Source organism: Arthrobacter sp. TMP15, assembly GCF_039529835.1.
Classification (GTDB): domain Bacteria; phylum Actinomycetota; class Actinomycetes; order Actinomycetales; family Micrococcaceae; genus Specibacter.
Genome location: NZ_CP154262.1, coordinates 2,127,761 through 2,243,103, shown reverse-complemented (window position 1 = coordinate 2,243,103; position 115,343 = coordinate 2,127,761). Strand labels below are relative to the sequence as shown.

General features: G+C 56.6%; 103 protein-coding genes, 2 tRNA genes and 2 riboswitches (2 of these 107 running past the window's edge). Of the genes, 59 read left to right on the top strand and 46 right to left on the bottom strand.

Annotated elements, in window-relative coordinates; genetic code table 11:
- The 4 genes in view from AAFM46_RS09935 to bioD are tightly spaced (at most 46 nt apart) and all read left to right on the top strand, a layout consistent with a single transcriptional unit that may run on beyond the window.
- Nucleotides 1-434, top strand: partial view of an adenosylmethionine--8-amino-7-oxononanoate transaminase gene (locus AAFM46_RS09935; protein WP_343317593.1) — the end only. The gene continues 991 nt to the left of window position 1, outside the view; only the last 434 of its 1,425 coding nucleotides appear in the window; its start codon lies off the left edge, out of view; the stop codon is at nt 432-434.
- Between the two features lie 46 nt (nt 435-480).
- Nucleotides 481-1,677, top strand: a complete 1,197-nt coding sequence (locus AAFM46_RS09930) for an 8-amino-7-oxononanoate synthase (protein ID WP_343317592.1) — start codon at nt 481-483, stop codon at nt 1,675-1,677.
- Nucleotides 1,677-2,744, top strand: a complete 1,068-nt coding sequence (locus tag AAFM46_RS09925) for a cytochrome P450 (protein WP_343317591.1) — start codon at nt 1,677-1,679, stop codon at nt 2,742-2,744. Before AAFM46_RS09930 ends, AAFM46_RS09925 begins: the two co-directional genes overlap by 1 nt.
- Nucleotides 2,741-3,451 carry a dethiobiotin synthase gene (bioD, locus tag AAFM46_RS09920; protein ID WP_343317590.1) on the top strand — a complete coding sequence of 237 codons (711 nt, stop codon included), beginning with the start codon at nt 2,741-2,743 and terminating at the stop codon, nt 3,449-3,451. Before AAFM46_RS09925 ends, bioD begins: the two co-directional genes overlap by 4 nt.
- Here bioD and AAFM46_RS09915 read toward each other — a convergent pair.
- The 6 genes from AAFM46_RS09915 to AAFM46_RS09890 all read right to left on the bottom strand — a co-directional run bounded on the left by AAFM46_RS09915 (nt 3,448) and on the right by AAFM46_RS09890 (nt 9,892).
- Entirely contained in the window at nt 3,448-3,741 is a 294-nt protein-coding gene (locus AAFM46_RS09915; RefSeq protein WP_343317589.1) for a DUF1905 domain-containing protein, read from the bottom strand. The genes bioD and AAFM46_RS09915 overlap by 4 nt on opposite strands.
- 42 nt (nt 3,742-3,783) lie before the next feature.
- The gene (locus AAFM46_RS09910; RefSeq protein ID WP_283527659.1) at nt 3,784-4,539 is read right to left on the bottom strand and encodes a hypothetical protein; all 756 of its coding nucleotides are present in this window, start codon (nt 4,537-4,539) and stop codon (nt 3,784-3,786) included.
- A 1,149-nt stretch (nt 4,540-5,688) separates the two neighbouring features.
- Complete coding sequence (locus AAFM46_RS09905) at nt 5,689-5,946, bottom strand: metal-sensitive transcriptional regulator (protein WP_343317588.1); 258 nt, start codon at nt 5,944-5,946, stop codon at nt 5,689-5,691.
- 338 nt (nt 5,947-6,284) lie between these two features.
- Nucleotides 6,285-8,138: a phosphatase PAP2 family protein gene (locus AAFM46_RS09900; protein WP_343317587.1), complete on the bottom strand. Its 1,854-nt coding sequence runs from the start codon at nt 8,136-8,138 to the stop codon at nt 6,285-6,287.
- Between the two features lie 73 nt (nt 8,139-8,211).
- Entirely contained in the window at nt 8,212-9,288 is a 1,077-nt protein-coding gene (locus AAFM46_RS09895; protein WP_283527652.1) for a phosphatase domain-containing protein, read from the bottom strand.
- A gap of 70 nt (nt 9,289-9,358) precedes the next feature.
- Entirely contained in the window at nt 9,359-9,892 is a 534-nt protein-coding gene (locus AAFM46_RS09890) for a DUF488 domain-containing protein (RefSeq protein WP_283527650.1), read from the bottom strand.
- 159 nt (nt 9,893-10,051) lie between these two features.
- On the opposite strand from AAFM46_RS09890, the gene AAFM46_RS09885 reads away from it, so the two are divergent.
- On the top strand, nt 10,052-10,309 hold the full coding sequence (locus AAFM46_RS09885; protein ID WP_283527648.1) for a DUF6458 family protein: 258 nt from the start codon (nt 10,052-10,054) through the stop codon (nt 10,307-10,309).
- 58 nt (nt 10,310-10,367) lie between these two features.
- On the top strand, nt 10,368-11,486 hold the full coding sequence (locus tag AAFM46_RS09880) for an aromatic acid exporter family protein (RefSeq protein WP_283527646.1): 1,119 nt from the start codon (nt 10,368-10,370) through the stop codon (nt 11,484-11,486).
- 24 nt (nt 11,487-11,510) lie between these two features.
- Here AAFM46_RS09880 and treZ read toward each other — a convergent pair whose 3' ends face one another.
- The 4 genes from treZ to AAFM46_RS09860 all read right to left on the bottom strand — a co-directional run bounded on the left by treZ (nt 11,511) and on the right by AAFM46_RS09860 (nt 18,375).
- A complete protein-coding gene (treZ, locus tag AAFM46_RS09875) occupies nt 11,511-13,298 on the bottom strand; it encodes a malto-oligosyltrehalose trehalohydrolase (protein WP_343317586.1) in 1,788 nt (595 codons plus the stop codon).
- On the bottom strand, nt 13,295-15,643 hold the full coding sequence (gene treY / locus AAFM46_RS09870; protein ID WP_343317585.1) for a malto-oligosyltrehalose synthase: 2,349 nt from the start codon (nt 15,641-15,643) through the stop codon (nt 13,295-13,297). The genes treZ and treY overlap by 4 nt, the downstream gene beginning before the upstream one ends.
- Nucleotides 15,640-17,886, bottom strand: a complete 2,247-nt coding sequence (glgX, locus tag AAFM46_RS09865) for a glycogen debranching protein GlgX (RefSeq protein WP_343317584.1) — start codon at nt 17,884-17,886, stop codon at nt 15,640-15,642. Before glgX ends, treY begins: the two co-directional genes overlap by 4 nt.
- 249 nt (nt 17,887-18,135) lie before the next feature.
- Nucleotides 18,136-18,375, bottom strand: coding sequence for a hypothetical protein (locus AAFM46_RS09860; protein ID WP_343317583.1), 240 nt, complete (start codon nt 18,373-18,375; stop codon nt 18,136-18,138).
- A gap of 559 nt (nt 18,376-18,934) precedes the next feature.
- Here AAFM46_RS09860 and AAFM46_RS09855 point away from each other — a divergent pair.
- The 8 genes from AAFM46_RS09855 (at nt 18,935) to AAFM46_RS09820 (ending at nt 25,635) form a co-directional block, all read left to right on the top strand.
- Nucleotides 18,935-19,507, top strand: a complete 573-nt coding sequence (locus AAFM46_RS09855) for a DUF892 family protein (protein WP_283527635.1) — start codon at nt 18,935-18,937, stop codon at nt 19,505-19,507.
- A gap of 103 nt (nt 19,508-19,610) precedes the next feature.
- Entirely contained in the window at nt 19,611-20,084 is a 474-nt protein-coding gene (locus AAFM46_RS09850; protein WP_343317582.1) for a hypothetical protein, read from the top strand.
- 96 nt (nt 20,085-20,180) lie between these two features.
- On the top strand, nt 20,181-20,411 hold the full coding sequence (locus tag AAFM46_RS09845; protein ID WP_343317581.1) for a CsbD family protein: 231 nt from the start codon (nt 20,181-20,183) through the stop codon (nt 20,409-20,411).
- A gap of 413 nt (nt 20,412-20,824) precedes the next feature.
- Nucleotides 20,825-21,814 carry a pyridoxal-phosphate dependent enzyme gene (locus AAFM46_RS09840; RefSeq protein ID WP_343317580.1) on the top strand — a complete coding sequence of 330 codons (990 nt, stop codon included), beginning with the start codon at nt 20,825-20,827 and terminating at the stop codon, nt 21,812-21,814.
- A 536-nt stretch (nt 21,815-22,350) separates the two neighbouring features.
- Nucleotides 22,351-23,457, top strand: a complete 1,107-nt coding sequence (locus tag AAFM46_RS09835) for a hypothetical protein (protein WP_283527627.1) — start codon at nt 22,351-22,353, stop codon at nt 23,455-23,457.
- A 6-nt stretch (nt 23,458-23,463) separates the two neighbouring features.
- A complete protein-coding gene (locus AAFM46_RS09830; RefSeq protein ID WP_343317579.1) occupies nt 23,464-24,873 on the top strand; it encodes an alanine racemase in 1,410 nt (469 codons plus the stop codon).
- 58 nt (nt 24,874-24,931) lie between these two features.
- Entirely contained in the window at nt 24,932-25,426 is a 495-nt protein-coding gene (locus tag AAFM46_RS09825) for a hypothetical protein (protein WP_283527623.1), read from the top strand.
- On the top strand, nt 25,426-25,635 hold the full coding sequence (locus AAFM46_RS09820) for a DUF2945 domain-containing protein (RefSeq protein ID WP_283527620.1): 210 nt from the start codon (nt 25,426-25,428) through the stop codon (nt 25,633-25,635). The genes AAFM46_RS09825 and AAFM46_RS09820 overlap by 1 nt, the downstream gene beginning before the upstream one ends.
- Nucleotides 25,636-25,678: 43 nt before the next feature.
- On the opposite strand, the gene AAFM46_RS09815 is transcribed toward AAFM46_RS09820, so the two are convergent.
- Nucleotides 25,679-27,088 (bottom strand): DUF2254 domain-containing protein, encoded by a 1,410-nt coding sequence (locus tag AAFM46_RS09815; RefSeq protein ID WP_343317578.1) that lies wholly within the window; start codon nt 27,086-27,088, stop codon nt 25,679-25,681.
- Between the two features lie 151 nt (nt 27,089-27,239).
- Between AAFM46_RS09815 and AAFM46_RS09810 the strand changes: the two genes are divergently transcribed.
- Nucleotides 27,240-27,743 (top strand): lipopolysaccharide assembly protein LapA domain-containing protein, encoded by a 504-nt coding sequence (locus AAFM46_RS09810; RefSeq protein WP_343317577.1) that lies wholly within the window; start codon nt 27,240-27,242, stop codon nt 27,741-27,743.
- A 70-nt stretch (nt 27,744-27,813) separates the two neighbouring features.
- On the opposite strand, the gene AAFM46_RS09805 is transcribed toward AAFM46_RS09810, so the two are convergent.
- The 6 genes from AAFM46_RS09805 to AAFM46_RS09780 form a co-directional block, all read right to left on the bottom strand.
- Nucleotides 27,814-30,651, bottom strand: a complete 2,838-nt coding sequence (locus AAFM46_RS09805) for an FAD-binding and (Fe-S)-binding domain-containing protein (protein WP_343317576.1) — start codon at nt 30,649-30,651, stop codon at nt 27,814-27,816.
- A gap of 43 nt (nt 30,652-30,694) precedes the next feature.
- Nucleotides 30,695-31,834, bottom strand: a complete 1,140-nt coding sequence (locus AAFM46_RS09800; protein ID WP_283527611.1) for a Glu/Leu/Phe/Val dehydrogenase dimerization domain-containing protein — start codon at nt 31,832-31,834, stop codon at nt 30,695-30,697.
- A 111-nt stretch (nt 31,835-31,945) separates the two neighbouring features.
- Nucleotides 31,946-33,475: an aldehyde dehydrogenase family protein gene (locus tag AAFM46_RS09795; protein WP_343317575.1), complete on the bottom strand. Its 1,530-nt coding sequence runs from the start codon at nt 33,473-33,475 to the stop codon at nt 31,946-31,948.
- Nucleotides 33,476-33,520: 45 nt separating this feature from the next.
- Nucleotides 33,521-34,921, bottom strand: a complete 1,401-nt coding sequence (locus AAFM46_RS09790; RefSeq protein ID WP_343317574.1) for a VOC family protein — start codon at nt 34,919-34,921, stop codon at nt 33,521-33,523.
- A gap of 21 nt (nt 34,922-34,942) precedes the next feature.
- Nucleotides 34,943-36,133, bottom strand: coding sequence for an FAD-binding oxidoreductase (locus AAFM46_RS09785; RefSeq protein ID WP_283527605.1), 1,191 nt, complete (start codon nt 36,131-36,133; stop codon nt 34,943-34,945).
- A 291-nt stretch (nt 36,134-36,424) separates the two neighbouring features.
- On the bottom strand, nt 36,425-37,090 hold the full coding sequence (locus tag AAFM46_RS09780; RefSeq protein WP_343317573.1) for a GntR family transcriptional regulator: 666 nt from the start codon (nt 37,088-37,090) through the stop codon (nt 36,425-36,427).
- A gap of 252 nt (nt 37,091-37,342) precedes the next feature.
- On the opposite strand from AAFM46_RS09780, the gene AAFM46_RS09775 reads away from it, so the two are divergent.
- From AAFM46_RS09775 to AAFM46_RS09750, 6 genes are all read left to right on the top strand, one after another.
- On the top strand, nt 37,343-38,188 hold the full coding sequence (locus AAFM46_RS09775; protein WP_283527601.1) for an ABC transporter substrate-binding protein: 846 nt from the start codon (nt 37,343-37,345) through the stop codon (nt 38,186-38,188).
- Nucleotides 38,189-38,249: 61 nt separating this feature from the next.
- A complete protein-coding gene (locus AAFM46_RS09770) occupies nt 38,250-39,221 on the top strand; it encodes an ornithine cyclodeaminase family protein (protein ID WP_343317572.1) in 972 nt (323 codons plus the stop codon).
- A 95-nt stretch (nt 39,222-39,316) separates the two neighbouring features.
- Nucleotides 39,317-40,090 carry an amino acid ABC transporter ATP-binding protein gene (locus tag AAFM46_RS09765; RefSeq protein WP_283527597.1) on the top strand — a complete coding sequence of 258 codons (774 nt, stop codon included), beginning with the start codon at nt 39,317-39,319 and terminating at the stop codon, nt 40,088-40,090.
- 3 nt (nt 40,091-40,093) lie between these two features.
- Nucleotides 40,094-40,732, top strand: a complete 639-nt coding sequence (locus AAFM46_RS09760) for an amino acid ABC transporter permease (RefSeq protein ID WP_283527595.1) — start codon at nt 40,094-40,096, stop codon at nt 40,730-40,732.
- Nucleotides 40,729-41,385, top strand: a complete 657-nt coding sequence (locus tag AAFM46_RS09755) for an amino acid ABC transporter permease (RefSeq protein ID WP_283527593.1) — start codon at nt 40,729-40,731, stop codon at nt 41,383-41,385. The genes AAFM46_RS09760 and AAFM46_RS09755 overlap by 4 nt, the downstream gene beginning before the upstream one ends.
- A gap of 33 nt (nt 41,386-41,418) precedes the next feature.
- Nucleotides 41,419-42,042 (top strand): short chain dehydrogenase, encoded by a 624-nt coding sequence (locus AAFM46_RS09750; protein ID WP_343317571.1) that lies wholly within the window; start codon nt 41,419-41,421, stop codon nt 42,040-42,042.
- A gap of 9 nt (nt 42,043-42,051) precedes the next feature.
- On the opposite strand, the gene AAFM46_RS09745 is transcribed toward AAFM46_RS09750, so the two are convergent.
- Together AAFM46_RS09745 and AAFM46_RS09740 are read right to left on the bottom strand one after the other, a co-directional pair.
- Complete coding sequence (locus AAFM46_RS09745; protein WP_343317570.1) at nt 42,052-44,181, bottom strand: AAA family ATPase; 2,130 nt, start codon at nt 44,179-44,181, stop codon at nt 42,052-42,054.
- Nucleotides 44,182-44,280: 99 nt separating this feature from the next.
- Nucleotides 44,281-44,688: a hypothetical protein gene (locus AAFM46_RS09740; RefSeq protein WP_343317569.1), complete on the bottom strand. Its 408-nt coding sequence runs from the start codon at nt 44,686-44,688 to the stop codon at nt 44,281-44,283.
- A gap of 671 nt (nt 44,689-45,359) precedes the next feature.
- Nucleotides 45,360-45,436: riboswitch (Fluoride riboswitch) on the top strand.
- 20 nt (nt 45,437-45,456) lie between these two features.
- Here AAFM46_RS09740 and AAFM46_RS09735 point away from each other — a divergent pair.
- Genes AAFM46_RS09735 through crcB form a run of 5 tightly spaced genes read left to right on the top strand, consistent with a single transcriptional unit; the run spans nt 45,457 to nt 48,995 of the window.
- On the top strand, nt 45,457-46,212 hold the full coding sequence (locus AAFM46_RS09735) for a 2,3-bisphosphoglycerate-dependent phosphoglycerate mutase (protein WP_343317568.1): 756 nt from the start codon (nt 45,457-45,459) through the stop codon (nt 46,210-46,212).
- A 56-nt stretch (nt 46,213-46,268) separates the two neighbouring features.
- A complete protein-coding gene (gene eno / locus AAFM46_RS09730; RefSeq protein WP_343317567.1) occupies nt 46,269-47,564 on the top strand; it encodes a phosphopyruvate hydratase in 1,296 nt (431 codons plus the stop codon).
- On the top strand, nt 47,561-48,082 hold the full coding sequence (locus tag AAFM46_RS09725; RefSeq protein WP_343317566.1) for a universal stress protein: 522 nt from the start codon (nt 47,561-47,563) through the stop codon (nt 48,080-48,082). Before eno ends, AAFM46_RS09725 begins: the two co-directional genes overlap by 4 nt.
- A 5-nt stretch (nt 48,083-48,087) precedes the next feature.
- A complete protein-coding gene (locus AAFM46_RS09720; protein WP_343317565.1) occupies nt 48,088-48,630 on the top strand; it encodes a CrcB family protein in 543 nt (180 codons plus the stop codon).
- The gene (gene crcB / locus AAFM46_RS09715; RefSeq protein ID WP_343317564.1) at nt 48,627-48,995 is read left to right on the top strand and encodes a fluoride efflux transporter CrcB; all 369 of its coding nucleotides are present in this window, start codon (nt 48,627-48,629) and stop codon (nt 48,993-48,995) included. The genes AAFM46_RS09720 and crcB overlap by 4 nt, the downstream gene beginning before the upstream one ends.
- Nucleotides 48,996-49,141: 146 nt before the next feature.
- Here crcB and AAFM46_RS09710 read toward each other — a convergent pair whose 3' ends face one another.
- Nucleotides 49,142-50,473 (bottom strand): MFS transporter, encoded by a 1,332-nt coding sequence (locus AAFM46_RS09710; RefSeq protein ID WP_343317563.1) that lies wholly within the window; start codon nt 50,471-50,473, stop codon nt 49,142-49,144.
- Between the two features lie 18 nt (nt 50,474-50,491).
- A riboswitch (Fluoride riboswitch) is annotated at nt 50,492-50,569 on the bottom strand.
- A 190-nt stretch (nt 50,570-50,759) separates the two neighbouring features.
- Here AAFM46_RS09710 and AAFM46_RS09705 point away from each other — a divergent pair.
- The gene (locus AAFM46_RS09705) at nt 50,760-51,497 is read left to right on the top strand and encodes an alpha/beta hydrolase (RefSeq protein WP_343317562.1); all 738 of its coding nucleotides are present in this window, start codon (nt 50,760-50,762) and stop codon (nt 51,495-51,497) included.
- A 28-nt stretch (nt 51,498-51,525) separates the two neighbouring features.
- On the opposite strand, the gene AAFM46_RS09700 is transcribed toward AAFM46_RS09705, so the two are convergent.
- Genes AAFM46_RS09700 through kynA form a run of 3 tightly spaced genes read right to left on the bottom strand, consistent with a single transcriptional unit; the run spans nt 51,526 to nt 54,517 of the window.
- A complete protein-coding gene (locus AAFM46_RS09700; protein WP_343317561.1) occupies nt 51,526-52,353 on the bottom strand; it encodes a PaaX family transcriptional regulator C-terminal domain-containing protein in 828 nt (275 codons plus the stop codon).
- 17 nt (nt 52,354-52,370) lie between these two features.
- On the bottom strand, nt 52,371-53,609 hold the full coding sequence (locus tag AAFM46_RS09695) for an aminotransferase class V-fold PLP-dependent enzyme (RefSeq protein WP_343317560.1): 1,239 nt from the start codon (nt 53,607-53,609) through the stop codon (nt 52,371-52,373).
- 38 nt (nt 53,610-53,647) lie between these two features.
- Nucleotides 53,648-54,517 carry a tryptophan 2,3-dioxygenase gene (gene kynA, locus AAFM46_RS09690; RefSeq protein WP_283527566.1) on the bottom strand — a complete coding sequence of 290 codons (870 nt, stop codon included), beginning with the start codon at nt 54,515-54,517 and terminating at the stop codon, nt 53,648-53,650.
- Between the two features lie 228 nt (nt 54,518-54,745).
- On the opposite strand from kynA, the gene AAFM46_RS09685 reads away from it, so the two are divergent.
- Nucleotides 54,746-55,381, top strand: a complete 636-nt coding sequence (locus tag AAFM46_RS09685; RefSeq protein ID WP_343317559.1) for a hypothetical protein — start codon at nt 54,746-54,748, stop codon at nt 55,379-55,381.
- Entirely contained in the window at nt 55,381-55,638 is a 258-nt protein-coding gene (locus AAFM46_RS09680; RefSeq protein WP_343317558.1) for a helix-turn-helix transcriptional regulator, read from the top strand. Before AAFM46_RS09685 ends, AAFM46_RS09680 begins: the two co-directional genes overlap by 1 nt.
- Nucleotides 55,639-55,971: 333 nt before the next feature.
- On the opposite strand, the gene AAFM46_RS09675 is transcribed toward AAFM46_RS09680, so the two are convergent.
- Entirely contained in the window at nt 55,972-56,520 is a 549-nt protein-coding gene (locus AAFM46_RS09675; protein WP_343317557.1) for a sigma-70 family RNA polymerase sigma factor, read from the bottom strand.
- Nucleotides 56,521-56,669: 149 nt separating this feature from the next.
- On the opposite strand from AAFM46_RS09675, the gene AAFM46_RS09670 reads away from it, so the two are divergent.
- On the top strand, nt 56,670-56,831 hold the full coding sequence (locus tag AAFM46_RS09670) for a hypothetical protein (RefSeq protein WP_343317556.1): 162 nt from the start codon (nt 56,670-56,672) through the stop codon (nt 56,829-56,831).
- A 542-nt stretch (nt 56,832-57,373) separates the two neighbouring features.
- Here the strand turns inward: AAFM46_RS09670 and AAFM46_RS09665 are convergent.
- Nucleotides 57,374-57,841 carry a GNAT family N-acetyltransferase gene (locus tag AAFM46_RS09665; protein ID WP_343317555.1) on the bottom strand — a complete coding sequence of 156 codons (468 nt, stop codon included), beginning with the start codon at nt 57,839-57,841 and terminating at the stop codon, nt 57,374-57,376.
- A gap of 123 nt (nt 57,842-57,964) precedes the next feature.
- A complete protein-coding gene (locus AAFM46_RS09660; protein ID WP_343317554.1) occupies nt 57,965-58,612 on the bottom strand; it encodes a Type 1 glutamine amidotransferase-like domain-containing protein in 648 nt (215 codons plus the stop codon).
- Between the two features lie 317 nt (nt 58,613-58,929).
- Here AAFM46_RS09660 and AAFM46_RS09655 point away from each other — a divergent pair, with 317 nt between their 5' ends.
- Nucleotides 58,930-59,355, top strand: a complete 426-nt coding sequence (locus tag AAFM46_RS09655) for an ASCH domain-containing protein (protein WP_343317553.1) — start codon at nt 58,930-58,932, stop codon at nt 59,353-59,355.
- 377 nt (nt 59,356-59,732) lie between these two features.
- Here the strand turns inward: AAFM46_RS09655 and AAFM46_RS09650 are convergent, their stop codons facing one another.
- On the bottom strand, nt 59,733-60,143 hold the full coding sequence (locus tag AAFM46_RS09650; protein WP_343317552.1) for a VOC family protein: 411 nt from the start codon (nt 60,141-60,143) through the stop codon (nt 59,733-59,735).
- Between the two features lie 29 nt (nt 60,144-60,172).
- On the opposite strand from AAFM46_RS09650, the gene AAFM46_RS09645 reads away from it, so the two are divergent.
- The 3 genes from AAFM46_RS09645 to AAFM46_RS09635 all read left to right on the top strand — a co-directional run bounded on the left by AAFM46_RS09645 (nt 60,173) and on the right by AAFM46_RS09635 (nt 62,506).
- Nucleotides 60,173-60,754: a TetR/AcrR family transcriptional regulator gene (locus tag AAFM46_RS09645; protein WP_343317551.1), complete on the top strand. Its 582-nt coding sequence runs from the start codon at nt 60,173-60,175 to the stop codon at nt 60,752-60,754.
- A 144-nt stretch (nt 60,755-60,898) separates the two neighbouring features.
- Entirely contained in the window at nt 60,899-61,546 is a 648-nt protein-coding gene (locus tag AAFM46_RS09640) for a LysE family translocator (protein WP_343317550.1), read from the top strand.
- A gap of 468 nt (nt 61,547-62,014) precedes the next feature.
- A complete protein-coding gene (locus AAFM46_RS09635) occupies nt 62,015-62,506 on the top strand; it encodes an AAA family ATPase (protein WP_343317549.1) in 492 nt (163 codons plus the stop codon).
- Nucleotides 62,507-62,553: 47 nt separating this feature from the next.
- Here AAFM46_RS09635 and AAFM46_RS09630 read toward each other — a convergent pair whose 3' ends face one another.
- The 4 genes from AAFM46_RS09630 to AAFM46_RS09615 form a co-directional block, all read right to left on the bottom strand.
- A complete protein-coding gene (locus tag AAFM46_RS09630) occupies nt 62,554-63,723 on the bottom strand; it encodes an IS30 family transposase (protein ID WP_343317548.1) in 1,170 nt (389 codons plus the stop codon).
- A gap of 431 nt (nt 63,724-64,154) precedes the next feature.
- Nucleotides 64,155-64,250 (bottom strand) — tRNA-OTHER (locus AAFM46_RS09625).
- A gap of 447 nt (nt 64,251-64,697) precedes the next feature.
- On the bottom strand, nt 64,698-68,225 hold the full coding sequence (locus tag AAFM46_RS09620; RefSeq protein ID WP_343317547.1) for an ATP-binding protein: 3,528 nt from the start codon (nt 68,223-68,225) through the stop codon (nt 64,698-64,700).
- 286 nt (nt 68,226-68,511) lie between these two features.
- Entirely contained in the window at nt 68,512-68,664 is a 153-nt protein-coding gene (locus AAFM46_RS09615; protein ID WP_343317546.1) for a hypothetical protein, read from the bottom strand.
- A gap of 19 nt (nt 68,665-68,683) precedes the next feature.
- Between AAFM46_RS09615 and AAFM46_RS09610 the strand changes: the two genes are divergently transcribed.
- The 5 genes from AAFM46_RS09610 (at nt 68,684) to AAFM46_RS09590 (ending at nt 72,791) form a co-directional block, all read left to right on the top strand.
- Nucleotides 68,684-68,893, top strand: coding sequence for a hypothetical protein (locus AAFM46_RS09610; protein ID WP_343317545.1), 210 nt, complete (start codon nt 68,684-68,686; stop codon nt 68,891-68,893).
- A 213-nt stretch (nt 68,894-69,106) separates the two neighbouring features.
- Nucleotides 69,107-70,141, top strand: coding sequence for a hypothetical protein (locus tag AAFM46_RS09605; RefSeq protein WP_343317544.1), 1,035 nt, complete (start codon nt 69,107-69,109; stop codon nt 70,139-70,141).
- On the top strand, nt 70,141-70,569 hold the full coding sequence (locus AAFM46_RS09600) for a hypothetical protein (RefSeq protein WP_343317543.1): 429 nt from the start codon (nt 70,141-70,143) through the stop codon (nt 70,567-70,569). The genes AAFM46_RS09605 and AAFM46_RS09600 overlap by 1 nt, the downstream gene beginning before the upstream one ends.
- 330 nt (nt 70,570-70,899) lie before the next feature.
- The gene (locus AAFM46_RS09595; RefSeq protein WP_343317542.1) at nt 70,900-71,796 is read left to right on the top strand and encodes a hypothetical protein; all 897 of its coding nucleotides are present in this window, start codon (nt 70,900-70,902) and stop codon (nt 71,794-71,796) included.
- A 521-nt stretch (nt 71,797-72,317) separates the two neighbouring features.
- Entirely contained in the window at nt 72,318-72,791 is a 474-nt protein-coding gene (locus AAFM46_RS09590) for a DUF732 domain-containing protein (RefSeq protein ID WP_343317541.1), read from the top strand.
- 205 nt (nt 72,792-72,996) lie between these two features.
- Here AAFM46_RS09590 and AAFM46_RS09585 read toward each other — a convergent pair whose 3' ends face one another.
- From AAFM46_RS09585 to AAFM46_RS09575, 3 genes are all read right to left on the bottom strand, one after another.
- Nucleotides 72,997-74,070 carry a site-specific integrase gene (locus AAFM46_RS09585; RefSeq protein ID WP_343317540.1) on the bottom strand — a complete coding sequence of 358 codons (1,074 nt, stop codon included), beginning with the start codon at nt 74,068-74,070 and terminating at the stop codon, nt 72,997-72,999.
- Between the two features lie 106 nt (nt 74,071-74,176).
- Nucleotides 74,177-74,398: a helix-turn-helix domain-containing protein gene (locus AAFM46_RS09580; RefSeq protein ID WP_343317539.1), complete on the bottom strand. Its 222-nt coding sequence runs from the start codon at nt 74,396-74,398 to the stop codon at nt 74,177-74,179.
- Between the two features lie 867 nt (nt 74,399-75,265).
- Nucleotides 75,266-75,628 (bottom strand): helix-turn-helix transcriptional regulator, encoded by a 363-nt coding sequence (locus AAFM46_RS09575; protein WP_343317538.1) that lies wholly within the window; start codon nt 75,626-75,628, stop codon nt 75,266-75,268.
- A gap of 200 nt (nt 75,629-75,828) precedes the next feature.
- Here AAFM46_RS09575 and AAFM46_RS09570 point away from each other — a divergent pair, with 200 nt between their 5' ends.
- The 11 genes from AAFM46_RS09570 to AAFM46_RS09520 all read left to right on the top strand — a co-directional run bounded on the left by AAFM46_RS09570 (nt 75,829) and on the right by AAFM46_RS09520 (nt 87,696).
- Nucleotides 75,829-76,737 carry a sigma factor gene (locus AAFM46_RS09570; protein ID WP_343317537.1) on the top strand — a complete coding sequence of 303 codons (909 nt, stop codon included), beginning with the start codon at nt 75,829-75,831 and terminating at the stop codon, nt 76,735-76,737.
- 197 nt (nt 76,738-76,934) lie between these two features.
- Complete coding sequence (locus tag AAFM46_RS09565; RefSeq protein WP_343317536.1) at nt 76,935-77,657, top strand: hypothetical protein; 723 nt, start codon at nt 76,935-76,937, stop codon at nt 77,655-77,657.
- The gene (locus AAFM46_RS09560; RefSeq protein ID WP_343317535.1) at nt 77,657-78,817 is read left to right on the top strand and encodes an NlpC/P60 family protein; all 1,161 of its coding nucleotides are present in this window, start codon (nt 77,657-77,659) and stop codon (nt 78,815-78,817) included. Before AAFM46_RS09565 ends, AAFM46_RS09560 begins: the two co-directional genes overlap by 1 nt.
- A 102-nt stretch (nt 78,818-78,919) precedes the next feature.
- Entirely contained in the window at nt 78,920-79,207 is a 288-nt protein-coding gene (locus AAFM46_RS09555) for a hypothetical protein (protein WP_343317534.1), read from the top strand.
- Between the two features lie 63 nt (nt 79,208-79,270).
- Nucleotides 79,271-80,686 carry a type IV secretion system protein gene (locus tag AAFM46_RS09550; protein WP_343317533.1) on the top strand — a complete coding sequence of 472 codons (1,416 nt, stop codon included), beginning with the start codon at nt 79,271-79,273 and terminating at the stop codon, nt 80,684-80,686.
- A complete protein-coding gene (locus tag AAFM46_RS09545) occupies nt 80,679-82,151 on the top strand; it encodes an SCO6880 family protein (RefSeq protein WP_343317532.1) in 1,473 nt (490 codons plus the stop codon). The genes AAFM46_RS09550 and AAFM46_RS09545 overlap by 8 nt, the downstream gene beginning before the upstream one ends.
- The gene (locus AAFM46_RS09540) at nt 82,148-83,605 is read left to right on the top strand and encodes an ATP-binding protein (protein ID WP_343317531.1); all 1,458 of its coding nucleotides are present in this window, start codon (nt 82,148-82,150) and stop codon (nt 83,603-83,605) included. The genes AAFM46_RS09545 and AAFM46_RS09540 overlap by 4 nt, the downstream gene beginning before the upstream one ends.
- Nucleotides 83,602-85,413, top strand: coding sequence for a TraM recognition domain-containing protein (locus AAFM46_RS09535; protein ID WP_343317530.1), 1,812 nt, complete (start codon nt 83,602-83,604; stop codon nt 85,411-85,413). The genes AAFM46_RS09540 and AAFM46_RS09535 overlap by 4 nt, the downstream gene beginning before the upstream one ends.
- Nucleotides 85,400-85,933, top strand: a complete 534-nt coding sequence (locus AAFM46_RS09530; RefSeq protein ID WP_343317529.1) for a hypothetical protein — start codon at nt 85,400-85,402, stop codon at nt 85,931-85,933. The genes AAFM46_RS09535 and AAFM46_RS09530 overlap by 14 nt, the downstream gene beginning before the upstream one ends.
- 51 nt (nt 85,934-85,984) lie before the next feature.
- Nucleotides 85,985-87,136, top strand: coding sequence for an ArdC-like ssDNA-binding domain-containing protein (locus AAFM46_RS09525; protein WP_343317528.1), 1,152 nt, complete (start codon nt 85,985-85,987; stop codon nt 87,134-87,136).
- A gap of 59 nt (nt 87,137-87,195) precedes the next feature.
- Complete coding sequence (locus AAFM46_RS09520; RefSeq protein ID WP_343317527.1) at nt 87,196-87,696, top strand: single-stranded DNA-binding protein; 501 nt, start codon at nt 87,196-87,198, stop codon at nt 87,694-87,696.
- 530 nt (nt 87,697-88,226) lie between these two features.
- Here AAFM46_RS09520 and AAFM46_RS09515 read toward each other — a convergent pair.
- From AAFM46_RS09515 to AAFM46_RS09490, 6 genes are all read right to left on the bottom strand, one after another.
- Entirely contained in the window at nt 88,227-89,744 is a 1,518-nt protein-coding gene (locus tag AAFM46_RS09515) for an FRG domain-containing protein (protein WP_343317526.1), read from the bottom strand.
- Between the two features lie 319 nt (nt 89,745-90,063).
- Entirely contained in the window at nt 90,064-90,645 is a 582-nt protein-coding gene (locus AAFM46_RS09510) for a hypothetical protein (protein WP_343317525.1), read from the bottom strand.
- Between the two features lie 27 nt (nt 90,646-90,672).
- Nucleotides 90,673-94,260 carry a MobF family relaxase gene (mobF, locus tag AAFM46_RS09505; RefSeq protein WP_343317524.1) on the bottom strand — a complete coding sequence of 1,196 codons (3,588 nt, stop codon included), beginning with the start codon at nt 94,258-94,260 and terminating at the stop codon, nt 90,673-90,675.
- A complete protein-coding gene (locus tag AAFM46_RS09500; protein WP_343317523.1) occupies nt 94,257-94,805 on the bottom strand; it encodes a hypothetical protein in 549 nt (182 codons plus the stop codon). The genes mobF and AAFM46_RS09500 overlap by 4 nt, the downstream gene beginning before the upstream one ends.
- 277 nt (nt 94,806-95,082) lie before the next feature.
- The gene (locus AAFM46_RS09495; RefSeq protein ID WP_343317522.1) at nt 95,083-95,319 is read right to left on the bottom strand and encodes a glutaredoxin domain-containing protein; all 237 of its coding nucleotides are present in this window, start codon (nt 95,317-95,319) and stop codon (nt 95,083-95,085) included.
- 40 nt (nt 95,320-95,359) lie between these two features.
- Nucleotides 95,360-96,382, bottom strand: a complete 1,023-nt coding sequence (locus AAFM46_RS09490; protein WP_343317521.1) for a DUF4192 domain-containing protein — start codon at nt 96,380-96,382, stop codon at nt 95,360-95,362.
- Nucleotides 96,383-96,713: 331 nt separating this feature from the next.
- Here AAFM46_RS09490 and AAFM46_RS09485 point away from each other — a divergent pair, with 331 nt between their 5' ends.
- The 6 genes from AAFM46_RS09485 to AAFM46_RS09460 all read left to right on the top strand — a co-directional run bounded on the left by AAFM46_RS09485 (nt 96,714) and on the right by AAFM46_RS09460 (nt 102,120).
- The gene (locus AAFM46_RS09485; protein ID WP_343317520.1) at nt 96,714-96,836 is read left to right on the top strand and encodes a hypothetical protein; all 123 of its coding nucleotides are present in this window, start codon (nt 96,714-96,716) and stop codon (nt 96,834-96,836) included.
- A 345-nt stretch (nt 96,837-97,181) separates the two neighbouring features.
- The gene (locus AAFM46_RS09480) at nt 97,182-97,409 is read left to right on the top strand and encodes a hypothetical protein (protein WP_343317519.1); all 228 of its coding nucleotides are present in this window, start codon (nt 97,182-97,184) and stop codon (nt 97,407-97,409) included.
- Nucleotides 97,406-99,295, top strand: coding sequence for a hypothetical protein (locus tag AAFM46_RS09475; protein ID WP_343317518.1), 1,890 nt, complete (start codon nt 97,406-97,408; stop codon nt 99,293-99,295). The genes AAFM46_RS09480 and AAFM46_RS09475 overlap by 4 nt, the downstream gene beginning before the upstream one ends.
- The gene (locus tag AAFM46_RS09470) at nt 99,292-100,158 is read left to right on the top strand and encodes a hypothetical protein (protein WP_343317517.1); all 867 of its coding nucleotides are present in this window, start codon (nt 99,292-99,294) and stop codon (nt 100,156-100,158) included. Before AAFM46_RS09475 ends, AAFM46_RS09470 begins: the two co-directional genes overlap by 4 nt.
- Nucleotides 100,155-100,916, top strand: a complete 762-nt coding sequence (locus tag AAFM46_RS09465; RefSeq protein WP_343317516.1) for a DUF6339 family protein — start codon at nt 100,155-100,157, stop codon at nt 100,914-100,916. Before AAFM46_RS09470 ends, AAFM46_RS09465 begins: the two co-directional genes overlap by 4 nt.
- A gap of 7 nt (nt 100,917-100,923) precedes the next feature.
- A complete protein-coding gene (locus tag AAFM46_RS09460; RefSeq protein WP_343317515.1) occupies nt 100,924-102,120 on the top strand; it encodes an HNH endonuclease in 1,197 nt (398 codons plus the stop codon).
- A 228-nt stretch (nt 102,121-102,348) separates the two neighbouring features.
- Here the strand turns inward: AAFM46_RS09460 and AAFM46_RS09455 are convergent, their stop codons facing one another.
- The 6 genes from AAFM46_RS09455 to AAFM46_RS09430 all read right to left on the bottom strand — a co-directional run bounded on the left by AAFM46_RS09455 (nt 102,349) and on the right by AAFM46_RS09430 (nt 112,333).
- A complete protein-coding gene (locus AAFM46_RS09455) occupies nt 102,349-103,830 on the bottom strand; it encodes a DNA cytosine methyltransferase (protein ID WP_343317514.1) in 1,482 nt (493 codons plus the stop codon).
- Between the two features lie 334 nt (nt 103,831-104,164).
- Entirely contained in the window at nt 104,165-106,240 is a 2,076-nt protein-coding gene (locus AAFM46_RS09450; RefSeq protein WP_343317513.1) for an AIPR family protein, read from the bottom strand.
- Nucleotides 106,237-107,061 (bottom strand): PD-(D/E)XK motif protein, encoded by an 825-nt coding sequence (locus tag AAFM46_RS09445; RefSeq protein ID WP_343320427.1) that lies wholly within the window; start codon nt 107,059-107,061, stop codon nt 106,237-106,239. The genes AAFM46_RS09450 and AAFM46_RS09445 overlap by 4 nt, the downstream gene beginning before the upstream one ends.
- 121 nt (nt 107,062-107,182) lie before the next feature.
- The gene (locus AAFM46_RS09440; protein WP_343317512.1) at nt 107,183-110,044 is read right to left on the bottom strand and encodes a Z1 domain-containing protein; all 2,862 of its coding nucleotides are present in this window, start codon (nt 110,042-110,044) and stop codon (nt 107,183-107,185) included.
- Nucleotides 110,031-111,506 carry an ATP-binding protein gene (locus AAFM46_RS09435; RefSeq protein ID WP_343317510.1) on the bottom strand — a complete coding sequence of 492 codons (1,476 nt, stop codon included), beginning with the start codon at nt 111,504-111,506 and terminating at the stop codon, nt 110,031-110,033. The genes AAFM46_RS09440 and AAFM46_RS09435 overlap by 14 nt, the downstream gene beginning before the upstream one ends.
- Nucleotides 111,507-112,257: 751 nt before the next feature.
- Nucleotides 112,258-112,333 (bottom strand) — tRNA-Arg (locus AAFM46_RS09430).
- A 184-nt stretch (nt 112,334-112,517) separates the two neighbouring features.
- Here AAFM46_RS09430 and ssb point away from each other — a divergent pair.
- From ssb to ettA, 3 genes are all read left to right on the top strand, one after another.
- Nucleotides 112,518-113,186 carry a single-stranded DNA-binding protein gene (gene ssb, locus AAFM46_RS09425; protein ID WP_343317509.1) on the top strand — a complete coding sequence of 223 codons (669 nt, stop codon included), beginning with the start codon at nt 112,518-112,520 and terminating at the stop codon, nt 113,184-113,186.
- 56 nt (nt 113,187-113,242) lie between these two features.
- Nucleotides 113,243-113,758 carry a hypothetical protein gene (locus AAFM46_RS09420; protein WP_343317508.1) on the top strand — a complete coding sequence of 172 codons (516 nt, stop codon included), beginning with the start codon at nt 113,243-113,245 and terminating at the stop codon, nt 113,756-113,758.
- Nucleotides 113,759-113,961: 203 nt separating this feature from the next.
- Nucleotides 113,962-115,343, top strand: the 5' portion of a protein-coding gene (ettA, locus tag AAFM46_RS09415) for an energy-dependent translational throttle protein EttA (protein WP_283527496.1). It continues 301 nt past the right edge of the window; 1,382 of the gene's 1,683 nt are visible here — the first part of the coding sequence; it begins with the start codon at nt 113,962-113,964; the stop codon falls past the right edge of the window.

Sequence of the window (115,343 nt, the reverse complement as noted above, 5' to 3'; positions counted from 1 at the left end):
TGGCTGCAATGCTGTGTTCGCGTGAAGTTGCGGCCGTCATAACCGCCTCGCCGCTCCGGGCGCTCTTGCACGGGCCAACGTTTATGGCTAACCCTTTGGCCTGCGCCGTTGCTGTGGCCTCACTGAAACTATTGGAAACCGTGCCTTGGAAAAAACAGGTGGCAGCCATAGAAACAGGATTAGCCTCCGCTCTGGCCCCTGCGTTGGCGCTGGGGCCGGTTCGCGAGGTCAGGGTGCTGGGTGCAGTGGGGGTTATTGCCTTGAATGCACCCGTAGATGTTCAGGCGCTTACCCGTGCGGCTGTCCTGAGAGGAGTTTGGGTGCGGCCTTTTCGCAATCTTGTTTACACCATGCCGGCCTATATAAGTACCCCCGAGGACGTGGCCACGATCGGGGCAGGCTTGGTATCGGCAGTGGCCAGTGTCCACGGCTGATAGGGGAACCAAAGACGTAAGCGGCGAAGGAACCGGGCCCGGGGCCATGGAGCAGTGGTTGCATAGCCGAGCTTTTGTCCGCGAGCGCCGCGGCCTGGTGCGGACGGCTGATGCGCCTGCCGGAACTACCCTTGAGAGCGGCCGGCACGAGGTAAGTTCCGGCCCACCGCTGGATCTGGCAGCCAACGATTACCTTGGTCTGTCCAGGGATCCTCGGGTGACGGCGGCTGCCATTGACGCCGTGGCACACCATGGCTGCGGTGCGCGAGCATCGCGGGTGGTCAATGGCACCTTGGCGGTACATAATTACCTCGAAGAGCAGCTGTGCCTGCTGACAGCAGCGCAGTCAGCGCTGGTGTTTTCTTCGGGCTACCTGGCCAATCTCGGTGTACTGACATCACTGGGTGGGCCAGGAACACTGTTGATTTTGGATTCCCATGTTCATGCCTCGCTATTAGACGCCGCACGGCTGGCCCGCTCTCCTGTGGTCATGGTTGCCCATGGTGATACGGCCGAAGTGGGTGCTGTGTTGGCAGCCCGCACACAGCCACGGGCAGTTGTGGTCGTTGAATCGCTGTATTCGGTGTTGGGGGACGCCGCGGACCTTAACGAGTTGGCCGTGCTGTGTGCACGTCATGACGCATGGTTGCTGGTAGACGAGGCGCATGGGATAGGTGTGGCTGGAGCTGGGCGGGGTGCCGTGTATGAAGCTGGTCTGGGCCATGCCAGTCATGTTGTGAGAACCGTGACGTTATCCAAAGCACTTGGTTCCCAAGGTGGTGCCGTACTGGGCTCCGCTACTTTACGAGAACACCTGGTAAATACGTCAAGGACCTTCATTTTCGACACAGCACTGGCTCCGGCCGCCGCTGGTGCTGCCGCAAAGGCCGCCCAGATCATCCTGGCCGAGCCGGCGCTTGCACAACAATTACATAGCAATGCAACTACGTTGGCGAGACTGTGTGGCTTTGCACGCTCTCCAGGAGCCGTGCAGTCCGTTCCCATGCCGTCGGCAGAAGATGCCCTCCAGGCTGCCCAGACACTGCGCACTGCCGGATTGTTAGTTGGTTGTTTCCGACCTCCTAGCGTGCCCGACGGCGTATCTCGCCTACGCCTGACAGCGCGCGCTGACCTCATGGCTTATGAACTAGAACATGCCGCCGTGCTACTTGGCCGGGTTATGCCCGCACTGCCGGATAGTTCTCTTGGCTCAGCTGTGGCTGAGCTAGATAAGGAAAAGTAATGACTTACCACGTTGTCAGCGAACCCTCTGCGGTCAAGGAGGTTATGCGTAGAAGCGATGATTTTGCACCGACGAATGCACTGACATCAGTAGTGCCGCTGACCCCTGCCACGCTGCGCATTCTCAGCAAAGCCGGATTTGCGCTGCCACCCGTCCTGGCCTCGGCCACGGGGGAGCGCCACCGTACCGTCAGGAAAGCTGTTGCCGGGTTCTTCACGCCCGCCAAAGTTGCTGCCGTTACACCACGGGTAAGGGAACTGACTCGTCACCACCTAGGTGAGACTGCTACTGCATTGACTGCAGGGCCCGTGGATCTAGCGCTCTGTCTTGCCCGCCATATCCCGCCAGTGATCATGGCCGAGCTGACGGGACAGGCGAATCCACCGCTTGAGGAACTCAAGAAATGGAGCCGTGACTCCTTGGAGCTGTTCTGGGGCTGGCCCCATGCTGAGCGTCAGATCGAGCTCGCTCACAGCGCAGCGGACTTCTACCGTTGGCTACGCAGTGAGGTGGTTGCTAGCCAAGGCAAGGAATCTCTCTTTGGCGTGTTGCTGGATACAGGATTAAGCACTGCCGAAGTGTGCTCGCTGGGCTATTTTTTGGTGATAGCTGGCCAAGAGACTACCTCGCAGTTGATTAACACCGCCCTGTACAGAGGGATCGGGCTAGGAAGACAGGAATGGGCCAAACTGGCAATCGCCGAGAACGCTTCGCACCATGTGCAGGGGGTATTGGCGAGCGAGTCATCTGTCCACACGTGGCGACGCCGCGCACTTCATGACACAGAGCTTGGCGGTGCCGCCTTACCTGCCGGTGCCGAAATCCTATTAGAGCTCTCCGGCCGGCATACCCCCGATTCACCACCCACCGCGTATTCCCTGGCGTTTGGCTACGGCTTGCACCGTTGTCTTGGTGCCAAGTTGGCAGAGCTTGAAACCATGCTCGTGATACAGGAGAGCGCTGCGGCGTTACCTGAACTGGAGCTGGCGGGTCCGGAACCCGGCTGGCTGCGCCTGCTTTCCTTTCAAACTCCAACAACCGTCACGGCGACAAGGATTCTAGGATGAGCCGCACACAGGTGGAGCTGCCCGCCGTCGTCCTTATAACGGGGACGGACACAGAGATAGGAAAAACACTCACCACTGCGGCCCTGGCCGCAACGCTGCAGGGGCAAGGGGCCACAGTGGCTGTGTATAAACCAGTTCAAACAGGAGTGCGTGCCCAGGAGGCCGGTGACGCCGGTGAGGTAGGGCGGCTGGCCGGAACACTCACCTGTGTGGAAGGGATTAGATTGGAATTGCCCATGGCCCCAACGGCGGCTGCCGTTCGTGAAAACCGCACGTTGCCTACACTTGCTGGCCATCTACGCACTATCCGCTCACTGGCTGACCAGCACGACCACGTGCTAGTGGAAGGCTCCGGGGGGCTGTTGGTTGCCCTGGATGAGCAGGGCAACACCATGGCCGAACTCGCCGCAGCATGCCATGACTGTGCAGTGGTTGTTGTGTGCCGCAGCGGCTTGGGAACGCTGAACCACACGTTGCTAACCCTGGAAGCGCTCGCAGTCCGAGGGGTCACTGCTGCCGGGTTGGTGGTGGGATCCTGGCCAAACGAACCAACCATGGTGGAACTAGATAACGTGGACTACTTCTTGACGCTGCCGGTTCCTTTGCTCGGACGCCTGCCGGCCCAGGCATCCTTGCTCACCAAAGAACTATTTAGCGCGGGGGCCGCAACTTGGCTGTCCGTACTGGCACGCATAGCCAAGCGTTAGCTCAAGCGTTGCTGAAGATGCACGCGGACCTGCTCACCGGCGTCGGACTTTCCTATTGCCTTGCACAGAGCAGCGCGCAGTGGCAGCCAGTGTGGTCCCGTGCCGGAGGGCATCAGTGTGGCCTGAAAAGGTGTTTTATTATCCAATGTTCCAGTGACCTTGATGGCCCTGCGAGTGCCCAATAGTTCGGCAGAGCCTTCAACCACTAGGTAGGTGGCGAAGGCTCCGTCCTTACAGATAGGAGCAGTAAAAGTGAAGTCGAGCGGCTGTGGCTCCTTGGCTGCTGCCATGATCAGTCCTTTGGATACGGTTTTTCTAGCTCGCAAGAGCTCCTAAAGTCCCGGAATTGTGACAGTATCATTTTTTGCCGGGGCGGCATGTGGAGCCACTGCGTTCCATTCGCTCATGGTTATAGTCCCTGCGTCCTTACCGGTTGTCCCAAACTGGAGCAGGTACGGCTCACCCTCTGCTGCAATCCAGACGGTCGCTTCCTCGTAGACGTACTTAAATGCTTGAGCACCATTGAGATCGGCCACTGATGAAGAGGCAAGTTTGCCCAAACCATCATTCACGGGTTTCTCGTTATAGATCCCGAGAAAGGAGCCAATATTCCGGTCTCCAAAGACGCTGGTGTCCTTGACGGAGATCCACTTGTTGCCGGCCATTTCCTTGACTAGATCGGCTGTTTGCTGTCCACTTTTCTGGACGAAAAATTCATTGTCGGCCTTTATATACGCTCCGCCATCAGCGTTGAGCAAGGTGACGGTTGCTCCGTCTTGAGTGACTTCGGAGAGTGAATTAGTACCATCACGGGAACCCGAGACCTTGATCTTAAGCTTTTTGGGGCCGCTTGTGGAGGTACCCTCCAAAGCAACAGAGGTGGCTTTCTTCACGGTGTCGGTGACTTTGGGAAAAATTACGTCCGCATCTGGGACGGTTAGGACCGGGGCTTGAGTGAGCTCGGGAGCAGACGTTTCCGCATTTGGGGCAGGTGCTGAAGCTTCTTTGGTGCTTCCACATCCAGCAAGTGCTAGCAAAAGCGCGCCTGTAATGGGCAGGACCAAAGCTTTGTGCTTGAGATTATTCATATTCGTAATGCCTCCATGGAGCGGCTAGTGAGGATGATGGTCCCAGAGCCTGGTGATTGGCTTTCCTTACTGGAAACGAAACCGGGGAAAGTCTATCTGATGGATTTAATGGTTGTTTAGTGTCCAAAGTGCTGTGACCGGACATCTCCAGCCCAGCGCAGCCATTGGATGTGCCGCCTCGCTCGAAATCGACCAGCACATCATCTGGTGCCGCTGCTATGCCAGCACCCTTGATCCTGAAGAAGCCAAAAATTTCAGTGACGCCCATTTTTTGTAATGTCACCGAATTTCAAGAAATATTCGTATATGTGCTGTTATGAACTGGATAGATGCCCATATGTTCGTGTATATTTATTACCAGTCCATGGTGAACTGCCTTGGATTTTCGCGTGCAACTGAAGGGAGGCAATGATGTTTACAATTTTCAGCTCCGGAGTTATCGGATCCCATCATGCCTGGCCCTGCACGCCTGTTAATTGCCGTCACAGCTAACACTGTCACCGCGTAGGGCCGCCAATGTCAGGCTGCCCCGACTTGGCCGCAACTTATGTGGCCGCTTCCCCACTGAACAACGTTTCTCAAACACCACGCAGCTATTTTCATGGAGCCCCGAGTAGCATTGCTATTTTTGGCATCTCGATTTACCTGAGCATGTTTTAAACGTTTTTTCAGCGGAAATAATACACGCAAAATAACTCGCGCTTTTTTGTGTTCTTATAATTCCTTTCTGTGTTTGCTTCCAAATGAAGCAAATACAAAAGGGCTTTATTTGTCGCGCCAACATACGTCCACAGTTCACGCAATATTCATGAAAGGGGGTGACACATTGAATCCCAAACCCACAAGGTCAGTTCTTCACAGACTCTTCTTCTCCCCGGTTGACCAACGTAAGTTCATCGAGCTCCGCGAGCGTCAGTATCGCGAAATCGTACGGGTGGACCTGTTCAACATCCGCTAACCGTCCGCACCACTGATGGTGTGGAGGCGACTTTACACCGCTGAAGGGAGGAGCGAGATGGCCATTACACGTCTCAAGCACCTCATCTCTACTGCCGGCAAGACGCATGGTGTCCTTGTCGTATTCCGTGAACAGCCCGTGCTGACTAGCACGGGCTGTTCCGTTTAATCACAAGGTCTTGGGATAAAAGATTAGGCAAGGGACAGGAAAAGCTTTTCCAGATCCTTGATGCTCATGTTGGCGTCCTCTTTCCTAATGCACTGCTCAAGGCCCGCGGCGATAATGGCAAAGCCAGCCCTATCCAAGGCCTTGGACACAGCGGCAAGTTGGGTGACAACATCTTTGCAATCCCAGCCTTCTTCGAGCATGCGTGTGACGGCCGCGAGCTGTCCTTGTGCGCGTTTGAGCCGGTTGATAACAGGGGTGAGTTCTTGTGAATCAAGTTCCATGATGGGCTCCGATAATCGCTTGGTGTTACTACAATCTTATACCCTATGGGGTATGCTGTTCAAGTAATACACACAGACAAAGGAGCAATCAGATGTGCCGTGCAGTGACATGTAAGAATTGTGGAAAAACCACGTGGGCGGGTTGTGGCCAGCACGTTGAGCAAGTGATGCGAGCGGTTCCTCCTGCAGACCGTTGCCGAGGGCACGAGGGCAAGAAGCCCACACGAAAGGGTTTTTTTGCCAGCTTGTTCAGCCGTTAATCTAAGAAGTCGCTAGCTCCGATGCGGAGTATAAAATCTTTGGGAGGTGCCTGGCTCAGGTTCTGCTGCCCCGTCAAATCAGTACGCTTCGGCCAAGTCCGCCGTTCTCATTCTGATACCTAGCGCCAGCGGTTCTACTGTGAGAAGAAGATGTTGCACAGGACCAAAGTGATCGCCGTCGAGCTGGAATTCTTGCGGCTGATCAAGTGCGATCTGTGCAGATTTACCAGAAAAGCTCTGCACTGACGCGGCACCTTTGCCCTTCTTCCCAAAAACACGCCACAGAACGCCCAGCCAGCCCAACTTGCCTCGTGGGGAAAGAGTGAGGAGATCCAGAATGCCGTCATCAACGACAGCTGCAGGGAAGATCTCCAACCCACCCATGAGCTTTCCGCAATTTCCAGCCATAACGCCACGGACCTTATGGCGTACAGGGTCTGCACCATCGACGGAAATTCTGGCAGTGACAGCCTTGCCGGGTAAATGTCGAATGCCGGCCTCCACATATGCGAGCCAACCGACCCGATCCTTTAGCCCGTCATGGGTATTCGCCATAATCGAGGCGTCATAACCCAGCCCGGCCGCAACGAGGAATAGGTGTTCTTCCCTTCCATGATCAAGCACGGCCCTGACAATATCTATCGAAGTTACCGTACCGTGCAGCACGTCTTGGGCTGCCGCCAGTGGGTCCTTAATATTAATTCCCAGATTACGAGCAAGGAGATTACCGGTCCCCAGCGGTACCACGCCCATCGGAGTTTTTGATCCAGCGAGAACGTCAGCAACATAGCGCACCGTACCGTCGCCGCCAGCAGCAATGACGACATCGACTCCAGCTGCTATGGCTTCTCGGGCCTGGCCCCGTCCGGGATCTTGCGCTGAAGTTTCCAACCACAATGGATCGGACCAGCCAGCATCCGCGCACAGCTGCACAAATGCGGCTTTAAAGTCATCTCCGGGGGATTTTAGCGGATTGATGACCATGGCGGCACTCTTGGGCTTATGAACGTGGGTCAGGGTCATGGCGTCCTTTGTTGTAATTTGTAAGCTATTTGTGCTGGTGGAAGTTCGGTTTGCTGCGGCTGCAACGTCTCTATTGACGGTCAGATATAACCGGTGCGCTGTAATGACCAGTGAGAGCCAGACGGCGCCCAAGGTCCAGGCTGCCAGGACGTCGGTGAACCAATGATGCCCCAAATAAACACGACTTAATCCAACAGCAAACGCAAAGACCCCGGCTACTATAACTGTCCATACCCGCCCCCGGACGGTGCGCCGACGAAGGAGAATCAGGTAGGCCACCACGCCTGCTATCACGAATGCGTTAAGCGTGTGGCCGCTGGGAAATGAAGGAGAGTATTCGTAGGGAGGCACGGCGTCGATCAGCGATGGGCGGGACCGGCCAAAAAGCTGCTTACCCGCAACTGTCATTAAAAGAGATCCCGTAGCTGCAGTGAGAATGAGGATGACGGGAGTCCAGGACCGCCGTTTGAGCGCAAGAATCACCATGATCGTTGCCGCCAAAATAGGCATCCCAATGGTCCCGGCAATGTCGGTGAAACCCGTCATTGCGGCGTTCAGTCCGGGCGAGCGGACACTCTTGGCTGCTTCCAACAGCGGGTGATCCAGGGCGGCAACCCCATCGGCTTCAGTGACGCTCTCATAGACTTCCGTGGAAGCGTACGTCAGCAAAGCAGCGATTGAAGCGCCGATTGCGAGGGTGAGGATCAACGCTGCGTTTGGGCCCAGCCTTTTACTGAGCCAGCGCACAGCATCGGCGAGCAATGCACCCAAGGGTGCATGCCACCGAGTAAGGTCTTTACGCCCCAGAAAACGGTCTTCGCGGAGTTCACCCTCCCGCCCTGTCGTTGGGCCGGATGGATCCGCGGGATCATTTGGTTCCGTTGAGTCTTGAGGGTGTTGTTCAGTCATGCCGATGTCCTAATTTTTCGCCAGAATCAGATGGTGTTGGACGTTTGAGCGGCCTAGCCTGCCAGCTGCCAACTTAGAGCAAACCGTGCTCCTTGAGTTTCTCCGCCAATCCTGCGCCGTCAGGAGCACTCACCCACGGTACGGCTCCATGCTCGGTGGCAAGAGCGTCCTCGTGTGAGCGGCCACCTGCCAACAGGGCTTCCCCGGCCGATAACTCGCGAATGGCGACCGCGGCTGTCTGCGTGGCATGAATCCTGGCAAATTCCGCGTATATCTGTGGATCGTGCTGCCCATCGTCACCTACCAAAAGCCATTTGATACTGGGAAATTCCTGCGCTAATCGCGCCAAATTTTTAAGTTTATGTTCGCGCCCGCTACGGAACCAGTGCTGCCTTGATGGGCCCCAGTCTGTCAAGAGCAGAACCCCTGCAGGATATAAATTTCGGCCAAGAAATCTTTCTAAAGCCGGTGCCACGTTCCATGCGCCGGTAGAGAGGTAAAGGACAGGGGCCTCAGGGTGCCGGGCAACAATTCGCTCGAGCAACACGGCCATACCCGGGGTAGGTGTCCGGGCCCTCTCGCTCAGGACCAGGGTGTTCCACAGGGCCAACAATGGTCGGGGCAAAGCAGTGACCATGACGGTGTCATCGATATCAGAGATGACCCCAAAGCTGACATCCGATGCGACGACGAGGATTCGGGCTTCCGTGGGAGCCGCAGTTTGGCTTCGCAGTAATACTGAATGCCAGCCCGGAGTTAAGGACGCTTCCAACACCACGTCGATGATTCCGCCGGAATCTGCTTGAACAGTATGGCTGACGCCATTGATCTCCACTTCAATTTCGCTGTAACGGATGGGCACGCTGGTGAAGGCCCGCCATCCGCGCACTTTACCGAGAGTCTTGGCAGGTTTGCCTATCAGCATGACCCTGCCCAGCACGCGCACCCATGAAGTGGAGCCGTAGCCTGGATAGGCCAGAATGGTGGGAGTGAAGCCTTTAACCTGGGCCAGACGCGAGCGCACACCATGGACCATGTCGACAACGTGCATGACAGGACCAAGCAAAGCACTGGCCGGGGGTTTTGCGGCAGGAAGGTGATGCATGCGATCCTCGCTGCTTAGCTGGTGCTGTGAAGGTCTGGGAGCCATGACACTACTGTTCCACACGAGTGGGCTTGCAACTGCCAGTACGCGGGCATATGAGCAAAAGCGTTGAGAATCAGCCGGCAGTCTCAGGTGGATACGTGATGCTGGTGCCATCAACGCGAGCGAAGGAATGGAGAACGTGCTCTGTGGCTTTCTTCTCAGTCATGATGTCAAGAACGGTGACACCGCGGACCACCAGCGCATCACCGATCATGGATCGGTGACACCGCCATGGCACTGCCTCAGCACACATGATAACCACATCACTGTGCTGCGAACGATCCAGTAAGTCCTCCAACGCTTCAGTGAAATCAGGAGTTTGCATGTAATCGGCGTAACCCTGAAATGATTTGTTACGCCACCCACTGTTGGGGCTGTCCTTGCGAACGTGACGTAAACCTCCGAGAGCTTTCGCTCTCCTGTAGGTAATGCCCTCAGCCCGCAGACTCGTGGCCAAAGCATCCGCCATGAACTGTGGATTGTGTCCAGATTTGGGAATTGTTCTGACATCCACCAACTTTTTGACGCCGTGAGCATGCAGCATGGCAATAAATTCATCGATGGGGTGGGTGGAATGCCCGATCGTGTATATTTTGATACTCTCCATAGCTTCACACTATCTAAAACACGCTGGAAGTACCCCAAGTCACACCAGATGCATTGAGCTGGTTGTAGCATTATTGGAGTACTGAAGCGCCGCGGTTGCGCATTTTTATGTCCCCGCACTGATCGTTGTGACAATCTACTGAAAGAAAAGGTAATTCTCATGAGTATTGGTTCTGGAATCTTCCTGTTCGTTGTTGGTGCTATTTTACGATTTGCCTTGAACATCGAGGTGGCTTGGATTGACCTGATGTTGGTTGGCAACATCATGATGATCGCCGGTGCGGTTGTTTTTGTGCTGGGCTTGGTCTTTATGTTCCGTCGGCGTCAGTCAACCTCAACCCGCCGCACAGTGGTGGGCCAACCCGACGGTCAAGCTCTCGTGGAACGCACAGAGAACACTCGCGACACCGATCTGTAGCTCTGACTGCACTAAAAAAGTGCGAGCAATACGTTATTAGCTTGCTCTGAACTACACCATGAGTGGAAAGATCTCATTGCAAACCCTGAAAGTATGGGCCGCAGCCACAGTGAGCGGTCGGCGCGTGTTGCTGGCCGCCAAAACCGCCCTTGCCGTTGGCATCGCCTGGTTCTTGGCGCCCCACATGCCCGGTGTCACGCAAGAGTTTCCTTACTACGCCCCTCTAGGAGCTTTGGTAAGCATGTACCCCACCTTCATGGGGTCAGTGCGCACTGGCTTTCAAACACTGACCGGTTTGGTGTTGGGGATCTCATTGGCGGCGATAGTGCTGCTGTTGGGCGATCCCAACATCATTACCATTTCTGTTGCCGTTGGGCTGGGGGTGTTACTGGCGGGCGTGCCACGTCTGGGTGCTGGGCGCGACTATGTTCCGGTGGCAACACTTCTTGTGTTGCTTATAGACGGGCCCAAGGGTGTTGATGCGTTCTCCATCGGGTACGCCGTCCAGATGGCGATGGGCGTAGCGGTCGGCTTGACTGTCAACGTGACACTTTTCCCGCCGTTGTCATTGGACGCCGCCCGGGCACGGATTTCCCGTGGACGCTTTGTACTTATCGAACAGCTTGAGGATGTGGCGAAAGCACTGGTGGAGGCCTGGCCGCCGGAACATGAGGCGTGGGCAGCCCGTCGCCACGTTTTAGACGACTCGGTTGCCCAGATCCGGGGAGCGGTTCATGAAGCCAAGGAGAGTCACCGGGCCAACCCCCGCGGCTTTCTGAAGTCTCGCCATCACATAGTCAGTGAAGGGTTCGAAGATCTGACCGTTCTAGAGGTCATCACTTTTCATATCCGGGATCTTTCCGAAGTCCTGGTGGCAGCCATTTGGGAGGGGTCATTGGACCTAGCCCTGAAGGATGAATTGCGCCAACCCTTAAGTGACTGTTTACAGTCCACAGCAGAGGTGCTCCGCGCATGGGATGAGGAAAGAGACTGCGCGCACGCTATAGAGAGTGCACGGCAAAGCGTGGCTGTCCTCACCGACGCCGTAAGTGCCGAAGAAAAGTACGATCAGCTTTCCATGTCTCCAGGAGTAGCGGTAGCACTTGATCTGCAACGCATACTTGCTGCCCTGAGTAGCCGACTTCTGCCTCCGGAGCGAAGTGAAAAAGGTGCGTGAGAGCTGTTGATTCGAGTCTAAGATTTACCGCTTCGCGATAATTGCGGCGCAGTGGCCCGGCATTTGAAGGAGTGTTGGGGATCCGTCAGGGATGAGATGCACACCGTCCTCGGTGGCCAGGAGCAGATGCGTTCCTTGGACAGGGACTTTTCGCCTGCGCGGAGAAAAATTAAGCGCCACCTCAATGCCGTCTCTGCGCAGCAGCAACCATTTGTCCGCTTCAGCGAATTCAACACTGATGTTGGCAAAGCCCGGCTGGCTAAGTTCAGCGGTAGTTCGGCGCAACGAGGTTAGATGTTTGTACAAATCCAGCAACCGTGCGTGATCGCCACTGGCGGCCTCGGACCAGTCAAGCACGGAGCGTCGGAACGTAGCCGGTTCCTGCGGGTCGGGCACCATTTTTGGGTCCCACCCCATGTGCTCAAATTCTTTAATTCGCCCGGCTGCGGTTGCTTGAGCCAGTTCCGGTTCAGGGTGGGATGTGAAAAACTGCCATGGGGTACTGGCACCGTATTCCTCGCCCATGAACAGCATGGGGGTGAACGGGGAAGTTAAGGTGGCAACTGCGGCTACGGCCAACTGTCCATAACTAAGATTCTTCGAGAGCCTGTCACCAGCGGCGCGGTTGCCGATCTGGTCATGGTTTTGGCTGCACACCACCAGAGCTGAGGGGTGGACAGCTGTACGATCGATTTGCCGGCCATGGTGGCGGCCGCGGAAACTGGAATAGCTGCCGTCGTGGAAAAATCCATACTCCAATACTTTCGCTAGCGCCCCAATACTGTCAAAATCAGCATAGTAGCCGTCAGCTTCTCCACTGAGATTGACATGTAAAGCGTGGTGAAAGTCATCACTCCATTGTGCTCGTAGTCCATCCCCGTTCCGGGTCCTGGAATAAAGTAACCGGGGATCGTTAAGATCGGACTCGGCGATCATCGTCACTGGCCGCCCTGACTCTACCGACACGCAGTCGGCTAGTTGGGCCAACTCTTCAAGCAGAGGTAGCGCCCTTTCATCCTTAAACGCGTGGACGGCGTCTAGCCTGAGACCATCAACATGGTAATCTCGCAGCCACATGGCTGCATTGTCCAAAATATAGCGGCGGACGGTATCTGAGCCGCCACCATCCAGATTCACGCTGTCACCCCACGTGTTCCCCGCATCCTCGTTGAGGTAGGGGCCAAAACGCGGCAGATAATTTCCGCTGGGTCCAAGATGGTTGTAAACCACGTCTTGGATAACACCAATTCCCGCCCTGTGGGCGGCGTCAACAAAGCACTGGTATTCCGCTGGACCGCCATAGCCCTCGTGCACGGCGTACCAAAGGACGCCGTCGTAACCCCAATTATGCGTGCCATTGAAATCATTGACAGGTAATAGCTCAATAAAATCGACACCCAGCTCCGCAAGATAATCCAGCTTCTGCGCTGCGCCGGCTAAGGTGCCAGCACTGGTGAACGTGCCCACATGCAACTCATAAATAACCGCCCCCGTCAGTTCACGCCCCTGCCATGCTCCATCCCTCCACTCGTGCGCGGATGGGTCAAAGGTGTGTGAGAGAGAGTGCACACCATGGGGCTGACGCCGGGACCTCGGATCTGGCAGAGCGTGTGTGTCCTGATCCAAGAGGTAGCCGTACTCAAACTCCCCGTGGGCGGGAGCGTTGGTGCACGTCCACCACCCCTCGCTGCCAGGGACTTCCTCGGTGCACCTGGTCATGGGAAACTTGTTCTCCCCAGCCAGCAGGGTGAGCGTAGTTGCTTTTGGTGCCCACACGTCAAAGCGTCGGCTGCCCGGTGTTGGTGAGGTCATGAGCGTTGTGCTGTTCTTGGAGTCAGGAGGGCAACAGGATAGTTGCGCAGAATGTCGGCGATGGCCACCTGTCCTTGACAGTAGTCACGTTCGGTGAGTGCGTCACGCATATCAACGTCGAGGTGAACTGACGTTTGATTCCAACCGCCTCTACGTTCCAGCCCACGTGGTAGCCGTGTGACGAGTGTCAAGGCCCCATCGGTAATGCCGTTGGTACCGCTGGCTCGACTGAAGGCAAGCAAATGATCGGCAGCGGGACCTGTGGCGATCACCGGGGTGTATCCGCTGAACAGCTGCGGCTGGTCCCGGCGCAGACGTAAGGCACGCGAAGTCACCAACAGTTTTGTTGTTTCCAAAAGGAACGACGGCGGGAGCTCACCACTATCCAGATCCTTTAGTGCGTGCCTGCGTGCGTTAAAATCGACGGGCCGCCGGTTATCTGGATCCGTCAGGGAACGGTCCCAGAATTCCGTGCCCTGATACACGTCGGGCACACCAGGGCAGGTCAGCTGCACAAGTTTGGCGCCGAGCGAATTAGAAGCACCATATGGTTCCATCATGGCTACTAGAGAATCCAGCAGGCCGCGCAGCTCAGAGTTGTCGAAGGCGGCATCGACTGTGGTGGCTAACTGCTGTTCAAAGTTCAGTTCAGGTGTGGCCCAGTTAGTTGAGTTACCTGCTTCCCTGGCAGCCTTCTGCGCATAACTGTGGAGTCTTTCTCGCCCTGCAGGCCAGACACCGGCAATGGATTGCCAGAGCAGGTTAGCCAGTGGCCCATCCGGGAGTGGAGCTAGTTGCTGCGCGCGGAGGAGGAACTTCTCCCATTCGCCGGTGACCTCGGCGAGAGTTGAAATACGTGCCCGCGTGTCCTCGCTGCGTTTGGTGTCATGAGTGCTCAAAGTGGTCATGGACAGGGGCAGATGTTGGCGCCGATGTTGCATGCGCTGGTGAAATTCGTCCGGAGCAATAGCGAACTCCGTTGGGTCGCCACCCACTTCAGTGAGCGTGCCCAGACGCGTGTGGCGGAAGAAGGCGCAGTCTTCGACCCCCTTGGCCATCACCATGCCGGAAGTTTGCTGGAAACGCCGGCCAAGCTCAGCGCCGTCCTCCGGGCCCGCTTCGAGCAAGAGGGGCAAGAGTAGACCCACTGCGCCTTGCAGGTCTGGACGTCTCTGGGTGGCAAGAAAGCACGCCGAGCGCAGGGTAGTTTCCCCTTCGGGAAGGTAAGTGCGGTAGATAGGGAACGCCGCAATGATTTCTGAGATTGCATCGGCGACCAGCTCAACGCTGAGCGCGGCATTGGCGGGCACCAAGCGAGCCAAACGCAGCATCTCCGAATGCAGAATCCCGTCCGTGACGCCGCGTTTTGTCCTGTAAATAATTTGTTCATAGTCGGGTGCGTGCCCGCCTCGGATACTGGCGTCCAGGGCATCGAGCCCGGGCTGGCCAGCTGCATCAATGAATACTCGGTCTATGTCAGCAAGAGCGTCATAACCTGTAGTTCCAGCGCACGTGAAATCGGTAGGCAACGACTCGCCTGGTTCAAGAATTTTTTCCACAAGCACATATTTTCCATTGATGAGGGCACCCAGCTGTTGCAAGTACCCTGACGGATCGGCCAGGCCGTCAGGGTGGTCGATCCGCAGGCCATCAACCAGATCCTGAAGAAACCAGCGCTGAATCTCCGTATGTGTTTCAGTGAAAACCTCAGCGTCTTCCACCCGCACACCGGCAAGAGAATTTACCGCAAAAAACCGGCGATAGTTCAGGTCATAATTTGCCCTGCGCCAATCAATTAACTCATAGTGTTGCCTAGCATGGACTTCTTCTGGATCGTCCCCGGGAGAGTAAGTACCTGGTGCCAGCGGAAAACGGTGTTCGTAATAGCAGAGTTCGCCATCCTCGATGGCCAGCGCTTGGCGGTCTTGATCATTGGATAGGACGGGGATTCTGATGCGGCCCGCCCCAGCTGCCCAATCGACGTCGAACGCCTTGGCCCACGGCGAATCCGCCCCATCGCGCAAAAGTGAGAACCACCAAGCGTTTTGTTTCGGGGTAGCCACGCCCATATGGTTGGGCACAATGTCCACCAGCACGCCAAGACCTGCTTTCCGGGCCGCGGTGGAGAACGCAAGAAAACCTTCGGGGCCTCCACGTTCGGCATCCACACTGCCAGGATCGGTGACATCGTAACCGTGGGTTGAACCCTTCTCAGCTGTTAGAACCGGGGAAAGGTACACCCAATCCACTCCCAGCAACTTCAAATATTCAACGGTTTGGGCCGCGTCGTAGAGAGTGAAATCCGCATTGAGTTGCAGCCTGTAAGTGGACACCGGTGTTCTCATGGTGAGGTTTCCTCCGGCTCGGTCTCCACCACTTCCCCTGACTCCGTGCCCGGTGCGGGTTCCTCAACCTCAGGCGGTGCGGGTTCCTCGGCCATGGCGGCCAACGATGCTGCGGCAGAGTAGTCCACAACCTCTTCGGGTCCAGAGTAGGCTCGCAGGATTACGGTGGATTTTGCTGCCAAATCAAGGGTGCTTCCAGCCGGAACCGGCTCGATTTTCCCACCGCTAGCTGTGTCAACCAAAATTTCCCAGAACGGGGAGTGCTCCTTTGAGGGGAGCTGAAAGCTCACGGCCTCATTGGCTGCATTGAAAAGCAGCAGAAAGCTCTTGTCAGTAATACGCCGACCACGTCTGTCTTTTTCGCGGATGCCGTCCCCGTTATAAAAGACACCTACGCAGCGGCCGAATCCACTATCCCAGTCCTGCGGCAACATGTCTGCTCCGTCAGGTCTGAGCCAGACGATGTCAGGAAGCGCCTCACCCTCACCACGCAGGACTGGTCTGCCGTCGAAGAACCGGCTCCGGCGAAAAATGGGATGGTCGCGACGAATCTTATTCACCATCGCCGTAAACTCCACTAGCGGTTGATCCACTGAATCCCAGTGCACCCAACTGAGCTCGGAGTCTTGGCAATAGGTGTTGTTGTTTCCTTGCTGGGTACGGCCAAGCTCATCTCCATGCAGGATCATCGGTACGCCTTGGGAAAGCAGGAGCGTGACGATCATGTTGCGTTGCTGCCGTGCCCGCAAAGTCAACACATCGTCGTTATCCGTGGGACCCTCCGCTCCACAGTTCCAAGAGCGGTTGTGCGCCTCACCGTCGTTGTTGTCTTCACCATTGGCTTCGTTTCGTTTCTCGTTATATGAGACCAGATCCCGCAGTGTAAAACCGTCATGGGCGGTGACAAAGTTAATAGAGGCGACTGGACGGCGTCCTGAACTTTCGTACAGATCCGCCGATCCTGTGAGCCGAGAAGCGAACTCGCCAAGAGTTGCCGGTTCACCACGCCAGAAATCGCGAACGGTGTCCCTGTACTTACCGTTCCATTCAGTCCACTGTGGCGGGAAGTTGCCCACCTGATAGCCGCCCGGACCAACATCCCAGGGCTCGGCAATGAGCTTGACCTGGGAGATGATTGGGTCCTGTTGGATGAGTTCGAAGAACGTGGAGAGTTTGTCAACGGCATAAAATTCCCGCGCCAAAGTGGAGGCCAGATCGAAGCGAAAACCATCAACATGCATCTCCGTCACCCAGTAGCGCAACGAGTCCATGAGCAGTTGGAGGGAGTGTGGGTGGCGAACATTCAATGAGTTGCCGGTACCCGTGTAGTCCATGTAGTACTGCGGATCATCGTCCACCAAGCGGTAATAGGCAGCGTTGTCGATCCCTTTAAAGGAGAGCGTGGGGCCAAGGTGGTTGCCTTCAGCCGTGTGGTTGTACACCACATCAAGGATGACTTCGATATCTGCCCTATGCAGGTCACGAACCATGGCCTTGAACTCTTGAACCTGGTTTCCCTGCTCACCTGTGGAACTGTAGGTATTCTGCGGGGCAAAAAAACCAATGCTGTTATAACCCCAATAGTTACTCAGACCCTTCTCCACCAACGTGCCGTCATTGACGAACTGATGAACGGGCATTAGTTCGACGGCGGTGACGCCGAGTTTGTGAAAATGTTCAATCATCACCGGGTGCGACACGCCGGAATACGTACCGCGTTGATCTTCCGGAATATCTTGGTGAAGTTCCGTCAGGCCTTTGACATGGGCTTCGTAAATAACTGACTCGTGGTACGGGATGCGTAGCTGGCGATCGCCGTTCCATTCGAAGAACGGATTGATTACCACGCTGTACATTGCATGTGCTGCTGAGTCGTCCTCATTCCGGGCGTCCTGATCCTGAAATTGGTAGGAAAACAGAGCTGGATCCCAGTCGATTTGGCCTTGAATGGACTTCGCATATGGATCCAACAGCAGCTTGTTGGCGTCGAACCGCAGCCCGTTCTTGGGCTCATAGGGTCCGTGCACACGGTACCCGTATTGTTGGCCGGGCTGGACCTCTGGGACATAGCAATGCCATACATGCCCGTCCACTTCCTCCAGCTCAATCCGCGTCTCACTGCGATCCTCTGCCAACAGACAAAGCACCACCTTGTCTGCGTGCTCACTAAATAAGGAGAAATTGGTGCCGGTTCCATCAAAGGTGGCGCCCAAGGGGTATGCGGTTCCGGGCCAGACTTCCAAGGGTCCTCCTATGGAGAGTTCATCGATAAGATATGCGATTCACCATTTCTGGTTATGCACGACACAGTACCTGATTCAACGCGCGCCGGACTGATGCCCCCGTGTGCCCAAGACAATGTGCGTAATAATCAGTTTTGCTCCCAGGATGCTTCGCGGGCCCTTCGCAGCCGTGGGGCACGTGTTGTTGCCACTCTCAACTGACCTATTTTGCCTTTAGTCGGGACGCCTTGGTTTGGGCCAGATCCGCGTTTACTGACCGGAGGCTTCGCCATCAGGTTCGGAGGAGAATGACTCGCGGTTGGCACTGGTTGGCCCAGCGTTACCCTCATCCAAGGGGGCCTCCGTTGATGGAAGGTCCACAGCAGATTCGTTGTCCTGTTGAGTTTTGTTCCCCGGCATCTCATCCTCCGGGGTTGGTGATCCGTATCCGCCTTCGGCAGGCTCCTTGTTACTGGCGTTGCTGGTGTTTTCGGATTTGGTATTGCTCATTGTGGTCTCCTTCGTCGTGATGCTGTCCTGAGGTGTTGATGCCGTGCCTGATGATCTGGAAAAATTAAATTACTGGAGGGACTGGAGGGAGGAATGGATCTGGGTGCGTTGGGGAGTTGGGATCGGAAACAGGAGGGACAGGTTGGCTGGGATCAACTGGTGCGGCCGGATTCGGATTGCTAGGAAACGGATCCGGTACCAGAGGTTCGGGCTCAATGGGCTGGCGATCATTCATCTGCGTTTGCCTTTCGTGGGTGGGCTTTGTGCGATTGATGCTTATGCTAGCCAGTCACCGCCACCGCGTCTACAGCTCTACCTAGCGGGGACTGGCTCAGAACCACCCCTGACATCGCTGGCTGTCTCGTTTGTAAGCCGTTTGGATCATGGATATTTTCTTCGGTCATGGCTAAAGTAAAAATTGGTCACTGTTTTAAGCACGACAAGAGCAAATCTTCGATCGTTGTGGAGTTGCCATGGCCTCGTTGTCGGTGTTTTTTCATGACAGCGCCTGCGCAGAATTTTCATGTCATGGACCTACGTAAATGCGGAAGGACTAGCTATGTTCGAACATTTCACCACTGTCGAAGAGATCTTCAATTACAAGCTCGGTTCAGCCTTGACCATGGAATACGATTCCTTGGAGATGCTGGGTGAGCTAGAAAAAACCGTCATGCGCAGCGATCTCAAGGGCCTCTTCCATGAGCATGCCCATGAAACACGCCAGCAGATTGAAAACCTACTGCGCTGCTTCGCCCTTTTGGGCGTGGAGGCCAAACAGTCGCCTTCGCCAACCACCAAAGGTCTGGCCAAGGAGACAAAGTTGTTCACTGCCAAAACGGATAATTCATTGGTGGACGCCGTTGCACTTGCAGGGGCATTGGAGAGCGAACATTACGAGACCGCGGTCTATGAAACGCTCATCACTCATGCCAAGGCCAGTGGCGTATCCGAAATTGTGCATCTATTGAGCTCAAATTTGGCCCAAGAAGAATCTGCCATCATGAGAATCAGAGCCGCCGCGGATGCTGTTGTGAGAGCTGATGCCACGAATGCTGCGGATCAGGGTGATGCCGGTGCTGTGCAGGATGCGAGCGTTCAAGTACCGCCGTTTCTGCCGCCATCCAGCATCTAACACCAGTAAGCTTTCTAGACAGGACGGTTCCAACAATCAGCGGCATTCCAGCCCAGGTCTGTCTGGAGCAGCAAGCATCTAGTAAGAAAAAATGGAGAATGAGATGAACGAAAGCACTAACGAACCAGTGGAAATTTCGACCAGGATGCAGGAGGGCGAATGGACTGAGGAATCGTTAAGTCAGTTAGTTGGCGCCTATGAGGAAAAGCTGATCGAAATGGGTGCGCCGCGCAATGAGATCGAGACATCAGTGCAGCAGCTTGACAACGGGGCAGTTGATGTTCATGTTGGTTGGCTTCGAAATGGTGTTCAGACGTTTTCCGATACGGGGCGAACAGAAACTCAGGAGGCGCAGAATGCCCGTGGTGATGGAGAGCACATTCCTGCTGGTGAGGTAACCCAAGACTCTAAAGGTTTGGGTGCCGTGCTCGGCGACGCTGAACGGTCCGCAATTGACGAACCTGCCACACCGCGGTCGGAACAAGCTAAAAAGGACCAGCCGCCCGCTGACTTCGTAGTCTTTACCACTGAAGAGGGTAAGAGCTATGTTGAAGATGCAGGGGATGCGAAGGCGTAATTCAGCAGTCAGTGAAGTTTCTAAAGTTGTTTCTAAAGTGGTTCTGATAGCTCCCGTGAGGGTCAAATAATCGGTAGCGACAGCAGGAGGAATTCAATGGGAATCGGTGAAAAATTTGATGCGGCCAAAGATAAAATTGGTGGCAAAATCAAAGAGACTGTGGGTAGAGCTACGGATGATCATTCCCAGATCATGGACGGCAAACTCGATCAGGCAAGAGGTGTTGCCAAGGATAAGCTGGCAGATGCCAAGGCGCACCTTGAACAAGACGTTGCTGATCTGAACACGGATGACACTGAAGGCGGAGCAGCCGCACACGGAGTCTAAGAAGCTAGCCGTAGTTCAGCTGAAAAGGCTTGGGATACAAGGATTCCTTGTATCCCAAGCCTTTTTCAAGAAGCCTCCATAGTGGGAACCGGAGGCGTCCCTGTAGCTACTAAGAGATTTAGTCCTAGATCGCTGAAACGATCCAGATGACCAACGCAATGGCCACCAAAACTCCGACGATTGTCCAAATAAGGCTATTTCCGCGCATGTGAGTTAATCCCGTCCTCTTGATTGTCACTTCTCATTATGGATATAAGAGAAGATGACAACTATAACCGAAGCGGGAACTATTCCGGAATCGGTGGCATCGGTTGTATCGTCTATTGCGGTCAGACTTTGCTTCACCAGCGTTGGTCTATGATTGTTTTTCACAGGACCTGATCGTGAGCCATAGTGAAATGTGAGGAATGTTTTTGAACAATTCGGGAACGCTAAAACCATTCGCAACTCCGACGGTGAATCTGCGGCGCCTCTTTGAGTCCTCCGGGGTGGAGGTTTACGCCAAACTTGATCTGCTCCAACTGGCTGGCAGTACTAAGGAGCGGACGGCTCACGGGTTGATCGAAGAGCTCCTGCGCACGGGGGCGCTGCAGGTAGGCGGCATGATCATAGAGTCTACGTCTGGAAATTTAGGTATAGCGTTGGCACGCCAGTGCGTGGTGCGTGGCATCACGTTCGTTGCAGTTGTCGATGAGAACGCCAATCCTCTTGCCCTGCAACTGATGGAAGTGTATGGGGCAACTGTGGATCGTGTTCTAAAACCAGCAGACGGGAACAAGCTCGCCGCCCGCCGTCGTCGGGTTGAGGACCTCTTAGCAAAGCACGCGGGTTCCGTCACCACAAACCAGTATGGTTCTCTAGCCAATCCACAGGCCCATTTCGAGTCCACAATGCCTGAGATTATGGCCGCCTGTGAAGGCAAACTGGATTATCTTTTTGTTGCCACGAGTACTACCGGGACCCTTCTTGGCTGCCAGCAATACATTCGCGCGCATGGTCTGGACACCAAAGTTGTGGCTGTTGATTCGGTTGGCTCAGTGCTCTTTGGCGGGCAAGCCGGTACGCGCAGACTCCCGGGGCTTGGCGCCGGGGTGCTGCCAGAATTATCTGCATCGGCTAAACCGGATATTGTCTGCCAGATCGAAGAAATTGCAATGGTGCGCGGCTGTAGGTTTCTGGCACGCCGTGAAGGCATCCTGGCCGGAGCTTCCACGGGTGCCATCGTGGCCGCTATGAGAAGCTTGATACCCAGCCTCGAGACCGGTACTCGTGTCGCATTCATTGTTCACGACACAGGGGTACCCTATCTGCAGACTGTGTACAACGATGAATGGGTGCGCAGAACATTCCAAGCAGAACCAACTACAGATGAAGCTTACTTTGACGATTTTTCAGAGAATTGATACGCCTAGCCGTCATAGGGGGCGGACCTAAAAGTCTTTTTGCTCTGCTTGCGCTCCACGATGCACTGCCAGCCACCGCTGCCAGAGAACTCGCGGTAGATGTTTATGATCCCCTGCCTCCCGGCTCTGGAAGTGTATGGCGGGAGAACCAGCCTGAAGTCTTGCGACTGAACGTAAGTGCGCACATCGTGGATGCCTCGTCTACGCTGAGTGCCGAGAGCTTCGACCTGTGGGTGAACAGAGTGTCACCTCATCTGTCCGGAGAAAAATATCCGCCTCGTGCGCTTGTGGGTCGTTACTTGCAAGAACAATTCCAGCTTATGTGTCAGTTCGGGAACATGTCCTTGGCACACCTGCCCTTCGTGGTCACCACAATTGAACGTGAAGGTCAGAAATGGCGTATAAACGGATCATTTGGAGTCCGTCACTATGACGAGGTGCTCCTCGCCACGGGACACGGTTTAGCTCACACAACCGTCCCGAAACCTCTCGCGGCTGCATTGAACTCCAGTCCTCTGATCGGGGACTATTCATCAGTGTCGGAAGTAGCCATTGACGCCGAAAGTACGGTCTGGGTTCGCGGGGCTGCATTGACGGCCTACGACGTCGCTCTGCTCCTGACAGAAGGCCGAGGCGGCACGTGGCAACGCTCCGAGGAAAATGCCGGGGACCCTAAGCAAATACAGTACGTGGCCAGTGGGGGAGAGCCACGGAAAATTATATTCTACTCGCCAAGTGGCAGGCTCATGGACCCGAAGACTGAGATTGTGCCAGCCGGAGTTCTTGCCTGCATACAGCAGTACCAAGGACTGCTGCGACAATGGGGCCGCGATGCTCACGATCCGGGATGTGAAGTGGTGCCCTTAAATAAAATGTGGGTGCTTTTACTCCACTGTGCCCAAGAATGTGCCCAACTCATGGACTCATCGGTGAGCGCGCTGACGCTGTGGCGAACGGCTTTCATGGGTTTGTCGGTGGAGGCCACCTTAGATCCTCCGATTCCGGCGAAGACTTTCACTGCTGCTGAATCCTTGCGAAATTCTCTGGCTGTAAACCACCTCGAAGCACCAGTCACTACCGGGTGGCTTTGGGCAAGAGTGTGGTCTGGACTTTATGCAGAGCTGGTTGCGGCGTTAGACAGGGTGCCACGGAGCACCAGAGAGTGGAAACGTTTCAGACGGGTTGCCCACAACCTCGAAAAGTTCACGTTCGGTCCTCCGGAGCTCACCGCACGCAAAATGGTGGCATTGTTCGACGCCGGGATCCTTCACGTTGCTGCACCGCATGAATCCCTGCCGCAAGAGCCGCTGCCGCAAGGTACGGTGCTCATTGACGCCGTAACGCCAGGACCCGGTGCGCTCCAATCACCGGCACCGGAGGGCCGCCCTCACAACGAATTGGTGGAGACGCTGCTGCAAAACGGGGCAGTATCAGTTCGAGCTGGTGACCGTGGTCTGCGCACAGATCTGGATGGCACCTGCTTGGCACAGGACGGCTCCAGAAGTGAATCATTGGCGGCACTGGGCCGTCCTACCGAAGATCCAACGCTGGGCCATGACACCCTGAACCGCTCTCTCCATCGAGAATACGGTGGGTGGGCTCACCGCCTCACCGCCCTCGTGACACATCAACTCGACGCTTAGGACGTAATGATGCAAACAAAAATGTACGGTACAGCACCCTTAACAGCCCGGCTCGAGCCTTGGATGGAGGAACTGCTGGCCAACCCTGTGCTCTGCAAGAAACTAGTGGAGACTCACGGTTCCCCAGTAAACATTCACGAATTCAGCGCTATGGGGCGCAACGTCAAAGAGTTGCGAGCAGCCGCAGCCACCCACGAAATCGACTTCCAAATCTTTTACGCGCGTAAGGCGAACAAGACGCTGGGGGCTATTGACCAAGCCGTCCGTGAGGAATGCGGAGTCGATGTCGCAAGTCTGAACGAGCTACGTCAGTGCCTTCAGCGTGGGGTTCGCGCCGATAGGATCATTGTGAGCGCCGCGGTGAAGTCCAAGGATTTGCTTGAGCTGGCCATCAAGTCCGCAGTGACCATCAGCCTGGACAACGAAGATGAGTTCCGCGATGTGCTTGACCTCGCGAGCCGCGGTAGCGAGGCCGTCACCGTGGCGCTACGGCTTGTTATTGACCACCCCTCAGTCCCGCCCACCCGTTTCGGGCTCCTGGCCGGACAGTGGCTGGAACTACTGACCGAGGTCGAACTAGGAAACAGTGTCAAGGTGACCGGCATCCACTTCCACCTCAACGGTTACAGCGCGCACGCACGATCGCTTGGAATCAACCAGGCGCTGGCTGTCATCAAAGAGCTCCAAGCAATAGGCCACGAACCAACTTTTGTGGACATGGGTGGTGGGATACCAATGTCCTACGTGGACAGCGCGGAGCAGTGGAGAGATTTTTGGTCCACGTTGGCGCACTTGCCTACCGGTGACGAAACGCTGACATGGAAATCAGACAGACTGGGTGCCTCGGCAAGCACTCCCGGTTCCGCCGTATATCCGTATCATCAAGAACTTATTCGAGGTCCGTGGCTGGAACAGGTCCTGAGGTATGTGCCCGAATCCGAGTCTTCTTCGATCGGCTCAGCATTGTCCAGTGCACAGATTCAGCTGCGCTGTGAACCGGGACGGTCATTGCTAGACGGCTGCGGGCTCACCCTGGCCGAGGTCGCATTCACCAAGACCCGCAGCGATGGTGTACCGCTCGTGGGCTTGCATATGAACCGAACACAATGCAGATCTACCTCCGCTGACTTCCTTGTTGATCCGATCCTGATCCATGCCGAACATCCGGGCAGGACGAGAAAAGTAGGTAGTGCGTTCTTAGTGGGTGCGTACTGCATAGAGGAGGAGCTGCTCCTGCGCCGGCGCCTGGAATTCCCTGCAGGTGTTGCACCGGGAGACCTGGTCGCCTTCCCCAATACGGCCGGATACCTTATGCATATTGTAGAGAGCGCCTCCCATCAACTACCTCTGGCAGCCAATGTTATGTGGGATGGGGAAAAATGGTTGGCCGATGATATTGAGCAAATAGAGCTGTAAAACAAGCCTCATTCTGTTGTTCTGGATCTACGCTGTGGATGGATCTATGCTGTGGGTTATGAAACCTTCGCCAGCGCAGGACGGACCGGATGCCCGCCACCGACGGGGAGCGGGCATCAGCGATGAGACAGTGCAGGCTCTAGGGAAGCTCTCCGAAGCCCTCGAAGTGGTGGAACATGCCCGAGGACTGTTGTACGGCTTCCACAGGTTAACGGGAAAAGCCGATCTTGCTTTGGGAGAGGCGCTTTCACTGCTTCGGGACGCCGGCCACGTGGACATGGCAAATAGCATCGAGCGGGACATCGTTGGCCGCAACGTCCTCGGTGGGCGTTGGACTTTTCAAATAGTTGAGGAGTATGACGCTGGCTATTACAAGGATTTCAAGGCCGCGGAGAAACATGCTCGTCACCACCTCGTTGAGGGAAAACGCCACCTGTTTGAGGCGGAGATGAAAGAGCAACGCCGTACGCATGGGCGCGTCAACCATGAGGCTGTGCCGTTGGAGCATTATTCGCTACCGCCGGGACCAGATGAGCAAAAAGGAGCAAGTTGATGTCACAAGAATTCTCAGTAGGAGACCACGTGCGGTGGAACTCCGAGGCAGGATATGTGGAAGGAAAAATCGTCAAGGTGCATAACCAAGATGTTCAGTACAAAGGTCATATGCGCCGGTGCAGCGAGGATGACCCCCAGTATGAGATTAAGAGTGATAAAACAGAACACGTTGCCATGCATAAAGGCGGGGCACTAAAGAAGATTTGAGCACTGGGCCGAAGTAGAAACGGAAGCCGCCCGCGTGTACTGTCTATACGCCCGGGTAGTCAGCGTTCATGATAGCTAAAATGCGTTCAGTTTCAGCCTCGCTAAGATCGCTGTTTCTAAGAGCTTGCGCCGCCAGCCTGCTTTGTATTTTCAGCGTCTCATCAAGCTCTTCCGCTGTGTCCACCCATTCCAGCTCACGGAGCATGATGATTGTGCGCTCAGCGGAACGGGGGTCATCCATTGCGTACTGCAACAGCTGGCGCATGGCGATATCAAGCATGTGAGAAAGTGTTGGCCGCTTCATGAGCACGCGAGGGTTCTCGTCGTCGTCCCTCACCAGGTACGGACCTGTGCTGCAATCCGCCAGTCCGCACAGTAGCGCGGAGACATGCCCAATGGCGTGAACGGCGGTGGTGGCGTCATTGATACCGGGGGAGAGTGCTCGGGATGCAATATCCAAGAGTTGTTGCAGTCCAAGAGTGGCGTCTTGGACCGACGTGCGTTCAAACCCGATCCCCATACTTGCCTGTACAGCGTCGGAAAGCGCAACGAATGCTTCCTCATCCAATCTGCCACCGCCAGCGGAGCGTGCTCGAGCGCATGGAACGCCCTGAATCAAGGAGTCACCGGGGGTGCTCTGAAAGACGACGACGGCCCCTGCCTCTGCGGCGCCGGCACAGACGGCGGCATCATCGACAGTCAAGAGGAAGCCCGAAGCTCCGCTCTCGATGGGCCTGAAGCCCGCACCACTTTCAAGGGCCGTCTTGGACGCCAAAGTGTCAGGTTCCTCGTCCTCTGGAAAGACCCGCCCAAGAGAGGTGACGGTTTCATCGTAAACAGTTTTCAGCATGCTCTCCACCCGGATCTGCCGGGCAAGGTGTGACAAGAAACCAACCAGCGCCAAGACACTTGCCACGGCCAGCAGGAAAGCCACCGTGACAGAGATTTTCGGGACAAACCCCTCGCTGAGATCCGTAGACGTTCGGATACTGCGCAGCAGGGTCAGCGAGAATGCGAAGGTGGCAAGAAAAAGAGCAAGGGTAGAGTGCACAACTCTGTCACGCGTAAATGTTCGCAGCAGGCGCGGGGAGAACTGGCTGCTGGCTAGCTGCAATGTCACAACGGTGAGGGAAAAGGTGAGGGCGGTGACCGTGACCATGGCACCGGCGATTGTCTGAAGGAGGTTGCTTGCCGCGGCCGGACCGCCACCAAAGATCCAAGCCGAGATCATCGGTTGGAGGTTATTTTGCACTTCCTTATCCAGGTAAGGCAAAAATTGGCCGGCAATAACGGCTACGATAATTGCGGCCACAGGTACCGGCCATAGCTGCGTACGAACCGAATCGACAAGGCTGGCGAGGCGTCCACTCCCAAACACAGAGGAGCCGCCAGGTGAAGTTTTTGGACGGCGTCGTTGCGCCGGTGTAGTTGATGAGGTCTTCGAGCTGGGCATGAGCTAAGGATATCTGAGGATTGCTGGAGCCGTGGGGTAACCGCCGCGGCACCTCGGAAAATCTCAGTTCAAGACTGCGCAGATGCTACGGGGTAACATGAGGCCAAGGACAGAGGCGAGTAGCCACAGTAAAACCACGAAATGGGGAACCATGGCAACCGATCCAGCACCGCACCCGCAGGAGGATCCAACCCTAAAGGATCCAACCCTGAAGGATCCAGCCCTGAAGGATCCAGCCCTGAAGGATCCAACACAGGGAGATTTTCCTTCTGGGGAAGCAACCCTAAGGCCTGCCCCGGTATCCACCCGGGGGCGGTCCTCAAATAAGCGCATTGTTTCCCAGGATGGAAACACGGATGTCACCAGGGCCGGGATGATCTGGGTTGCCGTTAGTTCTGGACTCGTTGTACTGGTGTTGCTGATCATCTTTATCCTGCAAAACCAGGACCGTGTGAGCGTGAAATACTTCGGTATTGTGGGCGAGCTGTCTTTGGGCATGGCACTTTTCATAGCCGCTGTTGCCGGCGGAATAGTGGTGGCTGTAGCCGGAGCGGTCCGCATCTTGCAGCTTCGGCACCAACGCCGCCGTCAACGTAACCTGGACCAAAATCCTCTGACCGAGCCCGCCACTTCCACCGGCAAGGCCACGGACTGACCTGAGCGCTAAATTTCCTTTGCACTAAAAGCATCAGTCCGGGTTGCCCCTGGGATCTAGCCTGTGGGATCTATTGTTTGGGAGCGTCCAGTGCTGTCGCAATGATCTGGACCAGGTGGCGGGAGTCTCGCTGTGCCAGGTCGGATACTTGTGTCCGGCAGGAGAAGCCGTCAGCGAGGATGCTTCGTTGCGGATCATCGTCGATTTTAGTCAAAATGCCTTGTTCGGCAATCGTCACGGAAACGTCGTAGTGGCCCTTCTCCATGCCGAAGTTGCCTGCCAAGCCACAGCATCCGCTGGAAACTTCCACATCACAGCCCATCGAGTCCAAGAGAGCCAGATCTGCTGTGTATCCCATGATGGCGTATTGGTGGCAGTGTGGCTGTGCCAGAATGCGTTCTGCGCTGAGAGGCGGCTGCCAGTTGATCGAGGCCAAGTATTCGGAGACCGTTTTGACCTTGGCCGAGACCTCTTGGGCGCGCGGGTCATCTGGCAGTAATTCGAGCAGGTCCGAACGAAGCACAGCGGTGCAGGACGGTTCTAGGCCTATGATCGTTTGACCTTTGACAGCGTAGGGGTGGAGTACATCGAGGGTTTTACGCAGTTTCACTTTAGCGGCAGTGAGCTGGCCGGTGGAGATGAGAGTGAGTCCACAACACGCCCCTGGACCAGTGATATCAACAGTGCATCCTGCAGCCGCAAGGACCTTTAGAGCAGCCTGGGGTACCTCCGGACTAAGCGTGTCGGAAAAAGAATCTACCCAGAGCACCACCTGACGATCACTCGTCCCGCCGACCTGCACAGGCGCGGCCCGTTCGGACATAGGGACAGAGGGGTGCTTCATGGAATGGAATGGCTTTTTGGGAAAAATCGGCAATGACCGTCGGGGATCGGCCCCAGCCATTCTCAGCAGTGACTTCCGGATAAAGCTGATGGATGCGAGCTGATTTAGCAGCGGCCCGAAGGGACCTACAAGGGCTAGCCAGGTGGGGAGCCTACCCAAACTGTAGTGAGTGATGGGGCGGATCCTGCCCTTGTAGCTTTGATGGAGGGCTTCTGATTTGTACATGGCCATGTCAATGCCCGTTGGGCAATCATTGGCGCAAGCCTTGCAGCTAAGACATAGATCTAGGGCGTCATGAACTTCGGGGGAACTCCAATCCATGGAAACCACACCGCCGTTCAACATTTCTTGCAAGACCCGGGCCCGGCCTCGGGTGGAATCCTTCTCATCCTTTGTTGCAAGGTAGGACGGGCACATGAATCCTCCGTCATCACGAAGGTCAGCACGGCATTTGCCCACACCAACACAGCGGTGCATAGCGTTGGTGATGTTGCCATCATCATGGGCGAACGCAAACCCGTCAGTGGCTAGAAGGCTCTTTGCTTGTGGACGTCGAAGGTGAGCGTCGAAGGGTTCGGGGCTGACAATGACACCCGGATTAAACGTGTCCTGCAAGTCAAAGAGTGCTTTGAAGGCGGCCATGGCCGCGATGGCTTTGGTCGAATACATGGCGGGTAAAAGTTCACTGCGTGCCCTGCCATCGCCATGCTCTCCGGAAAGGGACCCCCCGTACTTGGCGACCAGATTTGCGGCAGCGCTCAAAAAACGCCGCATGACATGTGCGTGTTCAGCCAAAGGGAAATCTATTCTTACGTGCACACAGCCATCCCCAAAATGTCCGTAGGCCATGCCTGAAACATTTTCATCTTCCATGAGCTTTTCCAGGTCACGCAGGTAAGCTCCCAAATGTTCCGGGGGTACAGCTGAGTCTTCCCAGCCAGGCCAGGCTTGGGCCCCGTTGGCCGTTCGGCCAGCCAGCCCTGCGCCATCGGCTCGGATCTTCCACAGGCGTTGGGCTTCGGGGCCGGCAGGCATAACAACAGAATCGATCGCACCAGCGTCCTGCACCATGCGTTCGGCGGCTGCAACAGCTTCAGCGGAGGTGGCACCGCCCATCTCAACCATCAACCAACCGTTACCACGCGGCATCACCGGGACCGCATGATCGCCCTTGGCATTTCGAATGACGTTCACAAGTTGGGCATCGAGCCCTTCAAGCGCCAACGGATGATGCGGGAGGAGTCCCGGGACAGCGTCGGCTGCGGAGGGCATATCGGCATAACCGAGAACTGCCAACGCCGGAGCCGGTGCGGATTTGACCAGCTTCACTTCCGCCTGCAAAATGATTCCGCAAGTACCTTCCGTGCCGGTCAGAGCCGCAGCTACGTTCCTGCCGTTCTCGGGCAGCAGGTGCTCCAAACTGTAACCGGAAATCTGACGTCCGAATCTCCCGAACTCCAGACGGATGACCTCCAAGTTGGCCATGACAAATTCTTCCAGGCCAGGGACCTGGGCCACCGATTCCTTCCCGGCTCCCAGTTCCAAGATGCGCCCGGAACCCGTCAGCCAGCGAAGGCTGCTTACGTTATCAGCTGTGCGGCCATAGGACAGCCCATGCGGTCCACAGGCGTTGTTGCCGATCATTCCGCCCATAGTGCATCGTGTTGACGTTGAAGGGTCCGGACCGAAGCGTAAACCATAAACGGCCGCGGCTCGTTGCAGGTCGCTGAGGACAACCCCTGGCTGAACTAGTGCGGTTTGTTTGACGGGGTCAATAGAGATGATCTTGTTCATGAAGCGGCTAAAGTCCAGCACAAGTCCGGCCCCAACCGCATTACCGGCACACGAGGTACCGGCGCCTCTACCGGTGACCGGCATCCCATGCTGCCTTGCAAGTGCTACTGCAGCAACGACGTCGTTCTCATCTTTTGGCATGAGAACTATCTGGGGGACCACCCGGTAGTTGGAGGCGTCGGTTGAATACTCGGCGCGACGACGTGAACTGGCGTCGACAATCCCGGCAACGGAGGAGCTCAATTCTTGGACGAGTTTGTCAATGTTCATGTGCTGTGGGAATCCCTCTCCAGAGTGTGGCAGATGTGATCAGTCAGTACTGAAGCGGCTTACCGCGGTACTTCATGGCGCGGAGTACCCGATCTTGAGAAAGTGCGCGGGCTGCATGATGAGTCGTGGAGTCCAGTTTCTCTGCCTCTGCTAGCACTGTGTTGGTATTTGCCCGGAGCTTGGTTGAAACGGCACTGTAGATTTGCTCGGTTTCGGGGCGGAACGGGGAATAGCGCGCTTCCATGGCGAACGCTGCGCTCACAACGCCGCCGGCATTGGCAACGAAATCCGGGACTACTGTGATGCCGGAGGAGTGAAGGGCCTGTTGAGCGGCGGCGTTCGTGGGAAGGTTGGCACCTTCCACCACCATTTTCGCCGAAATCTTTCCTACGTTATTTTCGTTGATGACGTCCTGTAACGCGGCAGGAATCGCTATGTCGGCGTCCACGAAGAGTTCACTGCCCATGGGAATGGCGAATTGCGGTAATTCCTTGACAAAACCATCCCCGGAACGTGCGCGCATAGCCAGCATTTCAGGAACGTCCAATCCTGCTGGATTGTACAAGGCTCCTTCCGCGGTGGAGATGGATACAATGCTGTAATTGAGCTCGTGCAAACGCGCGGCAGTAGCATGACCCACTGCACCGAATCCTTGGATGGCTACACGCTGACCCTGTAAACCAACAGCCAGGGCAGCCTCATCTGTCACTTCCGCAACTCCGTAGCCTGTGATGCCGAGCTGGTCATACGGCACCCCGCCTAGATCGTAAGGCGTTCCTACCGCGGCACCGCGATCTCCGAGTTCATCGACAATGATGGCGGCGTCGTCTTCGGTTAGTCCCATGTCTAGACCAAAAACATACTCTGAGGGGACCTCGTTGCTCAGCGCCCGGACAAAAGACCTCAAAATTGCTTCTTTGTGGGGGGAGTGGGGGTCTGCTCGGATGCCTGCCTTGGCGCCACCAAAAAACAAATCAACGCCAGCCCATTTCCAGGTCATGACACGGGCTAGACGTGCAATCTCATCAACACTGACGTTGGGTTGCATCCGGGTGCCACCCTTGCCCATGCCGCGTGCGGTGTTGTCAATAACAAGGACTCCCTTCATGCCTGTTTTGTTATCACTGACCGTGACGATCTTTTCAGGGCCCCACTCATCCATCATGTCGAACAGACTCGTCATTGCCAGTTACTCCCTAATAAATTGATGTCAACGGTGGTGCTTGTCAAGGAAATCCACGCACAGCGTGTTGGTGGCGTCGTCCTGGTAGAGCGACGCCACCAACAGAGATTCTTAGAGGAACTTCACGCCCTGTGCCAAAGGCAGTTCGCCCGAGTAATTAACAGTGTTCGTGGCTTGGCGCATGTATACCTTCCAGGAATCGGCGCCTGATTCGCGACCACCACCAGTTTCTTTCTCGCCCCCAAAAGCGCCACCGATTTCAGCACCAGAGGTACCGATGTTCACGTTCGCAATTCCGCAATCGGAGCCGGCCGCGGACAGGAACTGCTCAGCTTCGGCATGATTGTTGGTAAAAACGGCTGAGGAGAGGCCCTGCGGAACATCGTTTTGCAAAGCGACGGCGTCATCAAAGTCTGTGTAGCTCATCACGTACAGCAGCGGCGCGAACGTCTCATCTTTGACCACGGGTGTTTGAGATGGCATGCGCACAATTGCCGGTTCCACGTAGTAGGCGCCAGGCTGCTCGTCTGCTTTAACCCTTGCGCCACCGCACAGTACGGTGCCGCCTTGTTCCTTCGCCGCGGTAAGGGCATTCTGCATCCCCTCGAAGCTGGACTTATTGATTAGGGGACCGATCAAATTCTCCTCATCTAACGGGGTGCCAATGCGCAAGGTCCCGTAGGCGCTAACAAGTTTCTGTGTCAGATCATCAACAATGGACTCGTGCACAATTAGGCGCCGCATGGAGGTGCACCGTTGACCTGCTGTTCCCACGGCAGCAAAGACAATACCCCGCAACGCAAGATCCAGGTCTGCTGAAGGGGTGACGATGGCAGCATTGTTGCCGCCGAGTTCTAAGAGTGCGCGGCCGAACCGCTGAGCTACACGCGGGGCAACTTCTTGCCCCATCCGGACTGAGCCGGTGGCTGAAACCAGTGCAATACGGGGATCATCCACTATTAGTTGTCCGCCTACCCGATCGGTAAGGGCCAATTTGTGCAGGTTTTTGGGCGCTCCGACTTCTTGGGCTGCGCGAGCCAGCAGCGCATCAGCTGCTATGGCACTGAGCATCGTCATGCCTGAGGGCTTCCACACAACAGTGTCTCCGCAGACCAAAGCAAGCGCTGTGTTCCACGCATAGACCGCGACTGGGAAGTTAAACGCAGAGATGATCCCGACCACGCCAAGTGGATGCCAGGTCTCCATCAATCGGTGGCCTGGACGCTCCGATGGCATGGTTTTCCCGTACAGCTGGCGGGACTGGCCTACGGCGAAGTCACAGATGTCGATCATTTCCTGCACTTCACCCAGTGCCTCTGAAGTGATTTTTCCGGCCTCCGCGGTGACTATGACTGCTAGATCGCCCTTGTGCTGTGTTAGGAGTTCACCCCACCGTTTAACCAGGTTGCCGCGGACAGGGGCCGGGACGTCACGCCAGGTCTTGAAGGCTTCTGCGGCCTGAGCGATCATAGTATCTATTTCGGTTTCAGTGTTAACCGGCAGGTTCATGAGGATTTCGCCAGTCAACGGAGAGAGGGCTTCGTGGGCGCCGCTCAAAGCGTCAATATCGACTCCACAAGCCTCCAGCGAGGACCGAACTTTGGATGTTAGTTCGGTGTTTTGAGTAAGTGTTTCAGTCATGGGATTCTCCTTGTGATTTTCTTTTTCTAAAGGAATGCGTGTGGTCTAGTGGGTGATGCTGATTTTGAGGAGTTCGGCTAAGGCTGCAACAGAATGATCCTGCTGTTTTTGGTAGAGAGTATTGGGATCATGAACTTCTGCGCCGATGATCGAGGACATGCGGTTGATGTCGTAACTTGTGCCGGTCTGGCTCTCATCTTTTGAGCCTTCCTCGGTCAAGTTCGATTGAAAAATGCCAGCTGCTGAGCGTGGGAGAAAGTCTTCGTAGACGATGGGTTGGGGCACAGCGATCCCAGCCGTGATTAACTCGCGTAGAGAGATGGTTTCGGGAACAGATGCGCTGGCGTGTGCAGTTTCATCCAAACCGAAAGTGAAGAATGCCAAACCACGCGCGGCCAGCTCCTGCTCCGTCTGGGGGAGCTCTTCCGCCCAGACCTCAGCAGCTACACCAGCGCGTGTTGCACTGTTAGCCGAGTTGGCCAACCGTCGCTCGGCCTCCGCAACCATTCGGTCATACAAGTCACGCCCTGCTGGGGTCAAAGCGATTCCACGGGCCTCGACCTCCCCGAAACGCACACGGAGTTGGCCTTCATTGGTTGTCCCATCCGCATAGCGAAAGACTCTATTTTCACCCAACGCCCGGAAGGAGGTCTGCCGCAGCAGGACATCTGGACCATCCCACCTCGGTGGCCCCTGTATTTCATCGATCATGGAAATTCCACGTGACTGCATCCGCTCGTAGAGATCGTCAATGTCAAGAACCCTGGGTGTGAGGTGGTTAATATGTGTACTGCTCACTCCACCAATGTCGGCAGCAACTGCGGAAATTGCCTCAAGTTTTTTGTACCACTGGTAATCAACAGGGTCGCTGGAGAGTTCCAGCGACGCCGTCGCTAGTTCTAAAAGACGATCCGCTCTCTCCTGAGGGAGCTCATCAACGCTGACCGCATAGTCTGCCAGTTCCAGAAGCTCCGGACAGAAGAGTTCCCGGGCACCAATGAACGCAGCAAGTTCAGCTTGTAGTTCCGCGTCAAAGAACCGCGGATCTTCGGCCGCCAACATCGAGGTGAAAACGCGGAAAGGATTTTTTGCAAGCTCCTGCTCATCAATGGGTCGAAAGGCTGTAGCAACCACCGGCACGGAACTTGAAGATGCGTCCCGAAGGTCATAGAAACCCACAGGAAACATCCCAAACGCAGCAAAAACTCGAGCTACCTGAGACATTTCTTCGGCTGACCCAACACGGATTGCTCCGTGCCGCTCTGCCGTGACACGTGCGATGCTTCCGAGGCGTTCTGCTTCTGCACCATTCTTAGCGACATAGTCTTCGTTGACTGACGTGGATACCTCTACGAGGTCGTTGTAGGCAGGAACTTCATTGCCGTACATGGTGGAAAGCCGTTTAGCGAACTCGGCACGAAGTTCCCAAGTTTTCAGTGATCTCATAATATTGCTCCTTTCGAAGGATTAGATAATGTGTACTTCTTGGAAAAGTTTGGCTGCCTCCGTGAAACGGTCAGCGGAAAACGAGCTGTGATCAATGAACGATTCCCGGCCCAAGAACAGGTCTCTGATGAGCTCGCCCACGGCTGGTCCCTGAAGGAATCCATGGCCGGAGAATCCGGTGGCGTAGTAAAAGCCCTGGACTGTTTTCGAAACGCCGATCAATGCGTTGTGATCAGGTGTATTTTCGTAAAGGCCCGCCCAGCCTTGGGCAAGCTCTGGCTCTGCCAGCGCTGGGGCACAGATTCGTGCTGCTGCATTGAACTCGGAGAGCCATTCGTGAGTGAAATCCCGGTTGAACCCTGGCTTCTGGTCTGAGTTGGAAATTCCAAGCAGCATACCGTTGGCGTAGTTGTGGAAGTACATGGTGGTGGAAAGGTCCAAGGTGAAGGGGACTGTCGGCATGGGTGTACTTAGCTGCGGTGTCATACCGATTTGTCGTCGAACGGGTGTCACTGGAAGGTTGACCTCAACCATTTCTCCTACGCGCTGGGACCACGCGCCCGCGCAGCAAATGACAGCGCTGGTTTGGATCGTTCCACGGTTGGTGGTGACAGCGCTGATACTACCGCCGGCGGTGGAAACGTCCATGACCTCTGTGTGTTCAAGGATGTGCACGCCCAAACTACGTGCCGCCTGTGCATAGGCATGCACCACTTTTTCGGGTTCAGCAAATCCGTCTTCTGGAGAAAAGGAAGCCCCGACAAGCGCTTCTTGCCTCAGGAATGGATTGATTTCTACCGCCTGGGTTGGCGAAACCATCCGGCTGTTGCTTCCTAACCGATTCTGAATGTGAGTGCTTTGTTCGCAGGCGAGCAGTTCAGCCTCGCTTCTGCATAGGAAAAGGTAGCCTACTTTGCGTAATCCAATATCAGTCTTGAAGCGATCATTGAAGTTCTCAAACGAGCGAAGGCTTCGTTGGCCCAAAATAATATTTGCTGGGTCGGAGAACGTGGCCCGCACGCCTCCAAGAGGTTTGGCCGAGGAACCGCGGCCCAACTCAGCCCTTTCGATCAGGACTATATTGCGTACTCCAGCTTCAGCGAGATGGAAAGCAATGCTGGTTCCCATGACGCCGCCCCCAACAATGACCACATCAGCGTGGGTGGGCTGGCTGGTACCAACTGGGAGATTGAGCGAGACCAACTTTGACATTGATCCTCCTGACTCAGAAGTGCCGACGCCCACAACGCTGTAGGTATCAACTATCGGTAACGGGTTATATATAACCATAGTGAGTGCGGATGTGATCTACGTCAAGTGTTTGGTGAAACGGATTTTCGCTTCAGTCGTTATTGCACGTAGTGCCCCACAGTTTTTTTGCGCTGCTGGGTGCAGCTGTGCGGGCGTAGAGCGCTGCGCTGACGGCTTCTGGGGTGGGTGCTTTGTTTCTTAACCGGCTCACGGCTCAAAAACAACTTCACACAGGAGTGACCCGGGCAGTGACTAGGGCAGCGAGTAGCTTAAGTGCGCAGCCATCAGTTCTTCGACTCGAACGCGGTTGCCGGCCAGGAGTGCTTCCAGAATGGGCAGGTGTTCGGCAGCACTGATTGCCAGTAGCCCTCGTTCCGCCAGATAGTACGAACCGCTAATTCGGCTCTGGTCGCGAAGGTTTTCTACAATTTTGGTCATCCGGGAATTACCAAGCAACTCAACTATGCCTAGATGGAAGTTCTGGTCAGCCTCGAGATAGTCGACCATATTATCGTCCTTCGAGGTGGCGACGGTGTCTTCGGCAAGCTTGGTGAGCCGTGCTGCGTCAGTAGTGTTCACCCCGCGTTCAGCTACTCGTCCAATGGCCGTTACTTCCACCAGCATTCTTAGATCGTAAACTTCTTGCTGATCTGCCGCGCTCATTTCAACAACACGGAATCCTCTATTTCTGACAACTTCCAGAAGTCCCTTCTCGCTGAGTGCCATCATGGCTTCTCGCACCGGACTATTGGAAACGCCAAGCTGAATCGCTAAAGCATTGGCCGAATAAATGCGCCCCGGTTGCATGGCACCTGACATCATCGCGCGGCGGACAATGGAGAGAGCCTCATCTCGTAGAGTCGCCCGGCCCTCACCCAGTGCGCGTAATCCGGTTACTGCGATTGGCTGCTCCTGCATTTTGCTCCTCAGGTGATGGTCACACTCGATAACACTTCCATAACACTAGGTCACGTCAGTGCCGATCTGCGACGGTCTTTGCGGTCGAGCCGTCTGGATCAATGCGACTCTTGCTTACGAACGCTTGACATATCACTAATTTCCCTGCAGATTGGTTATCGACAATCGATTGTGTGTCATACATCACTATTATTGCTTTGTTCGTTTACCGCAAATTCTGACTTAGGTCAGTTCTGATCAAAGAGGATCACCATGAACATTCGTAAATTTTTGGTAGGTACCGCATCGCTAGGGTTGCTTGCTTTGTCCCTTTCTGCGTGTGGCGGCAGCGAGGTCAGCAGCGTTGCGAAGGACTGCACACCAGAGTCGAGTTTCAAGACCATGTCTGAAGGGTTCCTGACCGTAGCGGCGCCTGAGTTCCCGCCATTCTCTTCGAACAAGGATGGCAAGCTCACCGGAGTCGACGCTGATGTCATCAAGGAATTTGCAGCCAAAAACTGTTTGGAAGTCAAAGTAGAATCCACCTCGTACGCGGGCACAATTCCTGCAGTACAAAGCGGCCGGGCCGATGTGGCCATCGGTTGCTACTACCGCACAGCAATTCGAGCCAAGATCGTTGATCTTACGGACCCGATCTATACCGATGAGATGGGATTCATTTCTGAGGCCGGTGTGAACGAGATTCCAAAGCTGGAAAGTATGAAAGTTGGCACTGTAGATGGATATCTGTGGGTTGCTGACATGAAAAAGGTGATGGGATCAAATTTGACCATCTATCCAAGCGCTGTGGAGATGCAAGCAGATCTTAAGACCGGCCGCATTGAGGTTGGCATTGACGGGTACGGATCAGCTGTTGAAATGTACAAGGGAGATTCCACGTACAAGGTGGTTGGTGCGGCTCCGGACCCTCGCGTCATTGCCTCTAAAGAGCCAGCCCAAATTGGGTTCCCGGTTTCCAAGGACAAGGCTGATCTGACGAAGGCCATCAACGCCTCAATCACGTCCATGAAAACTGATGGAAAGATCGTGCAAGTTTTGGAGTCCTATGGTTTGCCGGCAACCGCGGCAGACACTGGCGAACCTCGTTTGGTGGAATAAGGGCAATGAATGATGCTCGTCTGTAAGGAAAGTACCCACCGATAGGGAGGATTCCGGAGTAATGAACTCAGAGACGAATCGTACTCAAATGCCCATGAAGGTCCCTGAGTTCATGGACGAGGCGGCTGTTGGGAGCGCCTTGACGGCACAGGCGGCAATTGATTCCATGACAGCTTTTCTGCTCGCTGGATTCGACCCCGAGGCAGGGGTTCCTAGAACCAGGATTGAAACCTCGGCCGGAACATTCATGCAGATGCCTGCTTCGAATGATCACTACGTCGGGACAAAGCTGCTGTCAATCACTCCGAAGAATGCGGCTTCTGACTCTCCTGTTATTCAAGGTTTGTATGCACTCTTCGGTGGGGCCGATCAGCGCCCCTTGGCCATACTCGACGGTATTGCACTGACGAACTGGCGCACGTCTTGTGTATCAGCCCTATGTGTTAGCTTGGTGGCCACCCCCGGTCCCAAGCGGCTGCTCATCTACGGCACGGGGGTTCAGGCTTGGGAGCATATCAAGATATTTAGCGAGATCTTCGATCTACTTTCCGTGGAGATCCTTGGCAGGAATCCAAGCGCAGCAAAGGAGCTTGTTGCACGGGCAGCTGAACTGGTACCGAACGTTTCTATCGGTGATGATGACTCCATTTCCAGCGCTGACATTGTTGTTTGTTGTACAGCATCAGAGCAGCCGCTCTTTGACGGTTCACTAGTGAAACCAAACGCTGTTGTGGTGGCGATGGGCTCTCACGATAGGGATCATCGTGAGCTTGATGATGCCCTCATGGCTCGGGCTACCGTCTGTGTTGAATCGTTGGATTCAGCGCTTCGGGAAGCCGGAGATGTGATCCAAGCATTGGAATCTGGCGCTATCGCCACGCGCTCAGATCTCATCACGGTGGGTCAGCTGGTTCTTGAACGGGCCACTCCTGTAACAGGTAAACCGGTGGTTTTTAAAACAACGGGTATGCCATGGCAGGACTTGGCCGTAGCTATTGCCGCCTACGAGACTCACATGTGCGACGGCGGATAAGCCCTCCTTTCGGTGTGGTTGTGGGCGTTTCGTTCGTGGTCGCGAAGGAAACGCCCTGATTGAGGAAGCACGACTAAAAGAAATTAGGACAACTGATGACACAGCTTAATTCCGTATCCGCTACGCCCGTGGTGCAGGTCAGGAACCTTGCCAAGGCCTACGGTACGAACGTCGTTCTTCGTGACGTCTCATTGAGCGTTGCAGAGGGGTCGGTGACAGCCATGATTGGACCCAGCGGTGCTGGCAAAAGCACCGTACTTCGCTGCATGAATCTCTTGGAGCAGCCGGACAGCGGAGAAATCGAGATTGATGGGCACCGCATCGTTGCGGGAGAAAAAATTAACCCCAAAAACTTGGCCGCTCTCCGGCGAAGTGCAGGAATGGTCTTTCAGCACTTTAATCTTTTTCCGCACATGACAGTACTCAGAAACATTAGCCTGCCTCAGGAGCGGATCCTGGGCCGTACCCGCGATGAGGCCAATGAGAAGTCAATGGAACTACTTGAGCGCATGGGACTGGGGGATAAGGCGGACCAGTACCCGTCTCGTTGCTCCGGTGGTCAGCAGCAACGAATCGCCATCGCCAGGGCTCTGGCTCTTGGTCCTCGGGTCATGCTCTTTGACGAACCAACTTCCGCACTTGATCCGGAAGTGGGAGTTGAAGTACTTGAGGTCATGAAAGAGCTGGCCGCAAGTGGTATGACCATGGTGGTGGTCACCCACGAAATGGCGTTTGCCAAGAGTGTCTCCGATGAGCTGGTGGTCATGGCGGACGGTGGCATCATCGAGCGAGGCAACCCGCTGCAGATACTTCAAGACCCGCAGCAGGATCGTACCCGCCGTTTTCTGCGTGCAGTACTGGAGCGTTAGATCATGGACATGCTAAAAGTAGTCATGATGGGCCTGCCAATGACGATTGTTGTCACGGTGCTCGCTCTGATGATAGGCAGTGTGATTGCACTACCCATCGTGGCCGGTCTTCGAAGCAAGAATAAGCTTATTTGGTTGCTTTCGCGTGGTCTCGTGGATATTCTGCGCGGAGTGCCCCCTGTTGTGTGGTTATTTATTCTCTACTACGGAATAACCATCGGAGCCGTAAAGCTAAGCGCATTGCAAGCCGGCATTATTGGGCTCGGAGTGGTTGCAGCTGCCTACTTAGCAGAGATCTTTCGAGGCGCAATTTCATCCATACCCAAAGGACAGTGGGAGGCCAGCTCAGCCCTCGGCTTTCGGCAAGCAACCGTCTGGACTCGCATCGTGGGACCGCAGACCGCACGCTCAGTTATTCCGGCGTACACCACCTTCGCTATTGGGCTTCTGAAGGACTCCTCAATTGCTTCAACCATTGGTGTCTCGGAAATTGTTTTTATGTCCAACCAGTATGCTCGGCAGTCAGGTGAGGGCATTATGGTCTTCTTTGTTGCCGCCGCAGTTTATATAGTGCTCAGCGTTCCGTTGGGACTGCTCTCTAGGCGTCTGGACATTAAGATGCGAAAGGCGGTGGCGCGATGAATAACCTGTTTGAGATTGCGATCGAATACGGACCAACCCTGCTTGGTGGTCTTAAAGTCAGCCTCACGCTCACGCTTCTGAGTCTAGTTATTGGCCTACCTATAGGCCTTGTCTTTTCCTTCGGCGTGGTGGCACGGAACAAAGTATTTAGGTATATTTCCGTATTCTTTGTTGAAGTTGGGCGCGGGGCGCCGGCATTGGTGCTGTTGCAGCTGATGTATTACGGACTGCCCAATGCCAGCATCACCTTGAGCGCCATGGCGTCTGCCTGCCTGGCTCTGACTTGGACAACTGCCGCCTACAGTGCCGAACTTATCCGCGGCGGCATGCAAGGGGTTCCTGCCGGGGAAATCGAAGGATCGAACGCGCTGGGGATGAGCCGTCGAGACAGCTTGCGGTTCATTATCATTCCGCAGGGACTGAGGATAGCGCTCCCGTCTCTGATGGGTTTTGCTGTCCTTTTGTTTCAGGCGACCTCGCTGGCCTACTCGGTGGCCGTTCCCGAACTAATGAGCCAGGCCTATTCCATTGGCTCATCAACTTTCCAATACCTGCCGATCTTTATTGTTGCTGGACTGCTTTATGCGGCTATCTCAGTGCCGGCAACGTGGTTGTCGGTTTGGGCCGAACGGATCCTTAGTAAACACCTCTAATAGTTTCGGTGAAATGGAGAAGGGACTAAACTGATGCGGATCCTCGTTATTGGTGCCTCTGGCGTTATGGGAGGACACGTGGTGCATGCTCTTTACGCTCATCATAAGGAGTTTGGCGAGGGTGAAGTTGAAATTTTGGAGGCGTCCAGATCTTCTGCGAAATTCCCTGTTGATTGTCATGATGATGCCAGCGTGTTGCGGCTTTTCAAGAAGATTGGTCGTGTGGACGCCGTGGTGAGCACCATTGGGGGTGCCCAGTGGGCATCGGCTGAGGTAGCTACCCTTGAGCATTTTAAGACTACGCTTGATGGGAAACTCCTATGCCAGATAAGGATTGCCCTTACTGCTCGTGACTACGTCATCGACGGCGGATCGATCACGTTAACAAGTGGCATTGTGGGCAGCTTCGCCTTCCACGGCGGTTCTCCTAGCTCCATTGCGAACAAAGGCCTTGATGCCTTTGTCAGCAATGCAGCCCAAGAATTACGGAGAATCAGATTAAACACGGTCAGCGCAACAGTGTTGCAGGAATCTGCCAGCTCCTACGCCACAATCTTTCCCGGATTCGCGCCTATCCCCGGAGCACATGCCGCTAGTGCCTATGTTCGAAGCGTCTATGGTGCGGAGTCGGGTCAAACTATCAAGGTGTGGTCTTAGCTTGGTGTCCTATTTCACCAGGAGCTGCCCCAACTCTTGGGTGCAACGGGTGAGAGCTACATAGAGTCCGTTCCATCCTCGAGGCTGGGCTGCAATGCTTGGGGCGTCCACAAGTAACGTGGCATCCCATTCCAGACCTTTGGCATCCGTTGCGGAAAGAACTGGTGTTCCCGGCAAAGCTGTTCGCAAAGTGTAGAGGCGTTCGAGGGGAGCGATGACACCGACCATCCCGCCTTTCCACCGGGTGGATAGTTGCTCCACGGCGAGTGCAGCTTCGGCGTTTAGACTCTCCTCGGTCACGGTGCGTTCCCACGGTTCAATGCCAGAAGTTCGAACCGCGCGAGGGGGGTCGTTATGGCTGCCGGCATTGCGCAGCACTGATGCTGTGAGCGCCATGACTTCCATCGGGGTGCGGTAACAAATAGTGAGTTGCGCTTCGGTCCATCGTTCACCGAAGGCTCCGCTGACAGCTTCTGCCCATGTTGTGTGCAGATGAGGGGCCTCCGCTTGGTCGATGTCGCCAACAGCTGTAATAGAACGAGATGGGCAGCGGCGCATGACCATGAACCACTGCATTTGTGAAAGTTCTTGCGCTTCGTCGATGACCACGTGTCCGTAAACCCAGTCTCGTTGTGCGGGTGCTCGATCGGATAAGAATTCGCCTTGTTCGCTCTTTGGGTGTGTCTCGCCCAGTAAATCAGCCAAAGCATCGAAGAGGGGTATGTCGCTACTTGCCCAGGTTTGCGGTTCGCCGACGATTGCCGTTCGTTGGCGAGCAGTCAGCTCAGGCACCCACTGAGAGAGCAATGTTGTTTCTCCTAGGAACCGGTGTAGCTCCACGGCAGTATCGCGGCTCGGCCACCATCGGTACAGCACAGCACGCAGACTGGCATCGTCAGCGATCCTATCCCGCAGTAGTTCGATGTCTGCTTCTGTCAGTACCCCGTCAACTTCGGCCCCGGTTGCGCCGCTAGTGGCGGCGCGATTATCGGTGTGAGTGAATGCGGCATCGAATTCGCTGAGCAGGTCTTCAAGGCCAGCTTCCACTTGTCTCAGCGTTTCTTCGTTGCGTTCGATTATTGCGTCGGTGAGTAAATCGTGAACCTGCGCTATGAAGACTGCCCGTGCCGCATGGTAGGAACGCCCCGAGGTTGCTGAGCGGATCGCTCGTGCGATTCGTCCCTCATCTATTGTGTAGCGCTCACCTTCCCACAGTAGCTCCAGGTCGGCAGGCTCTGGCACAAACGATCCACAATACCGCGTGAGTGCCTGTTGCCAGAGTGCCCGGCCCTTGATCTCTGCTACTTCGCGCTGCTCAACGCGCTCCACCTCAATGCCAGGTACCAGGGTGTCGCAGGTGGCTGAGGCCATTGCGGTTTCCCCCAGTGCCGGCAAAACCTGGGCAATATAGTCCAAGAAGCGGCGTGATGGTCCAATGACTAACACGCCCTGTGCGGCAAGTTTGGGATAAGTGAAAAGTAGATAGGCAACTCGGTGAAGTGCCACTACTGTTTTCCCTGTCCCGGGGCCGCCTTGGACAACCAACGGACCACGCGCGTCAGCACGAATCACATCGTCCTGTTCGCGCTGCAAGGTTGCTGCGGCAGTACTCATCTGGCCTGTCCGCCGCTCATCGAGCGCGGCCAGCAGCGCGCCCTCACCAACTAGTTCACTGGCTCTCGAGCCATCAAGTGGCTCGTCGTCTACGCCGATCACCTCACGCCCGTTGGTTCTTATATGCCGACGGCGCGCCTGGCCTTGTGGGTCCACGGGTGTAGCAGTGTAGAAGGCGCGTGCGGCCGGTGCGCGCCAGTCAATGACTAGAGGATCATCGTCATCGTCGGAGCTCGGTATACCCACGCGTCCCAGATGACGGACTGTGTGATCCAACGAGTCGAGTCGACCAAAGATCAGTCCTTGCCCTGCGTGTTGTAGTTCAGCGCGGCGACGTGCGAGCATGCGCAACCGTGCCTGGGCCACTGTGTCCTGGGCCGGGAATTGAAGTTCGGTATGGAGGTACTGAAGTATTCCGTCGCGCCGCTTGAATGCTTCGTTGAGGATGAGCTGCTCCTCTGCTGATCCGCTGACCTCTGCAGCGGCGTCTTCGATAACATATGTGGTCACGTTATTCAGGGGCACTGGCACTCTTTCGATACGTAGTACTGTCGTCGCTCCGAGTTAACGCCACGTTCTGGAAAAATATTCCTCCTAGCGGAACCTTTCAACCTTCTAAACTATTTACTGCTCTGGGAGAGCAGACTTCTGTGGCCCAACAACCGCTGTTGCCACGGAAAGAATCAACAGTGTGGCCGTGGCAAGTATCCACAGGAATATGCCACCAATATCGCCTGAAGCGCCGGTACTGCTTCCCATGGAAATTAAAACCAGGCTGGCAGATGCTGAGACTACGGCCAAACTACCGAGACAGATCAGGAAGAACCGGCGGACCATGTTCCCTTTAGGTTGAAAGTTTCGTGAGAGCCACGCATAGCTAAGTGGCACAGCCACCGCACAGATAAGTGCTAACACATGCCCCAGTAGGTAGAGAACGTCAATGCGAGGAAATACCAGGCCGCTGACTATTGCTAAAACCGCAAAAGTTGCCGGAATAATCCGTGGTGCAGAAAAATTTTTACGAGTACTCACGTGTTTTCTCCATCTTGTCATGGCAGGGCTATCAGAGAATTTGATCAGGTGCCTCAGCGTAGTACCGTGACCCGCTGATCGGCCCAAATTTTAGTTGACCTTTCGGCCAAAAAATGGATTTCTGATACTATCTTTTGGCCATATTCAACAAGCATTCTGCATGCGGAGACTTGGTCAATACCTGTAATAAGAAACAGTAGGTTTCGGCTCTGATCCCCAAAGCGTGCATGTTCAGTGGGGTTAGGTATGAAATATCCACCCTCTGGAACTCGATTTTGTCCTTAAATAGCATGTTGCGGCTGTAAGTTTATTCTGTTATTTTTGCGGCGCAAACTATGTACTTTTCTGGTGGGGAAATCTCTTATGAGTGCCCAATTTAGCATGAAAAATAAAGTTACTTTCACGAGATATTAAACGAAATATACAGACGGAAGATGTTAGTGATGGGCATTTTTGGCGTGATACTGACCGTGCTGGCGCCGATGCTGGCCGCAGCCGGGCAGCCACTGACAAGTTCCATTCTGGTAGTTGGCGCTGCTGTGGGGATCGGCGCCTTTCTTCTCTTGAGGCATTTTATGAGACTCTAATGTCCACTGGACACCGAATTTGATGGCTCCTTCTGGAGCCGGTAAGTGAGCATAGCTGGTGCTAGTTGCACGAGTCGCGCTATGGTTAGTTATGGCGATGGATCCCGCCGGAATTGCTTAGCAGTTCGAACCGCCGTTTGGCTGATGGTTCCTACCTTTGCTCTTCAAAGGTAGGTGAGTTATGTCCGAGCTAGGTACCCTGATCCTTTTGCGTCATGGCCAAAGTACCCTCAACGCACAGGGACGGTTCACCGGACTGCTCGACCCGCCTCTGACTTCTCAAGGTCGCAGGGAAAGCCGGCGTGCTGCCGAGTCCCTCGCTGATGCCGCTTTCATTCCAGAGTGCATATTTTCATCCGCAATGTCACGTGCCCTGGAGACAGCGCAGCTGGTCAACGAGATTTTGACGGCAGGGACCGTTCCCATCCAGGAAGTCTGGGAACTCAACGAACGCAGTTACGGAGCATTGACCGGGCTGTGCAAAAGCGAGCTCTTGGCCCACGACGGGCCTCAGGTGCTTCATTCGTGGCGCCGGTCCCTCTACGGTGCCCCGCCTCCGATGACACCTCGCCAGCTGGCCGCGATTGGCAGCAACAGGGCAGTTACTGCCATGCCGCAAGGGACAACTCGCCCCACCGAGTCACTCCACGCCGTGGTGACACGGCTGCAGAGCTTCTGGCATGAGACCGTCCGGCCCCTACTGCATGTGGGAACCGACGTCCTGATAGTGGGTCATGGCAATTCCTTGCGTGCTTTGTGCCTGATCATTGACTCTCTTAGTGAAGCTGAGGTCGAGGACCTAAACCTGCCCACGGCCCATCCGCTGGCATACCGTTTCCGCCCTGGAGTTATTCCGTTTCCCCGGGCCGGGACTTACCTCGACCCTGGTGCAGCCGCTCAAGCCGTAGCGGCGCTCACCGCCAATGGAGGTACATAAACGTCACGAATTTTTCCACTTTTTCTTACCCATCACCACTGACTGGAGCTACCACCGTGAATGAATTGACCTTCACCGACGTCCATGCTTTTCAGATCCTAGATTCGCGCGGATACCCAACCCTGCGCGTGAGGCTGACCTCTAGTAATGGAACATGGGAAACGGCGTCTGCACCATCGGGAGCATCCACCGGAGCTCACGAAGCAGTTGAATTGCGTGACAGCGGCAGCCTGTATTCAGGTCGAGGCGTGGAAACCGCTGTTGCTGGAATTAACACATCTATACGGGAACTTTTGCTTTCTCGGACCTGGCCCAGCCAACGAAGTGTGGACACGGCATTGTGTGAGTTGGATGGGACGGCGGATAAGTCCCGGCTGGGCGCCAACGCCGTCGTGGCTGTATCCATGGCCTCTGCGCGTGCCTTCGCTACCTTCTCAGGTCAAGAACTGCATGCTTGGATCGGAAACTCTCTTGGTCAGCCGGAAAGGTTACCAGTCCCGCACTTTAACGTTCTCAATGGTGGCGCCCATGCTGCGAACCCACTAGCTTTCCAAGAATTCATGATCGCCCCCACCGGCGCCCCTACCCTGCCCGAGGCCATCCGGTGGGGTTCAGAAATTTACCATGCACTGGGCCTGACACTGCGGCAGAAGGGCCTCTCCACCGGGCTCGGGGATGAGGGAGGCTACGCCCCGGAAATCTCCCGGCCGGAGGAGGCACTGGAATTGATCACTGCCGCCATCACAGATGCAGGGTACGTCACGGGCCCCAGCGGAGTGACTATCGCCTTGGATCCGGCCGCGAACTACTTCTATCATGAGGGCAGCTACGACCTGAACGGGCGCTCGTATAACCCCTCACAGCTGACTAAGTACTATGAGGGGCTCATTTCGGATTATCCGATCCGCAGCCTTGAAGACCCTCTGGCCGAGGATGACCCCTACGGCTGGCCTGAACTTACGGCGTTGTTGGGCAGCCGCGTTCAGGTCGTTGGAGATGACCTGTTCGTCACCAACCCTGACCGGGTCCGGAAAGGTATCCAGGAGGCGGCTGCTAATTCTGTGCTGATCAAACCCAACCAGATAGGTACGGTCACAGAAACCTTAGACACCCTGACTATCGCCGAGCAGGGTGGGTTTACCGCCATGGTCTCACATCGTTCTGGGGAGACAGAAGATACTTTTGTAGCGGATCTGGCAGTTGGCTCCGGCTGCGGACAGCTCAAGTCCGGTGCACCAGCCCGTGGTGAGAGGGTGGCCAAATATAATCGACTGCTTGAAATCGCGGATGCATTTCCCGCTTTGCCCTACGGCCTGGTGGAGAAGTTCTCAAAAGATAGGGGCACATCATGAGTGAGCCAAAAGAGTCCCTCCAGATGAACTACCGGATTACCCGCCCCGTGGTGATGGGGGTTATCCCAGGGCAGCCGCTGAGCGTCGCGAAACAAGCCGCGGAACTGGCTTACAGTTTGGGGGTCGAGCTCCTCTGCGCCTATGTGGACATCACCACGTACGTGGTGGAGGAAGACCCCAACGGCCATGTTGCAACCCAGCCCATTGATCCTGACAGGTTCGATGATGACATTGAGCGTATTTCGGCCGCAATAAAAGAGCGGCTGGCATCGGTCCTTACCCCGTACGGGATCAGCTGGAGCTACCGATGCCTAGCGGGGGATCCTGCGCGGGCGCTGGGACGTCTAGCCAAGACAGTGGATGCGTCCATGATTGTTGTTGGTACTCGCGAACGCGGAATATCTCACAGGCTGGAAGAATTATTGAGCGGTTCAGTTGCTGTCCACTTGGCCCACCGGCAGCACAAGCCGGTACTGGTGGTGCCCTTGAACCCGCGTCCGTTGGCAGGCGCGGAATGAACGGGATGACTGCGAAAATTTTCCGTAAGGCAGGGACATTACCGGTAGACAGTGACGTGGATACTTTGGGGCCCTCTTCGGCTCACCGATCTATCCACCTGCATCCCGGATATGTGGCTCTAGTGGTTGTGGGCGGGATGCTGGGTACACTCGCCCGCTATGGAATTGAAGAAGCAGTGCCTTCAGTGAGTGGCTGGCCACTACCAACGTTGTGCGTGAATCTTGTGGGAGCCTTTGCGTTGGGGGCACTGTTAGAGGGTTTAGGGCGGCGTGGCCAAGACGCTGGACGACGGCGGATTATCCGTTTGGTGGCCGGCACTGGTTTTATGGGTGCTTTCACCACTTACAGCACCCTCGCTTTGGAGGCCGGACTGTTTATCGAAACCAACAGGATCCCCACCATGCTGTTGTATTTGTCCCTCACCATCATCGGTGGGGTACTCGCCACAGCGCTTGGCATCTGGGCCGCCGGCCGTCACCACCGCATTGCAGCGACTCGAGCCAAGAACACGCGGTTAGGGCCGCAGATGGAGGGGGATCTACCATGACCATTGTGCTACTTGCGGTTGCCGGCGGACTGGGTGCCGGCACCAGATTCATACTGGACGGATTGCTGCGCTCCCGCCTCCGGACAGCTTTACCCATAGGGACAATGCTCATCAATATCACCGGCTCACTCGTTTTAGGGCTTTTGACGGGGCTGGTTATGGCTCACCAGGCTAGCCCGGAACTAGTAAAAGTTTTGGGCGTCGGGTTTTTGGGTGGTTACACCACGTTCAGCACAGCCAGTTTCGAAACGGTCAGACTTTTCCAGACTGGCAGGGTCGGCTTCGCCCTAATCAGTGGTCTTGGCACACTCGTTTTGAGTGTTGGGGCGGCAATTTCCGGTTTGATCTTGGGAGGCAGCCTCTGACCACGGCTGGACAGGCCTCGAATCCGTCTTGCAGCAGCGGACCTAGACGTGCTGCGGGTATGGAAAAGGTCCACTCGCCATGATTCGTAAGGTTCTTTGTCACTGGCCACCATGCACACGGCTCAAACCCCACCGAGGCTGGAAAATCAACGTTTCTTGGCTACCCTTTGCAGCGATAATGACGGGGATGAGACAAGAGCGCCAACCATCCAGAAAGCTGCATAGAGAAAAGCCACGGTTGGTGAGAACACTGCCCACAGGATTCCGGCCACCACGGTGGCGCCTAAGTCACCAAAAGACTGCACCAGCCCCAAGAGACCGTATCCGTTGCCTCGCAGCCGGTCCGGAAGTAATAATGCCACGGCTGTTTGCTCGGAGGTCTCCGCGAAACCGATACCGAAACCTGCCAAGAAAAAACCCGCTACCAAGATCACTGGACCCCCACTGTCAATGGCAAAGAGTAGATAGGCGGCCACATACATGGCCGTGCCGAGCGTGAAAACAAGGCGAGGACTCAGCCGATCTATCAGTCGGCCACCAACAAGAGCCGCAACAGAGGCCGATGCGTTGTGGCCTGAATACATGAGAATAGCACTCGTCACAGCCGCTCCGGCTGCCACACCACCGGCTTCTAAAACCGTCGTGGCGCGAAGAATTAGCAGCGTCGCTGCAAGATTGCCCAATTCAAAAAATGACACCGGAACGAGTACCGTAAACAACCCTGAGAGTCGCAATCCAGCCAAGTTAAAACTCAGTGATCGCTTCACTTCTGGTCTGGCCACAAATAGGCGTGCCTGCCGCGCAGCCACGACTATTGCTCCGGCGGCAAACATGCTGGGGATAAATGAGAAGAGAATCGCAGTTCTAATGCCAAGCGCGCCCACCAAAGCAGCCGCAAGCAGCGGGCCCACAACTGCTCCAGCGTTATCCCCTGCACGTTCAATCCCGGCTGCTCGTCCATAGGCCTTGCGGGGTGTAATTGAAACCAACAAAGTGTCCCGGGATGGCGAGCGCAGCCCGCGTGCCGCCCACGCCAACGTTCGGAAACCGGCAACTTGCCATACGGCCGTGCACACTCCGATAAGCGCCGTCGCAACGGCTGTCAGTAAATATCCACTCGCTGCTACTTTGCTGCGTTGGGCTGGATCGTTGGACAGCGGACCGCCAGCCAATTTGCTCAGGCCTACTAAGGCATCGGAGACACCTTCTATAGCTCCCAGCGCCGCCGGTCCGCTGTGCAGGGTTGAACTTAGGAAGGACGGTAACAAGGATGTGACGAGCTCGTGACCCGAATCGCTAAAAAAGGATGCTGCACCAATCCCAAGAATGCCTGTATTCAGCCATTGTGTAGACGGTGCCGCTACTTGTTCGAATGGGTCAGCTGGCGCTGGAGCGTCCTTGACGGGATCCGGAGAGTGTTCGGCGCCCGTGACGGGCGAATCCTCTGCACCGTTGTGATCTGCAGGTGTTTGGCACATGGTTTCTCCCACCCGTGAATCGGGGCAGGAAACCATCAGCCACAACGGCAGTTCGGACCGAACACGGTCCCGGCGGGATCCATCGCCGTTAAGGCAATCTTAGTTCAATGGTGGACTTTCAAGGCTATATACCGGAGCCATTTTTTCGTTGGTAGCTGTGAGGCCCACCCAGTATGCTCAGTACTCTAGGGCTCACACTATCAGGCAAAGAGCAGACCTGCACTTGAATGAACGACTTGCATGAACGCTCCGTGCCGCAGCCAATTAATGGAAAGACGAATTGACCATGGCGAATCACTTCGCAGCAGTCCTCGAGCCGGAGATAGTGCGGTACGGGAAAATGGATCCGCAGTATATTGAGCTGTGGGCGCCAGAAATCGAAACCCCGAAAGGTTACGCCATCCTGATCCATGGTGGGTACTGGCGAGCAATGTGGGATGCCACGCTCATGCATCCCCTTGTACGCGATCTGCTGGCCCGCGGCTGGGCAGTAGCAAATATCGAATACCGAAGTGTAGGTAACGGGGGAGGATGGCCGCTCACCCTCGACGACGTTCGCAGTGCAATCCAATGTGCCAAGGACGCTCGCCCGCAGTGGTGTGCTAACTGTCCCGTGGTCAATGTGGGCCATTCCGTGGGAGGTCAGCTGGCACTACTTGTCGCCGATCTCGCCGACGCCGTGGTGGGTCTAGCCCCGGTGACTGATGTGCGGCGCGTCGACGCCGAGGAGCTCGATGATAACGCTGCCTCCGGCTTCATGGGTGGACACTATGCTGACCTGTCTGATGCCTACGATCTAGCTTCACCGATCCGCCAGATGCCACTTGAGCGCCCTATTCTTGTAGTCCATGGTGATGTTGATGTGTGGGTCCCGGTAGAACACTCGGAGGACTTTGTTAAAGCTGCAGTAGCCGCCGGAGACCTTGTTGATTTCCAGAAGATTCCGGGGCTAGACCATATGGCTGCAATAGATCCGGCGGCTGCACATTGGCAGCACACCGTGCAGTGGATGCAGCAGCGATGACCCTGCCTTGGCCGCCATCTTGCTGGTTCTAGAGCGTTCGGCTCGAGTGTGAACTGACTACTGATCCAACGAATGATTTGCTGGCCAAGGCATGGGAAGTGCTGATCTTGCGGAATATGGCAACGCCCTGTTTGCCAGGCCAATCGGCAGGAAGACAGTCTACCGGCAACCCTGGGTCGAGATAAGGGATCATGCGCCATCGGTCAATCAAGTTAACATAGGTGGCAAATGTCTGCGGGCTTACACCGACTGGTTCTGTGGGGACTTCTTCATGGAACTTTATGAAGTCCACGTACAAGGTTCCAATCGCGTCAAAGTCCCACCAGCTAGAAACAACCTCGCGCAGGTCCCCCGTAACGTGTGGCCGCGAGGTAGTGAACAGCACGCTCCGGTCGCCTAGCCCCAAAGAGTCAAGAATTTCCTGTACTTCTTCACGGAGATAATCCGGAGCTACCCATAGGCCAGGGGAGACCATTCCACACCCGATCCAATGCAATTGCCGGCGTAACTGATGACGGCGCTCGCGTTCGGTCTCGGGTAGCGAAAAAGAGACCAGACACCACGGATCCGCAGCTTCCATGGACCTAGGAGTTTGGATGCGCCGGTCTCCACGCTCCAGCATGCGTGCCGCACGTGAATCCACCTCATACCCAGCCACCCCATCACGGACCGCCGCAACCACCACGTCTTTTCTACGTAGTCGCGTTAGGGCAGTACGTGTTAGGGAGGCCGGGATCGCCATAGCCTGCATTAGTTCCACTAGAGAAGCGGATGACATCCATCCGCCCTCATCCCTTAAATACAAACCTATAATGGTTCGCAAGAGGGAAGTGGTGCTTCCGGGTCTTGAAACCATGTCATCCAGAACCGCCGTCACGCCAGAGATACCAACGCATCGCGGATTGCCTCGATGCCCAGCTGCACTTCGGCAAAGCTAGTACTTAGCGGCGAGAGACCAATGCGCAGTCCCTGAGGTGGACGGAAGTCTGGAATTACTCCCTGCTCCCAAAGCCGAGCTGTGAGATCTGCAAAACGTGGGTGGTTCACGCTCACATGGGATCCACGTTGCGACGCGTCTCGAGGGCTGGCTAGTTCAACGCCGAGCGGTGCAAGTAGTTCATCCGCCACTGCAATGGCATACTCGGTGAGAGCGATCGATTTTTCTCTGATGGCGACCATTCCGACTTCGGCGATCAGCTCGGTCATATCCTTGAGAGGTTGCATGGCGAGGATCGGGGGAGTGCCCGTAATGAATCGCCGCACGTTGGCTGCGGGCTCAAAGGTGGCAGTCATGCCGAAAGGATCGGCTGCACCCATCCATCCCCAGATCGGCTGTTGTAGCTGGGAGATTATGGAGCTATTGATGTAAGCCAGCGCGGGTGCCCCGGGGCCGCCGTTGAGGTATTTGTAGGTGCAACCCACAGCAAGGTCCACACCCCAAGCATCAAGTTCTAGTGGGACGGAGCCCACGGAATGGCTAAGATCCCACATCATCAGCCCGCCGGCGTCCTTGACAATTCCAGTGATGGCTTGAGCGTCTGCTAGAAAACCGGAACGGTAGGCAACATGGCTCAGTAGCACCACGGCGGTTCCCGACCCAACTACGGCACTGACATCTTCAGGTGTGACACCGGTGGCGGGGTCAGGATCTATCCATACGATCTCCGCGTCGCGTTCAGCGGCGATGCCCTCCACTATGAACCGGTCGGTAGGAAAGTTATCTCTGTCGATGACGATCTGGTTACGACCCTGCTGAGCGTCCAAGCCGGCACGCAATAACTTGTAAAGCAGTACGGAAGTTGAATCCCCGATCAAGGTTTGCCCTGGAGCGGCGCCCAGTACAACTTCACCGAGCCGGTCGCCAACACGGGTGGGTTCCTGCATCCACTTTTTATCCCACGATCTGATCAGACCGGTACCCCAGTCTCCTTGGACAAAAGCAGCAAGGTTTGTAGCTGTGACACGTAAAGGCCGGCCCAGGGAGTTGCCGTCCAGATAGGCGACGACGGAGTCATCGTTGGGTTCAGTAAAGTGATCGCGGTATGCGGCCAGTACATCGTCGGCATCAAGCTGTGCGCTGGTAGGAGCATTATGCTCCGTGCTCTTGGTCATCGGGGGTGTCCTTCGTCAGAGGGGATGGGTTGGAAAGGCTACTTGCCGATTTCGGTACGGACCGCGAAGAGTTCGGGAAAAAACGTTAGGTCCAGCGCGCGCTTTAGAAATTCCACGCCGGAGGACCCGCCTGTACCGGCCTTGAATCCGATGGTCCGCTTGACCACGCTCATGTGCCGGAACCGCCACGCCTGGAAGTTATCCTCAAGGTCCACCAAGTCCTCGCAGGCTTGGTAAAAGCTCCATTGGGTTGTATCAGATTCGTATATTTGTTTGAACACTGGAACCAGTGATTCCTGGAAGACCCAGGCAGCACTAACGTTTCGCTGAAGAACGCTGTCCGGGATGGCGAAGCCGGCTCGGGCCAGTGCACGCAGGAAGGCGTCATAGATGGTGGGTTCCTCGATGAGGGTAGAAAGAAGTTGATGAGCCTGCGGATCAGACTCAAAGACCTTGAGCATGCCGCGGTGCTTGTTGCCTAAAATGAACTCAACAGCCCGGTACTGAAAAGACTGGAATCCTGAGGATGAGCCGAGGAAGCCGCGGAATTCAGCGTACTCACGGGGAGTGAGGGTGGCCAACACCGACCACTGTTCGGTGAGCGTCTTCTGAATGTGCTTGACCCGTGCAAGGCACTTCAGGGCTTTACCAATTTCATCGTTGTCCATGAGGCGACGGGATTCGATCAATTCGTGGAGGATCAGTTTGAGCCAGAGTTCGCTCGTTTGATGCTGGATGATGAAGAGCATCTCATCGTGGTGCTGGGGCAAGCTCACGGGGTGCTGCGAGGAAAGGAGGCGATCCAGATCGAGATAGCTTCCGTAGGACATGGTGCTGTGGAAGTCCGTATGCATCGTGTCTTCGATTTCGCGGACACTTTCGGGGGTGTTTGCGTGGGGGCAGCTCATCAAATAACTGTATCAATATACTGACGAGCGTCAAGAGAGTGAAAGTGGCGCCATCGCACACTACCCGGGATGCGCCGTCGTACTTCAAAAAGTGAGCCTCAAAGATAACTGTTGGCTCCAGGTTCGCGTGAGCGAGCGTTGATGGCTCGATGATTCGAGGCTTGACTGGCCCGGTATAACGGCTTATATTAACGATATTCATTAGTATCGATTATCGTTAGGGTGAGCATGTCTCAATCAGTGCAGATCGCCGACCCTCCTCTAGTTCGCAGGCTGACCCGGGGCTTCATGTGGCTGTTCTTTATTACGGCAGTGATTGCGGGTGCGCTTTTCGTCCTCTTCGGCACGATCCGCCTTGTGCAGAGTCTCTCTTCCGGTCATGTCACACTCACGTTGGTGGCTGGCCACAGGATGCCCAGCAGCGCAGCTCAAGGCTCAGTTACAATTCTTGAGGGTGGTTACGACACAGCCACGTTAACGCTATCGGGAGTCTCTGGACCAACACTTGTTCTGTGGGTCATAGCGTTGGTTGCAGGCATCCTGACTCAGTTGGCATTTTGTGGATTTGGCGCCATCTTGGCGTGGAGGTTGCTGCACCCTCTAATGTTCAAGCATTCCTTTTCCGTGATTGTCACTATTGCCGGCGGAATTGTGGCAATAGCGGGGCTGTTGACTCAGGGAGCGTCATCGTTGGCCTCCGGTTCTGCTGCGGCTCTACTGAACGGGTCTGACCCTAGCGGGTTTTGGCCGATAGCCGGGGAGATTGATCTTACGTACGTTGGTATGGGCTTAGTGCTCATGCTTGTGGGGCTTGCTTTTGACTATGGTTCACGCCTTCAAAATGAAACGGATGGTCTAATCTGATGGGCGGCCCTGCTGGAAAGTATGGAGCGCAGGCGCATGCGCTCGCAGAGAATACGGGAATCCATTGCCGGCTGGATGAATTGCTCGCCGACCGCGGGCTGACGCTGACCAGGCTTGGTGAACTCGTCGGAGTGAGCGTTGTCAATCTCTCGATACTTAAGAACAATAGGGCGAAGGCTATCCGATATTCCACACTTCAGGCGATCTGCGCGGCCTTGGATTGTGAAGTGGGCGAGTTACTCGTGCATATCCGATAAGCCCTCTGGCAGCCTCGAATCGGTATTGATGCAATCCGCCAGTAGACATTGGGAGCGTGCGTTGACTGAGCTTCCGCGTCAGAAGCATAGGACAAGAAAAGTGCGTTAACATCATAAATCATGCATCCGTCCACCGATTGGCTCTCCAACGCCGCATATCGTGACGAGCATGGCTAGGTGTATTACCTCTTCCGCCACTACCTAGACCCCTTGCTCTACCCAGCGCCGTTTTCCTGCTGCTCGCAGAGACACTGTGAGAACAATGTCCTTGCCCAGGACAACACCTCTGAGGGTTGGGACTGGGACGCTCTCTCAGAGGTGTTGCTTTCGGTTTTAGGAGAGGCCGGAACGTTTGAATCTGGCCGTTACCCTGAGGAGTCCTTCGCGGAGGTTCAAATTTGCAAGCTCCTGATCCACGCCGAGTGCTGCGGCAATTTCGGCGGTGGTGCGGCCTTCAAAGTAGGCCAGATAGATTGCTTCGCTTTGGATGGTGGTCAGGTCGGCCAGGGCCGGGATTGCTGGATAAACGGTACGTTCCGATAAGTGGCTGACAACTGGATGGGCTCGTTCTGCGGTTCCGTTGATGGGCATTGCTTGGCTTGTTCGGAGCCGATCAACAGCCATGCGGTGTGCGATGGCCATGATCCAGGTTTGCGGGGTTGACTGGGCTGGGTCGTACTCCGTGAGGTGTACCCAGATTCTCACGTATATGTCTTGGACAGTTTGCATACAGTCAGCGGAGTTCTTAAGTATTCTTCTCACGAGCGGGTATATGTGCCCGGCGGTCTGCGCATAAAGATGTTCAAAAGCCAGGGTATCCCCGTCGCTGGCAAGTTCCAGTAGTTGGCGAAGATCTTGGGGGTAGCGCTTGGTGTGAGTCACCGGTAGCTCCTCCAGGACTGTAGATGCGTACGTGATGTACGGAAGACAAGCTTCGCACGAAAAGTGTTCGAAGCTGGTGCTGAAAATATTGCGTTACCAGATTGGAATCAAGGTGGTCTTGAAATGGCCATGTTGCCCAAAATTTGCCAATGGTGCTGGGTTTGGTGCTGGGTTTGATCGTTGGGTTGGATCGTTGGGTTGGATCGTTGGGAGCTGTGAGAATGTTTCAGGCTCCGGGAAATCCAGCGTTGGGGGTGGATGGTGTCATGAGGCTGTGGCCACTGTTGGTTTCCATCTTGGCCCGCGTCTAGCCATTGGTCCCAGAAGCTTGGTGACAGGGTCACTCGCGGCAATCATAGAGCCGGACGGAACAACTACAGGTCAAAGGCGAAGCGTGCCCATAGAGTTCGCCTGACGAGGCTCTTTTGAACGCTATGATTATGCCCTTCGACTACGAGCTGGCGAGTTGACCAGCTCATCCAACTTGCCAGCTCATTGGCCTTCCCTGCACAGGGACGCAACCCCGACCTCGTCCTGAAAAATTGGCAGTCTGGGAGAACAAACAGCGTCAGGTGACACTGGTCTGGTTAGCTTCCCGCACGCCACTACTACGCCAGTCCTTCCCCAAGGGCGCAGACCTGGGCATCCACAGTGCGGCGGACTTCGACAGGGTCGTCACCTAACCCTCTGTGGTTCGGAAGGCGCGACTGTGTGACGAGGCGAAGAAGCCGTTGATGGGTCTGAACCTAATCCACGCTGTTGTATCGGGCGCCTGAGTCTGACCTGTAAATCTCAAAGACAACATGCCCGGCCCATTCGTCGTTTTGGAGCCTCAGTGGATTAGAACCATGGATTAAAGCTGTTTACTCATCTTCGTGCTCACTGTCGTGTAACCCATTGATTCGTAGAGTCCACGGGCGCCGTGGTTAAATCCGAAGACGCTGAGTCCAAGTGTGTGGGCGCCGTGGGAACGCGCGTAGTCCTCCGCTAGTTTCATAGTCGCTCTCCCCAGACCCTTGCCGCGATGCTCATTATCAATGACGATGTCCCAGACCCACCAAGAGTTGCTATCTAAAGAACTGTCCGTTCCAACCCAGAGGTAGCCGATGGTGGAGTCGGTAGTGTCAAGAACTTCGAAAACGGCATTATCTATCGTTGGAACGTTCTCAGAAAACGCAGCATCGAGGCTCTTCTTTGCGTGCCTATGTGCATCGTGCGGGGATTCGCCGCTCGCAATGAGATCGGATTCATATTCATGGCGGCTTCGTTCGATCCAGGCAGGGAATCGTTGGGCGCTGAGTGGGATTAGTTGGACAGTCATTTGATCAGTTTGCCAGTGGGGCGCAGGAGCAGCGAAAACCGATGCAGATATTCCCGCTGACGTGTCTCGCGGACAACCCTAGCCGCACACTTTGGTGACTTGCCGTGGAGTGCAGTGGCTGGATTAATGTCCTTCGTGGGTGGCAGGGGAAGCAACCCGCCTCGCCTGTTTGTCCGTGACGAGTAGCCCTTCGACGTCGGCTAGCAGCGTCAACCCTGACGTTCCCTTGAGACCATGGGCTACCTCAGCGATCCTTACCGGTGGATAGGGCGGAAGCAGACCATCGGCATGGGGCAAAATCACCGCGTCCACGAGTCCGAGTCCGCTGTAATCGTGCAGGCTAACCCCTTCGGTTCGGCCATCGAGTGCAATCGCCGAGTCAATGCTTGTTCCCATGATGATCGCCCCGGCACTGACCCCGATGTAGGGCAATCCCGCCCGAACCCGTTCAGCAAGGATCGTGTCGGTAGCTGTGCGACGCAGAACAGCCATAAGATGGTCGGCCATGCCGCCTGCGACGTATATAGCATCCACACCGTCAAGAACGCTGGAAAAATCATCACCGGAACCCTCGCCAATAGTCACCGGAACGAGTGTGTAGCCGAGATCTCGGAGTTGGGCACGTTCCCGCTCCACAAAAGGAGCGTTCCCTAATGGTTGGGCCGCATCTTCAACATAGGCGATACGTGTGGCAGCCCTAGTCGCAGCGTCCATCCCTCCCAAGAACTTTGGAACAGCACCAATGAAGCGAGATAACAGCAGCATCTTCATGTCACCCACCCTAGAGGGAACCCCCGACTTTCGCTTCGCAGGCTCGTCTCCGCGAAAGGTACTACTTTCGAGCGTAGTTATCGCACCGATTTACGGTTCCGGAGACCTACCCCTGACCGGCGCAGCCTGTAAGCGCCAATCGTAAGACAGGACTCCATTTGCCGTCGCGCTGCCGTATTGTGCCCGCTGGCTTCGCCACAATGACTCGTTGACACTCTAAGGGCCGTGAATTGTGGCCGGACTAAGGCGCCGAGCACCTGCCGATGAATTGGCTCAGGGGGACCATCAAGGGCCTGGCGGGGCGATACGCTGGCACTATGACCGATTACAGTGCCCTGCCCGTGTGTGAATTTGCTTTCCCTGGTCCTCTTCGGGATCAGCTGGTGGCAGCCGTTCTGGACGGTTCCAAGACCTCCACGACGGCGTTGCTCATCGGGTACGAGATTGATCAGGAAGAGCTGCCCGTGGCCGGTTTGCGGGAAGTGGTCATTGACTCCGTCGGAACGCCAGTGGCCGTAATTGAGTTGACGGAAGTACGCCAGGCCCGGCTGGCCGAGGTGGATGTGCAGCACGCCATCGACGAGGGTGAGGGATTCACTACCGTGGCCCAATGGCGCGCGGGTCACGAGGAGTTCTGGCATTCACGGGACCTCCGAGATGAAATGAACGACCCACATTTCACGGTCAATGACGACACTGTGCTGGTGCTCCAGAGATTTAAGGTCATTGCGCGCCTGCCGTAGTAATTCTATCTTTACCGGTCACATCCAAGACGGCGAGAAAGGTGTCGAGTTCGAGTTTCGCTCCGAGCGGTAGCGCTGCCATTTGGATTGTTGTGCGCACGGGTAAGGGATACCGCTGCCGGGATGCTTTGAGCCGGAGCAATAGGTAGCGGTGCCGTCGCGACTTTCCGTGGATGACGGCGTGTGCGCCACGGAGCATATGACGCCAACTCATCTTCAATGACTACGAGGCGGCGCAGTAGCTCAGGGTGCGCAGGCACGACGAGCAGCGCGGTGTGGTCTCCCACCGCGTGGCCCACGAAGCACACCGCCTGTCGCCCCGCTAACGCAACTGTCTCCACGTTGGTGTGCACAAGTGTCCTACGTGAGCTGGACCGTTAGACCGGTTGTGTGAACTGTGCTTCGAACTCTGCGCTCGGTGGGATCGGTGTGATTACATCAACCAATACGCCGTTGGGGTCTGCGGTGATGAAATGCCGCTGCCCAAAGTCCTCATCGCGGAGTGATGAAATGATCGGCAAGCCTGCGGCAAGGAACTTTGCATATGTAGCGTCGACGTCGTCAACCTCAAAGTTGAGCAGAATACCGGAAGCTGTTCCCCGATAAGCCTCGGGCACGGTCTCATGCTGGCCGTCCAAGACGGCCAAAGCGTGCTCCTCACGCTGCAGATGGATATACCAGTCGCTCGAAAATAGCTGTTCAAAGCCGAAATTCTGCTCATAGAAAGCAGCGGTGTTAGCCACATCATCGGTCATGATTACGGGATAGGAGCTCGAAATGATTTGCATGCAAGAAAAGTAACATACAGACTGTATGTATGCAAAAGGTTCAATCTCATACAAACGCACAGCGCAGTGCTCAGACCCGCCAGACACTCCTTGTCGCAGCACGATCGCTTTTCGTTGAGAAAGGGTTCGCCGCCACATCCACGCCAGAGCTGGTTAAGCGTGCGGGACTGACCCGAGGCGCGCTGTATCACCATTTCAGGGACAAGGGTGAGGTTCTGCATGCAGTGCTCGAGGAGGAAGCCCGCCAGGTTGCAGAGGAGATAGAGAAAGCTGCACCGGCCAACGCTAGCCCTATCGATACTCTACGAGTCGGTAGCGTCGCCTACCTCGATGCAATGGCCCATCCGGGACGGACTCGCCTCCTGCTTATCGAAGGCCCGGCAGCGCTCGGTGCGGTCAGGATGGCCGCAATTGATGAGGGCTGTGCCGCTGCATCACTACGCGAAGGCCTCGAAGACGCAATGCCTGGCCGCCAAGTCACTGCCTTAACGAACTTGTTGTCGGCGTCATTTGATCGGGCTGCACTGGATATTCACGGTGGAGATGATAAGGATATGGTTCGGGCAGCGATGCTTTTCCTCATTGATCAGGTTGTGGCTTCCACCCCATGACGGGCCATGGCGGGACAGGTCTGTGCCGCAAACGGACATTCTATGAAGGTCATGTTCCGCTAGTAAGGAGTCCCGCCGAGCAAACGCGAAGCGAAGTGAAGACGAGGATGCTCGCCCCCAACCCACCTCATGAAAGGAGTGTGCATGATCTCGTTGTCCGCCGTGGCCGGCATTGCTCTCATTGAGCTTGGTCTTGCCCTGACCCCCGGGCCGAACATGATGTATCTTGTCTCTCGCAGCATTAGCCAGGGATGGCGTGCCGGGATGATGTCGCTCTCAGGCACGGCAATTGGTTTCGTCGTGTACATGGTGATGGCTAACCTCGGGTTAGCAGCGGTGTTCCTCGTTGTCCCGTGGCTGTTCATCGCACTGAAGATCGCGGGTGCGGTCTATCTCCTCTTGCTTGCCTACAAGACGCTTCTCCCGGGAGGCAAGGCGCTGTTCGAGACCAGCGAGCTCCCGCGCGACTCGTTCGGTAAGCTCTTTCGCATGGGACTTCTGACGAATCTTCTCAACCCAAAGGTCGCGATTCTCTATCTCGCGCTCATCCCTCAGTTCATCGACCCCGCCGCCGGCAGCATCGTCGCGCAGGGCTTTCAGCTCGGCGCGATCCAGATCCTCATCGGAGTCGCGGTCAATGCTGCGATTATTATCGCTGCAGGATCGGTTGCCACATTCCTGCAACGTAAGCCCACCTGGATGCGCTGGCAGAAGTGGGTTACCGGCACGCTTCTCGGTGGAATCGGCGTAAAGTTCGCGATTGATGCCCCCACCCCCGCTGTGGCCCCGTAGGGTCGAGGTCGCCCTTTACAGCTGTGATTTACACGCAATGGGTCTGTCCGAATAGGAGTCCAGAACTGTCCCATCAGTTGGCCCCAAGTGCGACTAGTTCAGCGCAGGGGCCACCAGTGAAGTGGTAGAGGTTCACACCTGCGAACATTCGTCCGTCCTGTGCTCTAACGGCAGTACCCATTGTGTGCACGCCATCTTCACCGGGTTCGGCATCGGTGTTAGCCGCAATTGTCTGTCATGCCAATTCGATTAGGAATCGCTCGGTCACTGTCAACGTTAGAGCAGAACTAGGAAGTGAATTGGACATATCGAAATCGTACGACGGGCCATTATCCGCAAGGGCAGGGGGTCTTAAACCGAAAGATCTGTGGGACACCGTCAACTGCTCCAGAACTAGAATGAGGCCATCTGCGTGCAGCGATGCGTAACGGTTTCATACTTAGATATTAAGGAATACGGGTGATGTGAATGTTGGTAGTAATCCGTGGAAATTCAGGCTCAGGAAAAAGCACGATCGCGCGCATGTTGCAAACCAAACTTGGGAAACTTACAGCGGTGCTTCAGCAGGACCACTTTCGCAGAGTTATTTACCATGAGCGGGAGCAGGAAAGCTTAGCTCACGCAGACCTACTCGAAATTGCTGCCATACATTGTCTGAACCGTGGACACAACGTAATCCTGGAAGGAATCTTTAACGCCTCCAGATACGGGGGCATGCTGGCGCGAGTGGCAGCGCATACTTCTGATGCCAGATTTTATTCATTTGATCTGGCTTTCGAAGAGACTGTCAAACGACATTCGACGCGGTCACAATCTACTGTATTCAGCGACAAAGATATGCGCGATTGGTACCACGGATGGCAACCTCTTTCGTTTATATCAGAGATGCGGATTGTTGCTGATGAAACTCCCGAGCAAATCGTCGAACGCATTCTGCAGCGTCCCATCCGTTCGAAGTGACCTTTACCCTTTAGATGTCCCGTAAGACGGTCGGCGGATTCTGGCGGTCATTGCAACAGGAGGGGTTCGATCAGTTCGATCGGTTTCTTGAACTCTAGTCGTTTGCGTGGTCTGTCGTTGAGTTCAGCGGCGACCCAGTCAAGATCCTGGGCACTGTGGATGCTCAAATCAGTGCCTTTGGGGAAATACTGGCGCAGCAGTCCATTTGTGTTCTCGTTGATACCACGCTGCCAGGGCGAATGCGGGTCGCAAAAGTAGATCTCGATGCCCGTATCAATCTTCACGGTTTTCCAGTCCTGCATTTCAATGCCTTGATCCCAGGTCAGGGAATGTCGCAGTGCTTGCGGGAGTGTTTTGATCTTTGCGGTCAATGCCTCCCGCATCTGCTCAGCTTTGTACCCCTGGGGTAAGTGAACGAGCATCGTGTAGTTGGTGTTGCGTTCCACCAGGGTCCCAATAGCGGTCTGGTTACCCTTGCCAATGATCAAATCCCCTTCCCAATGTCCTGGCACGGCACGGTCTTCCACTTCGGGTGGGCGATGGGAAATATTGATCATTCCCGGGATCCGATTCTTACGCTGCCCGGTCTTGCGGGAGGGGCGCCGCACGGCCCGCCCAGTGCGTAAACACGCGACCAGATCCCGATTCAAGGCGCCCCTGGACTGGACGTACAGGGACTGGTAAATAGTCTCCGGTGACACCCGCATCTCCTCTTCGTTGGGGAACTGGACGCGTAATCGTCCTGCGATTTGTTCCGGTGAATACTTCTTGGCAAGGTCCGCTTCCACCACTGTACGCAGGGCTATGTTCGTGTGGAGTTTGGCCGGTTTCGGCCGGCTGGCACGCTCGTAGGCGAGCATGTGGGCCGAGGTTGCCCGGTAGGCGGTGCCGGGTTTCGTGTTGCGTCTCAACTCCCTGGATACCGTCGAGGCAGACCGGCCAATAACCTCCCCAATCGCTCTCAAGGACCGTCCCTGGGCACGGAGAATCGCGATCTCTTCACGCTGAGTGAAGGTCAGGCAACGGCCCTTTAAATTCCTGCCGCGGCGGGGCCGCACACCACCAGCGTTAGCCAGAACAGTGCGCCCGGTACGCCTACTGGTATTGATCGGAATAACGGCATCAGTGATGAAATCACCTGCCTGCATCCCTGCCCAAAAGACCTGCAATAGATCCGGCCGGAAAAGGATTGAATAGTTCGCCATAGCAACACTCATTCACTAAGTGTTGCAATCACCGCAAGAACCCAAGGGTCCACCACCGGAGCATCTGCAGGCAACTTCGGAAGTCTCTCCAAACTACGTGTTTCCAGGGGCGTCAGATTCGCGTTTACCCCGCCCGACTTAATGCTCGGTGAACGTGCCCTAACTGCAACACCCTAGAGTCTCAGAGGTTCAGGGCAACGACACGTCTCGTCGATCGGCCAGCGGCAGCGGAGCTGAATACGTACTTCGACCGCCTGAGCGGCCCAGCAATCGTCTGGGATGACGCCGCAAATGCCTGTCTTGGAGCGAAAAAGGGGAGCTAGTCATCTTGAAAAGGGGGAGTGGAATTTGGAGAAAATTTTGACGAATTGGGGGAGTAAAAGGGGAGTTGGCCACAAATGGCTCTGACCTGCGAGTTATAACCGCAGGTCAGAGTCCCGTTGTGCCCCGGGCGGGAATTGAACCCACGACCAAGAGAATCTCAGGAGTCTCATGCCAACAGTCTCTGTTAACGGTTAAAAACTGCTAGTTCCCGGGGCAGTGCAGGATAATGGGGTCTCTTGGTATGTCATGACTTGTGGGTGGTTTTCAATCAAAAACGTGAGTAAAACGTGACGAGGCCTTGCAGCGTAGCGCTGAAAGTGCTGACTGACGGCGGTTTGCAGGTTCATCGACATGATCGACGGCATGTCACGGGTTGTCGAGAGCTGGGCGTAGCATGCCAATATACTTCGCGGCTCAAGGGATCGATTCGCCTTGGGTGTTCAATCTTCCCGATGTGGCCCGAGAACTGCTTCATCGTTACGTTTCCAAGGCGACAACACCCATAAATGCCAGTGATCCGAATGCGTAACAGCTTCCGTGCGGCCCCTGATTTGCTATTCTGACGGGCTCGAAATTGGATCGATTTCGTGAACCAAACTGCGAACGGTTAAAAAGGTTGATGCACAGAATAGGCTGCGACCGCTCACGTGCCTGCAGGTTTTCTACCAGCCGAGACGCCGCTCCTGCTTCTCCCTTGCATGTGCGGCCTCGAGTTGTCTGCCTAGTACTTCAGATGCCAAGGCACAGACTTCGTCAAGCTCGGGCTGTTGCTCGCGCAGCTTTGCGAAGAACTCGAGATCACTGAGAATCGCATCCGACTCGTCCCCGGTCCAGCTGCTATTTCCAAGGGCGGCAGCGACGATGCGTTGTGGAGAAACTTGTGCAGCCATGAGAGCCGGCGCGAGAGCTATGACGCTGTGATCGCGATAGCCTGACATCATTCTGAGAAGGTCCTCTCCATCCACAACGTCCTCCGCCAGCAAATCACTGGCAAGCTTCGTGTCAGTACCAAGTACGTCTCCTGCGTAACCACTGTGGATCAGCGTCTCGGCACCAAGCGTCGTGACGATCCGCCGCTTTTGATCCTGCGGGAGGTTCCTCAACACATCAGGAAATGACTTCACCAGTCGGCGCGCACGCGAAGAAAACCCAGTCGTTTCCGCGTTTGCGATGAACCAGTCCGCGCAGAGCTCGGGATCAGTGGTCAAGACGTGCTTAAGTATCTCGCCGAGGCGCCATCTTGAGTGCTGTGGCAGCTGGTCGGGAGCTGCCCCGACCAGCGCCGTCCGCCAGACGGGCCTGAGATCCTCGGGCACCTCCGGTCCACGACCCCGTGTTCCCTCTCCGAAGGCGACGGCAGCTAGGGCACGTACTGATGCGCGTGTGTGTATGAGTAGTTCACGCAGGATTGGGGTCACCGACTCATGGATCCACAAGTCGCCGATAAGCGGGACGTCATCGTCGGTTAGACCGTCGATTACAGTGTGCGCTAGATCATCCAGTTCGCAGTCTTCGTGCGTGATTGCGCGCAGAGCCTCGTGCCGTAGCTCGGGGACCTCGATCGCCGACATAACCAAATCATCGATATCAGCACCATCTGCGCGGGCCTTGGTGATCAACGGGGCAACGAGGGGGCGGGCGATTGCCTTAATGGCGGCTTCCAGCCATGCGCCAGCGTTGGCCACATGCTCGGCGAGCGTGCTCGCGAACGCAGTTCCCTCATTGTTGCCATCGAGAACTGATGCCTCGACCACAAGCCTTTGGTGTTCAGTGACACCTTCGGCAGCAGTTAGCTTATCCAGGTCTCGGGCCAGGGACGTCAACTGCTCTCGACGGTCGGCCATCCAACCGTCGATGTCGTCGTCGGGTTCTTGCGCTCCCACGAAGAGGGCCAGATGATCGTCTTCGACCGGGAGCTCGGCCAGCGTTGTAGGCCCGCCGTTCCACATCGAAACGAGGGCTAGTCGTTTGTTGACCCGAATAGGCACCCCTGTGAAGCGTTTTGCCAGCACCGCCAGGGTGCTCAGCACCAGCTCAGCTCCTCTCGCGCCGACAACTCTGTGCTCGGTCGAGGCCTCGCCCTCATGGTTGGTGTTGCCTACGGCAATCGCGGACCACGAATCAAAGATCTCGCAGAATTCTGCCACTGCGCGATGGGTGATGCTTGAAGCTGCATGTCCCCGGACTCTGGAATCGATCGTGTTCCAGTGTGCGAGCAATGATCCCATGGCCTCCGGCGTCATCACGCCCTGAGACATGGTGACGGTGAGGTGGCTACCTGGATCACTCCAGTTACCCGCAACACGGGGGTCGAAGACATAATGCGTGACCTCTGCCAGCATTTCCCACCGGGCTGCGTTGGGATCTTCATCGAACCACTCGAGAGCATATTTCAAGATTCGGTCGCGCAAGGTATCAACGGGCCCTAGATCAGGGTCTAAGTAATGTGCCATGTCCTGGATAACCCGCATCGGGTGGTCGGGGTGCTGGTGACGAGGCCGCTCGTCGCTGACTGCGAGGTCGAGCAGCCCGTGAGTGGCCTCGCGAGAACATGAACGACGGAAAGCGGTGCGGAGGATTTTCTCTGCGGCGGTACCGTAGGGGTCATAGGTGACATCGCCGAATAAGGCCTGAGGCTCACGAGGCGAGTCAAGGACGGCGCGGGCGAGGACGGCAGCGCGGTCAGCCGAAGTCTCGTCGATGCCACTGTAACCCTCGACCAAGGCAAGTGGGATCTCGTGGATCTCCATTGTCGATATCTTGTCGAACCACAAATTCGTCAGCGCCCGAACGCCTGTATCTGGCACATCGTTAGCGATATTGAGAACTGTGCGGTCCAATCGTTCGTCATCGGGGAACTTAGCAGCGAACGAGGCCCAACTCCTTCGCCTTCTCACCCCGAAGAAGGTAGACGCGACGATCAGTGAGCGGAGTGGAGCCAGCACAGACCACTTGTCGCTCGTCCGCTCCACGAGACCGCCCTGAGCGGTGACCTCAAGCCAGGCGATCAAGTCGGCGTACGGGACACCAGCATGGCTTGCAATAATCTCGATGTCCTCAAGTGAGGCTGCGCCGAGTGCGGCGATGCAGGCCAACGCGTCATTGAGTACGGGGCTGCCTGCAATAGCGGTAGCGAGGCCGGCCACTTGGTCAAGAAGTGATTGACCAGTTGCGAGGTCGTCGCCTGCACCGTTGATGACCAAACGAGAGAGGATGGCCGCCCATCCCGGTCGGCCGTCGGACTGTTCGAGTACCAGTGACCGGGCGTGGACGCCGAGGACTCCGAGCGCTTGGATCATTTGATCTAGTGCGGCTCGCGCTAGGCGGTCCACCTCGACCCGCGTCGGCTTGTTAAGTAGAGCCTCTACAGGAGCCTCGGTTCCTGGCCACGTTGCGGCGACTATGGTGAAGCTGAACCGTTCCTTGCTACGAATGCGTACCAGCTGCTCAAGGAGCTCCTGGTCAAGGTGGGCATCGTCTAGCACTACAGTCGTGGGATCTGTGGCGAACAGGTCGTCGGCAAGGTGGTCGCGGGCAAGGCGGTCGATGAAGTGGACACCACCTTCGAGCTCCGCTAGCAGACGGCTCTTGCCAACTCCGGGAACGCCTACTAACGAGACATCGGTCGTCAGCGTTACCGCGGCGCGCAGGTGATCCAGCTCCTCGTCGCGCCCGAACAGGGCGGTGAACGATGACGAAGGCTCAGGGGCTTTCGTTGTCAGTGCTTCAAGACGACCCTCGACTCCAGTCAGTTCAAAGCGGAGATCCGGGTCGCGGCGCAGAGACTCAACTAGCCACTGCCTTGCATATATGCGCGGCACCGGGAGGCTATTGGTTCTACAGTAGGCCTCGATGTTGCGGCGTTTGGTGTCAGAAAGACTCCTAGACGTAATCATCACAAGCAGGTCCAGCCGGAACGTCTCACCCGCATCCCAGAATTTTTTCCACGTTCTATGGCTGCTCTTGAGATTGTCGAGGGCGTCGCCTGTCGTTACCAAAATCCGCCCGCGAGAGTCGGGATCGTCAGCAATGGGAGCGATGATGTCGCCGTCGCGGCCTCCATCACTGCCGCCTTCAATTCCAACCACGTCATCGTAGTGGTTCGCCATCAGGGCCACGGCACACCGCTCAAACACGTCAGCGTCAGTACCTGCGTCGAGCTTGACTGTGATGCGTTCGTTCAGATTCATAGGCTAAGTCTGCCAGTAACGCCCCTGTCGTGGCCCGCGCGCTAAGGATCCTTGTGCAGGGCAAGCTGAGAGTCTTGTCGGCCGCAAGGTAAAGGCGCTGGAATGGACCTGCCGTAGTCCATGGTTGGGTTGGTGGTTCACGGCAGTGCTGCCGACTGCCGAGAGCAGGAAGATTGAGTCTTCCGGGCTGGGCTGCCGATAGTCTTAAGGGGAGTTCTTCGCTAACCGAGGGACCGTTGAAACGATCCAAAGCAGCCCTTGGTGTCACAGGAAGACTACACGCCCTCTAGGAGACTCTCTCCGAGGACAACAACGACGATCCGACGTCCGAGGAGCGCTGATGGGCGCCTACGAGCAGCTCGTCGGGCTGGATGTTCCAACCCGCCAGGCAGCGGGCTTGCTCGGTTTTCCGCACCAAGAACTTCCGTAAACTAGCCATGCCGGAATACTGCGAACCGGTGACACCTTTGAACAAGCTCAGTACCGTGGAGTGGGCCGAGAACCTCGCTGCTTTGAACTCGACGGCGTTCGTGGATCTGGCACCCTTGCAGGTCAATGAGAAGATGCTCGATGCCGGCATCTGCTTGGGATCGGCCTACACGTTCTACCGAGGGATGGGGGAGAACAATCAGGTCAAGGGAACGTCGGCGAGTCAGCGCGTAGCCTAGCGCTAAACGTGGCAGACATGTATGCTCAGCAAAACAAATAAATGATGACACTTCCTAAATGAAACGTCGTTTTTATTCATATGAAGAAGCGGCACAATAGTCTGCTCATCTCCGTTCCGCTGTCTTAACACAGTCTACTCCTTACAACATATTAATTGTCTATTCATTGAAACCTAACAATCTCAATTCCAGTTTCAAAATGGGAAAATAACGATGAAATTCAAAGACATAGAATTTGGGTTCAAGAGCGCTGAAGCCGAACGTAAAATTGATCCTGATTTGTTATTGGATGGATTTTTCCATAAGGGCGATATTATTAATGAAATTTGCAATGGAGTCCCCTATTTTATCCTTGGATATAAAGGTAGCGGAAAGTCATCAATAGCAGAACATTTAAGCCTTCTATCCACGACCGACCCGACGCTCTTTGTCAACCTCTGCGCACTCCGAGATTTTCCTTTCGAGCAGGTTCCTGAGGTAATTAGTGCTACAGGAGATAAAACAGTTAGAACTAACCTCGGCTGGTCAATATTACTAGTGTTAAAAATCTTTGAATCTATATCGGAAGACAACGAAGCAAGGAGGGAAAACCCTGAGATAGACTCTCTAGCATCGAAACTTCGAAAACTGGGCTTACTCCCTAAGCGAAAGTTGCGGGACCTAGTCTTAGTTTCGCGAGAAATCGACCTATCACTGGCCCTTCCTAAAGCGCTTACTGCATCCATGAAGGATACATACAAAGAACCAGTATTAGTGTTGTCGCAGGTTCGTGACGTAATAATGGAAATGGTAATTGTTACGCGAACTACTAATCAACATATATTGTTCTTAGATGGTTTGGATGAGATTTTTTATAAATTTGAGGATTCGTATTTCTCGCTAGCGTCCCTGGTGCATGAGGTGGACGCTCTCAACAGTGATTTCAGCAATGCAGGAGTTCCAATAAAGGTTGTATTACTGTGCAGGACGGACGTTTTTGAGCGTCTGCCGAGTCCGAACATCAATAAATTGCGAGACTTTACAATTACTCTTGTACTCTTGATTGGTATCATAGCCCGTATCAACATTTCAAATCCGAACTATTCGCTCTGGCCACCAAGCGAGCGGCTCATTCTGGATACGTTGGTGCGAATGTCCTCTATGATTTCCTTCCCCGAAAACTTGAACGTCGCAGTGGCGATAATCTGGATACCTACAAATTTCTACTCGATCACACTCGCCATACTCCCAGAGATTTCCTGCAAGTAATGCATTTTATTCAAAATGCAAATTCATTTCAAAGAGTCTCTTTTACGGATATATTTGATGGCCTCCGTGAGTATTCGATAAACTATTTCTTACCGGAAATAAAAGACGAACTGACCGGCTATTTTTCTCCAAATCAGGTGGAAGAGTGTATTCGCCTTATAGGAGGGTTGCGCGAAAGAGAGTTTTCCCTTGAGGACTTGGAGGCGCACAGCAAAGCCGCACGTCTTTCCGCAGATATAAACGTTTTGGAGACGCTGCGCGTTCTATTTGACTGTAGCGCAATAGGAAATATTGTAAAGCAAACAAATGCTCAAGGCGTTCAGAATATTGTCTATACATTCAGGCATCGAAACCGGAATTCTATGATTAATTACAAGCAGGACTTCGTCCTACATCGCGGTGCCTGGAAGGCCCTCAACTTGATGTAGAGGTGTTGGGACGAATATTCTCGGTATAGGTAATGCGAAATAACTTCGTGTCGTATATTAGGGCAGGGCTTCTGCAAAGTCGTTCGGCTGGTAGATAGGCCGGCGAGCGTGAGGGCACGGTCCGGATAGTTGCGGGCACCACGGGTGGCTTTGGCAAGGTTTGTTTCACCCTCGAGCCGCAGGATCGTGATGGCGATGTTCCTCAGGGACGCCATGACACGGGGCGCGTTGCCCCGCCGGACCTAGCTGGAGTCTTCTCGCCAAGTCACGTCGCGGGATGTGACTTGGCGAGAGGACGGATCTTCGGTCCGACGAGGCCAATGGAACCAATTGGAGGTTCCCCTAATAGCGAAATTTCAAAGAAATGACAAGTTGGCAATGGTTGCCCAAAGAGGAGACTATGATGATCCTATGTTCAGGGTACGAATAAAACAATTACTATCACGCAAAATCGGGCGTCGCGGTTATATTCTCGTTTCTAAAGATGAGCAAGGGGTTCATAGGTGGCTCGCATATGGAAAGCCTGAATGCTCTGATAAAAAAGGGAGAGAACTTGAAAGTAGAATTGATGCATCCGTCGAATGCGGTGGCAAGTTGCGGAAGATTCTGGCCTACGTAGAAGTGCCGAGAAGTGATTTGCGTATGTGGAGGGATGTGGCCCTTCCCGTGTTTTTGTCGGTAGTGCTAGCTCTGCTTGCTCTGATATTTCATCGTATTAATTTAGATCCGGCATTCGATTATATACCTATAACAAATTGGTTTATGGGCCTATTGTCTCCAATTGCGTTTGGATATGCGGGCTGGGTTTTTGCAAGGTCTCTGCCGTGGGCACGAAGAATTACGCCAGTTAGTGGGACTGTGTGGAAGCAAAGTCGAAGTCTAATAATATCTATTTCACTCGTGGTCGCAGCAGTGGTAGCTTCCGCCTTTATTGTACCGGATCAATGGCGATTTAAGGATCTATATGAGTCCATTCCGATATTAAGCCAAATAGTGAAAATTATTAGTGGATCATTTGTGTGGTCACTCATTGGAGTGCTGGTAATGGCTAGTGCATTATTCAGGGGAATAGTTGATTGCATTGTGACTAATATTGGAAATTCCCAAAAAGAACAACAGATTCTAAATAGAAACAAGTCTGTTAAGCTGCTTTTTTCCATGTTGCTTTGGCGGGTATATCTGGAAAACGAGCCTTGCCCATCGCAATCGTGTCAGAGGCATCCGTAGGATCGGGACTCTGGACATGGTTCACCACGCGGCGACCACATTCAGAGTCTTGGACGAAGGATCGTCTTACGGGACGAGTTTACGGTCAGCCGATTAAGAACTCATTGCCAAAGCCACCCTCACAGTCCGCAACTATTCGGACCGCGCACTCAACCTCGGTGGCATCAAAACTAGCTAAACAACTTTGCAGACGACCTGCGCATTCAATGCAGTCCAACGAATGAAGGCTCTGATACTGCGAGGCGAAATACTGATGTTGATACAGATTCACTATATATCTGTCGAAAACGGCCAATAACAGGGTCCGCCATGTCATAGAGCGGAATTCATCGTGAATATCGCGAACGACGACATTTATCACATCACCGCACATCGGTCGGTCAAATCGACAAGGATATATCGTTACAACACAGCAGGGTTTATGATTTCTGAGTCTACAAGCGATTCGGGCCGGGTGAGATGCCAGGTGGCTTTTCCCTGTAACAATCTCCATGCTTGACGCTGAAGAAAATGGGTTCCCAATGAATAAGTTTGTCTCCGCTGTAGCTATCGCTGTCTTTTCACTTTCCTTGGCATCATGTGGATCCGAGTCCGAAGACGTCGTGCTATCGGTGCCCTATGATCCATCCCAAGGCAGTGCTACGGAGAAGCTACGCTGGGCTTCTCTTTATCTGGCCGAGAATAACGTGGTGACCAGTGACCCATACGACGTGGCCACTGATACCCGGGTCATCGAACGCATGACTGATAGCTTCTGTACAGTCGTAGGGAACGGAAGCCTGACGGTCACAGACTGGGTCACTGGTATTTCAAATCCTGTAAACGGGACGTCGCAGAAGGATGCGGTTATCTTTGCTGGCGCTGCTGCAAATGCATACTGCCCCAGCGTCAAGGCTGACTTCGATGATTTCCTCGAAGCGAGCAAATTGGTGGTCAAATGGCAAGACTGGGAACCAGCCATCAGTGGTAATCACGGTCCAACATCCCAGAGTTAGCTCATTGACGGCTACATGGTTCATCAGGGGCCTCCCGAGCGGTCCTTGGCGCCACCACAGGAAGGTGGTGCACCCTCGAGAATTTGGGGCTATTGAGGCAGGCCGTTCCACCATGGCTAGGCATAATTGAGGCGAGAGACTAAGGCTCGCAGCAGTTGCTTGAATCGGGCCAGACTAGTTCTGGATTTCAAATTTTTGGTGAGGATCATGCGTCCCTCTGCCTTCCATCCTGACCGAACGCTTGCAGCACCTCTGTGTTGTCCGGCGCCTCGTGAGTCTTCTGAACGTAGTGCTTACTCGTGATCTGTTCGCTGGAATGGCCGAGCTGCGCGGTGGCAGCGGCCATGCCCTGGGTGTTCGCCAGGATGGTCCCGACGGACTTCCGAAACGTGTGCGGTGTGACCCAGTCGAAGCCAACAGCCTTCCGGGCGTCCCGCCATTGCTTGCGAAACCCGTTGGGATCACGAATAGTCAGGGTGCTGGAGGGGAACACTAAATCAAGGTCATTCTGGCGAACTGGATCGGCCTGACGGCGGCGCAGCATCTCTACCGCAAAAGGCGGCAGGAAGTAGCGTTGCCGTGAGTTGGCGCTCTTGGGGTGGTCCTGGATCCTGAGTCCGTTCTTGCCCCGAACGTCGATGACGGTCCCGCGAACCGTTACCGTCGGCTTCTCGGCGGCAAGATCTACATCGGACCACCGAATGGCAAGCGCTTCGCCGATCCTGACTCCAGTGGCAAGCATGATGTCCACGACGTCGAGGATGTCTTTTTCGTGGAGCCCATTTTGGCGGCCGGTTGGTTGCTGCCAGGCATAGACGTCGTGTCGAAGTACGGCCACCTCTTCAATGGTCAGCGCCCTTACTTCCTTGTTGTTGGTGGGGATTCGGGCGACTTCCCGGAGCGGGTTGGCAGCTGCTGCGCCATGGCGTGTCGCCAGGGACAACATGCCGGTAAGCAGCGTTTTCGACATTTTGGCCGTTGCATTGCCATGTTTGGTGCGCACACCCTTGAGGAACTTGTCCAGGGTGGAGACATTGGCTTCTCGAATGGTCAGGTTGCCAACGCCGGGAAGGATATAGGCGTCGATGATTTCCCTGTAGCGGCGGCGTGTATTAGCAGCCCGTTTCAGGTCCTCGAATTCGAGCCACCAGAACTTGGAGAGTTCGCTCATGGCCATGTCGGGGCTGATCACGTCGTCTGTAGGAGGCAGCATGGCATTGAGCTTGGCCAGGAGGCCGGCTTCTGCTTGCGCCCCGGTTGGCCCGGTCGATTGGTACATGCGGGGCTTCCCATCGTAACCGCGCATGGTTGCCCGGGCCCTCCAAGTGGTCGGGCCAAGTTTCCGGCGGGTTACTTTCCCCCACGTCCCGAGCGGTGTTTTTGCCCTAGCCAATGGGGTCTTCCGTGGTGGCGAGCCACGCGTTGAAATCCGTGCGGCTGATGCGAAGGTGGCGCCCGATTCGGTGAGCCCGCGGGCCCGTGTGTTTGACGCGCCACTGATAGAAGGTTTGCTCGGGAATCTGCAACTCATGGCAGATCTCCTTGGGCGTCATCCACTCGTCGACGAAACTAGGGGTGGATGGTGCGTAGTTTGGCTGCTCGGTCATCGGAATCTCCTGTTTAAGCTCGGTAGTCCTCTTCCATGGCACAAAGATGCCGAAACTACATGACTGCTATTGGAATAGATCAAGAACGACGACGGCCGGCCCATCCACCGCTGGTCAGGGGCGGGCAGAACTGTCACAACAGCGTCACCCCTGTGGATGAAGTATTCCCCGTTCAGAGCTGCGCCGCCATTCTGCCGACCGGAGCACCAATCTTGAACTTTGCATGGCCAGTGGTGTCACCAAGCGGCTGTCCGGAGGCGGTACGTCAGGCAGAGACGACTACGCAGATGGATAGAGGTAGAAGCGACTGAATGCGCAGCCTAGTTCGCGTGTTGCTGACGGTGCAGGTCGCGACTCGCGAACCCTGCAAGCCCGTAACTCCTTGAAGGGGATGTCAGGCCATACGATACTTGAGGTAGCCAGAAGAATTGGATCGGAGTGAGATGGCGGACCAGGAACTACCGAGCGCATCCCCGGGGCCAGGACTTACGCCGCAAAGTGAGCTTTCCCGAAGGCTTAAGTTTCTTCTCGACGCTGCTGTTGCTGAGCGTGGGCAGTCGGTGAGTTTTCGGGAAATCAGTGGTGCACTGGCAGCCCGGGGTGTGAAGCTCTCGAGGGCGCGGTGGTCCTACATCAAGGATGGCAAGGGGAGGCTGATCCGGGACAGGCCGTTGCTGACGGCCTTGGCCGACTATTTCAACGTACGCCCTGACTACCTGTTGCTTGTCGAGGACATGGATACCCCCGAAGTCGAGTGGGACCAGCGCGAATCTATCCATTCATTGCGGGTGGCCAAGGTGAAGTCATTCGTAGATCAAGCGCTGGGGGAAGTCTCACCCCTGACGATAGAGTCCGTCGCCGACTATCTCAATCGCGTTCGTCCTTCACCTCCTGGGGCAGAGACTGTTGGCGATTGCGAAGATAGTCCTGATGAGCCGCCAGTAGTACCGTGATTCGGTGGTCGTCTACGGCGTAACGGGGGGATCTGCCGTGGCGGCGGCCCTGAACGATGTCCACGATGATGACGCCGGTCTTTTCGAGCGCGATCAGGTGCTGGGCAACGCTTGCTTCACCGGCGCTGACGGCGTCCACAATATCGCCACGCGGTACTGGGCCGTGTTCCTCCAAGAACCGAATGATTTCGTTGCGCCCACGATTGCCGAAAGCCTCAATGTAGGCTTCCACATCGGAGGTCCAAGCCAAATCTACCGGGTGCGTGATCTTAGGCATGTTCCTATTCTGCCCCACTTATCCACAGATTTACATAGACCCCGTTGACAAGTGCAAATCGTGTGATGACACTAGTTAATATCATCTTTCGGATTCTGGCACCCGTGCTGGAAGCCATCCGGGCCGCAACGCCGTAGCTCTATTCGGGCAGCGTAGGGGCTGACCCCATAGTGTGCAGTTTTTCTTGAACGAAGACGACGATGGTCACTTATGCATCAGCTCGAACGACCCACCGCAAAGACCAGCTCCCGGCGGATTTCCGGCCAGATTTAGCATTCAACCACGGTGTCATCCGCGGGGCGGATGTCATGACCGCCGTGGATGATATTTCCCGGTTTGTTCGCTCACGCCTGGCTCGGGCGGGGTGCCCCAACGAGTTGGAAGACGTACTTCAGGACATTCGTATTGCGGTGTGGTCTGGAGTGTCGCGGGGACGGTACCAACCGCTGCCCGGCGTCCGATTTGGGGCATGGGTCCAGGGAATTGCCAAAAACGTTTGCACAGCTCGCATCGCCAAAGCATCTGCCCACTACACGGTTCCCCTGTACACGGCTGAATCCGACGACCATCCCGCTTTCGATCGGCCGCAGGATGTCGTGGCGGAGCCTTCCGGGGTTGCCGATCGGGAATGGGCGATCAATGTCCTGAAGTTGACGCGGCAGTGTGCCGGCGAAGAAACCTGGGGCTCAGCCATGTTCCTACTTTTGGATGATTATGACGACAGCAGCGGCGCAGTAACCGCCGTTGTTTGTGGTGCAGACACCCCGGCCTATCGCAGGGCGCGCAGGGATTTGAAATTCGTGCGCCAAGTGGCCATCACGGTGAGGAACGCGCTGGCCATGGTGGATTCCGCCGATGGAAATGCCGATGTGTCGGACATGAGCGCTTCGGAATGCCTGCCCACCGCGCTGCACCGTGCCATCGCGGCAACGATCGTCGTTCCCAGGTTGGGCGGAGCGGAAAGGCTCGCTGCCCTCCGCGTCATAGCGGCCAAGAACAACGTCTCGCCCCGGTACGTCGTCGTGCAGACCGGACGCGCGAGGGATCTGTACAAGGCGGCACTGAGAGTCATTCGAATGTCTCAACCGGCGCAGGCCATGCCCCGATAGTCCCAAAGCCAGAAACGTAGCGTCGCCCATCGCTTTTGTGAACCCGTCGACCCTGTACCGACCGTGGCAGCTCGCACCCGGCGCGTTTGGACGTGCACGACGGCGTGGCCTGGCTTGGGGCGCCGCCGCAGGTCCGTTATGGCTGGGTCATACGTCGTTGCCTCTCTTGCTGCATGGACGGGTAAAGGAGGTCTCCAATGCATGGAGCATCAGCATGGAAAAGCTACCTACCTCGTTCCCGGAGGCAGTGGTTCCTGATCGTACTCCTGGGGATCCTGACAGCCGTGGTCATCGCTTTGTTCTTGTTACCAGGCACAAGCCCGTCCCAACAGGCCACAAGTGTCCCGACATCCCCGCCCCAGGCAGCCCTGACGGCAACAGGGCCGGGTCCTGCAGGTGCATTGACTGCGGCACCGGTTGATGTGGCTGTGTCGCCGGGGGAGCCACAGACCCTAGATTTCAAGGCGTATGCCGAGGACACTGCCCGCGCGCTGTACACCTGGGACACACGGGCCTCAACCTATACGCAGGCTTATGCGCATGTGCGTAGTTGGTGGGTCGTCCTGCCTGATGGTTCGAACCCGCTCACCGTGTATACGCAGGAGTTCGAGGGAACCGGCATCAACTCGGCGGCGTTCGCTCAACTCTCCGCCAATGGGGCGTACCGGACGGCCACCGTCGTCCAGGCCAGTTGCGATGGCCAGCTGGCCCAGGTCAGGGACCATCCGGCCCCGTGGGTCGGGCTGCATGTCTGCACCATGACGCTCAGCGTCACCGACCGCTCCACGGCAGATCCCCACAAGACTGCCTACCGCGTTCCGGTCAGTGTCATGGTGAACTGCCCACCGGCGGCCACGGCCCCGGCACATCGTTGCGCACTGGCCGGCTTTTACACCTCGGCCAGCAGAATCGTCTACTGATGCCCGCGGCAGCCCTGGCCACGATCGCGAAAGCGCGACTAATCCCACGAGCACTTGCTGCAATGGTTGTGGTGGTCCCCGTTGGGATGGCCGCCCTGCTCGGCGGGACCAGCATCCTTGTCGCCCAGATCGCGGGTACAAACGTATCGTGCACGTCGGCACCCCAGGAATCGGCGTTCGTCGGACCTGCCTTGCAACCAGCAGCGCCGCTGAACAAGGGCGTCGGGAGCCTGACTGTTCCGGGGCCAAACGGTGCAGTTCTGACGCTTGACCCTCAGCAGCAAAGCATCGCCGGAAGCTACCTTTCGGTGGGCCAGTCTCTGGGTGTGCCGGAGAGGGGGATCCAGATTGCCATCATGGTTGCTCTCCAAGAGTCCGGGCTCAGGATGCTGGCCAACCCTGCTGTCCCCGCGTCGCTGGGTATGCCTCATGATGGCCTGGCTTATGACCATGATTCCCTCGGATCGGCCCAACAACGCCCCCGCGCAGGTTGGGGGAGCGTCCAGGAACTGATGACTGCCGCCTACAATGCCGAAGCGTTCTTTGGCGGTCCGCGTGGGCCAAACCATGGGTCCCCTCCCGGGCTCCTGGACATGCCGGGCTGGACGTCGATGGGTCTGGGACAGGCGGCCCAGGCTGTCCAAGTGTCCGCGTTCCCGGAGCTCTATGAACGTTGGGCGCCGGCGGCCCTGGCGATCATGGCGTCCGTCAAGGGGACGGGCAGCCCGCCAGCATGCCTGCAAGCGGCTTCATCGGAGGACCCTGCAGCACCGCCGGTCCCGGCGAACCTGAGTGCGACTCGGCGAGCAATTCTCCACTATGCCCAGGAAGGTGTGGGCGGCAGCTATGTGTGGGGCGGAACGGCGTTCAAGGCGTGGGATTGCTCCGGCTACGTGCAATGGATCTACGCCCAGGTAGGGATTGCGCTGCCCCGCACTGAACAGTGGCTGGCTGGGCGCCCCACGAATGCGCCGCAGCCAGGAGATTTGGTGGTCCAGAACGCGGATGGGCCGAACCACTGGGGTCATGTCGGTATTTACGCCGGCGCTGGGATGATGTACAGCGCCTTGAACCCCTCGGCGGGTACGCTGCTCCACCCTGTGAGCTGGAATCCCGGAACGCAATACTTCACCCTTCTTGGACCGGCAATGGCCGACTAATGTTCGACAGCGAACGCAGGTCATACGGATTGGGGCCGGGAGGCCATGGAAGTGGAGAAGCAAACGCAAGGTCTGCCTCTACCATCCGGATGGAGTAGTGTCATGAATTTCGCGCCAGTGGACCCCGGAATCGTCCCCAACGGAGATTTCCCCTTCTTGGACTCTCTCAAGCAGATCGGTGGAGGGATCCTGGTCGGTGCCTTCATCGTCATCGCCATAGTCGCGATCATCGGTGCTGCCATGCTGTTGGCCGGCAAACTTAGCCAATCATCCCGGCTGGCCTCAGGGGGCGGGATGATCCTGCTGTGGACCGGCCCCATCGCTGCGATCCTTGGCGGGATCAACGGCTACATCCTGTGGTCACAGACCGCCTTCCAACTCGGGTTCTGAGCTGTTGTCATGCCAGCGCTGGAGTGCACCTTCGGGGGATGGTGGCCCCTAGGCTGCGGCATTGTGTCCGCGGCAAAGGACACCGTCACTTCAAGCATTAACGGCTTCTTCGCCGGAATCTTGGAGAGCATTGCCTCCTGGCTGTGGTCCTTCATCTCCGGGGCGTTCGGTGTCTCCAACGTTGACGATTCCCAGTGGACGGCGGTCCAGGGACTGACGAGTTGGTGGATTGTTGTAATGATGACGCCGCTGGTGGCCGTCATGATCCTGCAACTGGTCTCGGGCCTCATCTCCCAACAACCACGCCGGATCTGGCGGGCGCTGATCGGCGGTGCCATCGCCGTCCCCGTCGTCGGCGGCGCCGTGTATCTGATGCAGACCCTGACGCATGTCAGCGACAGTGCCTCGACAGCACTGCTGGCCACAATGGGATCTGACCCGTACGTGGTCTTCATGCGACTCTTTGGCTTCCAACGAGGCCCGGCTGGTTCCGGTCAGGCGTGGATTGTCAGCCCGATCGGCGGGCAGGCCACGACAGGAGACCAAGTCACCGGCACCATCGTCGTGACCGTCTTGGCAACTCTCATTGTCTGGGTGCTGGCGTTCATCCTGATGTGCTCGATGATCTTCCGCTCCTTCGCCCTGATCGTGCTGGCCGCTGTCGCCCCGGTCGCCCTGATGCTGATGCCATGGGAGAAGACCAAATCCTGGGCAGGGCGGTGGTGCGAGCTCGTCGTTGCCCTGCTGCTGGCGAAACCGTTGGCCGCGACTGTTCTGGCCGTGGCCGTCAAGCTGTACGCCAATTCCACCTCCTTTGCCGGGATGGCTGCCGGCGCTGTGGGCATGACCTTGGCTTGTGCGGCACCGCTGATGGCTCTGAAACTTGTCGGATTCGCCGGTGGAGAACTCGCGGCAGCCGCCCAAACTGCCGGTGGAGGCCATCTTGCCCACACGGGGGCAAACTTTGCCGGGCGGCAGCTGGGGCAACAGCTCCGGGGCCACCACATGCTCACCACTGGCAGCAGCATGAAAAGCCCCAAAGTGGTGCAATCAAGCACGAAGCCCGAGACGGCCCACGTGAAGGAATCTGCCGATTCAGGCTCGACATCCTCGTCCGAGAAACCCAAGATTCAACAACGCCCGGGGGCGGCGACGACGCCGCAGGCACCGGCTGCACAGTCTCCTACTGGGCCGGGTGCGGGCCAGACATCGGCGACCCCGACTCCGGGGCGGCAGCAGAATTCTGGACAGCCCCGCGCCCCCCAGTCCCCGCCGACGGGAAACCCCTCCATGGCGGGGAAGACTACGCCTGCTCCATCACAGCTGCCGAGCACCAGTGTGCCGCGCCCAAGGGCCGCTTCAACGAGTTCTGAATCATCACCTCCGAAGGCTGCATCTGCTCCAAAACCGCGGCCGCCGGCGTCCCGGCCCGCCAATCCACCCATCAGACCACCCCACACAGGAGGACCTCATGACTGAGAACAGCAACGCCCTGCAACCGGTGAGTTTTCCCCGTCACGAACGCCGCGGTGTCATCGTGGGGTTGCAGTGGTACCAACTCGCCATCGCCGGGGGAGGGGTCCTCATTGCTGGAGTGTCCTCGGCCATTGGCGGGCCTGCCGGGTTCCTGGGTTCCAGCCCGGTCTGGATCTTCTTGCTGCTCTTTGGGGTCCTGCAATACGCGAGAACCCCGTATCCCCTCTGGGCGCTGACCGGGACCCGGTTCCTGGTCAGGAAGCTGACCGGGCAAACCACCTATTTCCTGCCCACCGAGGACCCGGCCCCGGTCGGCACTCTGGTTCTTCCCGGTGGGCTCGCATCTCTGGTCATTCATCGAACCGTCTACGGTGAGTGCTTTGTTGTGGACGCCCAGGCCCACGAGGCCTTCGCCGTCCTGCGCTGCCGGGCCGGAGCTTTCGCCCTGCTCGATGATGATGACAAGGCCTACGCCGTCCAGGGCTGGTCCCGGGTGCAAGCCGCCCTGGCCAAGCGACCCGTCGTAGCCAGAATTTCCATCCAGGACCACACGGTCCAGTTTCCGGCCAGAGCCCTCCAAGACTATTACGACCAGCAAGTGACCTCCCGCGGCGGTGAAACCCCCGCTACCGGCTGGGGTGACAGCTCTTACAAGGACCTCATCGCTGCGGCCGGAACGGCATCGAGCCATGAAATTCTTATGACACTGGTGTTGAACACCGCCAAAGCCCGGCGCCGGATCCACGACGCAGGCGGCGGGACACTCGGGCTGGAAAGTACCCTGCGCTCAGAAATTCATGCACTGCGCACCGGGCTCAAAACCCACGGGGTGATCGTGGAGGAATGGCTCGGAGACAGGAGCTTCGCCGCGATCCTGCGCGGAGCCTTTGACCCCGAATCGGTCATGCGCACCTCCCAGAGGTCGGGAGACTTTAAGGGCGTTGACCCCAGGCAGGGCGGCCCCATGGCGTTGGAGGAACACTGGTCCTACATTCGCACCGACAGTGGCTTCCACCAGACCTTCTGGATCGCGGAATGGCCCCGCCAAAAAGTCTTCCCCGGATTCCTCCACCCGCTGGTCTACGTCGGCGGCTTCCGCCACACCGTCACTCAGATCATCAAAGCCATCCCCACCGACCAAGCACTCAAGGACATCCGCTCGGCCCAGGAAGCCCATGAAACCAGGCGGCGGATCAACAGCAAATTCGATCGCCCCACCACACGCGAACAACGGGCCGAGGAAGAAGAAGTCCAACTACGCGAGGAAGAAATCGTCTCCGGCCACGGTGACGTCCGCCCTGCCGCCTACGTCACCATCACCGGGGACTCACTGGAAGAACTCTCCAGCCACCGCCAAGAACTCGAATCAGCAGCCGCCAGCGCCTTTGTCGATCTGCGCTTGCTCGTGGGTGAGCAATGGCCGGCCTTCATCGCCGGGGGACTACCCCTGGGAAGGGGACTGAAATGAAAACCAACCAGCAGGCCGTCGCCTTCATTCCAAACAACGAATCCCGCATCGCCAGACGAGAACGCCGGGCCCTGCAGGAGAAAGCCGTCGCCGGTCGGCAGGAACCCTTCTGGAAGAAGATGGGACTGTTGGCCGGCGACGAGGAAGGACACGCCACCACGAAACCGCAGCCGTTTGGCCCGCATTCCCTAAAAGGTCCGCACCGGCTGCACCCGGCCCCTCACCATGCCTCCACCATGACCTTCGCCGCCGCCTATCCGTTCCTCACCGAATCCGGGCTCGGACACGAAGGCACCTACATCGGGAGCGATGTCTTCGGCTCCGGTGCCTTCACCTACGATCCCTGGGTCCTGTACGAGAAGGGCGTCATCAGCGGCCCCTCCATCGTGATCATCGGCACCGTGGGGACCGGCAAGTCCATGTGCGCGAAGTCCCTGGTGGCCCGCTCCATCACGCTGGGACGGAAGGCCGCCGTTGCCTCCGATCCCAAAGGGGAATGGGTGTCGGTGGCGAACGCTGTGGGCGGGAAGGTCATTTCCGTGGGCCCTGGCCGGTCCACTAGAGTCAACCCACTCGACGCCGGTCCCCGCTCCCGGGATCTGTCGAATGCGCAGTGGCAGGCCGTGGTCCGGCAACGGCGCCGGCAGCTGCTGGTGGCGCTGGTATCCCTGATGAGACAGGGAGTGCCTATGCATCCGGTCGAACATACAGCGCTGGACATGGCGTTGACCGAGGCGGTTGCCGCCAATGAGACTCCGACACTGCCCATGGTCCTGGAATACCTCCTCAACCCCTCGGAGGAGACCCGGGAACTCGTCGGCCCCGATGGTGGCCGGGCCGTCGCCCATTCCCTCCGGCGCACCGTCTCCGGGGACCTGGAGGGGATGTTTGATGCACCCTCCACGGTCTCCTTTGACGCCGACGCGCCCATGATGGTCATGGACACCTCAGCCCTGATCGGCGCCTCGGAACAAGCACTCTCCCTGGCCGCAGCCTGCGGGGCCACCTGGCTGGAAGCGGCCATCACCAACCCCGACGGCGGCAAGCGCATCGTGGTCTACGACGAGGGCTGGCGCATGCTGGCGGACCCCTACATGCTGGTCAAAATGAGCGAACAGTGGCGGCTCGCCCGTACATATGGCATCGCGAACCTGTTGATCATGCACAAAGTCGCGGACCTCAATGAGATCGGAGACAGTACCAGCGGCCACCGCCAAAAGGCCCTGGGCCTGCTCACCGAAGCGGACACCCGGATCATTTACCGGCAAAAGCACGACTCCATGAGCCTGACCAAGGATGCGCTCGGCCTCACCGAGGCTGAATGCGGCCAAGTGGAGGAACTACCCAAAGGGGTCGGGTTGTGGAAGGTCGGCAACCGTTCCTTCATCGTCGCCAACGAGGTCACCAGCGATGAACTCACAGTCTTCAGCACCGACGACCGGATGATGCCATGAGCATCGTGCACGCAGACTCCACACCCTTCATTACCGTGGGCCTGCTGTGTGCGGCGGGTTATGTCGGGTTCAGTGGACTGACCGCGGCGGCTGCGAACGTGGCCTCCCAATGGAAGTGTGGGCAGGGGCTGAGCGGCCCACCCAGTCCGGTGGCCGCCGTCGGACTATTCACCGGCAACTTCGCCACCATCGGACAGGCACCGCCAGGATGCGAGATGGACGTTGGTGCGGTCTGGGTCCTCCTTGGCCCGGTGCTGGTGCTGCTGCTGGTGGCCGTCTTGTTCGCCTTTTTCCTGTGGCGGAGCTGGCGCCAATCCGGGGCGTGGCTGCGCCAAGACATCCTTGGCCGCGACGGCATGGCCCAGCGGGCCGAAGTGGTGCGAGAGTTCGGCCGGCGTGCGGCCGTCAAACGGGGCAGGATCACCCGCCCCGGACTGAAACACCCACGCCTGTCGGACGTGTCCTGGACCCTGGGCACCTCGCGCGGGACCAAGGTTCACGTCTCGACCGAGGAATCCATGGTCATCCAAGGCGCCCCACGCTCCGGCAAAGGCTTGTTTGTTGTCATCAATGCCATCTTGGATGCACCGGGCGCGGTGGTGACGACCTCCACCCGAGCCGACAACCTTGCCGTCACCATGAAAGCCCGGGCCACCGGTGGGCGCCCCGTGACCGTTTTTGACCCGCAAGGCATGTCCGGACTAAAATCCACCCTGCGGTGGTCCCCGGTGAGGGGTTGCGAGGACCCGGACGTGGCCGTCCGGCGGGCACTGGTCATTTCGGCGGATTCGAAAATGAGCGGCGAAAACGCTGCATGGCAGAAGCGGGCACAGATTGTCCTGCAATGCCTGCTGCACGCAGCAGCCCTCTCAGGCGAAGGTATTCAGGCCTTCCGGCGCTGGTCATCGAACCCCACACTGGCCACCGAGGCGCTGGACATCCTGCACGGGCCAAGAGCAGCCCTGGGCTGGCATTCAGACCTGATGGGCATCCTCGAGGACGACCCTCGCAACACGTCAAACTCCTGGATCGGTGTTTCCGCAGCCGTGGCACCCCTGTCCTCGCCCCGGGTTCTGGCTGCATTGGATCCGGTAAATCGTGAGGACGAATTTGATCCCCAAGCCTTCATCCATGAGCGCGGGACCCTGTACCTAATTGGCACCAAATCCGGGGCAGCGGCCGCGGGACCGTACCTGTCGGCGTTGATTGATGACATTGACGCCGCGGCTAGGGACATGGCCTTCACCGCCCCCGGCGGCAGGCTGGATCCGCCCCTGTCCCTAATCCTGGACGAAATCGCGAACCTCTCGCCCTGGCCCGGACTGCCGATCGTGCTTTCCGACGGCGGCGGCATCGGGATCTCCACCATGGTCGTCCTCCAATCCCTGTCCCAAGCCCGCTCGGGCTGGTCGATCGAGGAAGCCTCCACCATTTGGGAATCAGCCATCATCAAAGTCATCTTCGGTGGCGGCTCGGACGAAAGGGATCTGCGCGATTTGGCCTCCTTGCTGGGGGAGCGGCGCCACACCTACAGGACCCACTCCTGGTCATCCCAAGGCAGGCAGGAAGGCGAACAGGTCAGGGATCTGCCTGTCATTGCCCTGCACGAAATCCGGCGCCTTCCCGCAGGGACCGCCCTGATGCTGGGCCGGCGCACCCGCCCGATCCTGCTGGACCTGCGCGGCTGGCACCAACGCCGCGACGCAGCCGCACTGGGCCGCTCCAAGATCGAGGCCGAGGACGCCCTCGCCCAGGGCCATGTCCGCCAGAAAATCGTGGAGGCCGAGATCCGCGATGATTCCCTTTGATGACGACGAGGCCGCCGACAGGCTCTTCGGCGACCTCGCAACGGGTGAGCTCCTCGAAGGGCCTCCCGCTGGTCTGGTGGATCCCACATATCGGTGGAGGGACCTTGACCGGGTGAGCGCACCCAAGGCGTGGAGGGCATTGAGCGGGTGGGTGTCCTGGTTCGTGGCCACCTACCGGTTGACGACCTCGGTCGTCCCTGATTGCTGGTGGCGTCACCCGGAACTCGTCGCCGAGCTCTACGCCCTGCAAAAGGCCGAACAAGCCTCCTACACGCCAACAGATCCTGGCTTCGGGCCGCTCGGCTTTCTCGAACGCCTGCCCCTGGCCATCGAACGCCTGAGGCTGGAGACCAGAACCATTGGCTGCGTAGGGCTCCAAGTCCACCGCGAGACCAGCCCCCGACAGCTTCCCACCGATGACCCGGAGTTTCTGGAATGGGCCACCGAACCACACCAAATGGCGCCCGACAATATACCGGGCTCTGGTCATGTGGTTGGGGGCAGTTCCAGCCATGGATAAGTATCACCGCAAACACGGAGATAACTCTTAGAAGTAAGGGAGGCGGCCGCCGTGGCCCCTGCAACAAGCGAACACCCGGACAACAAGGAGGAAGTGGGCCAGCACCCAGCCGGCCCACGTCCGAGCAACGAAGACCGGCTGGCCGGGCTAACCCAACAACTGCAGACCCTGCTGGAGAACGCCATTTCCACACCCGGACGCTGGCACATGCTCCTGGACACCTCAGCAACCCTGTGGCGCTACTCCGGCGGCAACATCGCCCTGCTCATGGCACAAATGGAAGAACGCGGACAGCAGCAACCCCTGCTGGTGGCAGGCTTTCGAGAGTGGGAACGCCACGGCCGCAACGTCCTCAAAGGCGAGCACGCCCTGTGGGTCCTCGCACCACGGACAGCAAGCAAGAGCGCTGCTACGGAGCCGGGAGCTGAAGCCAAGCCAACACTCGCCGTTGCTGAACAGGCCAGCGGCAGCACCAAGGAAACTGATCACCGAAGAATTGTTGGATGGCGCGCCCAATCCGTCTTCGACGTGTCCCAAACAGAGGGGCAACCCATCTACATTCCGCGTCCCATGGTCGAGGTAGGATCCTCGCCCATGGGGTTGTGGTCATCATTGGTGAAATTCGCACAGAACCAAGGATTCACCGTCGAGCAATCAATGAGCCAATACGGCCTCTCGAGCGGATACACAGACTTTGCCAGCCGCAAAATCCAGGCAGGCGCCTGGCTGGGCCAAGAACAACGTGTCGCCGTGCTCGCCCACGAACTCGGCCACGTCTGCCTCCATGGCCCCGACGACAAACTCGGGAAACTATACGGCAGCCGTCTGGACCATCGCGGCCTGGCCGAAGTCGAAGCCGAATCCGTCGCCTACACAGTGTTGCGTGCCCACGGTATCGATCGCAGCGCCCAATCAGGCAGCTACCTCGCAGGATGGGCCGACCAAGTGGTCGCTGTCGAACAATCCAGGCTGTCGGGTTCACCGACCGGGAAGGAGCCTGCCAGCAGGCTGGAGATCGCCCGCTCCACTCTGGCCCGGGTGACATCTGCCAGTCGCTCCATCCTGGAAGTTACACAGCCACACAACCTGGGCGGCAAACCAGCCACAGCCGGCATGGCCGTCGCCAACTACCGCGGCGACCTCACAGGGCCAGTGACCGGCCACCAAGCAATCGGCACCTCACCGAAGATCGACGCGTCATAAGCCAAACAAGTCTCCCGGCCGGGCACTCCGGCCGGGACTATGAAAGGTAGGGAAAGAAAATGGGCACCAGAATCCCAGTCAGCATCCACGGCAACCTCGTCGCCGATCCGGAACTCACCTACGGGGAGTCCGGCATCGCCCACGCGAAGCTGCGTGTCGCCGTCAACCAGCGCTACCAGGCAACCGACGGCACCTGGCGCGACGGTATCCCCGTCTTCCACAACGTCTCCGCATTCAGGGCACTCGCCGAAAACGTCGCCGGATCCATGAGGAAGGGAGACCCCGTCACCGTGACCGGTGACTTGGAATTCAGGTCCTACGAGAAGGACGGCGCCCAGCACGAAGCCCGCCGCATCGTTGCCGAAGTCGTCGGCCCCGACCTCAGGTTCGGGACGACCTCTTACGAGCGGTCACCCAAAGCAGTCCCTACGGTAACGATGGGAAGCACGGAACATGTCCAATCCCAGCCAGGGGTTACAAATGGTTCGGGGTGGGTACCGACAATGCCGGTCACATCGACGTCGGCGGGAGGATTCAGCTCAAACGGCCTGCAAATGTGAATCCGAAATGGGAGGGGATCATTCGGCTGTTGGCTGACGGGCAGCTTGCTGACTGTCAGCCAACAGCCAACCTCCTGCGACATGAATTCGTCCAGAGTGCCAGCCTAATTCTGTGTCTGAACAATTGCCTCGATTGATAATTGGCAGGTGTTAGAGATCCCGATGCATGACGCCACCAACTAATTTTGCGGACAGAAAAGATGTAAGTCAATGAACTTTTTTGTCGATTTCCGCGACGGTGTAGACCCACCCTTTTGGACGCCGCACGAGAACGGGCCATGAGGCCAGACCGGCGTTTGCCTTGAATCAACTACGTAGCTCATGGGAATCGTACTCGCCTATTTCAGGGGAAAATTCATGGGCACGTTCACTAATCTTTCTCAAAAGGACAGAGGCGTCAAACTCACAACGGTTCGATTTCGCTGTCAAAATCTTGACGTGCCCCTCCATGAATGGCATCAACACTTTGGGTTAGTGGAAGGTCCGAAGAGCAGCCATGTTTCGCGATTCAGCACTTATCCGAACACCCATTACGAGGAAAGGCCGAACGGGCCTTTTAGGTAGTTCACGAGACCACCACGGTCTGGATAGACGGTCGGGAAAGAGAGGCCTTTACGCTCGAGATATTCTCGGATCGTGGGCTTTGCGCTTGCCGTTATTCTGAGAGAGAAAATCGGAACCATGTTAGCCTCGTTCGGTTTGGTTCGAACATCATGCCGTGAGGGGAGGCCAATTATCGACGTTGCGCGAGTAATTTCCGATACGCGCCAGTCGTGAGTAACACCGTCCGACAAGACTTGTGCCACTTTTGGAGTTATGAGAGGCGCGGCTTCTAGGAGAAAACCGGCCCTCTGAGCCCGCATCCGGTCGCTCAGTGCGGGGGGAAACCAGGACCATGTTCTGGAACCCGTCCCCCATCCAACAAGGCCTCGCTCTTCGTCTGTCGTCCAAGAGTGCCAAAACGGTACATCGACTCCTGCAGAAAGCGGATCATCCATATCGGACACCTTCCTAGCCGTCGTTCGAACCGCTCGCCCCCATGCGACGACCCTCCCATCTTTCTCATCGAGTGCAGGATCGGCTTCAGTCGCGAACCACGTCGCAATCTCCGGATCCAGAGACGCGTCAAGGAGTCGGGTTGGTGCGCCATAGTGTTGCAAATCGGCGAAGAATTTTAACGCGGGTGACGTATTCTGGCCCCACCTTCCAGCATGATGCATCCCGGCCATTTCTGCCGCGATCAGTTCCTCTTCCGAAGGTTGTGTGGATTCTTGAACCTTCCTGTAAAGCGAGCTGTGAACGGGCCAAGCTGTGTCTTGCTGTCCGCGCCAGACCAACCTGTGCACATGGTGTTTATCCTGAATGACAGAAAGTGCCTTCAAGAGTGAGCGTACGTCAGTGATAACGGCCGAGTGCTCGTCGAAAAATGTTTCAGCGGATCGGTCAGATCGTGGAATGGACTTTTGCTCGTGGTTGCGCATCTCAAGTTGGGCCGCGGTGTACAGGGAAGGTATTGAGACCGACTCACTTAGAAGCCGCGTGTTGATATGCAACTGTTCCCAGAAGTGCTCCGGGAGGGTTATTCGGCCGGCTGCCGCAGCTAGGGTCGACTGGAAGTCTGCGAAGGTTTCTGGTGGGAGGGTGATTCGACCGGCTGCCGCAGCTAGGGTCGACTGGAAGTCTGCGAAGGTTTCTGGTGGGAGGGTGATTCGACCGGCTGCCGCAGCTAGAGTCGACTGGAGGTTTGCGAAGGTTTCTGGTGGGAGGGTGATTCGCGCGAATGAGTCAGCAAACGCTCGCATACTGGCCAGCACTTCGGGTTGGAGACTTGCCGAAGTCTGGAACTGCTTTTGAAGTTCAGCACGGGTATTTGTGTCGAGCTGGAATGCGGTTTTAGCTCCCAGCGTCGAAGCCACAATGCCTGAATGTTTGTCTGCGGCTCGCCTCGCCTCCTCTGCAGCTTCACTATCTTCCATAAAGGGCTCATCAATTTGCGACGAGTTCGAATCGGTATCGGCGTCGCCCTCAGGCAAAGAATTGTCGCTCATGCCTTGATGCTAATGGATACGACGGTGATCGGTATGGATCAGTGCTGTCGCGTTCAGGGCATCGGGCGTGTATGCGCGACAAGGACTGCTGCTGGTTTGATGGACTGGTTCAATTGGGTTAGCGGTCTGCTTATCGGCTGTCCCATAGAATCCAAGACAGATGGAGTTCATAGGCTCGTTACCTGACAATGCCCGCTCCAAGTAGTGCACTCTGCACCGTCGCTTCGGCCGAAATCGAGTGCGAATTTGTGGACAGGAACACGCTGACTTTTGGCTTACAAACTCGGCCGACCAAAACAAATTGTCCGGACGTGCAGTATCAAGGCTTTGACGGGTTGGCTCGAACGAGAGACTGATATTTGTGATCCCTGAGGTAGGGGAGCGCTTCTGCTGCAGCGAAGGAGTGGTAATCGGTAGCCAGCAGGTAGTAGATCTCGGGCCATGGGCCGTGCACTTGGATCTGGGCGGGATCTGGAGAGATCAGAAGCACGGAACCACGCCAGATTTCGTCTGGGATGGCTTCCATCCAGGCCCGCTGAACGTATCCGAATTTGTCCCAGCGGATGGTAACCCAAGTGCCTGTGGGGTCCAACGAGTGAATGTCTAGGATGGTGATTTCGGTGGTGACTCGGAGCTGAGTTTTGACGGAGGAGAAATGCTCCCATTGCTGGATGGCTTGGGTGATCCACGCTTTGGAACGGCGGATCCTTGCGAACCAGATGGCTCCTGCGACCCCTGCCAAGACGACGGCGATTGCCGCGAATGCCAAGCCTGCTGCCGAGGCGGACGGCTGGGTCAAGAACACGCGAATGGTGATGGCGAGGCAGACGCAGCTGATCACGGTGAGTGTGACTGCCCAGCCGGATGAGGTCTGGGGTTTGACCATCGGATTCGTTCGCATGACTCGGCCTCCGCCTATGTTCTGATTTTACAGCGAGGGGCCGGCATTGAGCACGGATGAATGGGGTCGGGTCGTCGGCTCAGGGGCCGCCGTCGTTGACGTTGCCGTGGGCGTGCTGCCCTTGGCGGTGGAGATGCGGGCCTCAAGCCGGGCTCGCTGGTCGGATTGGTCCCAGTCAGTCGCGTTGGGATGCGCCCCGAGGGGCAGTGCAGGGTTGTCGATGTCCCAGCGGTCGCGGAAGCCGGCGACGTCCCGCACCAGGGATTTCCACGCCTCGTCGTTGGCTTGCAGGCCAGTTTGTTTACGCAGCTGGTCCATCCAGGGTTCTTCGTTGGCCAGGGCGTGAACGGCCACTGTGGTCAGCCGTTTGGTGATCCGGCGCTGAACGTAGTTGAGCAGTTCACGGAGGTCTTCTCGGTCCGTGGGCACTGAGACTGGCGCAATCGTCAGTGTTGCAGTGGAGGGTAGCCGCCGTTGGAGGGCTTGTAGACGTGAGTGCACGACGGCAGCAACGTCGCGGGCACCGGCTGTTGGCTCCAGCCCGCCGACCATGGTTTGCTCGGCGAGGGTCCGGTTGGTGACTGCGGTGCGTCGCCATGCGGCGACCATGGCGCCCCAGGATGGGGACGCTTGCATCTCCGTCACAAGGTCGGGTGAGTGGGTTTTGACGAGGCGGGTGACGTCGTCGGACGCGGCGATTTGAGCCAGGTAGTCATGCTCGGCCAGCAAGCGCGACAGAGAGTTGGCCTGGTTGCGTTGTTCATCGCGGACCTCGTGGGCCGTGTGTTCGGCGCCTTCGACGGAGAGTATGCCGCCAAGGATTTGCTGCCAGTCCGGCAGGGAGGATGGGTCCACACCGTGGTGGTCGCGCGGGTCGGGTTCGCTGATGTAGGCGTGGTTGCCGGCCTTCCCACGGGTCATGGACACGTAGAAGAGTTCACGGGTGAGCCTACCTTCGCTGACCAAGGTATGGCCGGTGTCCACGGTGATGCCTTGGGAACGGTGGGCTGTGGTGGCGTAGCCGAGTTCCACGGACTCGGCGAGATAGCTGGCGCTCAGGATGATTCTTGCGCCGTTGTCCTGGCGGATCCCTGCGGTGGAGCCGTCCGGGTTGGGTGCGTCACAGACGGTGATGAGGGTGCCGTTGCGGATGAAGTCGCCAGTGTCATCGAGGAGGTGGCGGTCGTTGCGCCTGGCAAGGATGGTGTCACCTCGTCCGGCGTGAAGGCCGTCGCTGAGATCCACGGTGGCTTCCGCGTCGACGGCACCGGAGCCGACACGGTCTGCCTGCGCACGCTCGTTGAGCATGGCAACGGTGTCGTTGTCGGGGGCGATCAGGATTGAGGTCTGGCCGGCCCGGATGTCCGCGTCCCAGCTGTTGTAGGCGTTATCGACCATTGCGTCGTAGGTGCCACTGCTGATGCGCTTGTGGGTTTTGTACTCGGTGATGACGTCGAAGTCACCCGTGCGAAGCTTCAAGGAAGCGGCGCGTTCCCATTCATTCGTGAAACGCCAGACCGTACTGAGCCGTTGCGCGTAGCCGGCCCTGTCCAGCCAGCCCAGGACTCCGCCGGCGTCGATGGAATCCAGCTGCGCCGGGTCACCAACGAGCAGAATCTTGGCTCCGGCAACTGTGGCCTGGTCCAGGAGCGCGGCGAGCTGGTAGGTGGAGACCATAGATGCTTCGTCAATGATGACCAGCTGGTTGGTCCGGAACTGCCACTTTGATTGGGTCGCTGTGAGGGCACTCATACGCTGTGCAAGGCTCTCCATGGCCTTGCGGGCTTGCCCATCCATGCCGGGGGATTGACAGGCTGCTTGGTACCTTTCTGCGGCTGCTGCATAGTGTCCGGCCCGCATGGCAGCTCCGGGTCCGGTGGATTCGTAGAGCCATTTACTCACGTTGTCCGTGGCCAACCCGAGCTCGTGGCCGAGGACGTCGGCAGAGGCTGCAGCGGGGGCCAACCCCACAACGGTCCCTGTACTGAAGCAGTCTTCCCAGAGGGTTTTGACGGCGCTCATCGTGGTGGTTTTTCCGGTTCCGGCGGGGCCGACGACGGCGTCCAGCCGCCTGCCGCTGGCCAGTACGGCCTCGGCGGTCCTGCATTGCTCGCCCTGCAAGGACTCGCCACGGGTGCTGAGGAACTGTTGGAGAGCGTCTTTGACGGTCGTGTGCTCGAGGTGAGGACCGGCGTCGTGCATGTGGGCTTTCATGATGGTTTCCTCGCTCGCCAACGTTGAGACATCGGTGAAGAGGTGGGCGCTGGCTAGGTCAAAGACACTGGGGCCGTTGAGCACTAGGTCGGGGGCTGTGGTGGTGGGGATGCCGTAGCGGAACTCGTTGAGTGCCACGGATTGTTCCTCCGCGGATGTGGCGATGGCGTCCATGAGGTGAAGCCGGTCGGCGGCGGTGGCGCAGCGGATCTCAAGGCACACCCGTTCTGCTTCGGCGATCAGGTTCCAGCGGTTCCAGGTTGCCCGCCGTCTGGCGACCAGGTCCTTGACCATCCCTGCAGTGCTGTCGATCCAGGCAGCATCAGCGTCGGCGGCAGCGAGCGGATGAGAGCGTGAGCGGTTGACGGTGGCCGCCAGCACGGCCTCGGGATCGAAGCCCTTGGTGATGGCCCGTTCGCGCCACTGCCGGGTGCGGGTGTTGAGGGGGACGACATCGTGGTTCTTGGCAGTGCGGGTGGACAGCGTTGCCTGCTGGCGCAGCTTGAGTTTGACGGCGTTGCTCGGTTCCCGGCCGTGGGATTCGGACCAGTCGTGAATGAGCCTGTCTGCTTCAATGTCGATCAGCCGGGACCTGCTGGAGAACTCGCGGATGAGTTCATCGTTCACGCCGGCAAGCTGCAAGCTGTAGTTGTGCACGGCGCTGGTGGGTGTGCGAACCTCCGCCTCGGTTCCCAGATCTCGGCCGAGCTGGTCATAGAGCAACCCGTTATAGTGTTCGCTGGCGGCCACGGTGGCCTTGTAGAGCGTGCGTGAGTCAAGGGTGGTCCAGACGCCGTCGCTGACGCGTTGGGCCCGGTTCGCGATGACGACGTGGGTGTGCAGCTGGGGGTCTCCGGAGCGGGACTCCCAGTGGTCGAAGGCGGCCGCGATGGCACCGTGAACGCCGACGTGGGCCACGCCACCGTGCCCGGCGCGGGTGTGGATGGCGGAGGTCTCCAGCCAGGCCAGGGTGGCTTCCAAGGCTGCACGGTGGGCTGCCATGACCTTGCCCTTGTACTCGTCGCTGCCGAGGGCCCAGAGCACCGAGACGGACTTGGGCACACTGAAGGTGAGGTCAAAACCGGCCACCGCGGCCCGGCGAACGGTTTGGCCGTTGGCGCCGGTGACGGTGGAAGCCTGGTTGGGTGTCCGGCCCAGGGCTGCTCCCGTGGAGGGGTGTTCACCTCGTTCAAAGAGAGCTTTCGCGGTTGCATCGGTGACGGTGTCGTAGGGAGTCATGCCGATGCCGGGAAGTCCTGCACCGAGCCATTGCCCGGGCGGGTTGCTGGTGGCAGTGTAGTAGCCGGTGAGGTCCCGGGTTTCGACGTCGGCATGGCTGGTGGTCTTAAGCAGGTAGGAGACACCGGCTTCGGTGGAGAGGCGGGCTATGGAGGCGGTCATGACCTGCCCATTTCTGTGTTCCAGCCGCGGCGTGCAAAGATCGCGGCCGACGTCTTGTCGAGGCGGGTGTTGGCGTCAGAATGCAATCCCAGGACCCGGGCGGCGAGGTGTTGCATGTCCTTGACTGCCCGCTGTTCGCTGAGCTCACGCTGCTTGTTTTCGTGCAGCAAACGCTTCACCGAGCGTTGCAGCTCGTCGGCCTTCGACTGTGCCCGTGATACTGCCTGGGCGCTTTCATTGAGCTGTTCGTAGGCTGTGGCCAGCCTGCCCTCAAATGACCGTGTTATGGTGGCGAGCTTGCGCTTGTTCGCGGACCGCAGGTTACGGATCGTTGCCTCATACAGGGCCGTGAGTGCCGCCATCGCCTCCTGGCTGTTGGGCTTGGAGCGGTCAACGTGGCCGGTCATCCGCAGCTCTTCATCCTGGATGCTTTGCCGGTACTTTCGTTGCCGCTGGCGGTGGGCACACTCTGGGCGGCAGAAGAGCTGCCGGGGGCTGGCGGGGGTGAAGGTGGTGGTGCATTCGGGGCAGGTTCGCGTAGTCATACATCTCCATGGCTCACCGACCCGATTTCTCCATGACCAAGCGTCACGTTTGCCGTCACGCTGGCCGTGACGGCTACCTGCTTCGGTGCCAGAAGTGTGAACGGATTTTTGGTAGCGGCAGCAGCACGGTAGTTGGGGGTGCTGTTGCCAGGGGAATTGGTCGTGGCGTGAGTTGGCTGCAGATGTGGGTTGGGAGAAATGTAGGTGAATTGGTGGGGCGCAGGGGAGTGCCGCATGAGGTCTTCATGCGGCACTGGATCTCCTGTAGGAGGAGCATTTATTGGATGGCGAGCCGGAGTCGTTCGATCTCGGCGGGGTTGAATCCTGACCAGTGGTCGTGTTCGCTGACAACGACGACAGGTGCTTGAGAATAGCCGAGGTCTTGAACGTACTCGAGGGCGGCGACGTTCGTCGTCACGTCGACGACGCTGTAAGTGATGCCGGCATGGTCTAGGGACAGGCAGGTGAACTTGCACTGCTGGCAGCCCGGTTTGCTGTAGACCGTGACCTTCATCGTTCTCACCTCAATTCCCACTTCTCAGTGTCCGGAGGAGTTAGTGCTGGTTCCGGTAGGCGGTGTTCTTGTGTTGGGCCCAGCCGGAGACGACGCCGGCGCCGAGCATCTGGTCCAGTAATCGGGCTAGGTGGTAGTCGGGGTCGAACGTCAGGGCGACGTGCATGTAATTCCCGGCTGCGGTTCCCTTGCCCTTCCACCAGCAGATGTGCCCGAGCATCGTCAACGGCGCTGCCACATGGCTCGGGGATGCGATGGAGAGCAGCTGCCGGAGCAGCTTCTCAGCGCTGTCGATGCGGTCCCATTGCGGGGCTTCGTCGGTGGCGCCGAAGAGTGTGGCTGCCATGGGCTCGTTGATGCCGGGGATGGCGGCCAGGATCTGGTCCCTGAATCCGACGTGCTGCAGCCCGGCCAAGACTTCGGTCAACTGCTCGTGGGTGGCTTCGGCGCCGTGGTCGAGGAGTTCCGTCCATAACTGATAGGCCGCATGGAGGCCTTGGTCGGGGTTGATGGCTAATTCCTGCAACGCTGCCGCGACCGCGTCTTGGTCGACGGCGGCGAACAACTCCGGGATGGCAGGCATGTCGTTCGGTTCGATGGTGCTGCCCTTGTAGACGAGCTCGGCGTTCAGGAGGCTGGATTCAATAGCCGCCAGCGGGGTTTCCTTGCCGCACGTGGCGGGGTTGGCGCCGTCGTAGGTGGCGAAGGATTCGGGGCCGACGATCCATACGTCGTGGACGAGGAGCCCGGCAGCCGCGAGTCGGCGCTTGAGCCCTTGGACCATGGTTGTGAAGGGCTTTTGGTTTCCATGGCCCCATGGCTGGTGGGTGAAGAGGGCGATGAGGACGGCGGTGGCGTCGTGGTCAATGCCGACGGCATGGGCGACGCGCTCGGCGTAACTGTGGCCGACGTCGTCACTGCTGGGCAAGTTGACGCGGAGGGTGGGGCCGAGGGCCTCGCCTTCGAGAGCGACGCAGACGAGGCTTTCCTTCGGCCAGTAGCCGAGGCTGTGGCCCATGTAGCTGATGACGTCGGCCGGGCTGCTGATTCTGATCGGTTCCATTGTCCTGCTCCTCCTGTGTGAACGGTGACTGGTTGTTCGCGGCCGCCTGCTCTGTTGGTGCCTTCTGGTAAGAGGAATCACCGCTGGTTTTAGGGGCCGGAGGGCAACTTGGGGTACCGGGCACGGGGCAAAAATTGTTTCGAGGAAATAAGCGACGTAGGAGCGCCGAGGAAGAATTTTTGGGGGAGTGGCCGGCGCGTAGCGCCCTGGTTGCGTGGAGGGCCCGCCCAGCGATGATGGGGTACCAGAAGGCACAACGTGGTCTTGGCATGTGTTCATAGGGGTCCATTCACCTGGATGTGTAGTTGGGCTGACCCTAGAGTGGCCAAAGGTGGCTACATCAGATTTCATGTTCTTGCCGCCGTGCATGTTCATGGTGATCAAGCTTCTCCACGGCATGGCTGACTGCTTGCACGCAAGCGAGGAGCCTGAGCTCATTGTGGCTCGAGTCTAATAACCCTCAGCAACAATCAAATTCCGATCTTCGAGAGGGGTCCAGCGTGTTCGGCGGTAGATGCCGGCCGCGCGATTGTAGGCGGGGACAAACGGGCCTCCCGCTTCATGGATACGAGTGGACAATTTTCCTAGAGCCGGCATTACGCTGCTGCTCTGACCATAAGCTTTGGGTTCTTGCGCCGAGCAGCTTGGTGGCTACGGCCAATGCCGGGCACGTAGGGCCAATTTCCGGCGGGTCGATACCGAGTGGCCAAGTCCTCAACCATGTCGCATTGCACAACGGTTGTGCAGACTATATGTCCGATATATAGTGTTTATATATCGGAAAAGGATCGGAGAAGTCATGTCTAACGAGACGCGAAACGAACGCTTCAGGCGACTCGCGGCTTCGCGAGGAGATCGGCTCATTCGGGAGATATCTCTTTTGGGGAACTTGGCGAACAGGAAGAACTACGATTTCTCCCCGGAAGAAGTGGATGCCTTGTTCCGTCCAATCGAGGCCGAGCTCAAAGAAGTGCGGGCGCTTTTTGACCCGGCAGCTCCGTCCAATAGAAAGGTGTCATTCAAGTGATAGATTCCCATTTTGGGTTCTACTTCGAAAAAGCGGGCAGGGGCGCCTCGCAAGGCGCCATCACTCCGGCAGGCCAATTCTTCGAAGGATCCCTGGCCGAGGAGTCCTTGGTCCGAGAGACCGGGCAGAATTCTATCGATGCCCGTGCTGGCGCTGCACCTGTGACCATGGTTTTTGAATTGGTGGAGATGCCCACAGCTGAAATTCCTGGGATTGACGGTTTGATCCACCATCTCGCACAGGTCGAGGAGCAGACTCGAGACTCCCAGGGGCACGACAGTATGCTTCTGGCACATAGGACTGCGCTTCAGTCGAGCGTCCCGGTGCTCCGGATCGGTGATTACGGGACGAAGGGACTCGCGGGTTCGGAATCGATCAACGACCCGAAATCTTCGCTCAGCGCGCTGACGCGCGGCGCCGGGATTTCAGCAGATGACGGTTCCCGGGGCGGTTCATTCGGCATCGGGTCGGCAGTCGGCCCGATGGCCTCGGACATGAGTACCGTCCTCTACACGTCACTGCCCTTGGGAACAGCTGATGTCGTCTTTGCAGGATATTGCTGCTTGGCCACGCATCGCGATTCAGGCGGAATGTGGCGGGTCGGTGACGGATTCTTCACGGACCTGAACGACGAGGAGGACTTCAAGTATCTGCGGAATCCCGAGCCCGTGGGACCCTTCGCCCCTCGCACAGCGCCGGGCACAGACGTGTTCGTCTTGGGCTACCGGAAGGCCGACACAGATCCGGATTTGCGACACATCAAGGTTGCCTTCATGAAGAACTTCCTAGTGGCGATCGATCGTGGTGAATTGATAGTCAAAGGCAAGACGTCCACTACCCAATGGGAGCTCAACAGCGAGAACCTGAAGGACCATGTGGTCGAAGACGCGGAAGTCGCGGCCTTCTATCGCGCCATCAAGGACCCGGATCCGATTGTCAAGATCAGCAAGAACTTCGGCAAGATGTCCTTATACATCAATGTTGACGACAACCTAGACAAGACGTTGCACACTATCACCATGCGCACGCCGCTCATGAAGATCGACACCTTCAAGCACACTTCAATCTCGGTGAGATACGCGGCCGTTCTTGAATGTTCTGACATCAAAGGCAACACATTGCTGCGCACTATGGAACCGCCGCAGCATCACAAATGGGACCCGGGCCGCGCGTTGGATGGCGCGAAACTTCTTGAAGAGCTCAAGACCTTTGTTCGCGATGGACTCAAGAGCCGCGTCAAGCAGCAAATCGGAGATCAGGTAGAGGTCAAGGGTCTTTCGAAATATCTGCCCGCCGAGGTTTTCGAAGAAAAGTCGACGTCGGTCGATGCCACAGCGGGGACCCCCGAACCAGGACCGGGTACGGACCGTGAATCGAGCACAGTGCGTGGCGCTGAAGGGCAGGCGCGTACTCCCTTAGTTGGTGGCAGGAAGTCCGTTCCACTCGGAGTCCGCACCGCAGCTAACAGCGACGGCGATTCCCCGACCACCAAGGGCAAGGACACGGGCGGGCCCAAAAAACGCAAGGAAAAGGGTGGCGTTCTACCGGCTGACGGCCAAAATGGTGACGGGACGGCACGGATCACCTCTGGTGACGTAAGTTTCCGCAGCTGGTCTGACGCCTCGACGGGCGACATTTGTCTCGCGTTGACCGCATTCGAGGATATCGCCGGCGACTTGGCGCTCGTCGCCCTCGGGCCGGGCGGGAAGACTGAGGACGACTATGAGTTGCCAATCGTCCAAAGTTCGCTCACGACTGCTGGTGTCACGATACCGCTAAATATCAAGGGGAACGTCCTGTCCCAGCTTGAACTCAAGGCCGGAGTTAGGTCCCAAGTCCGTCTTAAGTTGTCGTCCAACCATCGTTACCGTTTGGGGATCAAATGAGCAAGTCCACAAGAGGTTCGTACCCGCACCCAGTCCTCGATGCTTCCGATGATGTCAACGCCTCCTTCGAGATGTTCCACGTTTCGATTGCTCCGAGCATCGATGATGTGGAGGTGAAGTTCCAGCTGCGGATGGACGAACCATTGATTCAGGCACTATTGCAGGATGGTACGGCCCGCTATTCCTTCCGATGGTCCTGCAGCTCGACCATAGCTACTGGGGAACTCGGCGCCGAAGTCAAGCTGCACCATGCTGACAGCATTTCTTATGTTGGTTGGATCGATCAAGAGTCTATCCGCGGCACAGTCAGGATCGATGTGAAGATCATCGCCGTCCGCGGGTTAGAACAGTACAGGCTTCAGAGCCAGCACAGCGACTATGGCGAGGCGACCTTCCGCGTCCTTCCTGGAGATGTCTTGGCAGATGCAGGGTACTTCGACTTTGAACCAGACAAGTTATATGACCCGCTCAGTCCCCCTGTCGGATCGTGCTTCCGCTTTGCCGTGGACTCGAAGTTAAAGCGGGGGCTGAGTGTCAGGTTTGATGACGATGACCACGTTCTCGTGGCCTTCCCTGAGAAAGTCCTGCCTGGTTTCGGCATGCTCAGGAACCGCCAGGACCTGCAGATCAGCCTCGTCGTCCTACCCGCGCTGATGGAGACGATTTCCTTTATCAAGGAGAACGAGGCAGCCGGCGACGACGGCGAGGACCTCACCGACAGGAAATGGTATACAGCTGTAAGGCGCCTTATTGAGGAAGTCGGTTCTTTTGACCAGCGTTCCTTCGAGCTGGCCCAGAAGATCCTGGGCAACCCGCTGGACAATTCTTTGACAACGCCTTTCGATGGCATGGGGGATGAATGATGGTAGACAAACGCGCATACGCAATGACGTATAGGGCCCTGGTAGAACTCAATTCGGCCTTGGTTGCCGCAGAGTCTCCGGCCGATTTCCTAGCGGAGGCTGACAGCATTGTTTGCCGGCCTGAGAACTTGCTGGCACTTCCGGTGGATCTGGGAACTCCCGAGCTCTTGGACGCAGGAATCGCTGGCGCCGCTGGGCGGGACGTAGAGAACGCGCCACTGGTCTACGAATACCTCGGGGCGCTCGATCGGGCAAACGCCTCGGACCGGCGACTATGGACCTACCTTGCGTTTTCGACGTACCGCGACTACATGGAAGAGCGTTGGCCCTTGGAGGACTTGCGGAGCTGGAAGGGCCGGGTACAGGACCGGTGGATGATGCGAAACGCCACCCGCGGCCGGTTGGTGAGGCACGGGATCTCCCGCCTGTGGTGGGTGGCCTCGCTTACCTATGACCCCAAGACCGAGCATGTACTTTCCCGCTCGTCCGGTGACTCGTTTGCTTACACACGTGAGGTGTTCCGCAATGAGGACCGCCTCAATGCCATCTTCGACAGAGAGGCCGGGGCGTTGCCCGATCTGGTCCGGGGGGTACTTGAACACGCGTCGCAAGGTGGGGTCTATGCAACAGACGATCACATCCGAGTCCTGATGAAAGAAGTGACACTGGTCCATGGGTATCGTGACATCGCATCCCTAGATGGCCAAAGTGTTCGCTCGCTAGTAGCTGAGTCTGCCCCGGCAGTCATCGAGGGGTGACATACCCTTGACACTTTCGGCCCAGCAATCAGCAGCAAGATTGGGTATTGATCCCTCCTCCGCCCGCCATAAACTCCGGAGTGGGGAATTGGTGGGTCGACTTGAGAAGAGGCGCTGGCTTGTTGAAGATCAAGATATCGACGCCTACCTACAGCAGTACGCCGGGAGCGAGGTTCATGTCGTTGAAATGTCGGATTGTGCAGCTGAACTCCCCACCCCAGCATCATCGGCTGTGGTCTCCGAAGCGTTGAAGACCGTTGAGACTGGGAAGCACGCCGGAGCATGGCTGCTTTTGGCCGTGGGCGAGAACAGGGCCTTCGGAAGTAACGACGGCTATGACGACATGCCGAGCACCCACTATCGGTGGGATGACACGGTGCCGAACCATGCTCGAATTAAGGTGGGGGACCCCGTCGTTTTATGGGACAAGAAAGTGAGCCTTGGCGCATCCGTGATCAACTCGATTGATACGGTTCACAAGATCAAGCCCATTTACCGCTGCCCGAATTGCGGCAAAGCTCATATTAAAGCAAGAAAGGTCACCAAGCCGCGTTACCGCTGCTTCAAGTGCAGCGAGACCTTCGACGAACCGACCACCACACAAAAACAGGTATTGGAATTCACGGCTAGTTATGGAAGCTCCTGGGTGGGGCTTGATGGTCTGCTGACTGGGGCCGCACTCCGAGGCCTGTGCCTGAGTCCTAAATCCCAACTCAGCATGCGACCGTTTCGGTGGGACGAATTTCGGGTTATGCTAGCGAACTCCAGCGGCCCCGAGCTCTTAACCGTTCTGGACGCGGCCATGACCTCTATCCCAGGCGGGCACAAACACGCCAACGTGCGCGTGAGGGTGGGACAAGGTGCCTTTCGGCGAAAACTACTGGCAACGTTTGGCGAAATGTGTGCCATTACCGGCCCGGTCCCTGCCGCTGCATTGGAAGCAGCCCATCTCTACAGCTTCGCAAAGAGCGGTGAGCACCATGAGTTCGGTGGTCTGCTATTGAGGAGGGACCTTCACAGGCTCTTTGACCTTGGGTTCATTGCGATCAACCCGCGGTCCTTGGCTATTGACGTCTCACCAACACTTGCCGGCTATCGAACGTATAAAGAACTGGATGGCAAACCTCTGACCGCAGCCCTTGGGAAAAGACAAACTCGATGGCTAGAAGAGCACTGGGCCGAACATCGATCTGGAGCCTATTGACCGGGATTCCGTGGCGATCTGGCGAAACGGGAGAATGGACGCTCAACCGAGCGTCCGTCCCAACAGGTTCAGCTTGGAATGTCCAATAAATTGTTGCAGTCCCAGTATGGTCAAGTTGATCCAGGTCCCGCAGTGTAACTTGCGGTGTTTGTGTGACGCGCCACCCAAGTTTTCTTAGAATGCTATCGACAAGCCACCTTTCTCTGCCTAATCGACAATGAATACAGGTTATGCGGTCACTTCTGAATCCTTTTTGTGAATATCTAATGTGCCGAGCATCTGTGCGACGAGTTCTCCTATTTGCTTTGATAGAAGGGGTGGGACAGCGTTTCCTACCTGATGGAATTGTTGTGTCCGCGGGCCTTCGAAGAAATAGTTATCTGGGAAGGACTGTAAGCGCGCAGCCTCACGCACAGTAAAACTGCGCGCTTGGCGGGGGTCCGGGTGGATGTAGTAGTGACCATCCTTGGATATATGGGAGACCACAGTTGTTGCCGGCGTGTCCCAAACCTGCACCCTAAACCGGTCAGTAAACGGTGTGCCGACTTTACCAATGTTCCTGTGTTCAGGATGAAGCGAGGGTGGTAAATCAGTGTACTTTGGACTCTTTCCCAGACGTTGGGCCAGCTCCGCCATGACGCGGTAACGTACCAAGTCTGAGACCATGTGAGCTCGAGGATTATGCTGAATAGGTTCGTTCAGTTCTGTCTCGCTGATCCAGTCCACGTAGCTCTCCACGGCTTTGGCGCCAGGCTTCAAAGGCTCAAGTTTTGAAGGTGACTCGACTGAACGAATATCGCGCAGGGCGGCCGTTTGAACTGCGCTCCAGTCTTGGGCGATTTTCGGCTTGCGGTACGACGTCTCGGCTTGGACAGCGGGCATCCCTCGCAAAGCTGCTCGAACAGTCACTGGTCCGTCAGCCTTGTTGAGTACTTGCCTCGGGATCAAGTGAACAACATCACTCCGAACTCCAAGCAAGATCACTCGGTGCCGTTTCTGAGGAACACCATAGTCTTCCGATCGGATGATGAAGTCATTAGGTGCAATATCGTTTGGTTCTGCATCTACCACGAGTGAACGAATCTCGTAGCTGACACCGCTAGGCAGGCGTTTAAGATCGGCAAGGATTGTTTGGAACATGCTCTGATCACCATTTTTCGATGAAAGCAGTCCCTTGACGTTTTCCATGACAAAAATGGTCGGCTTGAACTTACCTAAGATGTGAAGGTACTCGCGGTAGAGAAAATGCTTGTGGTCGAAGGCAAAATTTTCGTCACCAGTGCGGCGAGACCGGCCAGCGAGGGAGTAAGCCTGGCATGGCGGACCTCCAATGAGGGCCCAGTCACCTCTCGTGTCCTCTGGCCCCAGCTGTAGTTCTATGTGTTCGTCCACTTTTGGACGATTTTCTTCGCCTAGTTCAACGCGATAGACATGCTGCTTGGCTGCCATGTAGGCCTCTTTGAAGTCACCCTTGAGTGTTTCTGGCCAGGTCTTTGCACCACTTATGTATTCAAAGTACGGCTGCAGATCGCCGCCAATGCGCAGTAGCTCTCGGTACGTAGCACGCAACCGAAGAGTCTGACAGGCGAAACTGTCCATTTCGAATGATGCTAGTGTCTTGAAGGCATAGTTGCCTGCTTCATCCTTGACACTTGAGAATCCTTCGTTAAGACCTCCCGGCCCTGCGAACAGGTCGATGATTGGAAACACTTGTACTCCTTAGTATCCGACACTCCAGGATACCAGGAGAGAGACACTTCCTTGGCATTGGAGGTGTTCCGTGGATCCATTCACGAACGTTGGGCGCGGCATGCGGTTCAGCCTATCTCAGCTACCGCCAACCGGTACGGGGCTATTAATCGGCAGTATTAAGGCGAAACGGCTCACCCCTTGCTCGGGCCTCTTGAAGTTTCGGATCTGGGCGAATTCGCTCTTACCGCCCTCCTTGCGTTCTATGAGGCTTGAACCTCACTGAGCGGGCAAGCGGGAACTTTGAGAAAGGCGCGCCATGCTATGACACGCCGTTGCCCAGTGCCATTCAGACTTAGGGCTCGAAGTCTGAAAATCCATATGAGTTGGCAGCAGCCACAAATTTCAAGAGTCTCGTCGCTTGAAGGTCCGAAGGCACCTTCTTGCCTCCAGCAACCATCATCTTTAAGATGCCGTGGTCGGTGGGCGCGCCGAGCCGTCTTTCAGACGCGAAAACCTCGAGGGCGCGCCAGCTCTCCTGCGGAATCTCGTAGAGACGAGTCAATCCTCGCAGTTGATCATTTAGCTTTTCGGTCTCGACTGCCGCTACTTTGCGATCTCTGGCCTGGTATGCGTCTACCATCCATGCCGACAGCTGTGGTGGAAACTCGAGGGGGAGCGCCTTGACCTTCACCCAGCAGGCTTCCTTTTTTGCCCATTCTGTAACGTTCTGCACTTCCCGTGTGGGTGAAGTGAGGACTTTCTTTACGCCAAGGGCTATCTGCAGGGAGAACTTCAATACAACGGGATCTACCGATTGCCTAGTCCAAATATCGGCAAAATTCATGGCGCCCAATCGATGGCTGGTCTCTACGACGTGAGCGAGTTTAGCAACTGTGTAAGTCACGATATTGGCAAGATATCCTGCTTCATACCAATCGGCGGCTTGGATTTCTCTGCGAATTGAGTTGAAAAGTATGCTCCGGGCCACGATATCTTTGAAGTATTCAACATTGACTGAATCTGGCCCGTCTTTTTTGTTCCAAGCATCGGTGACTGCAGACGCATAAGCGCTGAAGTTCTTTTGCGCACCCGCACTCACCGTAGAAGGACGGTGCATCCAGGACATCTCATATTTTGCCAAATCAGTCTTGGTAATCACCTGAGTGCGCGGGAAGGTCTTCTCAAATCGCAGAGACTCTGACTTTGACAGTCGGTTCTTCTCCGTGAAGTACTGTCCCTTAGTTCGTTCGTAGAACCACTTCGTTTGGTACGTTTGCCCGGCCACTGCAGGGACAAGCGTCCTTCGGGCGAGTTCCTCAATGCGCACATGAAAAGGCGCGTTGGAGAAAAAGTCAGACGTGCTGACCGCGTTCTGGCTATTCGCGAATCGTGAGATATCGGGCACCAGACGTGATGCACTTTCGTCATCGACGACGACAAGCTTCATTGGGACATTTACCAAGTCCCAGTCCTTGAGCTTGGCCTTCTCCTTGGCTACGTAGAAGAGTGATGCCGTAGTCTGACCACCATTGACGATTTGCAAGTCCTTTATCGTTAGGATACTTCTCCCATCGTGGGACAGCTCGACGTTGGACGCGGTCGCCGTGATTCCGTTGTTGAATGCAAGGAAGCGGTCTGGCTCTCGATAAACCGTTTGTCTAATGCCTTGGTTGACCTTGCCTCTGTTTGACAAATACGAGCGGACGTTAGATTCCAAGAGGCGACTTCCGTGGGCCTCGTATAGGTCTGCAAGAAGCTGGCCTGGCAACGCTGCAAGATAGATGGAGGAATCGGCGCTGCCCTTTACTTCCAAGGCTTCGATTCCTGCGGGTACCCACTTGGTGAGATCTATGACGAGTTCTTCGCGCCCCATGTTCGATGCCGCAAGTGCTTCGAGTCGCCGAATGTCCCAAACGTGGAACTCCACCGGTACATCTAGAAGATCACCGTTTTCTGGAGCTTTTGCTCGTTCATTTAGGACACCATTTGTGAGATAAAAGAGTTTGTACTTGGACGCGCTTTTGCCCCGCAGTTCCAAATCGTAAGCCAGTTGGTATGCTGGGCTGCTCTCTTCGCGACCTGGCCGGAACTGGCCCGACGTTGATTCCTTGAGGAAGTTGAATAGGGCGTTGAGAGCCCCTGTGATTTCCGCCTGCCGGACAACCCGTGGCTCAGCGGTTTCGAAATAATCCGAGACGACTAAGACGATGCTGTCGTCACTGTTAGACAGGTCGTAGCCGTCCACCCTGAGATTGCGGTTTCTACTCCCTGTACCTTCGAAGTACGCAACTTGCAGATCTTCCATCTCTCCGGCCTCCGCCAGATGTTCGCCCACGACCGCGGTGAACGTCTCGACTTGGAAATCGCCTTCTACCTCAGCCTTCGTTCCGACTTCGGACTGGAATTCCGCATAGAAGTCAACGCTCATGCCAGCTCTCCCACGGGCTGCAGCTGCGGAAGATCACAGCGAAACTCATCAAGCTTCTGGAGATCTAGCGCATAGGTTACACGTGAAATTGCTTCGGGAAGTTGTTCCGAAACAATGCGAGGGAAACCGTCCGTGATGGAGTAGAAAACCGCCTCGCCCGCCAAGAACCAATAGCTGTCATACGCGGGATCACTGGGATCAAAGCCTAATTCTCCGAATGCCAAGTCCAAGGCGTCATTTCCGACTGCTGAAAGCTTCGTCCGGGTTTCCGCGACCAAGTCCGGTAGCGTCCGATAGCCATGGTCTGCTCCAGCTGCCTCAGAAACGACCACGACGGCCAGGGTCAAATTTGCAGCCCCGAGCTGATCTTCGCTGCTGATCCTTATGGACTGAAATCCAGCAGTTCGGCTCTTGACCTCGAATGCAGCCGTTTGGAAGTTGTAGTCTTGGTCCGCCTCGAAAGGGCCGGTCCACGCCAGCACGGCCGTATCTGCTGGTATGTGCGGGGCAAGAACCTCGAAACCAAAATGTAGTTCCCCGAAGAGACCGCGCATTTCGTTTCTGCTTAGTTGCTGTCCCCACCCACGGCGTAGTAGCCGAGTCCAGTGTTCTATGGAATCTTCCACCGCCTGGAGACCCGCCGGTTCCGTGGCCGTCGCGCTGACTTCCCTATGCATGAGTGAGCAGAAGAGCTGGAAGGGCTCACTGAGGGACTTATCTCTCAAAATAAAGGTCTGGGTCCATAGCCCGTCGGATCTGTGACCCTCCCGCACATCTATTGCGAGTGATATAGATCGCTTCGGCGGCTGGATAGTGCTCATATAACCGAACGTCAGGTTCCCTGCTTCGTCTGCACCGTAGTACATCCGAATGCTCAAGCCGGCATCGACCTCCCAGTTTCCGCTGCCAGACTTCAATACACGCTCGCTCCACAATTGGGTGCTAAACATTAGTATCCTCCTGCGAATCTTCGCCTTCAAGGGCCGCATATTGGGCCTTCCATGCCCGGGCGGCCACCGTGTTGTGCAGATATGTCGCCACGCCGTCGCGGCCAGCCTTTGTGTCGAGCTTCTTCGTCCGAGGCAGAGCGAGCTTCAGTGCCACCAAGCTTGTCACGTCCGTGATCGGCTTCGATATCAGCTTGGCATCTGGACGTTTTGACGGCTTGATCATTTGGATCGGTTGGAGGACATAAATCAACAACGCCGGCCGATCCATGTACTGATAGTAGTACTCCTCATTCGAAGGCAATTTGCCATCGACGGATTTCATCGCCGCAAGCTTTTCAGCCGAGAGAACGTGTCGAAGATCTTGGCTACCCGCAAGTCGGGCGCTACTTCCACTGACTGCGAAATACCCATCCCGGGGGAGCAGCGCTCGCGTGACCATCCTTGGCATCTCTAGGCCTGACGGCAGCAACCATCGCTCGTTCCCCTTTTGACCTCCGACGAAAACCACGTCCCAATGGGTGTAAGTATCTGACGAGCTTCCCCGGACCACGGCTGCCAGAGCCTCGCTGTCCAAGAGACGGGCAGCATGAGAGAACGTGTATTTGTCCAAGAAGGCGGCAATGTGGTGCTTGGCAACGTCTCTGATGACAGTTGTGGACTCAGAGACTGAATGGGTGGTTAATCCCATGGCAGACACCAGCTGGGCAGCTGCGTGCTCGTTCGATTTCAGGGCTTCCGGATCCGCAGGAATTTTGGTTGTTTCCAACCTGTAGTTAGTGAGGTCGATCGTGCTGGGCGCACTCGTCGCGCTCCGGGACTTGTTCCGGGCGGTAATGAGGAGTGATTCCGGATGCTGTTGGACAGCTAGCCCGAAATCCAGCGGCGTGAGCCCTTGTTCGGACATGGTCTTGATTTGGCGTTTGAGCTGCCTTATTGCCTGTTCTACGAATCGGTAGTCGACTCTCTTGTCACTAGGTATCCACAGCCTAACGAGGTCGAAGTAGCCATCGCGGTACCCGAACCAGCGTGCCATCTGCATCATAGTGTCGGCAGCCATGGGACTTCGGTAAAAGTAACTTGTGAGGAGGTTGTTGAGAGTCAACCCACGACTGAGCAAATCACCGCCGATGGCAATCTGCCGGGAAGGAACTACAGCCTCAAATGCTTCGTCTTCGCCCAGCCGATTTGGCTTGGAGTTGTAGACCTTTACACGGATGGGCGAAGCAGAGTCTGGCAGAACGGCCAAGACCTCCTCCCACGTCGAGCCGCACTCAGCAAATTCAGCTTCAAAGACAATTTTCAGTCTTGCCAGGGATTGTCCCTGCTGTCCGCCGACCTCCATGCCACCAAAGGCCTCCAACGCATCCTGAGTCCTGGCTAGATAGGACTGAACCAAGTCGGCTATACGATTCTGAACGTCGGTGAATTTCGAGACGTTGATGAGCATGGAGCGGGCGTCTTTGGCCCGACCCCGCAGGTCGAATAACGCGTTTGCCAAGATATACGTGTCGATGGCATCCAGAAGCGTTTCCGGAAGCTCCTCTACTTCGCGATCTTTAGCATGCTTGAGTGGGACTACCGACTCACAGTCGCTGTTGTCATTTAGCCCGTTGATAGCAGGATCTTCGTAGGTGCCAAATGTCCGTTTGAGCCCCACATAGTTTTTCGGGGCTTTCAGCGAATGAATGTAGTGCTCCGGAAACAAATCTTTGGTATCGAGAGTCTCGGCATCCAGACCTGTTGAAGCCTTGCCCTTTTGTGGCTTCTTCCCAACGTCCCCATACCCCTCATGGTTAATGAAAATGTTGGCGAATGGAGTGGCTGTTACTGCTAGATACGAGGACCGCGCGTAACGGGAAAGTATGCGTCTAATAGCCGAATTAATCTTGGTGGGGTCGCTGCCGTCCGCCGATGTGTCGACGGAGGCATAGTCCGATTCGTCATCGATGATCAATGCCGCGGCATCGACGATGCTGGCCCCGTCCGCCTGATTCTTTGACCACTGATCGACGGCATCTAGGACGTAGCTGTTCTTCTTGACGACAAATATGTATGGATACTCCGAGTCCTTCGTTACCAGAGCCAGATTGTGGCCTTCATTCTTGAGTTGCAAGTAGTCATAGAACGGGGTGGTCATGCCATTGGCATGAAGTGACTTGTCGAGGAGTCCGATCCCGATTCTGTTGGACGTCGATGCACTCGAGTTGACCTTTTTGAGCAATTTTGAACCGTCGCGTCCAATAAAGTCAGAATCCACTCGCTCCTGAGTTTGTTTCCGAAGGTACTCAGTGTTCCCGGCTAGAACGATGATGACCTTGTAGCCCGCGTCGGCCGCCTTGTTTGCCACCGCCAAGAAGGTCTGGGTCTTGCCCGACTGGACGTCTCCAATGGCCAATCCTTTTCGGTTCCAAGTGCGCTCCTCTCGGGGGTTGCCAGCCAGATCGAGAATACGATCGGTGGCGTCGTCGAGATCATTGACGACTTGGGGAGACCTCCCCTGATTACGTAAGAGCTTCTTATATGCGCTCCAGCGGCGCCATTCCACATTCTTCTCTAGGAGAGCCTTCTTCAGCCATTCCTCGTGATCTGATTTCAAGGTGACATCGATGTCCGGCTCGGTGTCACCGAGATCGATGATGCCCCATTCTTCGCAGAGTGTCCGCACGACGCCCTCGAGTTGGGCTGCCGTTGCTGTAGGAGCGAAAGGCCGCAGGGCCTGCACGGATTGACGAATGTCGTCCTCCGTCAAATTGAATTTGTCCCCTTCGACATCCACAATATTGTGCCGGGCGGTTACCATCCGCCGAATCACGTCGAGCTCATCTGCGATATTCGACAGGTCAATCAGTGGCATCGTAGGCGCTCCTCAGTAGTTCTTCTGCCATGTTGGCGCTCGAAAATGGTTCCGACAAAATGTATGTTTCGACAAATTGATCCTGCTGCACCCCTAGCCGATGTGCGGCACTTGCGAGATTCTTCGCGGTGACGAGCATTTCTTCGTCGTTCGCCCGGGGCTCAGCAAATTTCTGGTCTTGACCAAGCCTGCTATAGACATCGTTAACCGGGAAGCCGCGTTCAGCCGTCGACAAGAGTTCCTCCAGCAAGAATCTGGCTTGCGGTAGGTCATGGAGCGTATTCATGAGGGACGACACCATGGGGTGGCGCCTATTGAGCTCGTAGCGGAATTCCCCTCGCTCGTCGATATGGTTCCATATGCGGACCACTGCTGTCTGACCAAGTCTTCGCCCCCTGTAGGTAAAGACGCGTGTGCTAGGAGCAATGATCCGATCGGCGATTCGCTTGAGCTGGTCCCGTACGAGGGGTGGTGGCATCGCCTGGGCCTTCTTGATATCGAGCGCCCACAAATGATCCAAGCTGTTAGGGATATCGACGCGGACCCGCGCCAGTTTCCCAAGTTCTTGTTTCGGAACGATCCTGAACCATGTGCCCCATATTACCAAGCGCTTCTCGCGATAGACGTAGAACCCCTGGCTGTCGCGAAAGGAGCCCCCCATTTGGGCTGTTAGAACCTCTTGCTCACTGAGTTTGTTTCTTTGGGGGAGGGTAAATGCTCGGACCAAAACAGTTTCGCCGTCAATGGACAGCGGCTGGATAGGGCCATGCATTGTCGCCGTATTGGCTTCAAGCATGGGGTCAGCCCCGACAACGTTGCGGCCATTGATTGAGATCCCTAACGAACGGCCGGTCTCGCCTGAGATGAAACGGTGGAATACCAGTCCCAAGTGTTCCTTGGCGTTAGTCAGTTCGTCGGCCAGATCCAATTCAGATCGATTCGTGTCAGGAAGAAGCCTGTCCAATTTTCGCCAGAGGACCAGCGTGCCTGTCTCTTGCTCGTTTAGCAGCCCAACACAGGGAAGATCCTCGATTTCCTCCGGGGAGAGTTCGAGCAGTGACCATGACTGTGTTTCAACCAAGAAATCAAGGTCCCACTCGTATGCGACTACCGATTCACCTTGTTTTTTCGATGCCACCGTGAGGGAGCGGCATTGAGACAAAGATGCCGTCTTGAGCCCCAGCCCGAATCGTCCTAGGTCTTTCTCCCCACGTTTGGCATCAGGGGAGGTTCCGGCCAGCCTCATTGCATGCGTAGCCGTTTCTGCGCTCATGCCGAGTCCATCATCGAGTATTGCTACGAATGGTTCCCCGCTTGGCGGTGCCACGATCTGGATCCGTCCCGCGTCTGCAGATATTGAATTGTCGATGATGTCGGCCAGTGCGGTAGGGAACGTATATCCAACAGCTCGGATTGATTCCATGAGCTGCGGGTCGGGAGTCAACTCGATTGCAGCCCTCATACCAGTTCCGTCATATCAACGGGAATTTCCGAGGCGAGCTCAACGCCAGCGCGTGGGTAGCCAGGTGACCATCTTGAGTGCAGCGCAGGTTTATGACGGGTGCCCATTCGTTGAAATACTCCCCCATGAAAGTGGTTGAACTTGAAGCGACAAGTGTCTGATTAACGATTACCATACCTGTGTTCTGATGGAATGCTCGTACTACGGATACCATTCCTTGACCCCCATACGAAAGTGTATGCACTCGCTGGCCGCGCCGTGGAAATCACCCACTAGCATCACGGAATTCAAGCCGCGTGGCGGATGGTGTCTGAAGTCCTTCGGCTGACTATCATCAGTGTCGACCGTTAGGGCCTAGTTTTCGACGCGAGTATGGGAACTTATGAACAGCGTTGAGTCGCCGGGCGTCTCAGAACGGGGCCGTCAATACTATGCGATGTAAGTATGCGAAATGCCGGTGGGCTTGTAGTCGCGGTCGGACGCCAGCCGGTGACGTGGGCAAGGGAGACCGGGGACCATTGCCACGAGTAGGGCAGAGGGTGTGGATGCTTGGAGTGTTGATGGCAGACGATGAATATTGTTGGTCATTCACTCGAAAACGTGAGCAGAAATTGAACCTATTCCCGCCCCAAGCAAGCCAAAAACGTGACCAAGTTTTCGTTCAAAAACGTGAGTAAAACGTGACTTGGGCTGTTTTGGGCCCTAAGCGACTCTGACCTGCGGGATATATCCGCAGGTCAGAGGCCGTTTTTGGTGCCCCGGGCGGGAATTGAACCCACGACCAAGAGATTAGAAGGCTCCTGCTCTATCCGCTGAGCTACCGAGGCGTGGCCCTAAAGAGGGACCGCATCTAAATTATCAGGTTTATTGCATTATCTCTTCCTCCACCGGGGCCATCACCCAACGGTTCGTCCACATTCGGGTCTTGCCCACTTCCGAATGCGGTCATGCAGGCGTTTGCTTGATCCAAGTGAACACCGCCGCAGCTGCGGCTCAACGAAAGGCAGAGCAATGGCTAATCATGTCAGCATTAGAGGGTTTGTAAGTTCCGAATTTGAGATGCGAAACACTACTACTGGGCTGGTTATTGGAAACTTCCGGATCGGTTCAACCGAGCGTCGCCAAGATCCGATCACCAAGTTGTGGGTTGACGGTCGCACAAATTGGTATCGGATTAACGTTTTTCGTTCGTTGGCGCAGAATGCCGTTTCCAGTATCCACAAGGGCGACCGCATCATGGTGATGGGCAAGCTCAACATCAAGTCTTTCCTTCGTAAAGACGGCACGCACGGGACCAGTGTCGAAATAGATGCGGAGAGTGTGGGTCCGGACCTGCAATTTGGGACTGCCCTTTTCAGGCGCATGGCAAGCGCGCATCCTGCAGGAGAGAACAAATTTTCGCAAGAGTCCAACGTTGCGGCCGGGACGCACCTTTCTGTAGTGGGAAATGATGAAGACCAAACCTACGATGACGCCGATGATGATGCCGACGGCGGAGCCGACCAGCTCCATGGGTTTGCGGCAGTTGCAGCTGCGATTCACGCCCATGCTGAAGATGATCAAGATGATCAAGATGATGAATACGACGACACAGTGCCCGAGCACGATTCTGGTCTGAACGACGGCGAACGTGCAGATCATCAGACAGGTGAGATTCTCAAGACTGCCGCGCCTTTCTAATTCTGAACTCCTCATGCGCAACAGACAAGTCCTGACCGTCATGGCAGACTGGTCAAGTGACTTTGGAAAAGATGACATCCCGTGATCAGTCTGCGCTGCACAGCATTAGGGCTCGTTCTTTTGGAGTGGCAGTTCTGTTAGTCGTGGCACTGGCTCTAGGCGGGTGTTCCTTGCTGCCCTCTGGGCCCGCTGATTCCGGTTCGGTTCAGGGAAGCCCCACTACAGCTGCGGCCAAGAACTCCAGTGAGGCAGAAATGGAACCCACGGAACTTCCGACTGCAGCGCAAGAGTTCTCCGCCAGGGTAAGAGACTCTCTCACTAAGCTTGCTGGCGTTACAAAGTCGCCTAACCGGGATCAAATGATGTCCGCCATGCTCGAAGCCGGTGCGGAAAAAGATAAAGTTGAATTATCCATCGACATCACCCCAACGGGACTTGCCGTTGATGCCATAGAGTCAGCATCCCCGGTGGGAGAGGAATGTGTGGTTGGCCAGGTACGCGACGGCAACGTTGCAGTGACAATACTTCCCGTCTTGGCATCTGGACGCTGCTTCGTTGGCGACGTCCACTAGCTCTCTGCCGGAAAGCCGTTATTTAGGAGATATTCCCAGTAGCGAGGTACCGCTATAGAGCGCTACTGCGGGAAGAGACCAGCTACCCAGAGCGCGCAATGAGGCGTCAACTACAGGATTCCAAACGTAGTTCCAACGCCGGGTTCCTCACTTAGCCGTAGAGGAATGTGGGATATCCGCTTGCACCCACTAACCTTGGGACTATGGCGGAATTTATTTATACGATGTCCAACACCCGTAAGGCTGTTGGCGACAAACTCATTCTTGACAACGTAAGCATGTCTTTTTATCCCGGCGCCAAGATCGGTGTTGTTGGGCCTAACGGTGCTGGCAAGTCCACCATCTTGAAGATCATGGCCGGCTTGGATACACCTTCCAATGGTGAGGCTCGCCTGAGCCCTGGCTACACTGTGGGCATTTTGCTCCAGGAGCCGCCGCTCAACGAGGAAAAGACTGTTCTTGGAAACGTCCAAGAAGGTGTTGGTGAGATCTACGCGAAGATCACCCGTTACAACGAGATCTCAGAGGAAATGGCCAGCCCCGACGCTGACTTTGACACTCTGCTCGAAGAGATGGGCAAGCTGCAGGAAGCCATTGACACTGCCGACGCCTGGGACATTGACTCCCAGCTTGAGCAGGCCATGGACGCATTGCAGTGCCCGCCGGGAGATGCCGACGTCACAGTACTTTCTGGTGGTGAGCGCCGCCGTGTTGCATTGTGCAAATTGCTGTTGCAGAAACCTGACCTATTGCTCCTTGATGAGCCCACTAACCACCTCGATGCCGAAAGCGTCCAGTGGTTGGAGTTGCACTTGAAGAACTACGCTGGCGCAGTCCTCGCCGTGACTCACGATAGGTACTTCCTGGATCACGTCGCCGAATGGATCGCCGAAGTGGACCGCGGCAAGCTGTACCCCTATGAGGGCAACTACTCCACGTACCTGGAGAAGAAGCGCGCCCGCCTGGAAGTCCAAGGTAAGAAGGACGCCAAACAGGCCAAGCGCCTCACCGAGGAACTCGATTGGGTTCGCTCCAATGCCAAGGGTCGCCAGACCAAGTCCAAGGCGCGTCTTGCCCGCTACGAGGAAATGGCTGCCGAGGCAGATCGTACCCGCAAGCTCGACTTTGAAGAGATTCAGATTCCACCAGGCCCGCGTTTGGGTGGAATCGTGCTCGAAGCAGAAAACCTAAAAAAGGGTTACGGCGATCGCGTTTTGATCGATGGCCTCTCCTTTACACTGCCGCGCAACGGCATCGTTGGGGTCATTGGCCCGAACGGTGTGGGTAAGTCAACGCTCTTTAAGACCATCGTTGGCCTTGAAGAGCTGGATGGTGGCAAGCTCAAGGTGGGCGACTCGGTCAAGATTTCCTACGCTGACCAGAGCCGTGGCGGCATCGACCCAGATAAAACACTCTGGGAAGTTGTCTCCGATGGACTGGACTTCATCCAGGTTGGACAGGTAGAAATGCCTTCTCGGGCCTACGTTGCCGCATTCGGCTTCAAGGGTCCGGATCAGCAGAAGAAGGCAGGTGTGCTCTCCGGTGGTGAGCGCAACCGGCTGAACTTGGCGCTGACCCTGAAACA

Excerpts from the sequence above, each read along its gene's own strand:
- AAFM46_RS09685 (WP_343317559.1), top strand. The coding sequence starts at position 54,746 with ATGTCTCAATCAGTGCAGATCGCCGACCCTCCTCTAGTTCGCAGGCTG.
- AAFM46_RS09750 (WP_343317571.1), top strand. The coding sequence starts at position 41,419 with ATGCGGATCCTCGTTATTGGTGCCTCTGGCGTTATGGGAGGACACGTG.
- AAFM46_RS09580 (WP_343317539.1), bottom strand. The coding sequence starts at position 74,398 with ATGACCGAGCAGCCAAACTACGCACCATCCACCCCTAGTTTCGTCGAC.
- AAFM46_RS09680 (WP_343317558.1), top strand. The coding sequence starts at position 55,381 with ATGGGCGGCCCTGCTGGAAAGTATGGAGCGCAGGCGCATGCGCTCGCA.
- kynA (WP_283527566.1), bottom strand. The coding sequence starts at position 54,517 with ATGAGCTGCCCCCACGCAAACACCCCCGAAAGTGTCCGCGAAATCGAA.
- AAFM46_RS09695 (WP_343317560.1), bottom strand. The coding sequence starts at position 53,609 with ATGACCAAGAGCACGGAGCATAATGCTCCTACCAGCGCACAGCTTGAT.
- AAFM46_RS09660 (WP_343317554.1), bottom strand. The coding sequence starts at position 58,612 with ATGAAGATGCTGCTGTTATCTCGCTTCATTGGTGCTGTTCCAAAGTTC.
- AAFM46_RS09530 (WP_343317529.1), top strand. The coding sequence starts at position 85,400 with ATGATTCCCTTTGATGACGACGAGGCCGCCGACAGGCTCTTCGGCGAC.
- AAFM46_RS09645 (WP_343317551.1), top strand. The coding sequence starts at position 60,173 with ATGCAAAAGGTTCAATCTCATACAAACGCACAGCGCAGTGCTCAGACC.
- AAFM46_RS09770 (WP_343317572.1), top strand. The coding sequence starts at position 38,250 with ATGAACTCAGAGACGAATCGTACTCAAATGCCCATGAAGGTCCCTGAG.
- AAFM46_RS09765 (WP_283527597.1), top strand. The coding sequence starts at position 39,317 with ATGACACAGCTTAATTCCGTATCCGCTACGCCCGTGGTGCAGGTCAGG.
- AAFM46_RS09480 (WP_343317519.1), top strand. The coding sequence starts at position 97,182 with ATGTCTAACGAGACGCGAAACGAACGCTTCAGGCGACTCGCGGCTTCG.
- AAFM46_RS09465 (WP_343317516.1), top strand. The coding sequence starts at position 100,155 with ATGATGGTAGACAAACGCGCATACGCAATGACGTATAGGGCCCTGGTA.
- AAFM46_RS09630 (WP_343317548.1), bottom strand. The coding sequence starts at position 63,723 with ATGAGTGTTGCTATGGCGAACTATTCAATCCTTTTCCGGCCGGATCTA.
- AAFM46_RS09555 (WP_343317534.1), top strand. The coding sequence starts at position 78,920 with ATGAATTTCGCGCCAGTGGACCCCGGAATCGTCCCCAACGGAGATTTC.
- AAFM46_RS09540 (WP_343317531.1), top strand. The coding sequence starts at position 82,148 with ATGAAAACCAACCAGCAGGCCGTCGCCTTCATTCCAAACAACGAATCC.
- AAFM46_RS09445 (WP_343320427.1), bottom strand. The coding sequence starts at position 107,061 with ATGAGCACTATCCAGCCGCCGAAGCGATCTATATCACTCGCAATAGAT.
- AAFM46_RS09890 (WP_283527650.1), bottom strand. The coding sequence starts at position 9,892 with ATGGAGAGTATCAAAATATACACGATCGGGCATTCCACCCACCCCATC.
- AAFM46_RS09900 (WP_343317587.1), bottom strand. The coding sequence starts at position 8,138 with ATGACTGAACAACACCCTCAAGACTCAACGGAACCAAATGATCCCGCG.
- AAFM46_RS09925 (WP_343317591.1), top strand. The coding sequence starts at position 1,677 with ATGACTTACCACGTTGTCAGCGAACCCTCTGCGGTCAAGGAGGTTATG.
- AAFM46_RS09510 (WP_343317525.1), bottom strand. The coding sequence starts at position 90,645 with ATGCGAACGAATCCGATGGTCAAACCCCAGACCTCATCCGGCTGGGCA.
- crcB (WP_343317564.1), top strand. The coding sequence starts at position 48,627 with ATGACCATTGTGCTACTTGCGGTTGCCGGCGGACTGGGTGCCGGCACC.
- ssb (WP_343317509.1), top strand. The coding sequence starts at position 112,518 with ATGGCTAATCATGTCAGCATTAGAGGGTTTGTAAGTTCCGAATTTGAG.
- AAFM46_RS09810 (WP_343317577.1), top strand. The coding sequence starts at position 27,240 with ATGGCAACCGATCCAGCACCGCACCCGCAGGAGGATCCAACCCTAAAG.
- AAFM46_RS09535 (WP_343317530.1), top strand. The coding sequence starts at position 83,602 with ATGAGCATCGTGCACGCAGACTCCACACCCTTCATTACCGTGGGCCTG.
- AAFM46_RS09805 (WP_343317576.1), bottom strand. The coding sequence starts at position 30,651 with ATGAACATTGACAAACTCGTCCAAGAATTGAGCTCCTCCGTTGCCGGG.
- AAFM46_RS09720 (WP_343317565.1), top strand. The coding sequence starts at position 48,088 with ATGACTGCGAAAATTTTCCGTAAGGCAGGGACATTACCGGTAGACAGT.
- AAFM46_RS09930 (WP_343317592.1), top strand. The coding sequence starts at position 481 with ATGGAGCAGTGGTTGCATAGCCGAGCTTTTGTCCGCGAGCGCCGCGGC.
- AAFM46_RS09665 (WP_343317555.1), bottom strand. The coding sequence starts at position 57,841 with ATGACTGTCCAACTAATCCCACTCAGCGCCCAACGATTCCCTGCCTGG.
- mobF (WP_343317524.1), bottom strand. The coding sequence starts at position 94,260 with ATGACCGCCTCCATAGCCCGCCTCTCCACCGAAGCCGGTGTCTCCTAC.
- AAFM46_RS09515 (WP_343317526.1), bottom strand. The coding sequence starts at position 89,744 with ATGAGCGACAATTCTTTGCCTGAGGGCGACGCCGATACCGATTCGAAC.
- AAFM46_RS09440 (WP_343317512.1), bottom strand. The coding sequence starts at position 110,044 with ATGCCACTGATTGACCTGTCGAATATCGCAGATGAGCTCGACGTGATT.
- AAFM46_RS09795 (WP_343317575.1), bottom strand. The coding sequence starts at position 33,475 with ATGACTGAAACACTTACTCAAAACACCGAACTAACATCCAAAGTTCGG.
- AAFM46_RS09590 (WP_343317541.1), top strand. The coding sequence starts at position 72,318 with ATGAATAAGTTTGTCTCCGCTGTAGCTATCGCTGTCTTTTCACTTTCC.
- AAFM46_RS09435 (WP_343317510.1), bottom strand. The coding sequence starts at position 111,506 with ATGAGGGCTGCAATCGAGTTGACTCCCGACCCGCAGCTCATGGAATCA.
- AAFM46_RS09640 (WP_343317550.1), top strand. The coding sequence starts at position 60,899 with ATGATCTCGTTGTCCGCCGTGGCCGGCATTGCTCTCATTGAGCTTGGT.
- AAFM46_RS09520 (WP_343317527.1), top strand. The coding sequence starts at position 87,196 with ATGGGCACCAGAATCCCAGTCAGCATCCACGGCAACCTCGTCGCCGAT.
- AAFM46_RS09905 (WP_343317588.1), bottom strand. The coding sequence starts at position 5,946 with ATGGAACTTGATTCACAAGAACTCACCCCTGTTATCAACCGGCTCAAA.
- AAFM46_RS09800 (WP_283527611.1), bottom strand. The coding sequence starts at position 31,834 with ATGACGAGTCTGTTCGACATGATGGATGAGTGGGGCCCTGAAAAGATC.
- AAFM46_RS09915 (WP_343317589.1), bottom strand. The coding sequence starts at position 3,741 with ATGGCAGCAGCCAAGGAGCCACAGCCGCTCGACTTCACTTTTACTGCT.
- AAFM46_RS09820 (WP_283527620.1), top strand. The coding sequence starts at position 25,426 with ATGTCACAAGAATTCTCAGTAGGAGACCACGTGCGGTGGAACTCCGAG.
- AAFM46_RS09670 (WP_343317556.1), top strand. The coding sequence starts at position 56,670 with ATGGTGCTGGGTTTGGTGCTGGGTTTGATCGTTGGGTTGGATCGTTGG.
- AAFM46_RS09790 (WP_343317574.1), bottom strand. The coding sequence starts at position 34,921 with ATGAGATCACTGAAAACTTGGGAACTTCGTGCCGAGTTCGCTAAACGG.
- AAFM46_RS09855 (WP_283527635.1), top strand. The coding sequence starts at position 18,935 with ATGTTCGAACATTTCACCACTGTCGAAGAGATCTTCAATTACAAGCTC.
- AAFM46_RS09585 (WP_343317540.1), bottom strand. The coding sequence starts at position 74,070 with ATGTACCAATCGACCGGGCCAACCGGGGCGCAAGCAGAAGCCGGCCTC.
- AAFM46_RS09710 (WP_343317563.1), bottom strand. The coding sequence starts at position 50,473 with ATGTGCCAAACACCTGCAGATCACAACGGTGCAGAGGATTCGCCCGTC.
- AAFM46_RS09700 (WP_343317561.1), bottom strand. The coding sequence starts at position 52,353 with ATGGTTTCAAGACCCGGAAGCACCACTTCCCTCTTGCGAACCATTATA.
- AAFM46_RS09755 (WP_283527593.1), top strand. The coding sequence starts at position 40,729 with ATGAATAACCTGTTTGAGATTGCGATCGAATACGGACCAACCCTGCTT.
- AAFM46_RS09785 (WP_283527605.1), bottom strand. The coding sequence starts at position 36,133 with ATGTCAAAGTTGGTCTCGCTCAATCTCCCAGTTGGTACCAGCCAGCCC.
- AAFM46_RS09725 (WP_343317566.1), top strand. The coding sequence starts at position 47,561 with ATGAGTGAGCCAAAAGAGTCCCTCCAGATGAACTACCGGATTACCCGC.
- AAFM46_RS09575 (WP_343317538.1), bottom strand. The coding sequence starts at position 75,628 with ATGCCTAAGATCACGCACCCGGTAGATTTGGCTTGGACCTCCGATGTG.
- AAFM46_RS09860 (WP_343317583.1), bottom strand. The coding sequence starts at position 18,375 with ATGAGCAATACCAAATCCGAAAACACCAGCAACGCCAGTAACAAGGAG.
- AAFM46_RS09620 (WP_343317547.1), bottom strand. The coding sequence starts at position 68,225 with ATGAATCTGAACGAACGCATCACAGTCAAGCTCGACGCAGGTACTGAC.
- AAFM46_RS09895 (WP_283527652.1), bottom strand. The coding sequence starts at position 9,288 with ATGGCTCCCAGACCTTCACAGCACCAGCTAAGCAGCGAGGATCGCATG.
- AAFM46_RS09705 (WP_343317562.1), top strand. The coding sequence starts at position 50,760 with ATGGCGAATCACTTCGCAGCAGTCCTCGAGCCGGAGATAGTGCGGTAC.
- AAFM46_RS09600 (WP_343317543.1), top strand. The coding sequence starts at position 70,141 with ATGCATTTTATTCAAAATGCAAATTCATTTCAAAGAGTCTCTTTTACG.
- AAFM46_RS09815 (WP_343317578.1), bottom strand. The coding sequence starts at position 27,088 with ATGCCCAGCTCGAAGACCTCATCAACTACACCGGCGCAACGACGCCGT.
- AAFM46_RS09605 (WP_343317544.1), top strand. The coding sequence starts at position 69,107 with ATGAAATTCAAAGACATAGAATTTGGGTTCAAGAGCGCTGAAGCCGAA.
- AAFM46_RS09570 (WP_343317537.1), top strand. The coding sequence starts at position 75,829 with ATGGTCACTTATGCATCAGCTCGAACGACCCACCGCAAAGACCAGCTC.
- AAFM46_RS09565 (WP_343317536.1), top strand. The coding sequence starts at position 76,935 with ATGCATGGAGCATCAGCATGGAAAAGCTACCTACCTCGTTCCCGGAGG.
- AAFM46_RS09880 (WP_283527646.1), top strand. The coding sequence starts at position 10,368 with ATGAGTGGAAAGATCTCATTGCAAACCCTGAAAGTATGGGCCGCAGCC.
- AAFM46_RS09615 (WP_343317546.1), bottom strand. The coding sequence starts at position 68,664 with ATGGCTAGTTTACGGAAGTTCTTGGTGCGGAAAACCGAGCAAGCCCGC.
- AAFM46_RS09635 (WP_343317549.1), top strand. The coding sequence starts at position 62,015 with ATGTTGGTAGTAATCCGTGGAAATTCAGGCTCAGGAAAAAGCACGATC.
- AAFM46_RS09490 (WP_343317521.1), bottom strand. The coding sequence starts at position 96,382 with ATGGAACCGATCAGAATCAGCAGCCCGGCCGACGTCATCAGCTACATG.
- AAFM46_RS09470 (WP_343317517.1), top strand. The coding sequence starts at position 99,292 with ATGAGCAAGTCCACAAGAGGTTCGTACCCGCACCCAGTCCTCGATGCT.
- treY (WP_343317585.1), bottom strand. The coding sequence starts at position 15,643 with ATGAGAACACCGGTGTCCACTTACAGGCTGCAACTCAATGCGGATTTC.
- AAFM46_RS09850 (WP_343317582.1), top strand. The coding sequence starts at position 19,611 with ATGAACGAAAGCACTAACGAACCAGTGGAAATTTCGACCAGGATGCAG.
- AAFM46_RS09830 (WP_343317579.1), top strand. The coding sequence starts at position 23,464 with ATGATGCAAACAAAAATGTACGGTACAGCACCCTTAACAGCCCGGCTC.
- AAFM46_RS09495 (WP_343317522.1), bottom strand. The coding sequence starts at position 95,319 with ATGAAGGTCACGGTCTACAGCAAACCGGGCTGCCAGCAGTGCAAGTTC.
- AAFM46_RS09735 (WP_343317568.1), top strand. The coding sequence starts at position 45,457 with ATGTCCGAGCTAGGTACCCTGATCCTTTTGCGTCATGGCCAAAGTACC.
- AAFM46_RS09560 (WP_343317535.1), top strand. The coding sequence starts at position 77,657 with ATGCCCGCGGCAGCCCTGGCCACGATCGCGAAAGCGCGACTAATCCCA.
- AAFM46_RS09760 (WP_283527595.1), top strand. The coding sequence starts at position 40,094 with ATGGACATGCTAAAAGTAGTCATGATGGGCCTGCCAATGACGATTGTT.
- AAFM46_RS09500 (WP_343317523.1), bottom strand. The coding sequence starts at position 94,805 with ATGACTACGCGAACCTGCCCCGAATGCACCACCACCTTCACCCCCGCC.
- AAFM46_RS09650 (WP_343317552.1), bottom strand. The coding sequence starts at position 60,143 with ATGCAAATCATTTCGAGCTCCTATCCCGTAATCATGACCGATGATGTG.
- AAFM46_RS09450 (WP_343317513.1), bottom strand. The coding sequence starts at position 106,240 with ATGAGCGTTGACTTCTATGCGGAATTCCAGTCCGAAGTCGGAACGAAG.
- AAFM46_RS09655 (WP_343317553.1), top strand. The coding sequence starts at position 58,930 with ATGACCGATTACAGTGCCCTGCCCGTGTGTGAATTTGCTTTCCCTGGT.
- bioD (WP_343317590.1), top strand. The coding sequence starts at position 2,741 with ATGAGCCGCACACAGGTGGAGCTGCCCGCCGTCGTCCTTATAACGGGG.
- AAFM46_RS09775 (WP_283527601.1), top strand. The coding sequence starts at position 37,343 with ATGAACATTCGTAAATTTTTGGTAGGTACCGCATCGCTAGGGTTGCTT.
- AAFM46_RS09845 (WP_343317581.1), top strand. The coding sequence starts at position 20,181 with ATGGGAATCGGTGAAAAATTTGATGCGGCCAAAGATAAAATTGGTGGC.
- AAFM46_RS09825 (WP_283527623.1), top strand. The coding sequence starts at position 24,932 with ATGAAACCTTCGCCAGCGCAGGACGGACCGGATGCCCGCCACCGACGG.
- treZ (WP_343317586.1), bottom strand. The coding sequence starts at position 13,298 with ATGACCTCACCAACACCGGGCAGCCGACGCTTTGACGTGTGGGCACCA.
- AAFM46_RS09780 (WP_343317573.1), bottom strand. The coding sequence starts at position 37,090 with ATGCAGGAGCAGCCAATCGCAGTAACCGGATTACGCGCACTGGGTGAG.
- AAFM46_RS09910 (WP_283527659.1), bottom strand. The coding sequence starts at position 4,539 with ATGAATAATCTCAAGCACAAAGCTTTGGTCCTGCCCATTACAGGCGCG.
- AAFM46_RS09885 (WP_283527648.1), top strand. The coding sequence starts at position 10,052 with ATGAGTATTGGTTCTGGAATCTTCCTGTTCGTTGTTGGTGCTATTTTA.
- AAFM46_RS09545 (WP_343317532.1), top strand. The coding sequence starts at position 80,679 with ATGACTGAGAACAGCAACGCCCTGCAACCGGTGAGTTTTCCCCGTCAC.